Below are 113626 nucleotides of genomic sequence, written 5' to 3'. Positions count from 1 at the left end.
CAGGTGCAATTGCAGGTCCGGGTGCGCGGCGTGGAAGCGCGGCAGGCGCGGGATCAGCCAGCGCATCGCGATGGTCGGCTCGCAGGACAGCACCAGCACGTTGTCGCGTTCCTGGTGTTGCAGGCGCTGCACAGCACCCTCGAGCTGTTCGAAGATCGCCTGGGTGGTGCCATGCAAGGCACGACCGGCGGGGGTGAGGAAGACCGCCCGGTTGCGCCGCTCGAACAGCTCGATGCCCAGGCTTTCCTCGAGCAGGCGCACCTGGCGGCTGACGGCACCATGGGTGACATGCAGGCGCTCGGCGGCACGCACGAAGCTTTCGGTTTCGGCGGCGATGTCGAAGTAGCGGAAGGCACTGAGGGCTGGCAGTTTCATCGGGTCTCTGTTTGCCCGCGAAGAGGCCAGTACGGGCTTTGGATATCTGTTAGGAAAACTATCAGATTTACTTCGCATTAAATCGATTTTTTCTGTTGATGCTGCTCTCGATAATAGATGCATCTGTGTATTTTCATCATCTATTGAGGCCTTCTCCGTGACCGAACTCATCGCCGTTGCCCTGTTCACCCTGCTGGCCGTCGTCAGCCCCGGGGCCGACTTCGCTCTGGTCACTCGCAGCAGTTATGCGCGGGGGCGCAGGGCTGGATTGGCGGCAGCGGTGGGGATTGCCCTGGGTGTGCAGGTGCATGTGCTGTACACGGTGTTGGGGATCGCGGTGGTCATCAGCCAGAGCCCGGCGCTATTTCTGGCCATGAAGGTGCTCGGTGCGGGCTACCTGATCTACCTGGGTTACCAGTCACTGACCAACACCGCTCGGATCAGCCTGGAAGGGGAGGTGGCACAATCCGGTGTGCTGGCTGCGTTGCGCATAGGTTTCGTGACCAATGCGCTCAACCCCAAGACCATGCTCTTCGTCGTCAGTGCCTACACCCAGGTGGTGCAGCTGGGCAGCTCGATGGCAGTGGACTTCGCCTACGGGGCTTTCATGTCGTTCGCTCACTGGGCCTGGTTCAGCCTGGTGGCGTTGTTCTTTTCCCGTGCGGGGTTGCGTGCGCTGATGATTGCAAGGCAGCGGCTGGTCGATCGGGTGATCGGTGTCGCGCTGATGGGCCTGGGGCTGGCCGTGGCGGTTGCCGGGGTGCGTTGATAGGGCGGGGCTTTTCTGCAGGCAAAGAAAAAGGGCCTACCTTGCGGTAAGCCCTTTGACTTGTTTGGTGGCTACACAGGGACTTGAACCCCGGACCCCAGCATTATGAATGCTATGCTCTAACCAACTGAGCTATGTAGCCGATGGGGCGCATTATTCCCTTGTGATGGACCGGTGTCAACACTCATTTCAAAAAAAATTGCACGCCTTTCAAAAACTTAGCGGCCGGGCCTGGTGCTAGCGAATGAGCAGCCACTGGCCGAGTACGCCGTACACCTGCAAATGCTGCTCGGCAGCCAGTGCCTCCAGGGTTTCGCCCGGGCGGTCGAGGTTGAAGTCGCCGCTCACGCGTCGATAGGCGGTTTGTTCATCCATCAGCCAGACCCGCCGGCCTTGATAGTTGGCCAGGCGCTCGATGAGTTGCCCCAGGGGCATCTCGCTGGCGTGTAACTGGCCGGAGCGCCAGGCATCCGCCGTTTTTATGTCGGCTTTCTGTACCATGTCGATCCGCCTCTGGGTGAAGGTCACCCGCTCGCCTGCGGACACCATGCGCTGGTCGCCGCCCTGGATGACCATGGCCTTGCCATTGAGCACCACCAATTCGTCATGATCGGCATGGCGCGCCACCATCAGGCGGGTGCCGTACACCTGGATACGGGCATCGTCGACCTGTATCTCCATGGCCCGGCCATCGAGTACCACTTCCAGGTACACCTGGCCTTGTACCAGGTGCAATTGGCGTGTGCGCCCGCGCAGGTCGACGTTCATTGCGCTGGCGCTGTCCAGGTTCAATGTCGAACCGTCGGCCAGGCGCACGCTGCGACGTTCACCCACATCAGTGGCCAGTTCGCTGGTCAGGCGTTGAATCAACGGCCAGTAAAGATAGGCAGCAGCGCTGAGCAGCAGCAGGAACAGCGCCGCAAGTAGCTTGCCCAGGTAGCTGCGGCGGACCTTGAGCAAATGCGGTCGAAGCCGGGCAGGGGGTACCTGAAGCTGCTGCCAGCACGCTTCAAGTTCGGCATAGGCGTGCGCGTTGAGCGGCTCCTGGCACCAGCGGCCGAAGGCCTGGCGGTCGCCTTCATCGCAGCCGGGCTGGCGCAGGCGGGAAAACCACTCCAGCGCTTCTTGCTGAGGGTCGGCCTGAATCTGCGTAGCGGGCATCGGGCTCATGGGTCGGTGTGCTCGCGTGAGGGCTGTTTTGCCCAACGATTACAGGGGAAGGTAGGCAGAGGATGCTAAATATATTGAGAACCATTTACAAGTACGCAGCGGTCACGAAATAAAAAAGGTAGCTATGTATCTATTTGTATCCTGATAATCGGATCCCAAACCTGCGGACGGAATTCAAGCCCATGGCCATCAGCAGCACCCCCACCGCCAGCACTCAATCGGCGAACCCAGCCAATCCGCTGGTGATGCGCATCATCGCCTTCTGCGCCCTGGCGCACCTGATCAACGACCTTATCCAGTCGGTGCTGCCGGCGATCTACCCGATGCTCAAGGCCAATTACGACCTGAGTTTCGCCCAGATCGGCATGATTACCCTGACCTTCCAGATCACCGCCTCGCTGCTGCAACCGTGGGTCGGCTTCTTCACCGACCGCAAACCGACGCCTAACCTGTTGCCGCTGGGCACCCTGTGCACCCTGGTGGGGATCGTGATGCTGGCGTTCGTCGGCAGCTTCCCGATGATCCTGCTGGCCTCGGCGCTGGTCGGCATCGGTTCGTCGACCTTCCACCCGGAGACCTCGCGTATCGCGCGGCTGGCCTCGGGTGGCCGTTTCGGCCTGGCGCAGTCGACCTTCCAGGTAGGCGGCAACACCGGTTCGGCCTTCGGTCCGTTGCTGGCGGCGGCCATCGTCATTCCGTTCGGCCAGACTCACGTGGCCTGGTTCGGCGTGGCGGCGCTGTTCTTCTTTGCCGTGACCCTGATGCTGCGCCGCTGGTACAAGGAGCACCTGAACCAGGCCAAGGCGCGCAAAGCGGTGGAGGCTACCCATGGCATCTCGCGTGGGCGGGTGATCACCGCGCTGATCGTGCTTGGGCTGCTGGTATTCTCCAAGTACTTCTACATGGCCAGCTTTACCAGCTACTTCACCTTCTACCTGATCGAGAAGTTCGACCTGTCGGTGGCCAGCTCACAGCTGCACCTGTTCCTGTTCCTCGGTGCAGTGGCGGCGGGTACCTTCTTCGGCGGGCCGATCGGTGACCGTATCGGGCGCAAGGCGGTGATCTGGTTCTCGATCCTTGGCGTGGCGCCGTTCACCCTCGCGTTGCCTTATGCCGACCTGTTCTGGACCACCGTGCTCAGCGTGGTGATCGGCTTCATTCTGGCCTCGGCGTTTTCCGCGATCGTCGTATATGCACAGGAGCTGGTGCCGGGCAGCGTGGGCATGATTGCCGGTATCTTCTTCGGACTGATGTTTGGCTTTGGCGGGATTGGTGCGGCGTTGCTGGGGTACCTGGCTGATTTGCGCGGGATCGAGTACGTCTACGGGTTGTGTTCGTTCCTGCCATTGTTCGGCTTGTTGGCGGTGTTTCTGCCAAATACCGGTAAGCGCTGATATCGCTGGGGGCTGCTCTGCAGCCCATTCGCGGGACAAGCCCGCTCCTACAGGGGACCGCGAGCTTCTGTAGGAGCGGCGTTGTCCCGCGAATGGGCCTGGCAGAGGCCCCAGCGGTAATTGACGACTTGGTCAGGCTTGGCCTAGAGTGCCGCCTCTCTTTTCGACACCTGCGTAGTAACCACAGCAATGCGCCGTAGCCAATCCCTCCCACACGCCCGCCAGCCTGCTCTTCAGGCCATGCGTCGTGCGTGGCCGAGCGATACGGTGCTCAAGCGTCGCCGCAGCGTGCTGTTCGCCTTCACCTTTTCGCCACACCAAGCCCTGAACTGACACCTCGCGCCTTTGCGTCGCCCGCCTTCCCGGTGTGCGTGCGGGCGCCTGTATCTGCGCGTCTTTTTCAGTTTTGCCTGGAGTGGTACATGAACATGCGTTTGCTGGCGGGCCTTCTGTTCGCCGTCTCGGTAGTGGGCTTCAGCCTGGGGGCCAGCCTGCCGCTGGTGTCGTTGCGCTTGCACGAGGCCGGTGCGGGAACACTGGAAATCGGCGTCATCTCGGCCATCCCCGCTGCGGGCATGATGCTCTCGGCGTTCATGGTCGACGCCTGCTGCCGTCACCTGACCCGCCGCACCATCTACCTGCTGTGCTTCAGCCTGTGCACCGTGAGCATCGCCTTGCTCGATTCGGCGTTCGATTCGCTGTGGCTGCTGGCGGTGCTACGCCTGGGCTTGGGCATCGGCATGGGCATCGCGATCATCCTTGGCGAGTCCTGGGTCAACGAGCTGTGCCCGGACCACAACCGCGGCAAGATCATGGCCCTGTACGCCACCAGCTTCACCGGCTTCCAGGTGCTTGGCCCGGCACTGATCGCGCTGATTGGCGCAGACAGCCCGTGGATCATCGGCGTGGTCACCATCGCCTATGCCTTGGCCCTGCTGTGCATCCTGCTGACCGTGCCCAACGACCATGTCGAGCACGGCGACGAGGGTGAAAAAAGCTTCGGCCTTGCGGGCTTCTTCCGTGTGGCGCCAGCGCTGTGCGTGGCGGTGCTGTTCTTCTCGTTCTTCGATGCCGTGGTGCTGTCGCTGCTGCCGGTGTACGCCAGCAGCCATGGTTTTGCCGTGGCCGTGGCGGCACTGATGGTGACCGTGGTGTTTGCCGGCGACATGGTGTTCCAGTTGCCCCTGGGCTGGCTGGCCGACCGCGTCGAGCGCACCGGCCTGCACTTGGTGTGCGGGCTGGTGGCGATGGCCATCGGCATCGCCCTGCCATGGCTGCTGGAGGTGACCTGGCTGCTATGGCCGATGCTGGTGCTGCTGGGCGCGGTGGCAGGCGGTATCTACACCCTGGCGCTGGTACTGATCGGTCAGCGCTTCAAGGGGCAGGACCTGGTTACCGCAAATGCCAGCGTGGGGCTGCTGTGGGGCGTCGGCAGCCTGGTAGGGCCGCTGGTGAGCGGGGCGGCGATGGATGTGGCGCCGCATGGCCTGCCGATGGCACTGGCGCTGATGGCCGGGCTGTTCGTGTGCTTTGCCCGGCAATCCTACCGCCGGGTAGGGAAGTTGCGAGCCGTTGCTGACTGAGGAATTGGCGGCGCAAGATCCGGCGTTTTCCCGGTCAGCGGCTGGGCTAAGCTGGATCTGCCTTGACCGCTCAGGAACTACCGATGATCCTCGCCGACCTTTCGCCCGACGCCTACCGTGCAGCCAGTGAATACCTGGCTGCGCTGGACCCGGACTGGGCCCGGCATATCGAGGTGACCGGGCCTTGTCTGCATCAGGCAACGCCAGGGCGTGAACCCTATGAAGCGCTGGTGCGGGCGATTGCCTATCAGCAGTTGCATGCCCGGGCGGCCGAGGCGATCCTCGGGAGGTTGCTGGCGCTGTTCCCCGGGCAGGCGTTTCCGACGCCAGCACAACTGTTGGCGGTCAGCCCCGAAGCGATGCGCGGATGCGGCTTTTCGGCGAGCAAGCTGGCGACCATTCAGGGAATCGCCCAGGCCAGCCTGGAGGGCGTGGTGCCCAATCGTGAAGAGGCGTTGGGCTTATCGGACGATGCCTTGATCCAACGGCTGATTGCTTTGCGAGGCGTCGGGCGCTGGACGGTGGAGATGCTGTTGATCTACAGCCTGGAGCGCTCGGATATCCTGCCAGTGGACGATTTTGGCGTGCGCGAGGGGTATCGGCGGCTCAAGGGACTGGAAAAGGCACCGACCCCGGCGCAGATTCGCTCGCTCGGTGGTGGCTGGAGCCCTTACCGGACAGTAGCTGCCTGGTACTTGTGGCGGGCCTGAGTTTTTGCATTGGCTTTGCTGGCCTATTCGCGGGTGCTGCATGGGCGTTGTAGGAGCGGGTTTACCCGCGAAGGGGCCGGAACAGGCGAAACAGATAGCCGGGGTAATGCGCAATGAGTGCTTTCACAACAGACAATCAGCGCTGGCAAGCCGTCGAGTCCCGTGACCCCTCAGCCGCCGGCCACTTCGTCTACGCCGTGCGTACCACCGGTGTCTACTGCCACCCCGGCTGCAAATCACGCATGGCAAAGCGCGAAAACGTCGCGTTCTTCAACGACGCTGTCAGCGCCGAAGCCGCAGGCTACCGCGCCTGTCGCCGCTGCATGGCCAAATCAGGCGAAGGCCGCCGCTCTGATCTGATTGCCCGCGCCTGTCGCCTGCTAGAAAGTAATGACAATCCACCCAGCCTCGACCAGTTGGGCGAGCAACTGGCCGTCAGCCCCTTCCACCTGCACCGCCTGTTCAAGGCCGAAACTGGCCTCACCCCCAAAGCCTACGCCAGCGCCTTCCGTGCCCGGCGCCTGCGCGAGCGGCTGGGCGACGGGCAAAGCTCGGTGACCGATGCCATCTATGACGCCGGCTACAACTCCAACAGCCGCTTCTACGAGAGCGCCGATCAGCGCCTGGGCATGCGCCCCCGCGAGTATCGGGCCGGCGGCGCCGGGGCGACCATTCACTTCGCCCTCGGCCAGTGCTTTCTGGGTGCGATTCTGGTGGCCCAGAGCGAGAAGGGCATCTGCGCGATCCTGCTGGGTGATGACCCCGAGGTGCTGCTCGAGCAGTTACAGGATCAGTTCCCTAAAGCCTGCCTGATCGGCGGCGATGCCGGCTACGAGCGGCTGGTTGCTGAAGTTGTCGGCTTTGTCGAGGCGCCGGCATTGGGGCTGGACCTGCCGCTGGATGTGCAAGGCACCGCCTTCCAGGAGCGTGTCTGGCAGGCCCTGCGCGAGGTGCCGGTGGGCAGCCGGGTCAGCTATACCGAGATTGCCGAGCGCATCGGCGCACCGAAGGCGGTGCGCGCCGTGGCCATGGCCTGCGCGGCCAATCGCATTGCCGTGGCCATCCCTTGCCACCGGGTAGTGCGCCGGGACGGTGACGTCAGCGGCTATCGTTGGGGGGTGGAGCGCAAACGGCAACTGCTGGCGCGAGAAACGGCACTCTCCTGATCGCCTGAAGCCGCGTAGAATCGCCCGCCAGATCGATGTGTAAAGAGGAACATTCGATGAGGCGTGTAAGCCTTGCCCGTTTTTATCTGGGATTGATGGCCCTGATGCTGGCCCTGGCCACACCAGCCTGGTCAGCTCCCGCTACGCCATTGGCCAACCTGGCTGCGGCTGAGATCCCGGTGCTGGAGGAAGATGCCAGCTTCGAGCAGTTGAGCGACCGGCTCAACCAGATCCGCCAGGGCGTCAGCAGCGATGCCAACGACGACCTGTTGTCGCAGCTGCGTCTTGCCGCTGTGCAGGTCCAGCGCCAGGCTGACGCGCTGACCGCTCAGCGCACCGCCGATGTGGAAAAGCTCGACGACAAGCTCAAGGTGCTGGGGCCGGTGCAAGCGGATGAGGCCGCCACACTGACCGAGCAGCGCAAGCAGCTCGATGCCGAGAAAAAAGACTTGGTCGCGGACCTTGCTCAGGTCACCAAGCTGGCCCAGTCGGCGCGAGACTTGTCGACTCAGATCGTCAACCTGCGCCGCAGCCAGTTCAATTCGCAGATCACCAGCCGGGCCGCCACGCCGTTGAGCCCGGCTTTCTGGCAGAGCATTATCCGCCCCACCCAGGACGACCTGACGCGCCTGCGCGACCTGCGCAGCGAAACGGCCGACGCCGTTGCCAGTGCCTTCAGAGCAGACCACCGCTGGTTGTTCATCACCAGCCTGGTGGCGGCCATTTTGTTGTGGACCCTGGTGCGCAGGCTGCTCGAACGCCTGCTGGCCGATGCCATGGTCCGCTGGTTGCCGGAAGGGCGCCTGCGTCGCAGTGCCTTGGCCTTGGGTGTGAGTCTGGCTACCCTGGGGACCATCGTCGGTTCCGTATCGTTGCTGCGTTTGGGCCTGGAGAGCAGCGCTGAGCTGGGCTCGGACATCGCCAGCCTGACCAACCACTTCCTCGCCCTGGTGGTGTTCAGCGCCTTCATTACTGGGCTGGGCCGCGCCATGCTGATGCTGCAGCGGCCATCCTGGCGCCTGCCGCCTATCCACGACGAAGTCGCCACCGCGCTTGGTTGGTTCCCGAAACTGTTGGCCCTGGCGCTGATGGTCATGGTGACCATGGAGCGCATCAACAGCGTGATCGGCGCCAGCCTGGCCCTGACCGTGGCGGTCAATGGCCTGACCGCGCTGGTGGTGGCGCTGATCTTTACGGCAGCCTTGCTGCGTTACCGCCGCACCCTGCGCAAGCATGATCTGGAGCGGCCCACGGGGCTGGCCGGGTTGATTCCGTTCGTGGGGGTGGTGTGGCTTGGGCTGATCCTGCTGGCGCTGCTGGCCGGTTACCTGACCCTGGCTTACTTCCTGACGGCCAAGCTGTTGTGGGTAAGCCTGGTCGCCACTTGCGCCTACTTGCTGACCACCTTCCTCGGCGACTTGTGCGAAACCCTGTTGTCGCCGCGCCAGCCCGGTGGCCTGGCATTGGCCTCGTCGCTGGGCCTGGCGCCACGCCACCAGGCGCAGGCGAGCACCATACTGGCCGGTATTGGCCGCACGGTGCTGCTGTTCCTGGCCTTGCTGCTGGCCTTGATGCCTTCGGGCACCAGCCCCAGCGAGCTGCTGCTGAGCCTGGGCGACTGGGATGGCACCGGGGGTAAGGTGCTGGGCAACCTGAACATCGTGCCGCAGGACATCCTGCTGGCGGTGGTGATGTTCTTCGGTGGCCTGTTCGGCATCCGCGTAGTGAAGCGCTGGCTGAGCGAGCGATTGCTGCCGGAAACCGACATGGATGCGGGCATGCGGGCCTCGCTGGTGACCCTGGTCGGTTACCTCGGCTTCATATTCCTGGCCATGCTGGTGATGTCGACCCTGCGCATCAACCTGACCAGCCTGACCTGGGTGGTCAGTGCGCTGTCGGTCGGTATCGGTTTCGGCTTGCAGCAGATCGTGCAGAACTTCATCTCCGGCCTGATCCTGCTCACCGAGCGCCCGGTCAAAGTGGGCGACTGGGTGAGCCTGGCCGGGGTCGAGGGCGATATCCGCCGGATCAACGTGCGCGCCACCGAGATTCAGATGTCCGACCGCTCCACGGTGATCGTGCCCAACTCGCAGTTCATCTCGCAGAACGTGCGCAACGTGACCATGGGCAATGCCCTGGGCGTGGTGGGTATCACCCTGACCTTGCCGCTGGAAACCGATGCAAACCGTGTGCGTGAGCTGCTGCTGGCGGCCTATCACGAGCATGAAGCGATTCTTGATGCGCCGGCCTGTTCGGTGACCTTCAAGGACCTGACCTCGGCGGGTATGGTCATTGGCGTGAGTGGTTATGTGGCGGGGCCGCGGCAGGTGTCGGGCACCCGCAGCGACTTGCTGTTCACCATTCTTGGCCGCTTACGCGATGAGGGGATTGCCCTGTCTTCACCGCAGAGCATGGTGCTGGTGCAGGAAGGTTCGCGGCCGGCTGACGAATCGGCGTGATGCCCTCGCGGGCAAGCCCTCCTCCACAGGTACAGCGCCGCACTCGGGCTCTGTGATATCTCTGTGGGAGCTGGCTTGCCTGCGAATGGGCTGCAAGGCAGCCCCCGGCCCTAATGCTGCTTGGCCTGCCTGATCCGCAGCAGAATCACCAACAGCACCAGCATCACCGGCGGCGCCATCCCCATCAGTGCATCCCGCGCCGTCAACTCCAGCCCCAGCACATTCAGCCCGCCATACAACAGCTTGAACAGGTTCAGCAGGTAATAGGTGATGGCGATGATCGACAGCCCCTCCACCGCCCGCTGAATCTTCACCTGAGCATCGGCACGGGCATTGAGGCTGCGCAAGATCCCGGCATTCTGCTCCTCCATCTCCACCTGCACCCGTGCCTGCAGCAGGTCGCCCAGGTTGGCGACGTTCTTCGCCAGTTGCTCCAGGCGCTGCTCGGTCGCTGCGCAGTAACGCACGGTCGGCTTGAACCGGCGCTCGATGAACACGCCCAAGCGCTGGCAATCACCCACATGGCTCTCGCGCAGTTCGCCGAGACGCTCGAACACCAGCTGCGCATAAGCCTGGGTGGCTCCGAAGCGGTGACGGGTCTTCACCGTGCGGCTGACCACCTGCCGTGACAGGTGGGCGATAGCTTCGAGCAGGGCCTTGGAGTCATGGCCATCACCGCCGGCGCTGCGCTCCGACAGTTGCACCAGGGTCTTGTCGAAGGCATCCAGCTCCTGGCTCAAGGCCTTGGCCGTGGTCAGCGTCAGCGAGGCCATCATGCGGTAGGTCTCGATCTCCAGCAGGCGGCGGATCATCCGGCCCTGGCGGTAGGCATTGAGGCGATGGTTAATGAACAGGAAGCGGTTGGTGCCGTCCGCAGTCAGGCGAAAATCGCTCCACACCACCGCATCGCCACCGCCGACGCAGGAGCCGCACGGGTCCTTGAAGCCATAGTGGGGCAGGTCGAGACCCTGCTCGTCACGCACCAGCACCTGCATGGCATTGATCACCTGGGCCGCCTGCGGCGCGATGGCCTCGGCCAGCACTGGCGGTAGAGCCTGCCATTCGGTGTCGGTGGCAGAGCAGGGCACCACCAGCGTCACGGTGAAGAATTCGGTGTGCCGTTCCCACTTGAACGGGTGGCCATCCAGGCGGGTGATGCCCTGGGCAGCCTCGATGTCGATCGCTTCGGGGCAGCAGCGTTGCAGAAGCGCGGCGCAAGCGGCATCGCCGCCGAGCAGGGCCAGGTGGAAGACATGCGCCGGGCCGTCGAAGTAGAGCGACGGGCGGGCGTGCAACTCGTTGTGCAAGGCGGTGCGTTGAGGGTGCATGGTGGTCCGGCCTGGTGTTGTGATTGTGGGGGTACCAGGGAGTGGGACTTCGGGAGGGGGAGGGAAAGTCACTGGGCCGCCGTGTGTTCGGCTTGAATGCTTCAGCGCTTATGAGATCGAGCGCCGCCCGCGCGGCGCTCGATCTCACAGGCGCCAAAGATGTTGTGGCGGGCAGCTTCAATGCCAGGTGATTTCTCCAACATCTCGCATCAGGACCAGTTCATTCAGCGCCCTGGCCATCTGCACGTTATGCACGGTGTTGACCAACATCCCGATGCCAGGCTCGCCGGCATTGCCGCAGATGTATTCGTCCAGCGTGTCTTCGATACCGCGCAGCAATTGGGAAACGTACAGCAGGGCCTCGGGCGAGGGCATGTCGTTGTTGATCGTGTAGAACGCGCGGGGAGAGGTTTTGATGGGTGGATCGGGGACTAGTTTTTTCATTGTTCACTCCTAGATCAGTCAGGAGCTGATGCCCATTCCCTCTCACAGGATTGGGTGGCAGCTGTACGCGGGGTGAGAGACCGGTGATCTAGGAAACCGGCCAGGACGAATCCTGCCCGCGCACAGCTACCGCTGAGGTTGCAGCTAGATCAACACGGGCTCTCACACCCGGTCGCCGAATTTGGCGACACAGGGAAATTAGCCCTGATGCTGATCATCAACAACAGCGAAACGGCAGCGCAGTGCGTAGGATAATTCCCAAGCAGGTTGCATTTGAAGCATTTGGTTGCAGGTTGGGAAAAGCCTTACATCTGATTTGCAGCGAATGCGGTCGGTTGTAGGAGCGGCCTTGTGTCGCGAATGGGCTGCATAGCAGCCCCACGATTTCAGCGCAGATGCACAAATTGCTGGGGCTGCTATGCAGCCCTTTCGCGACACAAGGCCGCTCCTACATGAGCCCAGGCGATCTGAGGAGTGTGATATCAGCCCAGGCACCGGGTCACATGCTTCACCGACTGGTAACCCGACAACCCCCAAGGCCCCAGCTCCCGCCCAATACCGCTACCCTTGGTGCCGCCCCACGACGTCTCGACGAACACCGCCTGCACCGAGTTGATCCACACATGCCCCACCTCCAGCGCATCGGCCACGCGCTCGGCGCGTTCCAGGTCGGCGGAGCACACCGTGGCGACCAGCCCGAAGCGGCTGTCGTTGGCCTCGGCAATCGCCTGCTCTTCAGTGGCAAAGCGACGCGCGCATAGCACCGGGCCAAAGATCTCTTCGGTCCACAAGCGGCTGTCCTTGGGCACATCGGTGTACAGCGTCGGGCTCACGAACCAGCCTTCACGGTCCAGCGCCTGCCCGCCGGCCAAGCATTTCAAACCCTCTTCACGAGCAGTCGCGAAGTAGCTGGCAACCTTCAACCACTGGGCCTGACTGGTCAGCGGCCCCATGTCGACTTCTTCGGTCAGCGGGTTACCGACCCGCAGCTTTTCCAGTGCAGCTTGCAGGCGCGGCAGCAGTGTGTCGGCAATGCCGTCCTGCACCAGCAGGCGCGAGGTGGCCGAGCACATCTGCCCGGCGTTCCAGCTGATACCTGCAACGATCCACTCCACCGCCTGGTCCGGGTCGCAATCGTCGAACACCACGATCGCCGACTTGCCACCAAGCTCCAGGGTCACCGGCCGGCACTGTGCCGATGCGCTGCGCATCACCTGGCTGCCGACGCTGTTGCTGCCGGTGAACGACAGTTTGTCGAGGCCGTTGTGGCTGCTCAGCGCGGCGCCGGTTTCGGCCTTGCCGTTGACGATGTTCAGCACGCCAGCCGGCAAGCCGAGGGTATCGGCGATCTGGCCGTAGGTCTGCTCGATCAATGGGGTCACTTCCGACGGCTTGAGCACCACGGTGCAACCGGCCGCCAGCGCCGGGGCGAGCTTCCAGGCGCTGGTCACCAGCGGGAAGTTCCACGGCACGATCAGGCCGACCACACCCACCGGCTCAAGGCGGGTGCGGGCGGTGAAGCCCGGTGCAGCCAGTGGCACATCGCGATTTTTCGACGGCAGTTGCTCGGCCAGGTCGGCGTAGTAGGCGAAGGTGGCGATCGCGTCATCCAGGTCGATTTCGGCCTCGTGGCGCGGCTTGCCGTTGTTGCGCATCTGCAACGTGATCAATGCTTCACGGCGCAGGCCGAGCTGTTCAGCAAAGCCGCGCAGGAAAGCCGCGCGGGTGCTGGCACTGACCTTTTTCCAGGTGGGCAGGGCCTCACGGGCGGCGGCCACGGCCTGGTCGACCTGGGCCACGCTGGCGGCCATCAGTTCGGCAAAGGGCAGGCCCAGTGCAGGCTCGCTGACGCTGATGCAGTCGCTGCCCTGGCCTTCGACCCAGCGGCCGGCAATGTAGTGGGAAGTGGTCATGGTCGGTATCCAGTCAGGCCATTTCGGCGGTAGTCACCGGCGTGCGCAGGGCGCTTTTGCAACGCACCCAGCGCGGGCCGTTGGGGCCATACACGCCAGCAGGTTCAGGGAACAGGTTGAGCAGCAGCAGGTACAGCACGCCGGCCAGGCCCAAGGTCACCGGCAGGCTCAGGTCGATGCCGCCGGCCAGGTCACCCAGCGGGCCGACGAACTGCCCCGGCAGGTTGACGAAGCACAGGCCGACCATTGCGCTGGGGATCCACGCGCCCATCCCGCGCCAGTTCCAGCCGTGCAGGAACCAGTAGTGGCCGCCACGCTGGCCGCGGGTGAACACCTGCAGATCGTCGGCGTGGTAGAAGCCGCGACGGGTGATCAGGCCGAGGATCATGATCACCATCCACGGGCTGGTGCAGGTGATGATCAGCACGGCGAAGGTCGACACGCTCTGCACCAGGTTGAAGGTGAAGCGGCCAATGAAGATGAAGCCGATGGCCAGCACGCCGATCAGCAAGGTGGCGCCAGCGCGGCTGAGCAGGCGCGGGAACACGCTGGACATGTCCAGGCCGGTGCCATACAGCGCGGTGGTGCCGGTGGACATGCCGCCGATCACCGCAATCAGGCACACCGGCAGGAAGAACCAGCTCGGCGCTACCGCCAGCAGGCCGCCCACGTAGTTGTTGGCGGCGATGTAGTCAGGCGCCTGAGTGGCCACCAGGGTGGCGGTGCACAGGCCGAACAGGAACGGGATCAGCGTGGCCACCTGGGCGGCGATCACGGCCAGCATGATGCGCGCCTTCGGCGTTTGCCGCGGGATGTAGCGCGACCAGTCACCGAGGAAGGCACCGAACGACACCGGGTTGCTCATGGCCAGGATCGCCGCGCCCACGAATGCCGCCCAGAAGCCCGGCTGGCTGAGATTGACGCTACCGGCGAAGCCCGCATCGAACGGGCCGGCGAAGGCAAAGATGCCCAGCAGGAACAGCAGGCTCGAGGCCCATACGGCGATCTTGTTGACCCACAGCATGAAGCGGAAGCCGAAGATGCACACCACCAGCACCAGCACCGCGAACAGGCCGTAGGCCAGGCCCAGGGTCAGGTCGGTTTCCGGCAGCCCGGCCAGGCGCTTGGCGCCGCCGACCAGGGCATCGCCTGAGCTCCACACCGACAGCGAGAAGAACGCCACGGCAGTGAGCAGCGACAGGAACGAGCCGACGATGCGCCCGTGCACGCCGAAGTGCGCGCCCGACGACACTGCATTGTTGGTGCCGTTGAGGGCACCGAACAGGCCCATGGGGGCAAGGATCAGCGCGCCCACGCCGACGCCGAGCAAAATCGCCCAGACCCCGGCCTGGAACGACAGCCCGAACAGCACCGGGAAGCTGCCCAGCACGGCAGTGGCGAAGGTGTTGGCACCGCCGAAGATCAGGCGGAACAGGTCCAGCGGGGAGGCGTCGCGTTGATCGTCGGGGATCTGTTCGACGCCATTGGTCTCGATACCGGTCGAGTGGCTCATGGTGATGCTCCAGCGCGGTTGTTGTAGGCCCGGCGCGGTGCGCGGGCCCTCTTGTGGGTGCGATGGCAGTGCGGCAAGGCCGCGTAAGTTCGGATCAGGCTGCGGTGACGACCGACAGGTGCTCGTGGCACGCCAGCCAATGCTCGCCGTGGCGGCGGAAGACGATGGTCTCGCGCTCGGCCAGCTGGTGCTCCTCACCGGCAATACGGATATGCGTGGCCACGTCGTGCATGAAGATCGCCACATCACCCTGCAGGCTCACCTGCACGTTGCTCGATTCACAGCCGAGCACGGCAAAACCCTCGGCCTGCCATTGGGCCCAAAGGTCCTCATAGGCACGACGCGACAGCAGCGGTTGCGGCAAGGTGTGGAAGAGGAAGGTGGCGTCTTCGCTGAAGCAGGCGAAGTAGCGGGCGGTGTCATTGCTGGCAAAGGCAGCGACGAGGTCGGCGGCAGCTTGCCGTACCTGGAGTGTCTGGTCCACGGGAGTGGCCTCACGGTTATTGTGATTGTGGTGAAGCGATTCTGGTGGGGGCGGGCGAGGGGAAAAATCGCTGGCGGAAAATAATTAGTTCAGGAATTTGTGAAGTGATGGCCAGAACCGACTGACGGTCCCTCCCGCCCCTCATCCTTGCCTACGCTGATAATCCCAACCCGTCAGAGCAAGGAGTTCCGTCATGGCCTTCCAATACAAGCGTCTGGACAAGAACAACGCCGCCGTCCTGCTGGTCGATCACCAGACCGGCCTGCTTTCACTGGTGCGCGACATCGACCCCGACCGTTTCAAGAACAACGTGCTGGCCCTCGCCGACCTGGCCAAGTACTTCAAGCTGCCGACCATCCTCACCACCAGCTTCGAAACCGGCCCCAATGGCCCGCTGGTGCCCGAACTCAAGGAGCAGTTCCCCGACGCCCCGTACATCGCCCGCCCCGGCAACATCAACGCCTGGGACAACGAGGACTTCGTCAAGGCGGTGAAAGCCACCGGCAAGAAGCAGCTGCTGATCGCCGGGGTGGTCACCGAGGTCTGCGTGGCGTTCCCGGCCTTGTCGGCGCTGGAGGAGGGCTTCGAGGTGTTCGTGGTCACCGACGCCTCCGGCACCTTCAATGAACTGACCCGTGATTCGGCCTGGCGGCGCATGGAGGCTGCCGGTGCCCAGCTGATGACCTGGTTCGGCGTGGCCTGCGAGCTGCACCGTGACTGGCGCAACGATATCGAAGGCCTGGGCACGCTGTTCTCCAACCACATTCCGGACTATCGCAACCTGATGACCAGCTACAACAAGCTGGCGAAATAAGGGCCGTCAGGGCGTGGCAATTTGCCCAACAAGCGAAACGGCAAATTGTCATGGATCGACCATACTGACTCTTCATTCGCCCTCAGGAGAGTGCCATGTCAAAGCCGTCCAGGAAGAAAGCGCCAAAGGAAAAGCCAGAAAAGCTGGGCGGCAAGGCCTATGAACAGGCGCTCAAGAAGCTCCACGTGGAACTCGTGAAGCTGCAGGAGTGGGTCGTGGCCAAGGGCTTGAAGGTCTGCATCGTGTTCGAGGGCCGCGATGGTGCCGGCAAGGGCGGCACCATCAAGGCCATCACCGAGCGGGTCAGCCCACGGGTGTTCCGGGTGGTGGCGCTGCCGGCACCGACCGAACGGGAAAAGACCCAGATGTATGTGCAGCGTTACCTGCGCCATCTGCCTGCCGCTGGTGAAGTGGTGATCTTCGACCGCAGCTGGTACAACCGCGCAGGTGTCGAGCGGGTGATGGGCTTTTGCAGTGAAGAGCAGAGCGCCAAGTTCCTCACCGTGGTGCCGCTGTTCGAGAAGATGATGGTCGAGTCGGGGATCATCCTCATCAAGTACTGGCTCGAAGTGAGCGCCGAAGAGCAGACCCGGCGCCTGCAGGACCGCATCAACGACGGGCGCAAGCTGTGGAAATTGTCGCCCATGGACCTCAAGTCCTACACCCGCTGGGACGATTACACCCGCGCCCGTGACGATATGTTCGCCGCCTCGGATTCGTCCTGGGCGCCGTGGTTCATGGCGCACTCCGACGACAAGCGCCGCGCCCGGCTGAATATCGTCAGCCACATGCTTTCGCGCATCCCTTACAAGAACATCACCCGCGACCAAGTGGTGAAGCTGCCCAAGCGCGGCAAGATCGGCAAATACCAGGCCGTGCCCTATCCGTTCAAAGTGGTCGAAGAACGGTTCTGATCCTTCCCGGCAGTGCGTAGCAAGGGTGCGAACTTATGCCTCATGACGGCAGCCTGCTGCAGGCGACGGTGGTGTTCCTGCTGGCCGTGGTGCTTCTGGTACCACTGGCTCAGCGTTTGAAAATGGGGGCGGTGCCCGGTTATCTGCTGGCCGGGATCCTGATCGGGCCATCGGTGCTGGGCCTGCTGGGTAACCCCGATAACGTTGCCCGCCTGTCGGAGATGGGCGTGGTCATGCTGCTGTTCGTCATCGGCTTGGAGCTGTCGCCCCGGCGGCTGTGGACCATGCGCAGGGCGTTGTTCGGCGTGGGCTCGTTGCAGGTGGGGCTGACCGCTGTGGTACTCGGCCTGCTGGCGTACTTGCTGTTTGGCCAATCGAAAGCGGCCGCGATTGTGCTCGGCCTGGGGTTGGCGCTGTCATCGACGGCGTTTGGCCTGCAGGTGCTGGCCGAGCGTAAGGACCTGGGCAAGCCGCACGGTCGGCTGGCCGTCGCTATCCTGCTTTTTCAGGACATTGCCGCCATTCCTCTGATCGCCGTCGTGCCATTGCTCGGTGGTGATGTCAGCACCGCCGACGAAGGCTCCTGGCCACTGCTGGCAGTGGCGGCAGGCATTGGCGTGCTGATTGTCTTCGGCCGCTATCTGTTGACCCCCGTGTTCAAATGGACGGTCGGTTCGGGCTTGCCCGAACTGTCCACTGCTACCGCATTGCTGGTGGTGCTGGGCACGGCGTGGTTGATGGAGCACGTCGGGGTCTCCATGGCCCTGGGGGCTTTCCTGGCCGGCGTGATCATGGCCGAGTCGCCCTTTCGCCACGAACTGGAAACCCAGATCGAACCGCTCAAGGGCCTGCTCCTCGGGCTGTTCTTCGTCGGCGTCGGCATGAGCGCCGACTTGCGCCTGCTGTTCGGCATGCCCCTGGTTGTGCTGGGGCTGACGTTGCTGTTGGTGGTGATCAAGTTGCCCCTGTTGCTCGTGCTTGGGCGCAGCGCCGGCGGGCTCAACCGTGCCGAGGCGTTGTGCCTGGCGATCGTGCTGGCGTCCGGCGGTGAGTTTGCCTTCGTGGTGTTCAAGCTGGCCCTGGAGCACCAGGTGTTGACGCAACAGGTGCATGACTTGCTGGTGCTCGCCATCACGCTGTCGATGGCGGTGGTGCCGCTGGTGATGATGGCCCTGGCGCGGCAGTTGCGGGGTGAGGATCGCCCGGTCGTCGAGACGGGCCACTGAATCGCGCCTTGCTGGCGCGCCTAACGTTCGGAGGTGAAACATGCAGCCGAGTTTGAGGCTGGACAGCGCCCTGTCGCGGGGCTTGCTCGACGTGCTGATCAAGGCGGGCCTGGTGGCCGCCCTGGTAATGTTCTCCTTCCAGGTATTCCAGCCGTTTCTGGAACTGATGCTGTGGTCGGTAATTCTCGCGGTCACCTTGTATCCGCTGCACTGCCGCATACACCGGGGTACCGGCCTCAAGCAGGGCTTTGCCGCCACCTTGGTGGTGCTGCTGGTGCTGGTGGTGTTGATTGTGCCGATCTATCTGGTGGTGATGTCCATCGGCGAATCGGTCGACAACCTGGTGACGCTGCTCAAAAGCGGCGCCTGGAGCGTGCCGCCGCCCCCTGAATCGGTGGCGACCTGGCCGCTGATCGGGCCGAAGGTGCATGCGTTGTGGCTGGGTGCCTCGGAAAACATGGCCCATGTCCTCAACCAGTGGATGCCGCAACTCAAGGACGCCGGGCGCACGGTGCTGGGGGCGGCGGCCAGTGCCGGTGGGGCGTTCCTGATGTTTGTCGCGGCGATCATCGTCTCGGGCATCATCATGGCCTTCGGTGAACGTGGCGAGATTGCCGCGCAGAGGATCGCCATGCGCGTGTCTGGCGAGGAGCGCGGCAAGCCGCTGGCCAACCTGTGCACCGCCACCATTCGCGCGGTGGCCCAGGGCGTGATCGGCATTGCCTTCATCCAGATGCTGCTGATTGGCGTTGGCTTCGTGATCAAGGGCGTGCCAGGTGCCGGCATGCTGGCCATCGCCATCCTCATGCTGGGGATCGCCCAAGCCCCGGCGACCTTGATCACGGTGCCGGTGATCATCTATGTGTTCAATGCCGAGGGCTTTACCGTGGCGACCATCCTCTTCGCCATCTACACCTTTGTCGCCGGGCTGGCCGACAACGTGCTCAAACCGTTACTGCTCGGGCGCGGCGTGGACGTGCCGATGCCGGTGGTGCTGATCGGTGCCCTGGGCGGCATGGTGGTCAAGGGCATCATCGGCCTGTTCATCGGCCCGGTCATCCTCGGCGTGACCTACGTGTTGTTCTGGCAATGGGTCGCGCTGCAGGTGCCGGAGCAACCGGCACCCCCTGCAAGCTGAGACAGGGCCTGCCATGCTCAATCGTTGCTATGGAATAGGCGTGCTGATGGTCCTGGCCGGCTGTACCCAGGTCGGTCCGGACTTCGAAAAGCCCCAGGATCCATGGCTGAACAGCTGGAGCACGCCATTGCTGGAGCAGGCCGGGCGCCGCTCAGCCGCACCGGATATTCGCCAGTGGTGGGCGGTGTTCGCCGACCCGACGCTGGACGCGCTGATAACGGAAGCCGACGCCAACAACACCAATCTGCGTGTAGCCGGCCTGCGCATCGCCGAGGCGCGGGCGCAGCTGGCCATCGTGCAGACCGGGCGTTATCCACAGCTGCAACAGTTGAGCGCGCAGAGCCTGTACCTGAAGCAAGACCAGTCCGGCACTTCCACTGCGCGGGATTCGGTGTTCTGGCAGTCCAGCGCAGGCTTCAATATCGGCTGGGAAATCGACTTCTGGGGCCGGTTCAGCCGCGCCATCGAAAGCGCCGATGCCGTCTATTTCGCCTCCCAGGCCAATTACGCCGATGCCATGCTGCTGCTACGTGCGCAGGTGGCCGACACCTACTTCGCCCTGCGCACCGCCGAGGCACGGCTGGACATTGCGCAGGAAAACGCCAAGCGCCAGGAACGCAGCCTGCAGATCACCGAGCGGCTGTTCCGGCACGGCGAGAACGACGAGCTCGACTGGCAGCAGGCGCGTACCCAGTACCTGGCGACCCTGGCCACCATCCCCGAGTTCGAGAACCAGCTCAATGCCTTGCGCAACGTACTCTGTTCGCTGCTCGGCCGGCCACCGGGGCCGCTGCCGGCGCTGGAGGCGCGCCACGGACAGTTGCCTTTGCCGGACCGTGTGGTGTTGCAGGACGTGCCTGCCAGCCTGTTGCAACGGCGCCCGGACATCCGCGTCGCCGAGCAGGCAGTGGCGGCGCAGTCGGCGTTGGTAGGGGTGGCCGAGGCGGACCTTTATCCACAGCTGAGCCTGTTGGGCAGCATCGGCTGGACCTTCCTATCGGCCAGCCACCTGCCCAACACCTTCGACCTGGCGGTCGGCCCGAGCCTGATCTGGAACCCGTTCGACTACGGCCGGCGCAAGAACGCCGTGCGGGTCGAGGACGCCCGCCTGCAGCAGTTGATCGAGCTGTATCACCAAAGCGTGCGCGAAGCCGCACACGAAGCTGACGACGCCGCCAGCGGCCTGGTGCGTTCGCTGCAGAGCGCCGGCATTCGCCAGGACGCCTCACAGGCCGCCCAGCGTTCGCTGACCCTGGCCAGTTCGCAGTACCAGGAAGGCTTTGCCGATTTCCAGCGCGTGCTCGACGCCCAGCAGCTGCTGTTGCAACAGCAGGACGGCTATCTGGTCAGCCGTGGCAATGCGGTGAGCAGCCTGGTGACGTTGTACAAGGCGATGGGCGGTGGCTGGGACAACCATCGCCCTGCCATCGACCCCGCCACACGCCAGCAGATGAAGAACCGCACCGACTGGGGCGACCTGCTCGATGAGCCTGCCCCCGTCTACCCCGAACAAGGTGAGCCGAAATGAGTGACGCCGCAGACACATCGCCCACCCCCGACCGCGGCATGCGCTGGGTGCTGATACTGATCGTCGTCAGCCTGGTCTGGTACCTGCTGGCCGACCGTTTCACGCCCTACACCCAGCAAGCCCGGTTACAGGCCTACGTGGTCCCGGTGGCCGCCGAAGTGGCCGGGCAGATCAAGCGCGTGGCGGTGGGCAACAACCAGGAAGTGCGCCAGGGCGATGTGCTGTTCGAACTCGACCAGGAGCAGTACCGCATTGCCCTGGCCCGCGCCGAAGCCGACCTGGATACCGTGCGCCGGCAGATCGGCGCCAGCACCGCCGGCATCGACTCGGCCCAGGCCGCGCTGGTGGCGGCTCAGGCCAACGAGCGCAAGGCGCGCCAAGATGCCGAACGGCTCAAGCGGTTGATCGACGAAGACCCCGGGACGGTATCGGTGCGCCGCCTGGAAGGGGCGCAGGCCACCCGCGACCAGGCCATCAGCCAGGTGGCAGCCGCCAGGGCCGAAGTGGAACGGGCCCGTGAGCAGCAGGGCGGGGCCGATGCCGACAACGCGCAACTGCGCAGTGCCGCGGCCAACGTGGAAAAGGCCCGCCTGGACATGGCCCGCACGGTGGTGCGCGCCGACACCAACGGCTTGATTACCGACCTGCGCACTGACGTGGGCCACTACGTGGGCGCTGGCAGCCCGATGATGACCCTGATCGCCATCCACGATGTGTGGATCAGTGCCGATATGACCGAGAACAACCTCGGCCGCCTGCGTCCTGGGGCGCCGGTGCTGGTGGTGCTCGATGCCTTGCCAGGCACGGTGTTGAAAGGGCAGATTCGTAGCATCGGCTATGGCGTGAGCGTCGGCCAGTCGGCGCCACCGGGTAGCCTGCCGACCGTGCAGAACAGCCGCGACTGGCTGCGCTCGGCGCAGCGCTTTCCGGTGATTGTCGAACTTGACCGTGATCAACAGATCGACAAGTCTGGCCTGCGTGTGGGCGGCCAGGCTGAAGTCATGGCCCTGCCCAGCGAAGGCAACCCGCTGAACCTGCTGGGCCGCATGTTCATGTGGCTGATGAGCTGGCTGTCGTATGCCTATTGAGCTGCGCCGCCTGCGTGCGCTGCGCCTGGCATGGGGCGTGGCGCTGTGCCTGGCGACCAGTTTCGGCCTGGGCCTGCCGGTGCCGATTCTGGCGCCGGTGTTCGCCGTGTTGTTGCTGGCCATGCGCAGCGAGCCACTGCCGATTAAGGCGGCGCCGGTGCTGGCGAGTCTGGTATTGCTCAGCTGCGGCAGCGGCCTGCTGCTGATTCCGCTGTTGCGCCATGCCCCGGTGAGCGGCGTGCTGTTGGTCGGCGTGGGGGTGTTCCTGGTGTTGCGCTACGCGCTCAAGGGCGGCAATGGCTTGCTGGCCAATCTGCTGGTGATCGGCTTGACCATGATCGCGGCGGCTGGCACCAGCGATTTCACCCTGGCGCTGTCGGTGGTCGAGGCCTTGGCCAAGGGCATGCTGTTGGCGGTACTGGGGGCCGCGCTGGCCCATGTGCTGTTTCCCGAACCGGCCAGCGCGCCCGTGCAGCCTTCGCCGCCCTTGCTCGACGGCGCAGATGTCAGCTGGGTGGCTCTGCGGGCCACGCTCATTGTCATGCCTGCATTCCTGCTGGCGCTGATCGCCCCAGACCAATTCATGCCGCTGATCATGAAGGCGGTGAGCCTGGGGCAGCAGGCAGGGGAGACGCGGGCGCGGCATGCCAGTCGCGAGCTGATCGGTTCGACGTTGCTGGCCGGGGTGCTGGCGATGCTGGTGTGGGGCGCGTTGAGCCTGTTCGTGCACTTGTGGATGTTCTTCCTGTGGGTGCTGCTGTTCGTGCTCTGGCAGGCGCGCAGGCTCTACCGTGCGGCGGATACGCAGCAGAGCCCGGCGTATTGGGTGAGTTGCCTGACCACCCTGCTGATCCTGCTTGGGCAGTCGGTGCAGGACAGTGCTGGCGGGCAGGATGTGTACAAGGCCTTTGCCGTGCGCATGGCGCTGTTCGTGGCGGTGTCGCTGTATGCCAGCGCCATGCTGATCTGGATCGACCGGCGCCGGGTTCGGGTTGCCTAATCCTCCTGTACTGGCCTCTTCGCGGGCACGCCCGCTCCCACAGGGATCACGCGACTCCTGTGGGAGCGGGCGTGCCCGCGAAGAGGCCGGCCCTGGCAACTTAAGGCCTCCAGTCAATCCCGGTATCCGCCAGATAGGCATCCACCGCGGCCCCGACCGTTGGGTGAAACGCCCGCTCGCCCATATGCTCGAACAACTCGAAGCGCTTCATCTTGTCCTTCACCGGGTCCTTCATCTCGGCAAACTGCAGTTCCACGCCGCGAGCCTCAAGCGCCCCATCCAGCTCGGCGAGCATGTCTGCCGAAGTGATATCGATGCTGGTCACCGGTTCCGCCGCAATCACCAGCCGCTGCACTGGCGTCGGTGATTCATCCACGGCCATCAGCACCGTGCTCTGGAACTGCTCGGCGTTGGCGAAGAACAGCGGCGCATCCCAGCGCAGCAGCACCAGCCCCGGAATGCGCCGGGCCTGTGGATAACGCTTCACGTCGTGGTAGCCGCGGGTGCCATCGACCCGCCCGAGCACGGCGTAGTGCGGCCGCCAGCCGTCCCACAGGAATTCGATCACCGATATCGCCACGGCGATGCAGATACCCGGTATGGCACCGAACACCGCGACGCCGACAAAGCAGGTGAACGACAACCAGAACTCCCATTGCTGCATGTGGAAAATGCGCTTGAGGTCGGCGAACTCGAACAACCCTAAAGCCGCAGCGATCACCACGGCAGCCAAGGCGCTGTTGGGCAGGTGCTGCATCAGGTTGGGGGCGACCAGCAGCAACAGGGTCACCGCCAGCGCGCCAATGATGCCGGTCAATTGGGTTTTCGAGCCGGCCGCCTCGGCCACTGGTGTGCGCGAAGAGCTGCTGCTGATCGGGATGCCCTGGAACAGCCCGGAGGCCAGGTTGGCCACGCCCAGGCCGAACATTTCCTGGTTCGGGTTCACCGGGGTCTTCAGCCGCGCGGCGTAGGAGCGCGACAGCACGCTGGTATCGGCGAACGACACCAGCGCCACGGCAATCCCGCCGAGCACCACTTCGACCAGGTCGATATCGCTGGCCCACGGGAACACTAAGCTGGGCAGGCCCTGGGGCAACTGGCCGAGCACCTTGACCCCCATCTGGTCGAGGTTGAACAGGCTTACGGCCAGGGTTGCCAGCACCACGGCGATCAGGATGCCCGGGATGCGTTTGAAGGGTTTGAGTAGCAGGATCAGCACCAGGCTGCCGGCCCCGATGATGAAACTTGGCCAGTGCCCAGCGCCTGCGATTAGTGCCTGGCCAAGGTGCCAGAGGTCGCGCAAAGGCCCCTCGCTGTCGACTTTGAGACCGAACAGCTTGGGCAGCTGGCTGATCAGCACGGTGAGGGCGATGCCGTTCATGTAGCCGTAGCGGATCGGCTTGGACAACAGCTCGGTGATGAAGCCCAGGCGCAGCAAGCCGGCAATCATGCAGAAGGCACCCGCGACCAGAGCCATCATGCTGGCGATGGCAATGGCGCGCTGCGGGTCGCTGACGGCGTATTGCACCACCACTGCCAGGATCGGCGCGGCCAGTGCCGAGTCCGGGCCAAGCACCAAAATGCGGCTGGGGCCGAACAAAGCATAGGCCAGCAGCGGAATGATGGTGGCGTACAGGCCATAGATGCCCGGTACCCCGGAGGCTTCGGCGTAGGCGATGCCGACCGGCACCAGCATGGTGGTGAGCACCAGGCCGGCGGCGATGTCTTTGGGCAGCCAGGCGGGTTGGTAGTGCAGCAGGGTGGCAAGGCCTGGGAGCCAGCGTTGCCAGTCGAAGCGGGGAGGGGGCGGCGTTTCATGCATGAACGGAGCTCCAGAAAGGAGGCGCCTGACGGGGTTTAAATGGCTACAAAACAGCCTCGGCAATCTCACTGAAGTAAGGAATTTCCGAACTTGAAACCAAATGCTTCAGTTCAAGATAGCTTGGGAATTATCCTACGCACGCCGCTGCCGTTTCTCTGTTGTAGATGTAGAGCATCAGGGCTAATTTCCCCGGGTCGTCGAGGTTTGACGACCGGGTGTGAGAGCCCGCTTACAACAAGAGATTGCCGTCATGGTAGCTGTGCGCGGGCAGGCCTCGTGCCTGGCCGGTTTTCGCTCTTGTTTGGCCGGTCTCTCACCCCGCGTACAGCTGCCGCCTAATCCTGTGAGAGGGAATGGGAAGGTAGCCAATGCCAACAAACGAGAGAGAAATCATGAAGAAACTTGTTCCTGATCCACCCGCCAAAGTGCTTTCCCAGCCGTTCTACACCATCAACAAAGACATGCCCTCACCCGGCATTGCTCTACGTCATTCAGTTGCTGCGTGGGATTGAAGACACCCTCGACGAATACATCTGCGGCAATGCCGGCGAGCCGGGTATCGGCATGCTGGTCAACAGTGTGCATAACGTGCAGATGGGGAGGGCGTTGGCTGAATTGGTACTGACTCGGGAGGCGGGAGAGATCACCTGGCATTAATGCCGGACGCTGTCGAATGGCATGTGTGCCCCACAAAACAAAACCCCTTGAAGCCATCGGCCTCAAGGGGTTTGTCAGTGCTGCAGGCTGCCGCTTAGACGTTAAAGCGGAAATGCATCACATCACCGTCCTTGACGATGTAGTCCTTGCCTTCCAGGCGCCATTTACCGGCTTCCTTGGCACCGCCTTCACCCTTGAACTGGATGAAGTCGTCATAGGCCACCACTTCGGCGCGGATGAAGCCTTTTTCGAAGTCGGTGTGGATCACGCCAGCGGCCTGCGGGGCGGTGGCGCCGACGCGTACGGTCCAGGCGCGTACTTCCTGCACACCGGCAGTGAAGTAGGTCTGCAGGTTGAGCAGCTCGTAACCGGCGCGGATCACGCGGTTAAGGCCAGGCTCTTCCAGGCCCAGGGCCTCGAGGAACATGTCCTTCTCTTCACCGTCGTCCAGCTCGGCGATCTCGGCTTCGATCTTGTTGCACACCGGCACCACGACCGCGCCTTCTTCCTCGGCGATGGCCTTGACCACGTCCAGGTGCGGGTTGTTGTCGAAGCCGTCTTCGGCGACGTTGGCGATGTACATCACCGGCTTGCTGGTCAGCAGGTGGAAACCACGGATGACGGCCTTTTCGTCGTCAGCCATGTTCTTCATCAGGCTGCGCGCAGGCTTGCCTTCGGTGAAGTGAGGGATCAGCTTCTCCAGGATCGCCTTTTGCGCCAGCGCGTCCTTGTCACCACCCTTGGCGTTGCGGGTAACCTTCTGCAGCTGCTTCTCGCAGCTGTCGAGGTCGGCGAAGATCAGCTCGAGGTCGATGATCTCGATGTCGCGCTTGGGGTCGACGCTGTTGGAAACGTGGATCACGTTTTCGTCTTCGAAGCAGCGCACCACGTGGGCGATGGCGTCGGTCTCGCGGATGTTGGCGAGGAACTTGTTGCCCAGGCCTTCACCTTTCGACGCACCGGCCACCAGGCCGGCGATGTCGACGAATTCCATGGTGGTCGGCAGGATGCGGTTAGGCTTGACGATTTCCGCCAGCGCCGCCAGGCGCGCATCGGGCATCGGCACGATGCCGCTGTTCGGCTCGATGGTGCAGAAAGGGAAGTTCTCCGCCGCAATGCCAGACTTGGTCAGGGCGTTGAACAGGGTGGACTTGCCGACGTTGGGCAGGCCGACGATGCCGCAATTGAAACCCATGGGTATTCCCCTCTCTAGGAAATCAGGCCTTCTGGCTGTGCAGCTCGCGCATGGCCTTGGCGAAGTCGCCGGCCAGCACGTCGGGCAGCACGCCGAGGGCAAAATCGATGCTGGCGTCGAGCTTCTCCTGCTCGGCGCGCGGCGCGCGGCCCAGGACGAAGTTGGAGACCAGTTTGGCGTCACCCGGGTGGCCAATGCCAAGCCGCAGGCGGTGGAAGTCGTTCTGGTTGCCGAGCTGCGCGATGATGTCGCGCAGGCCGTTGTGCCCCCCATGGCCGCCGCCGCGCTTGAGCTTGGCAACGCCCGGAGGCAGATCGAGTTCGTCGTGTGCCACCAGTATCGCTTCCGGCTTGATGCGGAAGAAATTGGCCAATGCCGCCACGGCCTGGCCGCTACGGTTCATGTAGGTGGTGGGGATCAACAAACGAACGTCGTTGCCCTGATGGCTGAACTTAGCCGTCAGGCCGAAATATTTCTTGTCAGCGGTCAGCGATACACGCTGGGCACTGGCAATGCGTTCAACGAAAAGAGCCCCTGCGTTATGCCGGGTCTGTTCGTATTCGGGGCCGGGGTTACCCAGGCCAACGATCAACTGGATGGCGGTCACGTCAGGGGCTCTTCCTTGGAGTTGGTGGGTTACAGGGCGGGGCGCACTGTAACCCGATCAACACCGGCGCGCGAGTGGATTACTCGGCAGCGCCTTCTGCTTCTGGAGCAACGCGTGGAGCGTGAACGTTGGCAACCGCTTTGTCATCACCGTGGGCCAGAGCTACGAACTCTACGCCTTTCGGAGCTTTCAGGTCCGACAGGTGGATGATGGCGCCGATTTCAGCGTTGCTCAGGTCCACTTCGATGAACTCAGGCAGGTCTTTGGCTTCGCAGGAAACTTCGATCTCGGAAACAACGTGCGAGATTTCGCCGCCTTTCTTGACCGGAGCTTCTTCACCGACGAAGTGAACTGGAACCTTGGCGGTCAGCTTCTGGCCAGCAACGACGCGAACGAAGTCGGCGTGCATGATGAAGCCTTTGGCTGGGTGACGCTGCATGGCCTTGACCACGACGTTCTGCTTGGCGCCGTCGACGTTCAGTTCGATAACGTGGCTGAAGGCAGCTTCGTTTTCGAACAGCTTGGCGATTTCCTTGGCCACGATGGTCAGGGATTGGGCTTCTTTATCGCCACCGTATACAACGGCAGGGATGCTCAGCGAGTGACGCAGGCGGCGGCTCGCACCTTTCCCCAGGTCAGTACGCGCTTGGGCGTTCAGGATGAAATCAGTCATTTTGCTTCTCCAAAATAGCCTCCCGAAAGGCGTTTGCGACCAGCGCCAGACGGGGATGGCAAAAAAGCCCCGCCCCAACACGTGTTGGGGCGGGGCGCTTCATATCAACTCGTGTTCCGCTTAGCGGAACATCGCGCTGATCGATTCTTCGTTGCTGATGCGGCGGACCGCTTCAGCGACAACCGGTGCGATATCCAGCTGACGGATACGGTCACAGGCTTGAGCAGCGGCGGACAGTGGAACGGTGTTGGTCACCACCAGCTCGTCCAGTACCGACTTCTCGATGTTCTCGATCGCGCGGCCCGACAGGACAGGGTGCGTGCAGTAGGCGTAAACCTTGGCAGCGCCGTGTTCTTTCAGGGCTTTGGCCGCGTGGCACAGGGTGCCAGCGGTGTCGACCATGTCGTCTACCAGGATGCAGGTGCGCCCTTCGACGTCGCCGATGATGTGCATAACCTCGGAGTGGTTAGCCTTTTCGCGGCGCTTGTCGATGATACCGAGATCGACACCCAGGGACTTGGCAACGGCGCGTGCGCGCACTACGCCACCGATGTCCGGGGAAACGATCATCAGGTTCTCGAAACGCTGGTCTTCGATGTCGTCGACCAGTACGGGCGAACCGTAGATGTTGTCGACGGGAATATCGAAGAAGCCTTGGATCTGGTCAGCGTGCAGGTCGACGGTGAGAACACGGTCGATACCCACGACAGTGAGCATGTCAGCGACAACTTTGGCACTGATGGCTACACGTGCCGAACGCGGACGGCGGTCCTGGCGGGCATATCCGAAGTAAGGAATCACGGCGGTGATTCGGGATGCTGAGGAGCGGCGGAAGGCATCGGCCATCACTACCAGTTCCATCAGGTTATCGTTGGTCGGGGCACAAGTCGGCTGAATAATGAAGACGTCTTTACCGCGGACATTTTCATTGATCTCAGTACTGATCTCGCCGTCGGAGAATTTACCGACAGAGACGTCACCGAGAGGGATATGCAGCTGACGTACGACACGCCGAGCCAGATCGGGGTTAGCGTTCCCCGTAAAGACCATCATCTTGGACACGCGCAGTACCTGAAGGCTGAGGGTATACCTGGATGAGTATAAGGAAAATGGCAGGGGCGGCTGGATTCGAACCAACGCATGGCAGGATCAAAACCTGCTGCCTTACCGCTTGGCGACGCCCCTGTATCTGTTGCTGCGAACGCTTATGCGCTCGACTTCTTGACCAGACTTTGCAGCTTGCGATGCAACATCGAAACATTGCTTCCTTTCGCCACAAACCCTGTTTGGGTCACTGAAAGAAGGGCCAGAACTTTATCAGCTTCGGCTTTGCTTGGGAAGGCCCCAAACACACAGCTTCCAGTACCAGTGAGTCGAGCCTCAGTGAATTTACCCAAAGAATTCAACGCGATGCGAACTTCTGGGTAACTCTGCTCTACCACTGGTTGGCAGTCATTTCGACTGTTTCCCTTGGGAACGGGGCGCATCTTAAGGGGGAGTGAATCACGTGTCAACTGCGGATGTGAAAAAATTTCTACTGTGCTGACAGACACTTGCGGCACCAGCACGACATACCAGGGTTCCTCGGGGTCGACCGGGGTCAGCTGCTCGCCTACGCCCTGGGCAAATGCGGCATGGCCACGGACGAACACCGGCACGTCGGCGCCCAGGCTCAGGCCCAGCGCAGCCAGGCGGTCTTCGTCCCAGTCCAGCTGCCACAGGTGCGCCAGCGCCAGCAGGGTGGTCGCCGCGTCGGAGCTGCCGCCACCGATGCCGCCGCCCATGGGCAGTATCTTGTTCAGCCAGATATCGGCGCCCAGCCGGGTGCCGGACTGTTCCTGCAATTTACGCGCAGCGCGCACGATCAGGTTGCTGTCGTGGGGCACCGCTTCGATTTCAGTGTGCAGGCGGATTACGCCGTCTTCGCGCAGGGTGAAGCTCAGTTCGTCGCCATGGTCGAGGAACTGGAACACGGTTTCCAGCTCGTGGTAGCCATCGGGGCGGCGGCCGATGATGTGCAGCCACAGGTTGAGCTTGGCCGGGGCGGGCAGGGTGAGCGTCTGCATGTAATCAGTGCCCCAGCTGGCGCGGCTGCCAGTCCTTGACCACCAGAGTCACGTCGAGGTCCTTGCCGTGCAGCTTCAGGCGTTCCGGTAGCCAGTAACCGTTCTGCTCGGTGTAGCTCAAGTACTGCACCTGCCAGCCATCCTGCTCGAGGCTGGCCAGGCGGCTGTCGCCGTCCAGGGTCAGCTTGCTCTTGCTGTCGGGGGCGGGCAGGCCGCGTACCCACCAGACCAGGTGCGAGACCGGCAGCTGCCAGCCGAGCTGTTCTTCCAGCAGGGCTTCGGGGCTGGCGGCTTCATAGCGGCCCTGGTTGGCCACTTCCAGCACCACGCCACCGGGGCGGCCGGTCAAGCGAGCGGCGCCGCGGCCGAGTGGGCCGGCCAGGCGGATGTCGTAATAGTCCTGACGTTGCAGCCAGAACAGCGTGCCACTGCCGGAATCACGCGGGGCGCGAATGCCGACCTTGCCGTTGATCTGCCAGCCGTCGAGGCTGCTCAACTGCTCTTTATGGGCGCGCCACTGCTGCGGGTCGCCGTGGCCCTGCAGGGCCTCGCGGCTCCCGAAGCCGGCACAGCCGGCCAGCAGGGCGATCAGGGTGAAGGTGATGCAATGGCGCAGGAACATGGCGTTAAAGAGTCTCGGATCCGGTCAGGCGCAAGATGGTCTTGCGCAGGATGGGGCTGTCGGCCTGGGCTTCGAAGCCCTTGGCCCAGACCTGGCGGGCTTCACGGCGCTTGCCGTTGGCCCACAGCACTTCGCCCAGGTGGGCCGCCACTTCGTGGTCGGGGAAGCGGGCAAAGGCCTGGCGCAGGTAATTTTCAGCCTCGTCGAGGTGGCCCAGGCGGTAGTTGATCCAGCCCATGCTGTCGAGTACGGCAGGGTCGTCCGGGGTCAGCTGGTGGGCTTTGTCGATCAGCGCCTTGGCTTCGTCGTAGCGGGTGGTGCGGTCGGCCAAGGTGTAGCCCAGGGCGTTCAGCGCCATGGCGTTGTCCGGCTCGCGGGCGATGATGGCGCGCAGGTCTTTTTCCATCTGCGCCAGGTCATTGCGCTTTTCGGCCAGCATGGCGCGGGTGTAAAGCAGGTTGAGGTCGTCCGGGTAGTGCTTGAGGGCTTGCTGCAGCACCTGGTCGGCCTGGGCGTCCTTGTTGTTGTTGCTGTAGCTTTCCGACTCGATCAGGTACAGCTGCACGGCGTAGTCGGGCTGCACCTCGCGGGCCTCGGCGAGCAGGCGCGAGGCTTCGGTGCCGCGGCCGTTGGCGATGAGGATGTCGGCCTGGCGCAGTTGCGCCGGCAGGTAGTCCGGGCCGTTGCCGACCAGGGCGTATTCGCGGAGGGCCGCGGCCGGGTCGTGGCGTTCTTCGGCGATGCGGCCCAGGTTCAGGTGGGCGGCGTCGACGTTGCTGTCGCGCTCGATCAGCTCGCGCAGGTAGACCTCGGCTTCGTCCCAGTCCTTCATCTCCAGGCACACCAGGGCCAGGGAGTAACGCGATTCGTCGTCATCCGGGTATTGCTGGACCAGGCTGAGGAATTCGGCCTTGGCGTCGGCCATGCGGTCCTGCTCGACCAGGGTGCGCGCGTAGGTCAGGCGCAGGCGCTTGTCGTCCGGGTTGTCGCGGATTGCCCCGCGCAGCAGTGGCAGCGCTTCCGGGCCGCGGTCCAGGGCCTGGAGCAAGCGGGCACGCAGCAGAATTGGGGCGATTTCGCCATTCTGCGCCGGGTGCGCTTCGAGCAGGTCGAGGGCTTCCTGGGCCTTGCCGTCCTGGTTCAGCAGCAGCGCCTTGCCGAACACCAGCTGGCTGTTGTCCGGGTACTTGACCAGCAGGCGGTCGAAGCTCTGCATCAGGCCGTCGCGGGTGCTCTGGTCGGTTTCGGCGGCGGACAGGGCGAGGAAGTCGAAGTGGGTGTCACCCTGGCCTTGCAGCACCTTCTCCATATAAGTCATGGAGTCGTCGTAGCGGCCGGCACGGGCCAGCTGGATGGCGGCGGCGCGCTGGGCGTCGAGGTTCTCCGGGTCGTTCTTGGCCCAGATCAGGGCGCTGTCCAGGGCCGGTTCGTCGGCGCCGAGGTACTCGGCAATCCGGTAGGCGCGCTCGGAGACACCCGGGTCCTGGGTCTTCTCGGCCTGGTCAGCGTAGTTGGCCAGGGCGATGTCGAAGCGATTGCGCTGCCCGGCCAGTTCGGCCACCAGCAGGCTATAAAGGGTGTCTTGCGTGAACGACCCATACACCACGGGCTTCTTCGCCTCGGCCTCGGCGGCGGGAGGCTCGGCCTTTTGCGGGGCCAGGCTCTGGCAGCCCTGGAGCAGGGCGAAGGCAAGCAGCAGTGCGTAAGGTCTGTTCATAGAGAGGCTTAAAAAGACTAACCGGCGGTCGGAGCATGATGACACAAGCGCGGGGGCAAACCCACCTGCGAAGGTCGTGGTTTACAGCTTGGGTGATGCTAGCTCGGACAGTGGGGTAGGTGAGAGGTTCGGTGGTGTGGTTCGCCCTGTTGATTCAGTTGTTGAGGATGATGGTTATCTCGTTGAACTCTACATGCTAATGGATAAATTTTTCACCGTCGTCGCGGCAGAGCGAGATTCAAACGAGCATTCTTCGTTTCTCCCGTCTGTGCATGCTTTTTTAATTGATAGGCTTGTGCTCGCGACTTCCAGCGCAATACCTATATAGGCGCCTTCCCTGACCAGGTTTGCTGCCTTGCTAACTCTGACCTTATCGGCATGCCCTGCGATATCTCCACTATTCAAATAGCTTTTGGTGGAAAGGCCAAGGGTTCTTTTAATCGCTCCTTCGTTTCGCAAGCTAGCACCAAACGCTGCCATTGTGCTCAACTGCTCATCCAGCCTGGAGAACAACGCTGCACGCCTTGATCACTTCAGGTCAAACATGCGGTCTAAACATTCGAGTGCCAAGAGTGAAATGAACGAAATGAGAAGGTTCCACCTTGTGAACTTCAGTGCGCGCTTCATGCGCGTAGGAAAACGGCGGATTTCATCAGGATCCGCCAGTCCTCTCCGAACGTAGAAGCCCGGCGTCGCTAGTATGTCGGCTGCCATGCTGGTTCTGAATACCTTACCCAGAAGGCCTGCCTTGGACCATGTTGATGTACTTCCCATTAGGGCTTTACAGTTTGAGAGGTGGCACTCGATCTCTTTGAGATGGCGGCATGCGACATAAACAAGGCTACACACACTACAGCCCATCGAAAGCAGGATGAGAGACGCCACTGTCAAGAGCGTTGGATTGGTCAAGGTTCAACCTTTTCGTATAGAAGTTCGCCGATCTCACCACCCCATTTTTTACCGATTTCAGCACCCGCCATTCCGCCAGCCGCCCCGCCTATGACACCGCATGCAAGTGTGCTCAAGCCTCTGGTTGGAATTCTTAGTGCAATGCAAATCCTAGATGTGAATAATCCACCTATGATCGCTCCGCCAGTATTGCCGCTGAGGCTTCCAAGCAAGGATGAGCTTTCGATGTATTTAGCTTTTCTGCAAGCTTCTTCTCGTCCTAAAGCGCACGCTTTGCGAATTTCGAGGCTCGTAGCAGCAACCTCAAGCGCAATGCCTATATAAGCGCCTTTTTTGATCAGGTTGGCTGCCTTGCCGACTCCTGCGACCTTATCGGCATACCCTGCAATTTCACCAGCATGCAAATAGCTCTTCGTCGAAATGCCTAGGGTCTTTTTGATCGACCCCTTATTTCGCAAGCTGGCACCAAACGCTGCCGTTTGGCTCAATTGTTCATCCAGTCTGGCGAACAGTGCCGCACGCTTGGCATAGAATTGGTCGCGAGCCCTGAGCGTTCCTGAACCCATGTGACCCTGATACAGCTTTTCAATTTCCAGCAACGTGCCCTGAATAGCCTTCAGGTGCCTGCTCCAGCCATCGCTGACCACGCCTGCGCCCGTGGCGGCATGTGTAAGCAGACTTTTGAGCAACTCGAAATTATCCAGAAAAAACTCATCGGCACCTTGCCCGCTGCGCATCAGCCCCATATGCGTCTGGGTAGCCTTCGCCATCAGATACTCCTCCTGGCTTGTACACGAAGGCGTCGACCAGTCGCCGACAATGACCAGTTCGCCGCTTCTGACCACATTGTTGAAGATGTGAGCATTCAGAACGTCGAACTTGCTAGCCGAATGCCCGCTGAGCACAAGGCCTGCCTTGAGTGTGTGGTAGTTCTGCATTTTGGGGTTGATGAACGCGCGGGCTTCGGTCATGGGGACTCCTTACGCGTATTTCTTGTTGCCGATGCGGTCCCACCCGCCAGCGATGTTACCGCCGCCGGAGCCGTCGATGCGTTTCTGCTGGGTATAGGTAGTCTTGATTCGGCCGTAATCGAGTTGCACTACTTCGATCGGTACGCCATCGGCAGCGCTTTGGGTGTAATCGGCAATGATCACTTCTTCGAGGACAACCTCGTAGTATTTGAGCTTGTCGCCGCCCGCGCGGCAAAGCGCGAGTTTTACTTCCTTGAGGTGTGTACCTGCACAACTCGCCTCCATGAGTTTGCAACTGGCACTGTCGAGGAACTTGGTGAACCTGAAGTTGCTGACGCCGGTGCGGCCTGAAGTGGCGCCCCCAGCGGAGCTGGCAGTGGCTGAGGTGCTTTGGCTTACGCCGAAGTCGTAGCCGGTAACTTCAATCCATTTGTTGTATTTTTCATCCAGCGCTTCGCCCGCTATTTCGTCGATTTGTATATATGCGTCAAATGCCATGCTTACCTCTCCTTGGCAATCATTTTCAGGTGTTTGATTACTGACGGGGTACTTGGCCCGGTCAGTGATTGGCAAGGCTAGGCACCGATTTCTGTGAAGGCAATAGAGGGACATCTATTTGGGAAAAGGACTACAAGATTGTGGATAACTTCTGCCTGGATGTGTCCAAAAGTTTCATTGACAGGTGTTATTTTTAGGTAATGTTACCTGTCTGTGGGGGAATCGCTCAGGGGCAAGCAACCTGAAGAGGTAGGGGGCATAAGAAATTGGCTTGGCCTGTTCTGGCCTCTTCGCGGGACAAGCCCGCTCCTACAGGTTTCGTGCTTGCCTCGGTCGTGGGCAGGGGCTCCTCGGAGGCCGGATCGGTCGGGGCTATCACGACAATAGCGAACGGTGGTTGTTCTAGAACCTGCGAAAGAGGACAATTATCGGCTTCTCGTCACAACCAGCGACCTTGCATGGCCTTTCTTGCACTTGGTATCAACCATAAGACTGCCTCGGTAGACGTACGCGAGCGCGTGGCGTTTACCCCAGAGCAGCTGGTAGACGCCCTGCAGCAGCTCTGCCGACTGACCGCCAGCCGTGAGGCGGCGATCCTGTCGACCTGCAACCGTAGCGAGCTATATATAGAGCAGGACCACCTGTCCGCCGACGCCGTGCTGCGATGGCTGGCCGAGTATCACCGGCTGAGCCTGGACGAGCTGCGCGCCAGCGCCTACGTCCATGAAGAGCACGACGCCGTGAAGCACATGATGCGGGTGGCCTCCGGGCTCGACTCGCTGGTGCTCGGCGAACCGCAGATCCTCGGCCAGATGAAGTCCGCGTACGCCGTAGCGCGCGAAGCCGGCACTGTCGGCCCGCTGCTGGGGCGCCTGTTCCAGGCCACCTTCAGCGCTGCCAAGCAGGTGCGCACGGATACCGCGATCGGCGAAAACCCGGTGTCCGTGGCGTTTGCTGCGGTCAGCCTGGCCAAGCAGATCTTCAGCGACCTGGGTCGTAGCCAGGCCCTGCTGATCGGTGCCGGTGAGACCATCACCCTGGTTGCTCGACACTTGCACGAGCAAGGTGTGCGCCGCATCGTCGTGGCCAACCGCACCCTGGAGCGGGCGAGCATTCTTGCCGAGCAGTTTGGTGCCCATGCCGTGCTGCTGGCCGACATCCCGCAAGAGCTGGCCAACAGCGATATCGTCATCAGTTCTACCGCCAGCCAGTTGCCGATCCTCGGCAAGGGCGCGGTGGAAAGCGCGCTGAAGCAGCGTCGGCACAAGCCGATCTTCATGGTCGATATCGCCGTGCCGCGTGACATCGAGCCGCAAGTAGGCGAACTCGACGACGTTTACTTGTACACCGTCGATGACCTGCACGAAGTGGTCGCGGAGAACCTCAAGAGCCGCCAGGGCGCAGCCCAGGCCGCCGAGGAACTGGTGTCGGTGGGCGCCGAAGACTTCATGCTGCGCCTGCGCGAACTGGCCGCCGTCGATGTGCTGCGCGCTTACCGCCAGCAAAGTGAGCGCTTGCGCGACGAAGAATTGCAAAAGGCCCAGCGCCTGCTGGCCAACGGCGGCAACCCCGAGGATGTACTGGCGCAACTGGCCCGGGGCCTGACCAACAAACTCCTGCATGCCCCAAGCGTGCAGCTGAAAAAGCTCTCGGCCGAGGGCCGCCTCGATGCGCTGGCCATGGCCCAGGAACTCTTTGCCCTCAACGAGGGCTCGACGGACAAATCCCCGCAATGAAAGCGTCGCTGCTGAACAAACTGGAGATTCTCCAGGACCGCTTCGAGGAACTCACCGCGCTGCTGGGTGACGCCGAAGTCATATCTGACCAGACCCGTTTCCGCGCCTATTCCCGCGAATATGCCGAGGTCGAGCCGGTGTACACCGCCTACAAAGCGTGGCGCAAGGTGCAGGACGACCTCGAAGGCGCGCAGGCGCTGCTCAAGGACGCCGACCCCGACTTGCGCGAAATGGCCGTGGAAGAAGTGCGCGAAGCCAAGGAGCAACTGCTCGAAATGGAGTCCAGCCTGCAGCGCATGTTGCTGCCCAAGGACCCCAACGATGGCCGCAACGTGTTCCTCGAAATTCGCGCCGGCACCGGTGGCGACGAGGCGGCGATCTTCTCTGGCGACCTGTTCCGCATGTACTCGCGCTACGCCGAGAAGCGCGGCTGGCGTTTGGAGATCCTCTCCGAAAACGAGGGCGAGCACGGCGGCTATAAAGAAATCATTGCCCGTGTCGAAGGCGAAAACGTCTACGGCAAGCTCAAGTTCGAGTCCGGCGCGCACCGTGTTCAGCGTGTCCCGGAAACCGAATCCCAGGGCCGTATCCACACCTCGGCCTGCACGGTAGCCGTGCTGCCCGAGCCCGACGAACAAGCGGCGATCGAGATCAACCCGGCCGACCTGCGCGTCGACACCTACCGTGCCTCGGGCGCCGGTGGTCAGCACGTGAACAAGACCGATTCGGCGATCCGCATCACCCACTTGCCCACCGGCATCGTGGTCGAGTGCCAGGAAGAGCGTTCGCAGCACAAGAACCGCGCCCGTGCGATGTCCTGGCTGTCGGCCAAGCTCAACGACATGCAGACCAGCGCCGCGCAGAACGCCATCGCCAGCGAGCGCAAGCTGCTGGTTGGCTCCGGTGACCGCTCCGAACGTATTCGTACCTACAATTATCCACAGGGGCGGGTGACCGATCACCGCATCAACCTGACCTTGTACTCCCTCGACGACATCCTTGCCGGTGGCGTGGAGGCCGTGATCGAACCGTTGCTGGCCGAATACCAGGCCGATCAACTGGCTGCCCTGGGGGACTGATGACCATCATTGCCAGCCTCCTGCGCAACGCGCAGCTACCCGATTCGCCCAGCGAGCGCCTGGATGCCGAACTGCTGCTCGCTGCTGCCATCGGCAAGTCGCGCAGCTTCCTGCATACCTGGCCCGAGCGCATTGTCAGCAGTGAAGATGCCGAGACTTACGCTGGCTACCTGCAGCGTCGCCGTGCCGGTGAGCCGGTGGCCTACATCCTGGGGCAGCAGGGCTTCTGGAAGATCGACCTGGAAGTGGCGCCGCATACACTGATCCCACGCCCGGATACCGAGTTGCTGGTCGAAACCGCCCTGGAGCTGCAGCCTGCATCGCCAGCCAAGGTCCTGGACCTCGGGACCGGCACCGGTGCTATCGCCCTGGCCCTGGCCAGCGAGTGCCCGGCCTGGCAAGTGACGGCCGTGGACCGTGTCGAAGAGGCCGTGGCCTTGGCCGAGCGCAACCGCCAACGCCTGGGCCTGAGCAACGTCCAGGTGCTTGCCAGCCACTGGTTCGCCAGCTTGGCCGGGCAGCGCTTCGACCTGATCCTCAGCAACCCGCCGTACATCCGCGCCGAAGACCCGCACCTGGTCGAAGGCGACGTGCGTTTCGAGCCCAGCAGTGCGCTGGTGGCCGGTACCGATGGCCTCGAGGACCTGCGGGTGATCGTCACCCAGGCGCCGGAGCATCTGTTGCCTGGTGGCTGGCTGCTGCTTGAACACGGTTACGACCAGGCTGCAGACGTTCGGGCCCTGCTGACTGCGCGAGGCTTCGCCGAGGTCGCCAGCCGCAAGGACCTGGGCGGCCATGAACGTATTTCACTGGGGCGCCTGCCATGCTGACCGATCAGGAACTGTTGCGTTACAGCCGGCAGATCCTGCTGGCCCAGGTGGATATCGAAGGCCAGCTGCGGCTCAAGCACAGCAAGGCCTTGATCGTCGGCCTCGGTGGCCTTGGCTCGCCGGTGGCGCTGTACCTGGCAGCTGCAGGCGTGGGTGAGCTGCACCTGGCCGACTTCGACACCGTGGACCTGACCAACCTGCAACGCCAGGTCATCCATGACAGCGACAGCGTCGGCATGAGCAAGGTCGATTCGGCGGTACAGCGGCTGCAGGCGATCAACCCGGAGATTGCCCTGGTCGCTCACCGCCAGGCATTGGACGAAGACTCCCTGGCCGCCGCAGTGGCAGCGGTCGACCTGGTGCTGGACTGCTCCGACAATTTCGGTACGCGCGAGGCGGTCAATGCGGCCTGCTTCGCCGCCGGCAAGCCGCTGGTGAGCGGCGCGGCGATCCGCCTGGAAGGCCAGTTGTCGGTGTTCGACCCGCGCCGTGACAACAGCCCGTGCTACCACTGCCTGTACGGCCATGGCAGCGAAGACGAGTTGACCTGCAGCGAAGCCGGCGTGATCGGCCCGCTGGTGGGCCTGGTCGGCAGCCTGCAAGCGCTGGAGGCAATGAAGTTGTTGGCTGGTTTCGGCGAACCGTTGGTAGGCCGCCTGCTGTTGATCGATGCCCTTGGCACGCGCCTGCGGGAGCTGCGGGTCAAGCGTGACCCGGCCTGTGCCGTGTGCAGCAAGCGCGATGGCTGAGCGCTCGGCGCCGGTCGGCGTGATGGACTCGGGGGTCGGCGGTTTGTCGGTGCTCGCCGAGATCCAGCGCCTGCTGCCCAACGAGTCGCTGCTTTACGTGGCCGATTGTGGTCACGTGCCTTATGGCGAGAAGTCCCCGGACTACATCCGCCAGCGCTGCCGGCGCATCGCCGAGTTCTTCCAGGCACAAGGTGCCAAAGCGATGGTCATGGCCTGCAATACCGCCACAGTGGCCGCGGCTGCCGACCTACGCGAGTTGTACCCCGACTGGCCACTGGTCGGCATGGAGCCGGCAGTCAAGCCCGCTGCTGCCGCCACCCGCTCGGGTGTGGTCGGCGTGCTGGCCACCACGGGCACCTTGCAGAGTGCCAAGTTTGCTGCCTTGCTCGACCGCTTCGCCAATGACGTGCAAGTGGTCACCCAGCCCTGCCCGGGGCTGGTCGAGCTGATCGAAACCGGCGACCTCGCTAGCCCGCAGTTGCGCCAGTTACTGCAGGGCTACGTGCAGCCACTGCTGGCCGCTGGTTGCGACACGCTGATCCTCGGTTGCACCCATTACCCCTTCTTACGCCCTCTGCTGGCGGAGATGGTGCCCGCCGACGTGGCCATCATCGATACCGGTGCCGCCGTGGCGCGCCAACTGCAACGCCTGCTGGCCGCGCGCGGGCTCCTGGCCGACGGGCCGGCGCGCGATGCGGCATTCTGGAGCAGTGCCGAACCGCAGTCCCTGAAAAAAATCCTGCCAGTGCTGTGGCATGAGTCGGACAGTGTGCAAAGCTTTCAGTTGTAAAAAAAATGTGAAAACAGCTGAACTATCGTTCCATTTCCGATTTCTACCGATTTGCCTGATAGAGGGCGAACACTAATAACAGCAGGAAGAAGGATGTTTTTCATGAGGAAGCTGATCGGTTTGGCGGCAGCTGCCGCATTGACCCTGGGGCATGTGGTGGCAGCGCACGCGGCCGACGTATCGTTTTCGGTGGGGCAGACCGGTGATTCGACAATGGTTTACCGGCTGGGCCTGCAGTCCAACTGGGACGCGAGTTGGTGGCAGACCAGCGTCGGCCGGCTGACAGGCTATTGGGATGGCGCCTACACCTACTGGGAGGGTGACGAGACGTCTAGCAACCACAGCCTGTCGTTTGCGCCAGTGTTCGTCTATGAGTTTGCCGGGGGCTCAGTGAAGCCCTATATCGAAGCGGGGATCGGTGTAGCGGCATTTGCCCATACCGAAATCGAGAGCAACAAGCTCGGCTCGTCATTCCAGTTTGAAGACCGGATTGGCTTCGGGCTGCGGTTTGCCGGTGGGCATGAGGTCGGGGTAAGGGCGATCCACTATTCCAATGCGGGGATCCAAACCCCTAATGACGGTGTCGAGAGTTACAGCCTGCATTACCGCATGGCCCTCTGACTATTCCTGTCCCGGCCCGACAGGGCCGGGCCGGAACCCCATGACTTAGCGAGACAGCGGCCAAAGGCTGCTGATTTCCAGCACCTCCAGCACCAACTCCGGTTCGCGCAAAGCCAACCGCGAGATCAATTCATCCGCCGCATTCTGCGGTGTCCACGCATCCGGAACGGCCTGTACGGAAGTCACTGGCGTCTTCAGCGACTGCGGTGCCACCACCGTCAGGTCGATCCCCTGGTCTTTCAATACTTGGCGCTGCTCGCGCGACCACTGCGGCAGATTGTTCCAGCCCGCCGACACTTGCGTAGGCGAGTAAAGCTGCAAGCCAGCATAGCGGTTGAAAATCGCCATGACTTGCGGCTGATGCCCCTTTGCCAACAACGGCTGCACATTGGCCAGGCAATGCTCGGCAGCCAGTTGGTTGCTGGTGACAATGGTTTCGAACACATCGCTGTCCGCCACGTCATCGGCCAGATAATCGCTAGTCCCGGCATTGAGGATCAGCACGTCCAGTGAGCACCAGGCATGGCATATCTGCTTTGCCGCACTGGCGGCCTTTTCATCTTCTTGCAGTTGCCAAGGCAGCTTCAGCAGCCGGCTACCATGGCGCACTGTCAGCGCCTGAAGTTCCTCGCTTTCCTTGCCACTTGCGGCAACCCGGTGCCCTTGTTCGAGCAACCGCTCCACCAGGGCCAGACCCAGTCCGTTGCTGGCCCCCGTAACCCAGAAACTACGCGAGTGATTCAAGATACTGCCCTCTGATCCTGCCGGCGAGGAAGACCTTTGAAGGCTTCCAGCGCACGCTGGCGACTGCTACTGAGATCGACTATTGGACTGTGATAGAAATTATTAGCAAAAAGATCCGCAGACTTCACGGGCTGGTGGATGGATTTTTCATCCAGATCCCGCAATTCCGGTAGCCAGTGGCGAATGAAGCGACCTTCGGGGTCGAAACGCTGGGACTGGGAAACCGGGTTGAAAATACGGAAGTAGGGCACTGCGTCGGTGCCGGTGGAGGCACTCCACTGCCAGCCACCATTGTTGGCGGCCAGATCACCGTCTATCAGATGGCGCATGAAATGACGTTCGCCCAAGCGCCAGTCGATCAGTAGGTTCTTGCTGAGGAACATGGCGACGATCATGCGCAGGCGGTTGTGCATCCAGCCGGTGTGCAGCAGTTGGCGCATGGCCGCGTCGATGATCGGGAAGCCGGTACGGCCTTCCTGCCAAGCCTTGAGGTCGTCCGGTGCCTCGCGCCACGGCAGGGCTTCAGTCTGCACGCGGAAGGCACGATGCCGGGAGACCTGTGGATAACCCGTCAGGATGTGCTTGTAGAACTCGCGCCAGAGCAGTTCGTTGATCCACGTCTGAATGCCGCTGCTGCCGCTGTCGAATTCACCGCGGTTGCTGGCGAGGGCGGCGTGCAGGCATTGCCGGGGCGAGATGACCCCAGCGGCCAGGTAGGCAGATAGCTGGCTGGTGCCGGGCTTGGCCGGGAGGTCACGCAGGTGGTCGTAATCCTCGACCGTTTCATCCAGAAAGCGGCCAAGCCGTGCCTGCGCTTCGTCTTCACCGGCGGGCCAGTGATTGCTGAGTGCGCGGGCTGGCGTGTCGAAACCGTCGATATGCGGTGGGATCGGGTCACTGCTGATATCCAGCGGGGCCTGCTTTTTTACCCGCCGGGCCATGCTTGGCAGGCTGCGGTGCAGGTGCTCCAGGCAGACCTTCTTGAACTGGCTGAAGACCTGAAAGTAATCGCCGCTGCGGGTCAGGATGGTGCCTGGGCGGAAGAACAGCTGATCGAGGTAGCTATGGGCGCGGATGCCGGAATTTTCCAGCAGTTGGCGTATGGCCGCATCGCGCCGGTCTTCGTTGATGCCGTATTCGTCATTCCAGTGCACGGCCTCGATGTTGTGCTGGCGGCAGACCTCGAGCAGGGTGGCGGGTGCCTGGTCCCAGGTGTCGATCTGGCGCACCAGCAGCGGGATATTCAGTTGGCCCAGCGACTGGCGCAGCTGGCGCAGGTTGCGCAGCCAGAAGTCGACCTTGCAGGCAGCGTCGTCGTGGGCCTGCCATTGGCCTGGGCTGGCCAGCCACAAGGCCACGGTCGGGCCGCGTTCGCAGGCGACGCTGAGGGCAGAGTTGTCATCGATGCGCAGGTCGCTGCGCAGCCAGATCAGTTGCATGGTGCACTCGTCTCTACAGGCCGGCGGTCATTGCCTTGCAGCACACGCAATGCCGCCTGCGGGGTATCGAAAAGGAAAAGGTCAGGCACATCGAAAGCCTGCAGCTGGGCCTGGTGCAGGGCGATGGTGGGGCCGCCCAGCAGCTTGGTCCCGGCAATGCCCTGCAAGGTGCGCAGCAAGGCACCGGCATCGATGCGTGGGCCCAGGTGCAGCAGCACTGCCCGCGGCTGCAGCGTGATCACGGCACGCTGCAGCTGCGCGCTGGCCACCGGTTGTTCAAATACTTCGACAGGGATGCCGTTGCTGCTCAGCAACCAGGCGCACAGCCACAGGTTTGCATCGAACGGGCGCTCGCTGTCTTCGCAGAGCAGCACGGCTCGCCCTTGTAACGATTGATTGTCGTGATACACCCGAGCCCCGAGCTTGCTGCGCAGCCAGGTATGGAAAAACACCTGCTCAAGGCGCGCGTTGAAGTGACTGCGCCAGCGCACGGCCAAGGACTCCAGCAACGGCAACAACAACTGTTCGCACAGCGTCACGGCAGGGTACAAGGCCATGACCTGGTTCAGTTGCTGGTCGAGGGCACGTTGGGAAAGCGTGGCGATGGCCTCGATCAACTGCAGCTGGCGTGGTTGCCAGTCACCTATCGGTGCCCGCTCCAGCGGTTGGTCGAGCAGTTCGCGAACCTGGCCGACTGAGGCACCGCGCTCAAGCCAGGCGAGAATCGCATGCACCCGCTCGAGCTGGTCTTGCCCATACAAGCGGTGCCCCTTGGCGGTGCGTTGCGGCTTGAGCAGGCCGTAGCGGCGCTCCCAGGCACGCAAGGTGACCGGGTTCACGCCCGTGCGCCGGGCCAGTTCGCCGATTGGCAGGAGCGTTTCAGACAGCATTACGCAAGCCCAGGCTGTCAGGGTGAGGTTGCAGGTAGGTCTGTTGCAGCAAATAAGGATATGGGTGCTTGCGCAAGTGATGCTTGAGCAAGGTCAGCGGCACCACCAGCGGCACTTCCCCTTGCTGGTATTGGCCGATGATGTGCTGCAGTTCGGCCTTGTCCTGCTGTGTCAGCGCATCCTTGAAGTAGCCGCTCAGGTGTTGCAGAACGTTGCAGTGGGTACCACGGCTGGCGCAACGGCGCAGGGCCTGCATCAGCTGGCTGAAATAGCGCGGCCCGACCTGCTCCGGGTCGTCTTCGCGGCTCATGCTGCCCAGCAGGCGGCCGAGCTGGCGATAGGCCTGGGGGTTGTTCGCCATCAGCAGGTACTTGTAGCGTGAATGGAAGCGCACCAGGGCGCCACGGCTCAAGCCTTGTGCCCGCAGTTGCTGCCAGTCGGCGTAGGCATAGACGCGGCTGATGAAGTTCTCGCGCAGTACCGGGTCGTGCAGGCGGCCTTCTTCCTCGACTGGCAGGTCCGGGCGGCGGGCACAGAAGGCAGCGGCATAGGCTCCTGTGCCGCCTTGCTGCGCGGGGTGGCCGTTGTCCTGATAGACCTTGACCCGCTCTAGGCCACAGGAAGGCGACTTCTGCATGAAGATGTAGCCACAGATGTCATCGAGCTCGTCGGCCATCTGCTCGGCATAGTTGCGCAGCGAGCCGGTAACATCCATGCCGGGATTACGTGTGCCGACCACGGCGGGGTGCGCGGGGTCACCCACCAGGCGAATGGGGTCACGTGGCACGCCCAGGCCAATGGCGACCTCGGGGCACACCGGATGCCATTCGAAATGCGCTTCCAGTTGCTCACGGCACAGGTCGGATGCCTTGTGCCCGCCGTTGTAGCGCACGCTATGGCCGGTCAGGCAGGCGCTGATGGCGATACGTGGCTTATGTGAAAGGGCAGGTTTGTGCATGGCTGTCTCCGGAAAACTTGTACATAGAAGCGAGCGCGTACAAGTTCATTCCAGCACAGCCAGAAACTTATGCAACTACTATTTTTTGTATAGCCTTGCAGTGTGACGTCATTCAAGATGTTCCAGCAGCCGTCGCGCGGCTTCTTGGCCACTGAGCCAGGCGCCTTCGACGCGGCCAGACAAGCACCAGTCGCCGCAGGCATACAGGCCTTGGTCGGCGTCGGCCAGCGCCCCCCATTCGTGATTGCCGGCTGGCCGTGCGTACAGCCAGCGGTGGGCCAGGGCGAAGCTCGGCGGCGGTACTACGCAGCCGACCAGCTCGGCAAATTCGCCCCACAGTTGTTCGATCACTTCCTCCTTGGCCAAGTCGATGTGCTGCTTGCTCCAGTCGGACGTGGCGTGCAGCACCCAGGTGTCGAGGTGCTCTTCACGGCCTGGCTTGCTGCGGTTGCGTGCCAGCCAGTCGAGCGCGCTGTCCTGCACGAAGCAGCCTTGCATCGGCGTATCCAGCGCTGTCTGGAAGGCCAGGGCGACGGCCCAGGTCGGCTCCATCTGAACACCCGCCGCCACAGCCGCGAGCTTGGGTGTGGCAGCCAGCAGCTGGGTGGCCTGGGGCGCGGGCACGGCAATCACCACGCGGCTGAAGGGGCCATGGCTGCATCCTTCGGTGTCCTGCAGGTGCCAGAACTGCTTGCCGCGGAACACCTCGGCAATGCGGCAGCCGAAATTGACCGTGACATCTTTGAGCAGGCCGCGGGTGATGGCGCTCATGCGCGGCACGCCAACCCAGCGGGTCTGTTCGTCGGGAGAGGGGGTGAGTTCACCGTTGCGGTAGTTGTACAGCTGCGGCTTCCACTGCTCGGCCCAGCCGGCGGCGACCCACTGCTGCACCTGCTCGACGAAGCGCCGATCACGGGCAGTGAAGTACTGCGCGCCAAGGTCGAGGGCGCCGGCCTCGCTGCGCTTGCTGGCCATGCGCCCGCCACTGCCGTGGCCTTTATCGAACAAGTGGACAGACTGCCCGGCCTTTTGCAGCGCCTGGGCGGCGGACAGGCCGGCGATACCGGCACCGATGATGGCAATAGGTACTGTCATGATGGCCTCTTCGAACCTTGCTGTAGGCAGACTACGCTGACAGGCAAACCTGTACAATGCACAATCTTTGTATAAGGTTATTCCGCTTCATAGGACATGTTGGCCTATGGTTATCCGAGAGCGATTGGTCTGGAAAAGTGCCTTGTTCTTAAAAATAGACCATGGCCGCACGCTGCGAGGACACAGCCATGCATATATTGCTGACAGGTGGTACCGGGTTGATCGGCAAGCACCTTTGCCAGTACTGGCTCGGCAAGGGCCATCGGCTTACCGTGTGGAGCCGGCGCCCTGAACAAGTGCCGCGATTGTGTGGTAGCGGGGTGCGTGGCATTGGCCGGCTGGAGGATTTGGGGGCCGACGAGCAGGTGGATGCGGTAGTCAATCTGGCCGGTGCGCCGATCGCCGATCGGCCTTGGTCGGGCTCGCGGCGTAACCTGCTGTGGGCCAGCCGCATCACGCTCACCGAGCAATTGCTGGCGTGGCTTGGCAGCCGTGAGCAGCGCCCCGAGGTGCTGATTTCCGGCTCCGCTGTGGGCTGGTATGGCGACGGCGGCGAGCGCGAGCTGACTGAAAACTCGCCGCCGGTTCGCGAAGACTTCGCCAGCCAACTGTGCATCGCCTGGGAAGAAACCGCCCAGCGTGCGCAGCAGCTTGGCTTGCGCGTGGTACTGGTGCGCACCGGGCTGGTGCTGGCCAGTGACGGTGGCTTTTTGTCGCGCCTGCGCCTGCCATACAAGCTGGGGCTAGGCGGGCCGCTGGGTGATGGTCGGCAATGGATGCCGTGGGTGCATATCGACGACCAGATCGCCCTGATTGATTTTCTCTTGCAGCATAAGGATGCCAGCGGTCCCTATAATGCCTGCGCGCCAGAGCCAGTGCGCAACCGTGATTTCGCCAAGGCGCTGGGGCGTGCGCTGCATCGGCCAGCGTTCATGCCAATGCCCGGCCTGTTGCTCAAGGCCAGCCTCGGCGAGCTGTCGACCTTGCTGCTTGGTGGCCAGCGGGCGCGCCCGGTGCGCTTGCTGGCAGCAGGTTTCACCTTCCGCTTCAACGATCTGCAATCGGCCCTGGGCAACCTGTCCAGCCGCCTCTGACATAGGACGCTGCATGACTGATCACGCTCTGCTGCTGGTCAACCTCGGTTCCCCGGCCTCCACTTCGGTGGCCGATGTGCGCCGCTACCTCAACCAGTTCCTCATGGACCCGTACGTGGTCGACCTGCCCTGGCCGGTGCGGCGGCTGCTGGTGTCGCTGATCCTGATCAAACGCCCGGAGCAGTCGGCGCACGCCTATGCCTCGATCTGGTGGGATGAAGGCTCGCCGCTGGTTGTGCTGACCCGGCGCCTGCAGGCGGCGATGGTCGAGCACTGGCCGCACGGGCCGGTGGAAGTTGCCATGCGCTACGGCGAGCCGGCGCTGCCTGAGGTGCTGGCGCGTCTGGCAGCACAAGGTGTGCGCAAGGTGACACTGGCGCCGCTTTATCCACAGTTCGCCGACAGCACAGTCACCACGGTGGTGGAACAGGCACGGCAGACGCTGGCCGAGCGCCAGCTGCCGTTGCAGCTGCGTGTGCTGCAGCCGTTCTATGACCATCCCGAGTACATCGATGCGCTGGTTGCCAGTGCCCGTCCGTACCTTGAGCAGGATTTCGACCATCTGCTGCTGAGCTTCCATGGCTTGCCGGAGCGGCACCTGAAGAAGCTCTACCCGACCGGCAAGCATGATCTGCGCGCAGCCGACTGCTGCCGTGATGCCAGTGCCGAGGTGCGTGCCGTGTGTTACCGCGGACAGTGCCTGGCCACCGCCAAGGCCTTTGCGACGAAGATGGGCATCCCGGATGGCAAGTGGTCGGTCTCTTTCCAGTCGCGGTTGGGGCGTGACAAGTGGATCGAACCCTACACCGAGACGCGCCTGGACGAGCTGGCCAAGGCCGGGGTGAAAAAGCTGCTGGTGATGTGCCCGGCGTTCGTTGCCGATTGCATTGAAACGCTGGAAGAGATCGGCATGCGTGGCAGCGAGCAGTTTGTCGAGGCGGGCGGCAAGGAGCTGGTGCTGGTGCCGTGCCTGAATGATCACCCGGAGTGGGTGAAAGTGTTGGCGGGGATGTGCGAAAAGGCCTGAATTAAGGGGGCTGCAAAGCAGCCCCACAGGCTTCAAGGCAACTGATCATCCAGTTTCTTGTGCTTCCAGCCATCATTGCCCGGCAGGATCAGGTTCAGGGCAATGGCCACGATAGCGCACAGGGCAATACCCTTGAGGCCCCAGTCGTCCGGGCCGTCGCCGCTGCCGATCAGCACGCCGCCAATACCGAATACCAGGGTCACCGAAACGATCACCAGGTTGCGCGCTTCGGCCAGGTCGATCTTGTGGCGGATCATGGTGTTCATGCCCACCGCCGCGATCGAGCCGAACAGCAGGCACAGAATGCCGCCCATCACCGGGACCGGGATGCTTTGCAGCAGCGCGCCGAACTTGCCGATGAAGGCCAGGGTGATGGCGAATACCGCCGCCCAGGTCATGATCTTCGGGTTGTAGTTTTTGGTCAGCATCACCGCGCCGGTCACTTCGGCGTAGGTGGTATTGGGCGGGCCACCGAACAGGCCAGCTGCCGTGGTGGCCAGGCCGTCACCCAGCAGCGTACGGTGCAGGCCGGGCTTCTTCAGGTAGTCGCGGCCAGTCACGCTGCCGACTGCAATCACCCCGCCGATGTGCTCGATCGCTGGCGCCAGGGCAACCGGAACGATGAACAGGATGGCCTGCCAGTTGAACGCCGGCGCGGTGAAGTTGGGGATTTCCAGCCACGGTGCAGCGGCGATCTTGGCGGTGTCGACCACGCCAAAGGCGAACGACAAGGCGAAGCCCACCAGTACGCCGGAGATGATCGGCACCAGGCGGAAAATGCCTTTGCCGAACACGGCGACGATCAAGGTCGTCAGCAGCGCAGGCATGGAGATCAGCATGGCGGTCTTGTACGGCATGAGTGCCGCGCCATCACCACCCTTGCCCATCGCCATGTTGGCGGCGATCGGGGCCATGGCCAGGCCGATGGAAATGATCACCGGGCCGATCACCACCGGCGGCAGCATGCGGTCGATGAAACCGGTGCCTTTGACCTTCACCATCAGGCCCATGAAGGTGTACACGAAACCTGCCGCCATCACGCCGCCCATGGTCTCGGCCAGGCCGAACTGGCCCTTGGCGAGGATGATCGGAGTGATGAAGGCAAAGCTCGAAGCCAGGAATACCGGTACCTGACGGCCGGTAACCAGCTGGAACAACAGGGTGCCGATGCCGGCGGTGAACAGGGCCACGTTCGGGTCGAGGCCGGTGATCAGTGGCATCAGCACCAGCGCGCCGAATGCCACGAAGAGCATCTGCGCGCCCGAGACGACCTGGCGCCAGAGCGGGTCGTTGAAGCCGTCCTGCATGGTCAGGCGTCCTTCTGCTTGGTGCCGAAGATCTTGTCACCGGCATCGCCCAGGCCTGGGACGATGTAACCATGTTCGTTCAGGCGCTGGTCGACCGAGGCGGTGTAGATCTGTACGTCCGGGTGGGCTTTCTCCACGGCGTTGATGCCTTCTGGCGCGGCGACCAGCACCATGGCGCGGATTTCCTTGCAGCCGGCCTTCTTCAGCAGGTCAATGGTGGCGACCATCGAGGCACCGGTGGCGAGCATCGGGTCGATGATCAGGGCCAGGCGCTGGTTGATGTCCGGCGCGAGTTTTTCCAGGTAGGTGTGTGCTTCGAGGGTTTCTTCGTTGCGAGCAACGCCGACAGCGCTGACCTTGGCGCCCGGGATCAGGCTGAGCACGCCGTCGAGCATGCCGATACCGGCGCGCAGGATCGGCACCACGGTGATCTTCTTGCCGGCGATTTTTTCAACTTGCACCTTGCCGCACCAGCCGTCGATCTCGTAGGTTTCGAGGGGCAGGTCCTGGGTGGCTTCGTAGGTCAGTAGCGCGCCGACTTCCTGGGCAAGTTCGCGAAAATTCTTGGTGCTGATATCGGCACGGCGCATGAGGCCGAGCTTGTGGCGGATCAGCGGATGACGGATCTCACGAGTAGGCATGGGGGGCTCCGAAAGGCGGGCAAAAAAACCGCGATAGATTAATCTATTCAGCCTTTGCTGTCGTGTAGTCCTTTTGCACGTTAGTCCATAAATGCTTGATCTGTGACGAGCGGATGCGTACCTTTGCCCGCTTTTCCAAAATGCCCCCTGGAGAGCGCCATGTCCGCCGATCTCGAGCACATCCGTCAAGTCATGTGCGAAGCAGACTGCCTGTACAACGAAGCCGAAGTCGAAGCGGCCATCGCCAAGGTCGGCGAGCAAATCAGCAAGGACCTGCACGACACCAACCCTGTGGTGTTCTGCGTGATGAACGGCGGCCTGATCTTCGCCGGCAAGCTGCTGACACACCTGCAGTTCCCGCTGGAGGTCTCGTACATCCATGCCACCCGTTACCGCAACCAGACCAGCGGCGGCGAATTGTTCTGGAAAGCCAAGCCGGAAGTGTCGTTCATCGACCGTGACGTGCTGATCGTCGATGACATCCTCGACGAAGGCCACACGCTCAGTGCCATCATCGAGTTCTGCAAGCATGCCGGTGCGCGTGCGGTGCACACCGCCGTGCTGATCGACAAGGACCACGACCGCAAGGCCAGCCCGGGCCTGAAGGCCAGCTATGCCGGCCTGCCCTGCATCGATCGCTATATCTTCGGTTACGGAATGGACTATAAAGGCTACTGGCGTAACGCAAACGGCATTTTCGCTGTGAAGGGACTTTAACCATGAGCCAGCCTGCATTTATCGACCAAACGTTGTTGACCGGGCTGGCGCAAAAAGCCGCCGATGCGCCGCGTCTGCGGCACCATCACAACTTTCATGACATGGAAGACCCTTGCCACCGCCTGGCGATCGGCATGCAGCCCTCGACCTATATCGCACCGCACCGGCACCTGAGCGACGACAAGGCAGAAACCTTGCTGGTGCTCAAGGGCCGCCTCGGTCTGTTGCTGTTCGATGAGCAGGGCGCGCTGACCAGCACGCGCCTCCTCGAAGCTGGCGGCGAGTGCATGGGGGTGGATCTGCCGCCGGGCGTCTACCATGGCCTGGTGGCGCTTGACGTCGACACCATCATGTTCGAATGCAAGGCCGGCCCTTATCGCCAGCTGGTCGAGGGTGAGCACGCGCCCTGGGCGCCACGTGAAGGTGAAGCCGGCGTGGCTGAATACCAGGCCTGGATGCTCGCGCAGTTCGATTGAGGTCTGCCCTTGCCTGCATGCTAGAGTGCTCCTTCATGCCAAGGAGCCTCACATGCGTGCGATTCTTCCCCTGCTGCTGGCGATGAGCCTACCTCTCGCCGCCGCACCGCTGCACAGCCAGTTCCTCCCGCCCGATGACCAATCCCTGCGCCAGGAAGCGCCGACCGGTCAGCAATTGTTGCAAGTGACCGACTACTCGGTGGTGGTCGGGGCCCAGCGCCAGTCTGACCAACAGCCGATCCCGATCACCGCTTCGCTGCAAATGCGCCTGAAAGGCAAGCCGCTGAGCAAGGGCGCGACCATCAGCCAGGTGCTGCTCAATTTCGATGGTGAAGCGGGCAAGAGCCTGAAGAAGCCGATGTACGACGAAAAGACCCGGACCTTGAGCCTGAATTACCCGGTCAGCGATTACCGGGTGATCATGGACCTGCTGCGCAACGAGACCGTCTATGTGCAGTTCCTGACCTACGCCAATGGCCACATCTGGGCCGACCTGCACACCGGTACCGTACGTTCGCGTTGAGGCGTGCCGCCTGAGGGAGGTAAACTGCCGGCCTTCGAAATTCCATGATGGTCAGTTGGAGCCGGCAATGCGCAAAGACAAGAAGCAGGTGATTGGTGACGAAATCAGCGACGACTACATCAAGTCGTTCCTCCAGTTCGAGCCGGCCGATGGCCTGACCTCGCCTTCGCACCACAAGCTGATCAAAGGCTACCGTGGCCTGCGTGTCGATGACTTCGAGCGCTTCGTGGGCTTCTTTGTCGAAGCAGGCCTGGATCTCGATGGCAAGGACGAACACGGCAAGACCTTCGTCGAAGTGATTGCCGACCAGCGCAACGCGCCAGAGTACGTCGAGATCATCGCCAAAGCTCGCGGCTGATCAAGCCCAGGCACAAAAAAACGCCCCGAGGGGCGTTTTTTCGTTTCAGGCCGGTCAGGCGTAGTGCTTGGCCGGGCTGTCTTCCACCAATTCCAGCGCCACATCGTTGTCGGCACTGATCTTGCGGTACAGCGCTGCATCGGTGGCCAGGGCCTTCTCGCGGGCCGGGAAGATTTCCTTGAGCTTGGCAGCCCAGGTACCTTTGGCCTGCTCGGGGAAGCAGCGCTCGATCAGTTCGAGCATGATCGACACGGTCACCGAAGCACCCGGCGAAGCGCCGAGCAGTGCCGCCAGGCTGCCGTCCTGTGCCGAGACCAGTTCGGTACCGAACTGCAGGATGCCGCCTTTTTTCGGGTCCTTTTTGATGATCTGCACGCGCTGGCCAGCCACTTCCAGGCGCCAGTCTTCAGCTTTGGCCTGTGGATAGAAGCGGCGCAGGGATTCCAGGCGCTGTTCCATCGACTGCATCACTTCGCTGACCAGGTACTTGGTCAGGTCCATGTTATCGCGGGCCACGGCCAGCATCGGGCCGATGTTGCCCATGCGCACCGACAGCGGCAGGTCCATCAAGGAACCGTGCTTGAGGAACTTGGTGGTGAAACCGGCATAGGGGCCGAACAGCAACGAGGTCTTGCCGTCCACCACACGGGTGTCCAGGTGCGGTACCGACATTGGCGGTGCACCCACCGCCGCCTGGCTGTACACCTTGGCCTGGTGCTGCTTGACGATTTCCGGGTTGTCGCAACGCAGCCACTGGCCGCTGACCGGGAAGCCGCCGAAGCCTTTGCTTTCCGGGATGCCGGACATTTGCAGCAGCGGCAGGGCCGCGCCGCCAGCGCCGAGGAACACGAAGCGGGCGTCGACTTCGCGAGCGCCGCCGCTGTTGACGTCCTTGATGCTGACAGTCCAGCCGCTGCCGTTACGGCGCAGGCCGACGACTTTCTTGCTGTACTTGACCTGCGCATCCGGGGTGTCGCCCAGCACTTTGAGCAGCTTGTTGGTCAATGCCCCGAAATTGACGTCGGTGCCTTTGGCCACACGGGTTGCGGCGATGTGCTGGTCGGCCGGGCGGCCTGGCATCATCAGCGGCATCCACTGGTTCATCACGGCCTTGTCTTCGGTGTACTCCATCTCAGCGAAGGCGTGATGCTGCTTGAGCATCTCGAAACGCTTCTTGAGGAAGGACACACCCTTGTCACCTTCGACGTAGCTCAGGTGTGGGACCGGGTTGATGAATGCACGTGCCGAGCCGAAGGTGTTCTTCTTGCTCAGGTAAGCCCAGAACTGGCGCGAGACCTCGAACTGGGTATTGATGTGCACGGCCTTCTTGATGTCAATGCTGCCATCGGCGGCCTGAGGCGTGTAGTTGAGCTCGCACAGGCCGGCGTGACCGGTACCTGCGTTGTTCCAGGGGTTGGAGCTTTCCGCGGCTCCGGAGTCCATTGCCTCGACGACCTCAAGCTTCAGGGTCGGGTCAAGCTCCTTGAGCAGTACGGCCAGGGTGGCACTCATGATGCCCGCGCCTACCAGTACCACATCAACCGATTCGTTCTGCGCCATTTAACGCGTCTCCACAATCTACAGCTACCTAATTGACAGCATAGGACCACTGGGGTTGCCAGGATCGCCATGTCCGACTCTTCGCAGTTCTTGCCACTTCCGCGGACACCGCCAATCAGTCTTTGGGTTCAGGTATTGAACGCCGTTTGCCACAGGTGCGGCAATTCGACTTATGGTCAAGGTGTCGTGCGTGCGCTATGGAACGACCTCAGGCACTCATCCGAAATGAGCGCTTCAGCCGCCTGTTCAGGGCTGTTCGGGACACATCTGCCGCTTTTGCACATGCCAGACTGTTCATTTGCTCGCCACACTCTTGTGAAGTAGTGAAAACCGTTTTTTCACGCTCTTTTGGAGTCGTGAACCTCAAAAGGGGACTGCGCGATGGCAACCCGCAGGTTCATGCAGTGCGAAGGGCCGGAAAAGCAGGCACGACAGCCGATGCAAGACCTGAGTGGAAGGCTCTCTGTGGGCGAAGCGGGTGAAGGTGCCGGGGTCAATCGGCAAATGCGGGGCCCGATCAGGAGACGTCCTTATAATCGGGGGGAGATTATAACGATGTCGCGGGCAGAAAGGTCGTAATTCGCGGTTTTTATTGCAGCGTTTGTCAGGCTGCGAGGATGCGCTGGTGCCAACGGCGGCTTGCAGGGTTGCAAGCCCGGGCTTCGGCGGGCAACTCACGGCCCAGCCAGGCGAGCTGAATTACGCTGATCTGCACCCATCCGCTACCGCTTGGCGCCTGGCTGCATTGCTTGAAGGCCAGGCATTTACCCTCTTCGTCGAGGCGGGCATAGGCATTGCGGCGCGGGCGTTGGCAGAGCAGTGTCCAGAGCGAGGCCATGGCGGTACCTCCTGTGCGTTTGGGCTTGGCGCAAGGATAAGGGCGCGGCCATGAAACGATTGTGACAAGCGGGCCGGACCGATGACTGGTTTGCGCCTGGCTGGGTATACTGTGGGCCTTTGCCGCATTTTCTGGAGAAACGCGCATGTTGCAACGTCTGTTGTTCGGTTTGATTGCCGTAGCCAGCCTCAGCCTGGTCGGTTGTGCCCACAGCCCGCAACAACTCAGCCCGCAACCCACGCTCAAGGCTCAGCTTGAGCCAGTCGGCCACGGCCAGCCGGTGGTGGTCAAGGTGGTCGACGGGCGTGCTTCGCAGTCCCTGGGTACCCGGGGTGGCATGTACCCTGAAACCAGCACCATCAGCGTCAGTGGCAATGATGTCGTGCCCAAGCTGCAGGCCCAGGCCGAAGCCGCCGTGCGCCTGCTCGGATTCACCCCTACGGCGAACGCCTACAACGCACCGCAGCTGACCGTGACCCTGGCCGAGCTGAAGTACCAGTCGCCGAAAGATAACCTGTACGTAACCGAAGCCACCATCGGCGCTACCTTCCGTGCCGATGTGCAAAATGCCAATCGCCGTTACAGCGGCCGCTACGGCGCTTCGCTTGACCAGCGCTTCGGCATGGCGCCGAACCAGGACACCAACACCACCCTGGTGAGTGATGTGCTGAGCGATGCGCTGACCCGCCTGTTCAAGGACCCGACCATCGGTCAGGTGCTGGGCGAATAAGTCTCACGCTACAAGCGAAAACCCGCTACCTGTGTGCCAGGTAGCGGGTTTTTTATTGTGGGTACCTAGGCGGCTTGTATCTGAAAATCCAGCAAGCTGACGCCGGTGCCCGCATCCACCTCGGGCAGGTCCTCGTGCACATGCCCACCCAGCGCGCAGTAGACCAGCCACTGGCGGTCCTGGACATTGATGGCAAACCCATCGATCAACGCCTGCTGCTCATCACTCTGAGCCACGAGATAGAGGCGGTCCTGGTTTTCGGCGTGCAGCATCAACAAGCTCCGGTGCGGGAAAAGGCCGATAGAGTGGCCTGCCTTGATGACGGGCATGTGACGGATGAAATTTAGTGACACTTTGTCGCCAAGGCCGGGCGATCGGGTAGGACTCCGGTAGAATGCCGGGCTTCGCTGTGGCTATGACCGAGGTTGCGTGATGTCGTTGCAAGTGCTCTGGGGCTTTCTTTCCGCCCACCCGACCAAGCTGATCAATCTGCTGGCGCTGTTGCTGACCTGCCCAGGTGGGTTGCTGCTGCAGAGTGCACGGCGGCGTGAGGTGATCACCCGCGAGCGTTTGGCGGTTGAAGAGGGGCCAGCGGATGCCTTCGTCCAGCGCGTGCCACGCTACTACTACATCCTCGGTTTTTCCTGCCTGGCCATGGCCTTGCTGCTGTCCTGGTTCAGCACCTGGGTCTGAATCCGCTGGGGCTGCAAAGCAGCCCCAGCGATTGATCAGGCAACTGGCGCCTGCTGCCTGACCTGGTACTGGTTGCGCACCGGCGTCGCATACTGCAACACCAGGTACGGCCGCTGCTCCTCGGGGCAGGCATCCAGGCGGCGCTGCCATTCTTCCCTGGCCTTGGCCAGCTCTTCAGCCGGGAACACATTCTCGGCGCTCGGCACCTGCAGTGCCTCGTCTTTCTCGCTCCACATCGCATAAGCCAGGTAATGCACCGGGAACAGGCGGTAACCGCCGAGGATCTGCCGGTCGGTTTCCTGTGCCAGCTGCTTGGTGTCCTCGTAGTACTCGGTCACCGGCGGGGCGAAGTTGATATGCACCCGGCCCTTGTAGCCGGTGATGCCCTTGGCGATGCTGTTGTCGTCCTCGCCGGGCGCCTTCTTGTAGGTACCGGTTGTGGCGCGGATGTACAGCTCGCGGGCCTTGGCCTGGTCGCAAGGGTCGTATTCGTAGCTGATTGAAACCGGGATCAGGTTCAGGCTCTGTATCACCGCACCGAACGGCTCGTCCTTGCGGCTCATGTGGAACATCTTGAGGATCGCCGAATCGGTACGGTCGTCACCGTCCTTGGCACGGCCTTCGGCCTGGGCGATCCAGATCGAGGTGCCGTCATTGCGGATCGAATGGTTGATGTAGGCCGAGAGCAGCTGGTAAGCCGCAAGCTTTTCGCGGCGGCCACTGATCGAACGGTGCACGATGAAGCTCTTGTTCAGGCGCATCATGTCGCTGACGAACGGCTTCTGCAGCAGGTTGTCGCCGATGGCGATGCGCGGTGTCGGCAGGCCGGCGTGGTACACCGCGTAGTTGACGAAGGCCGGGTCCATGACGATGTCGCGGTGGTTGGCCAGGAACAGATAGGCCGTGCCCGACTTGAGCTGTTCGACGCCGGAGTAGGTGACGCCGTCGGTGGCACGTTCGATGGTCTGGTCGACGTAGTATTCGACTTTGTCCTGCAGGGTCGACACGCAGGTGACACCGGAGAATTCTTTGCGCAGGCGGCGGGCGATCAGCGGCTTGAGCAGCCAGCCGAGGGTGCCGGCGGCGCGCGGGAATTTGAAGTGGGTGAGGATATCGAGGAATGCCGGGTCGCTGAGCAGGCGTGCCAGAACGGCAGGGACCTCAGCGTCGTCGTACGGTCGGATGGCATCGAATTCGCCCATCATGCTCTCTTGTTGGAAACGGCTAGGGTAATAAGGTAAGGGGTGGGGCCCGAAAAACGGCTCGGGCACACGCAAGCCCTGTAAACAGACCGGCAATTATACGCACAAGTCACCCCGGAGGCCGCGATGCTCGAACAAGCGTTCTACGATTGCCCTTATTGTGGCGAGGAAGTCGAAACGACAGTGGACCTGTCCGGGGGGGACCAGGAGTACTTCGAGGACTGCCAGGTGTGCTGCAAGCCTATCCGCTTTGTGCTGCAGGTTCATGGCGACGAATGGATGCTGGATGTCTACGGTGAGAACGACTGATGCGGCGAATCTACGAACCGGAAAACCTGCTGGAAGCCGAAATGCTGGTGGGCATGCTCGCCAGCGAGGGCATCGAAGCGCACCTGGCCGGCCGCGACCTGATGGGCGGTGCGGGTGAATTGCCGTTGCAGGGCTTGCTCGGGCTTGCAGTGCCCGACGAACAGGCCGAATACGCACGGCAACTGATCGATGCGTACAATGGTGCCGAGCCGCTTGCCGGCGACGAGCCGGAGAGTCATCCCGGTACCTTGATCTGCTAGGTTCTGAAATCGCCCATGTGTGGACGTTATGCCCTGTTTCGCTGGCCCCAGGCGCTGGCCAGCCTGCCGGGTTTCCCTGCCGGCCAGCCGGCCCAATGGAACATCTCGCCCGGTGCCACGGTGCTGATCCAGCGCCAGCTCGACGGTCAGCAGCAACTGGCCAAGGCGCGCTGGGGGCTGACCCCCGCCTGGCTCACTGACCTTTCCCGCACCCCTGCCCATGCCCGGGCCGAGACCTTGGCCGAGCAGCCGATGTTCCGCGAAGCGCTGCGCCTGCGCCGTTGCCTGATGCCGGCCAACGGTTTCTACGAGTGGCGCGGCTCGGTGCGCAAACGGCCTTACTGGCTGACGCCTGGGGAGGGCGCATCCTTGTATTTTGCCGCCGTGTGGGAAGCCTATCCGGTGCAAGACCAGGTGTGGTTGAGCTGCGCAGTAGTGACTCAGGCCGCGATGAATCAGCGCCGGCCGCTCATTCTCGACGAGGCCGGCCAGGCCGCCTGGCTGGACCCGGACACACCGCTGTCGCGCCTGCATGAGCTGCTCGCCAGCCCGCCGGCGACGTTGCGCGAGCGGGCACTGGCGAACTTCGTCAACGACCCTAAGCTGGACGCGCCGGAGTGTCTTACACCGGCTTAGATAAAATCTTACCTGCGGCTATGGCGGCGCACGGGCGACTCAGCCTAGGATACGGCGCATGTAAAAAGGGAGTGTTTTCATGCGTAAGTCTTTTGTCGTCAGCCTGTTGAGTGCTGGCATCCTGCTGGCCGGCTGCCAGGCGGTGAATACCACCAGCGGCGGTGCTGTCGGCGTCGAGCGCCAGCAGTACATGTTCAGCATGCTGTCGACCGATGAGGTCAACCAGATGTACGCCCAGTCGTACCAGCAGACCCTCGGCGAGGCGTCGAGCAAGGGTGTGCTGGACAAGTCAAGCGCCGATGCCAAGCGCGTGCAGGCCATTGCCAGTCGGCTGATTGCCCAGGCGCCCAAGTTCCGCCCCGATGCCGCGCAATGGAACTGGGAAGTCAACGTCATCAAGAGTGACGAGCTCAATGCCAACTGCGGGCCGGGCGGCAAGATCATCGTCTACACCGGCTTGATCGACCAGCTCAAGCTCACCGATGCGGAGATTGCCGCAGTGGTCGGCCACGAAATTGCCCACGCCTTGCGTGAGCACAGCCGCGAAGCGATGTCCAAGGCCTACGGCGTGCAAATGGCCCGTCAGGGCGCGGGCGCCTTGTTCGGCCTTGGCCAGGACAGCATGGCCATGGCCGACGCCGTGGTGAACTACTCGATGACCCTGCCCAACAGCCGCGCCAACGAGAACGAGGCCGATCTGATTGGCCTGGAACTGTCGGCGCGTGCCGGTTATGACCCGAATGCCGCGATCACGTTGTGGAACAAGATGAGCAAGGCTTCGGAGGGCGCACCGCCCGAGTTCATGAGCACTCACCCGGCGTCCAGCAGCCGGATTGCTTCGTTGCAGGCAGCGATTCCGAAGGTGATGCCGCTGTACGAAGCCGCGAAACAGTAAAACGATGGGGGCCGCAAAGCGGCCCCTTTTTTTCAGGTCAGCCTATCCAGCCACTGGTCTTCATCGCCGAGTACACGGCGACGATCGCCAGCACGAAGAACGCGGTAGCCGCCAAGCGACGAATCAGCGTCAGTGGCAGTTTTTCCGCAGCGAAGTTACCCGCCAGCACCACCGGCACGTTGGCAATCAGCATGCCCAGGGTCGTCCCGAGAATAACCAGGATCAGGTGCGGATACTGGGCAGCCAGCATCACCGTGGCGACTTGGGTCTTGTCACCGATCTCGGCCAGGAAGAAAGCGATCAGCGTGGTCAGGAACGGACCGAAGCGGCGTGCCGGGTTCTCGTCATCGTCCATCTTGTCCGGCACCAGGGTCCACAGCGCGGTGGCGGTGAAGCTCGCGGCAAGGATCCAGTGCAGCACCGATTCGCTGAAGAAACTACCAAACCAGGCACCCACGGCACCGGCCGCGGCATGGTTGGCCAAGGTAGCAGCAATGATGCCGGCGATGATTGGCCAAGGCTTGCGGAAGCGGGCGGCGAGGATGAGCGCGAGCAGTTGCGTCTTGTCGCCGATTTCGGCCAAGGCAACGATTGCGGTGGGGACCAACAGAGATTCCAGCATCAGGGTTCCTACGGGGGCGGGTCGACACGGCTATGACACGAACAGCCTCCCCGCCCCGGGTAAGGTGTGCGTGTCATAGGTCTTGTCAAACCGAGGACCTGTCTGTGCAGGTCGCTGGGTCGCACGCGCCATGGCCTGTGGGCCAAGTATGTTGACGCGTACCGGGCGAGCAGGGCGCTCGCGGGAGACTACTCCCCTAGGACGGTGCGGATTCTGCCTAGCCGAAACGCTTTCGGCAAGCGCTGTTTTTATCCGCGTGTTGCCCGATAGATACGGAAGCCATCGGCCTCAGCGCAGGTCTGGCAGTTGCCCAAGGCATCCTCTATCAGAGGCTGATAACGCAGGAAGCTATTCGCCACAAGGCGCATTTCGCCACCTTTTCGAAGATGTTGGCCGGATTTTTTCAGCAGGTTTTCCGACGCCTGGTAATTAGTGTGCACCCCGGTGTGGAACGGTGGGTTACTCAGGATCAGGGACAGGTCGGCGGGCGCAGCATCGATGCCATCGCCGCTGATGACTTCACCTTCAAGGTTGTTGGCTGCCAGGGTCAGGCGGCTGGCGGCCACGGCGAAGGCATCGACATCCAGCAGTGTGACCCGGCTCTGTGGATAACGGCGTTTGACCGTGGCACCCAGCACGCCAGCACCACAGCCGAAGTCGAGCACATGCCCGGCCGGCAGGTTGTCCAGGTGCTTGAGCAGCAGAGCGGTGCCGCGGTCGAGGCGGCCGTGGCTGAACACCCCCGGCAGGCTCACCACCTGCAGCGGGCCGTCTTCAAGGTCGAGGGTGAAGCGCTCGGCCAGGCTTTCCAGCGGTTTGGCCTGCGGGGCGTTGTCCACGGTGACCTGCCACAGCTGGCAATGCCGTGCGCTGTCCAGTTTGCGCGGCTTGCCAAAAGCCTGCAGCTGCTTGGCCGCACCTTCGATGCCGCCGCGCTTTTCACCCACCAGGTACAGCGCGCGGCCCGCCAGGCCGGATGCCAGGGCATTGAGCAGGTAGGCCGCCAGTTCGCGGGACTTGGGCAGGAACAGCACGGCCGCCTCGAAGGCGACCGGCGGCACGTCGACGCCGTAGTGGCTGCGCCCGGCGAAGCGGCTGTCGAGCATGGCCTGGTCGCCGGCATGCCAGGTCCAGCCATGGGCTTGGGGCAGCTGCGCGAGCAGGCCGTCGGCGGGGGCGCCGGCGAGCAGCAGCGGGCCCTGGAACAGCTCTGCCTGGCGGAGCAACACTTCACTGCGCGGGTCCATGGACAACGCCTCCTGAAAAAGTGGCGCAGTGTACCAGAGCCGGGAGCGGGGCTGAGCTGGCGCTCAGCTGACCACGCGGCGTGGCTGGCCTTCGAAGAAAGCCTTGGCGTTTTCGCTGAGCTGGCCGACGATGCGCTGGCGCGACTCCACCGCGCCCCAGGCGCTGTGCGGGGTGATCAGCAGGCGTGGGATGCCCTCCTCCAGCAGCGGGTTGCCATTGACCGGTGGCTCGACGCTCAACACATCGGTGGCCGCCCCGCCCAGGTGGCCGTTGCGCAAGGCGTCGGCCAGGGCCTGTTCGTCGATCAGGCCGCCACGGGCGGTGTTGACCACCAGCGCGCCTTTTTTCAGCAGTGCCAGCTCGCGGGCGCCGATCATGTGCCGGGTGTGCTCGTTGAGCGGGCAATGCAGGGTCAGCGCGTCGACCTGCGGCAGCAGTTCGTCCAGGGCCAGGCGATCATCACGGGCCGGGCGGCCAGGGATCTGCCCGCTCAGCACGCGCATGCCGAAGGCTTCGGCCAGCCGCGCCACTGCGCCGCCCAGTTCGCCATGGCCAAGCAGACCGAGGGTCTTGCCTTCCAGTTCGACGATCGGGAAGTCCAGCAGGCAGAACTGGCTGGCCTGGGCCCACTGGCCGTCGGCCACCGCCTGGTTGTAATCGCACAGGCGCGTGGCCAGGGCCAGCAGCAGAGCGAGGGTGTGCTGCGCCACCGACGGTGTGCCATAGCCCTGGCAGTTGCAGACGGTGATGCCTTGGGCGCGAGCAGCTGCCAGGTCGACATTATTGGTGCCGGTGGCGGCCACCAGGATCAGCTTCAGCTGCGGGTTGGCAGCCAGTGCGGCGGCATCGAGCATGACCTTGTTACTGACCACCGCGACAGCGCCCTGCAGGCGTTCGGCGACCTGCTCCGGGCGGGTGGCGGCAAACAGCTCGAATTCATCGAACTGTTGCTGCAACGGCGACAGGTCGAGGTCGCCAAGGTCCAGGGACTGGTGATCGAGAAACACGGCGCGGCGCAAGCTGGGCATCAGTGAGGCTCCGGTGGCAGGGCAGGGGTTGATCCATCAACCCGCACAATGCCACTCATACCTCGCACAGCCAAATCATTCCTTCGGCTGATTTGACGGTCACATTCAGCTACTACAGTACTTCCAGACTTGTTCGGCATGCTTTTCAGAAAAGGGACCACCATGTTGCAGACCCGCATCATCAAGCCCGCCGAGGGCGCCTATGACTTCCCTCTGTTGATCAAGCGCCTGCTGATGTCCGGCAGCCGTTACGAAAAGACTCGCGAGATCGTCTACCGCGATCAGCTGCGCCTGACGTATCCACAGCTCAACGAGCGTATCGCCCGCCTCGCCAACGTGCTGACCGAAGCCGGGGTCAAGGCCGGTGACACCGTGGCAGTGATGGACTGGGACAGCCACCGTTACCTCGAATGCATGTTCGCCATCCCGATGATCGGCGCGGTGGTGCACACCATCAACGTGCGCCTGTCGCCCGAGCAGATCCTCTATACCATGAACCACGCCGAAGACCGCTTCGTGCTGGTCAACAGCGACTTCATCGGCCTCTATCAAGCCATCGCCGGGCAACTGACCACGGTCGACAAGACGCTGCTGATCAGCGATGGCCCGGACAAGACCGCCGACCTGCCGAACCTGGTCGGCGAGTACGAGCAACTGCTCGCCGCCGCGAGCCCACGCTACGACTTCCCCGATTTCGACGAGAACTCGGTGGCCACCACGTTCTATACCACCGGCACCACCGGCAACCCCAAGGGGGTGTACTTCACCCACCGCCAACTGGTACTCCATACCCTTGCAGAGGCCGCAGTGACCGGCAGCATCGACAGTGTGCGCCTGCTTGGCAGCAATGACGTTTACATGCCGATCACGCCGATGTTCCACGTGCATGCCTGGGGCATTCCCTACGCGGCCACCATGCTTGGCATGAAGCAGGTCTACCCGGGCCGCTACGAGCCGGACATGCTGGTCAAATTGTGGCGCGAAGAGAAGGTCACCTTCTCGCATTGCGTGCCGACCATCCTGCAGATGCTGCTCAACTGCCCGTCCTCCCAAGGCGAGCATTTCGGTGGCTGGAAGATCATCATCGGCGGCAGCGCGCTCAACCGGGCGTTGTATGAAGCGGCGTCGGCCCGGGGTATCCAGCTGACCGCAGCGTACGGCATGTCCGAAACCTGCCCGCTGATTTCCGCCGCGCACCTGAACGACGAGTTGCAGGCGGGCAGTGAGGATGAGCGTGTCAGCTACCGCATCAAGGCCGGCGTGCCGGTGCCGCTGGTGGAGGCGGCGATCGTCGATGGCGAGGGCAACTTCCTGCCGGCCGATGGCGAGACGCAGGGTGAACTGGTGCTGCGTGCGCCGTGGCTGACCATGGGTTACTTCAAGGAGCCGGAAAAGAGCGAGGAGCTGTGGCAGGGCGGCTGGTTGCACACCGGTGACGTCGCCACGCTCGACGGCATGGGCTATATCGATATCCGCGACCGCATCAAGGACGTGATCAAGACCGGTGGCGAGTGGATTTCTTCGCTTGACCTCGAAGACCTGATCAGCCGTCACCCGGCCGTGCGCGAAGTGGCGGTGGTCGGGGTCGCCGACCCGCAATGGGGCGAGCGCCCGTTCGCCCTGCTGGTGGTGCGTGACGGCAAGGCGATCGATGCCAAGGCGCTCAAGGAACACCTCAAGCCTTTTGTCGAGGAAGGGCACATCAACAAGTGGGCCATTCCGAGCCAGATCGCCGTTGTTACTGAAATTCCCAAGACCAGCGTCGGCAAGCTCGACAAGAAACGCATCCGCCAGGACATCGTCCAGTGGCAGGCCAGCAACAGCGCCTTCCTGTCGACCTTGTAAGCACTGTGCGGGCCGCGCGCGACGGAACGCGACCCGCATGCTAGACAGCTTAAAGCCTTGCCAAACGAAAAAAATCGGCCATGCTTCAGCTCGGCCAATGCGCTGCCCGAGAAACGCCGGGGCGATTGGGCAGCAGGTGCGCAAATCACACTTTAGAGGGATCTAGCACCTGAGCCTGCTGGCTATAGTCGGGCCCAGGGGATTTTCAGAAATGGGGGAGGGCGGCACGCGCTAGACGTGCCGCTGCAGGGGAAACCTGCACACCGGTCGCTCGGGCCGTTTCTGAAAGGACTCACTGCCATAACAATAAAGTACATGGAGTAGCGTCGATGAAATCTGCAAATCCGTTCTGGCGCCGGGCCAAGTTGCCCCTGGCCGTCAGCCTTGCTTCCACGCTCGCAAGTCCTGCTTTCGCTGTCAGTTTCAACATTGGTGAAATCGAAGGCCAGTTCGACTCGTCGCTCTCCGTCGGGGCCAGCTGGTCTACCGCCAACCCCAACAAGAACCTGATCGGGGTCAACAACGGCGGCAAGGGCCTGTCGCAGACCTCCGACGACGGCCACCTCAACTTTAAAAAGGGTGAAACCTTCTCGAAGATCTTCAAGGGCATCCATGACCTTGAGCTCAAGTACGGCGACACCGGTGTATTCGTACGCGGCAAGTACTGGTACGACTTCGAGCTGAAGGACGAAAGCAGGCCATTCAAGGACATCAGCGATTCCAATCGCAAAGAAGGCGCCAAGTCGTCCGGATCGGAACTGCTCGATGCCTTCGTCTACCACAACTACTCGATCGGCGATCAGCCGGGCTCGGTACGTTTCGGCAAGCAGGTAGTGAGCTGGGGTGAGAGCACCTTCATCGGCGGCGGCATCAACTCGATCAACCCCATCGATGTGGCCGCGTTCCGCCGGCCGGGCGCCGAAATCAAGGAAGGCCTGATCCCGGTCAACATGTTCTACATCTCGCAGAGCCTGACCGATAACCTGTCGGCCGAGGCCTTCTACCAGCTTGAGTGGGACCAGACCGTCGTCGACAACTGCGGCACCTTCTTCTCCCAGCCCGACATCATCGCCGACGGCTGCAGCAACAACCTGCGCGTGCTCAACAGCAGCCGCACGGTGCCGGCAGCCGCGCAGCAATTCCTGGCCACCCGCGGCGTCAACATCAACGAAGAAGGTGTGATGGTGGCCCGTGGCGCGGACCGCGATGCCCGTGACAGCGGCCAGTTCGGCGTGGCCATGCGCTACATGTTCGAGCCGCTGGATACCGAGTTCGGCGCCTATTTCATGAACTACCACAGCCGTGCGCCGATCTTCAGCGCTACCGGCGCCTCGCCGTCGGTATTCGCCGGCCTCAGCCAGTTGCCGGCGCAACTGCGCGCGCTGGCCCCGCTGATCGTGGCGGGTAACTCGAAGTACTTCGTCGAGTACCCCGAAGACATCCGCCTGTACGGCTTGAGCTTCTCTACCACGTTGCCTACCGGCACGGCCTGGAGCGGTGAGGTCAGCTACCGGCCGAACGCGCCGGTGCAGCTGAATACCACTGATATCCTGTTTGCCGGTGTACGCCCGATTGGTGGCGCACTGAGCAATGCCTCGTTGCTGACCGGTACTCCGGGCGAAGACCTTCACGGCTATCGTCGCAAGGAAATCACCCAGTTCCAGACCACCCTGACGCACTTCTTCGACCAGGTGATGGGCGCCAGCCGCATGACCGTGGTAGGTGAGCTGGGCGTCACCCATGTGGGTGGCCTGGAAAACGCCCACGATACCCGTTATGGCCGTGACCCTGTATTTGGCCCTGGGCCGCTACCTGCCACTGGCGGTGCAAATACCTGCCAGGCGCTCAATGCCAGCACCATCGCTGGCGCCGGTGCCGGCGCCTCGACCACCAACCTCAACCGCAAGTGCGAAAACGACGGTTACACCACCAGCACCTCCTGGGGTTACCGCGCCCGGGTCATCTGGGACTACAACGACGTGTTCGCCGGGGTCAACCTCAAGCCCAACGTGGCTTGGTCCCATGACGTATCCGGTTACTCGCCAGGCCCTGGTGGCAACTTTGAGGAAGGGCGCAAGGCGGTCAGCCTGGGCCTGGATGCCGAGTACCAGAACACCTATACCGCCAGCCTGTCGTACACCAACTTCTTCGACGGCAAGTACAGCACCGTGGATGATCGCGACTTTGTCGCCCTCAGCTTCGGCGTGAACTTCTAAGAACACTGATCCAGGACGACACGAGATGAACAAGACCAGAAGTCTGCTGCAAGCCGGTGTACTGGGCCTGTCCCTGCTGGCGACCAGCGTCATGGCTGCGGTATCCGCCGATGAAGCGGCAAAACTGGGCAGCACCCTGACGCCGATGGGCGCGGAAAAAGCCGGTAACGCCGATGGTTCGATCGGCCCGTGGGAGCCGCTGTCGAAGACCGCCGGCAGCGTCGATGCCAAGGGCTTCCTTGCTGACCCGTACGGCAGCGACAAGCCGCTGTTCACCATCACGGCGCAGAATGCCGAGCAGTACAAGGACAAGCTTTCGCCGGGCCAGTTGGCGATGCTCAAGCGCTATCCGGACACCTTCAAGATCCCGGTGTTCAAGACCCACCGGGGTGCCACGGCGCCTGACGATGTATTTGCCGCCATCAAGAAGAACGCCACCGCGACCACCCTGGTCGAGGGCGGTAATGGCCTGAACAACTTCCAGACCGCCGTGCCTTTCCCGATTCCGAAAAGCGGCCTGGAGGTGATCTGGAACCACATCACCCGCTACCGTGGCGGCAGCGTCAGCCGCTTGGTGACCCAGGCAACCCCGCAGCAGAACGGCTCCTACAGCCTGGTTTACTTCGCTGACCAGTTCGTCTTCCGTGACAAGATGAAGGACTACGACCCGAACAACCCAGGCAACATCCTGTTTTACTTCAAGCAGGAAGTGACCGCTCCGGCACGCCTGGCCGGTACCGTGCTGCTGGTGCACGAGACCCTCGACCAGGTCAAGGAACCGCGCAAGGCATGGATCTACAACGCCGGCCAACGCCGTGTGCGCCAGGCGCCGCAAGTGTCTTACGACGGCCCGGGTACCGCAGCCGACGGCCTGCGCACCTCGGACAACCTGGACATGTACAACGGCGCGCCAGACCGCTACGACTGGAAGCTCGAGGGCAAGAAGGAGATGTACATCGCCTCCAACGCCTTCAAGCTGGACGACCCCAAGCTCAAGTACGCCGATATCCTCAAGGCCGGGCACATCAACCAGGACCTGACCCGCTACGAGCTGCGCCGGGTCTGGCATGTGGTCGCGACGCTCAAGCCGGGCCAGCGCCACATCTACGCCAAACGTGACTTCTACATCGACGAGGATACCTGGCAAGCGGCGGTGATCGACCAGTACGACGGCCGCAACCAGTTGTGGCGTGTGTCCGAAGCACATGCCCAGCCGTACTACAACAATCAGGTACCGTGGTACACCCTGGAAGCCATCTACGACCTGCAGTCGGGCCGTTATCTGGCGCTGGGCATGAAAAACGAAGAGAAGAAAGCCTACGACTTCGGCTTCACTGCCAGCAAGGCCGACTTCCAGCCAGCCGCCCTGCGTCAGTCGGGTATCCGTTGAGCTGAACAGCAGCAACGCCGTGTGACCCTCCCAGAACGCCCCGGCTTGCCGGGGCGTTTCTGTTGGACGGGCCGATAAAACCGATGAATACCTCGCCAAAGCCCCGCCCCAGCCCCTGTCCATCAGCCATGTTGCTTTTTGTCGCAGTCTTTTCCAGGCAAAGGGTGCCCATCATCTTCAAATGCGGTGCATTACCCGCTAGTCTCGCAAACATCCGTACCGCCGTAGTTTTCCCAACAGAACGAGCCGGCCATGACAGATCTGTCCCGTACGCATGGATTCGCCAGCCAGGCCCTGGGCCTGCTGGACGGGCGTTTCTACCGTCCTCCACAGCCGGACGGGCACGTGCCGCGTGCACGCCTGTGCCAGCGCCTGCAGGGCGGCCTGGGTGGGCGCTTGCTGCTGGTCAACGCCCCCGCAGGCTTTGGCAAAAGCTCCCTGGCCATCGAGTTCTGCGAGTCACTGCCCAGCCATTGGCGCAGCCTCTGGCTCGGCCTGAGCCAACGGGACGCTGACCCCGGCCGTTTCCTCGAGCGCCTGCTCGAAGGCCTGCAGCAGTACTGCCCGGCACTGGGCGGGCAGGCCATGGGCCTGCTGAAGATGCGTCAGCGCCACCAACCCTTTGCCTTTGAAGAGTGGCTCGACAGCTTGCTCGATGAGTTGGCGCTTTACCTCCAGGCCGATACGCCGTTGCTGTTGGTGCTGGACGACTACCATCTGGCCCAGGGGCCTGTACTGGATCGCTGCCTGCAGTTCTTCCTCAATCACTTGCCTGCTGGCCTGGTCCTGCTGGTGACCAGCCGCCAGCGCCCGGACTGGCACCTGGCGCGGCTGCGCCTGTCGCGGCAGTTGACCGAACTTGGCGAGCAGGACCTGCGCCTGACCCCGGAGGAGTCTCTGGCAGTGATTGGTCGCCAACCTACGGGGCTGCGCGGCCAGGCGCTGGACAACCTGATTCAGCGCAGCGACGGCTGGGTGGCCGGGCTGCGCTTCTGGCAGTTGGCAGCCAGCGAAGCCGGTGACGAGCATGCCTTGCCGCAGGCCCTGCACGGTGGTGAAGGGCTGATCCGTGACTACCTGCTGGAAGAAGTCATCGAGATATTGCCAGGGGATGTGCAGGCGTTTCTGTTCGACACGGCCTGCCAGGAGCGCTTCTGCGCAGCGCTGTGCGATGCACTGCGTGAGCGTCACGACAGTGAAGCGATCCTGCGTTATCTGCAGGCGCATCAGGTATTCCTGGTGCCGTTGGACGAGCATGGCCAGTGGTATCGCTACCATCACCTGTTCTCCGACCTGCTGCGCAGCCGCCAGTCCAGTGAACCGCAGGCGCGCCTGTACCTGCGCGCCTGCCGCTGGTTTCAGGTTCAGGGCTTGCTCGACGAGGCAGTGGAGCAGGCGTTGCGCGCCGGCCACCTCGACGTGGCTGCCGACCTGGTGCAGAGCCTGTCCGAGGAACAACTGCTGGCCGAGCAGAATGTCGGCATGCTGTTGCGCTGGAAGATGGACTTGCCCGACAGCCTGCTGATCAGCACGCCGCGGTTGATCGTGCTCTACAGCTGGGCGCTTGGCCTGGCTTGCCAGCTGGATGCTGCGCAGGAGCTGGCCAGTCACCTCCGCCGCTTCCTGCCCGCGCCTTCAGCCACCGCGCAGAAGTCGATGCTGGCGCAGTGGTTGGCCCTGAGTGGGATCATTGCCCGTGGCCGGGGTGACCGCGAACGCACCCTGGCCTATTGCGGCGAAGCGCTGCAGAGCCTGCCGAGCAAACGCTACGGGCAACGCCTGGTGTGCCTGTCGACGCTGTCCAACCTGGCTATCGCCGATGGCGACTTCTGGCGTGCCCGCGGCTGGAACCGCGAAGCGCTGGAACTGGCGCAACGTGTCGGCAACCCGTTGTTCGAGGCGCTGGCGCATTACGATCGTGCGCGGGTACTGCATGCCCGCGGCGAGGTATTGCGGGCGCTGGATGAGGTGCGCCAAGGGTTGCAGCGCCTGCAAGGGCTGTCGGCACAGCGCCTGTACGCGGTGCGGGCGCGGCTGACCTTGTACGAAGGCTACCTGCTGGTGGCGCGCCTGCAACCTGTGCAAGGACGCGCGCGCTTGCGCGCAGGGCTCAGCGAGGCGCGTGCCTGCCGTGACATCAGCGTGCTGATCGGCCATTGCGTGATTGCCTCGCTCGATGGCCGTGAGGGCCAATATGCCGAGGCGTTCGCCGAGCTGGCCGAGGCAGAGCGGCTGATGCACATCTGGGATGTGCCGCCGATCTTCTACCTGGCGATGATCACCCTGGTGAAGTGCGAGTTGTGGCTCGCCCAAGGCCGTATCGACCTGGCCGAATCGTGGTTGCTGCGCCTGGGCCAGACCTACGGCGGCGAGCACCCGGCGGCGGCGCCAGAGTTCCACCCTTTGCTGCCACTGCATATCGAACTGCAACAGGCATTGCTCGAGCGTGTGCAGCAGCGCAGCGAAGAAGCCGTGGCGCGCCTGTGCGCCCTGTCCGAGCGCGGGCAGGCCAGTGGCGGCATGATGCTCACCCTGCATGCACTGTCGCAGTGGGTCGATCTGTTGTTGAGCGAGGGGCGTGAAGCACAGGCAGCACAGCTGCTGCCCATGGCCTTGAGCGCAGCCCAGGGTGGGGTGTTGCAACCCTTCCAGCGGCTGATCGAATTACACCCTGCATGGCTGCGTGAGCAACTGCTTGCGCAACCCGCCTGCCAGGCCCAGGCAGAACTGCTGGCTCGCCTGCCCGAGCCGGTGGCACCCACTGGCAGCGCCGTCGAAGCCTTGAGCGGTCGGGAACTGGCGGTGCTCGAGTTGATCGCCCAAGGCTGCTCCAACCAGCAGATCAGCGAGCGGCTGTTCATCTCGCTGCACACCGTCAAGACCCATGCCAGCCATATCAACAGCAAGCTGGGGGTAGAGCGTCGCACCCAGGCAGTGGCGCGAGCCAAGTCGTTGGGCATGCTGGCCTGAGGGTAGCTGCAATCGGCATGGCGCTATAAAATAATGGCTCTAAGCCATCATGTGGTCATGTTGTGAGTGCGCTGCATTCTCTGCCCTCATCTTTCCATACCGCCTGCCGATACAGGTTTCGGCGGTATGCATCGCTTCGCGCCATCCACCTATCCACCCAATACAGGTCGTGTTGATGCTGCAGTACGGGCAAAAGAGCTTTCTGATCGTCGACGACTTCACCGACTTTCGCACGTCGACCCGTTCCATGCTGCGCGAACTCGGCGTGCGCGATGTGGACACAGCTGACAGTGGTGAGCAGGCCCTGCGCATGTGCGCGCAGAAGCGCTACGACTATGTCCTGCAGGACTTCCACCTCGGCGACGGCAAGAAGAACGGCCAGCAGGTGCTCGAGGACTTGATCCTCGACAAGCTGATCAGCCATGAATGTGTTTTCATCATGGTCACCGCCGAAAGCAGCCAAGCCATCGTGCTCAGTGCCCTCGAGCACGAGCCTGATGCCTACCTGACCAAACCGTTCAACCGTGTTGGCCTGGCCCAGCGCCTGGACAAGCTGACTCAGCGCAAGACCCTGCTCAAACCGATTTTGCAGGCCCTCGACCGTAGTCGCCCGGCCGAAGTGCTGGCAGCGTGTGCCGAGCTGTGCAAGAAGGACCCGCGTTTTGCGCCGTTGTGCCTGCGCTATCGCGCCGACGCGCTGCGCGACCTCAACCGCTTCGATGAGCTGGAGAAGTTTCTCAAAAGTATCCTCGCCAGCCGTCCACAACCCTGGGTGTATTCGGCGCTGGGCAGCCTGATGCACAAGCGTGGGCAGCACGCCCAGGCCCAGGGCGTCTATGAACAGGCGCTCAAGGCATTCCCCATCATGCCGGGGCTATACGATGGCATGGCTGAAGTGCTGGTCGCTCAGGGTGAGACAAAACGTGCCCAGGGCATGCTTGAGGAAGCGGTACGCTTGTCGCCCCTGGCGGTGCGCCGGCAGGCCGCACTGGGCAAGCTGGCACTGAGCAACGACGACTTCGAAAGCGCTTCCAAGGCCTTCCGCCATGCGGTGAGCCAGGGCCAGAGCTCGCGCTACAAGGATGCCGAAAGCAATCTTGGGCTGGTTCAGGCGCTGATGAGCAAGAACGCAGGCTTCGGCCTGGATGCACGCGCCCGGGTCGAAATCAACACCGTGCTCAGCGAAGTAGCCAAGGACAATATCGAAGACCAGGGCCTGCAGGTGCGTGCCCGGCTGATGAAGGCCGCGAGCCTGCAGCAGGCGGGCGACCCAGAGACGGCCGCCAAGCTCACTGAGCAGGCCATGCAGCGGCTGGAGAAGATGGACCAGTTCTTCTCGGTCGAGGCCGCCTTGACCGTGGCCAGCCAACTGCAGTCGCTTGGCCAGGAAGCGGCTGGCAGCAGCATCCTCAAGGGGTGCGTGGAAACCTACGGCGACGATCCCAAAGTCATGCAGAGCGTGGCCAAACTGACTGACGACCCGGCTGTACTGGGCGCGGTCACCGAAGCCGTCGACCTCAACCGCCAAGGCGTGCGCAGCTACCAGGCCGGGCAACTCAACGAGGCCTTGCAGATGTTCCGCAAGGCCCTGTCGCTGCAACCGAAGAACATCAGTATCGCGCTCAATACGGCGCAGGCCCTGCTGCGCATCGGTGGCGAGGTGACACCGCCAGCGATCCTGCAGGAATGCCGCGACTGCCTGACCCGCGTGGCCGGCATTCCGACCAGCGACAGCCGCTACGACCGCTATCGCAAACTGCATATCAAGGTCTTCGGCGCATGAGCCAGGATAACCAGGGGCTGGATTTTTCCACGGTGATCGCCTCCACCGTGCATGACCTGAAGAACTCGCTGTCAGCGCTGATCCAGTCCCATGACCAGTGGCTGGCACGGCTGCCTGTGGAGTGGCGCAGCGGTACCGAGCAAGGCGTGATCGAACATGAGTTCCGCCACCTCAACGGCATGCTGGTGCAGATGCTGGGGCTGTACAAGCTGGGGGTGAACCAGCTGCCGGTATGCCCGGACTACCACGAGCTGGATGACTTCATCGAGGCCCAGCTGGCGGCCCACCAGGAAGTGCTGCAGCACAACGACATCCTCGCCACCTGGCGCGTCGATACCGACAACCCGCTGGGCTTCTTCGACCGCGAACTGGTGGCCTCGGTGATTGCCAACGTGATCACCAACGCCACCCGCTACGCCGGCCATGCGCTGTTGATCAGCATTGGCGAGGAAGACGAGCACCTGGTCATCAGTGTCAACGACGATGGGCCGGGTTATCCGGCGCGGATGCTCGAGCGTCAGCAGGATTATGTTCAGGGCATCGACTCGCAGAGCGGCAGCACCGGGCTCGGGTTGTATTTCGCGGCGCGGATTGCGGCGTTGCATGAGCGTAATGGCGTGCGCGGGCGGATCGAGATTGCCAATGGCGGGGCGCTTGGGGGAGGGGTGTTCAGGTTGTATTTGCCATAAGCGGTTTAATGCCTGCATCAATCTTTGTCATGATTTGAAACCACGCTGAAGATAAGTAGGTAAGCTTTCTCTGTGTTTTGTGGGAAAAGTCTGAATCACTAAAACGGGGCCATTGGCCCCTTTTTTCTTGGTTTTCGCACTGATAGAAATCATGTCCCCATTACTCACTCTGCGAGCACCTTGTGAACAAAATCTTCTGCCTCTCACCTCTTCGGTTATCCCCCTTTCATACAGCTAAGTCCGCTCCCGGCAAGCGGAAAATCCGCCGTTACGAACTCGCCTCCCTTCTAGCCCAATGCGAATTTGATGCTCCTCTATCAAAGGAGGATGAGAGCCGGGAGCGAATGCCCTCCATCGGACGTGAGATCTGAGTTGTTCGCGAGGGGCAGGCATGAGAAGACGACACAATGATCTTCGCTACCAGGTTTTTCGCTCTCAAGCCAGGGCACTCTCTTGCGAGTGCATCAGCCAGGAAGGCTTTTTGAGAGAAGGGCTTGAGGCAGACCAGGTGCGTATAGAGCCTATTACCCCAGAGGCGATAGCCACTTGCTTAGGCTGGGGCGAAGAGGCCAGTGCTTTTCCGTGGGAAGAGGTTTGTACCTGGAAGGCAAGTGACCTCACGGGGTTTGACCTTTCAATCTGGTATGGTGCGGACCTTTGTGGTCTTTGCTACGCGAGCCCGCGAAAAAGCCGCTTATGTATCAAAGTCATTCTGTTGGAGAGCAATCCTGACAAGAGTCACCCGTTGAAGGGCGATATTGCCTCCCTCGCACTGACTGCCATAGATTTTTACGCACGTATGCTAGGTTGCCGCGAGATTGAGATACAGGACCCCGTCACCGCTGCCAGACCTCTCTACGAATCGTTGGGCTTCAGCAGTACTGCGGATGGTCGGCTTGTGATTCGGGTTGATCCTTAATAACATCCAGGCAGTGTTAGCGTAGCTATGGAGGACATCATGCGATCCGAAAAGAACCGTGAAAAGCCGATAGCCGTAGCCAGATTCGAGGCTGAGGCACGACGACTGGCAGGCCAGATCTCCGTGAATCAGCTGCGTTTTCTTCAAGTCGCCAAACGCAGAGGTGAGGCACTGGAGCCGGCGGGCCCGCTGGCCGGCCCTCAAGCCTGACATGCCTCAAGTTGCGGCGGCGCAGATATCAGATCGAGAAGCCCATGAGCGCTGCCCCCACCATTCTCATTCGCGAAACCTTCCCCGTAGGCCCCCTGCAGTGCAACTGCACCCTGATCGGCGACCCAGTCAGCAAGAAGGCCATCGTCGTCGACCCGGGGGGTGACCCGGACAAGATCCTCGCCCGCCTGCAGGCCCATGGCCTGACCTTGGTGAGCATCATCCACACCCACGCGCACTTCGACCATTTCCTCGCTTCGGGCAAGCTCAAGGAGCTCACCGGCGCCACCTTGCACCTGCACAAGCAGGACCAGCCGCTGTGGGACAACCTGGAGATGCAATGCCAGATGTTCGGCGTGCCCTACACGCCGGTGCCGTCGCCAGACCGCTGGCTCGGCGACGAAGAGGAGCTCGCCTGCGGTTGCGGTGTGGCCCTGCACACGCCGGGGCACACCCCAGGTTCGATGAGCTTCTGGTTCGCCGACGCCAAGCTGCTGATCGCCGGCGATACCCTGTTCCGCCGTGGTATCGGCCGTACCGACCTGTGGGGCGGTGATCAGCGCGCCATCGTGCGCTCGATCAAAGAGCGCCTGTATCGCCTGGACGAAGAGGCCATCGTGGTCACGGGTCACGGGCCGGATACCCGCCTGGGCGACGAGATGCGCGAGAACCCTTTCGTGCGGGCTTGAGCCTGCATGAAAAGCCTTTCATGGAATTTTTCCGTATCCTTGCGATCCAAGCCTGGCATAGATCCCTCTGCGATCTGCCGCACACACGAATTTTTGTAGGAGCTCGTCCATGTTCACCATGCGTCGTCTGATTATCGTCGCAACCGTTGCAGCCCTGATGACGGGCTGCGCCGGGCAGAATCCTTATGACAACCAGGGCCAGGCTCAGGGCGAGTCCTCGGGCATGAGCAAGACTGCCAAGTACGGCGGCCTGGGCGCGCTGGCCGGTGCCATTGCCGGTGCCGCCATCGACCACAACAACCGTGGCAAGGGCGCGCTGATCGGTGCTGCCGCAGTCGGCGCCGCCGCTGCGGGTTATGGCTACTACGCTGACAAGCAGGAAGCCGAACTGCGCGCAAAAATGGCCAACACCGGCGTTGAAGTTCAGCGCCAAGGCGACCAGATCAAGCTGATCATGCCGGGCAACATTACCTTCGCCACCGACTCGGCCAACATTTCGCCGAGCTTCTACAACCCGCTGAACAACCTGGCCAACTCGTTCAAGTCGTTCAACCAGAACACCATCGAAGTGGTGGGCTTCACCGACAGCACCGGCAGCCGTCAGCACAACATGGACCTGTCCCAGCGTCGTGCCCAGGCCGTCAGCACCTACCTGACTTCGCAGGGTGTGGATGCCTCGCGTGTGACGGTGCGTGGCATGGGTCCGGACCAGCCGATCGCCAGCAATGCCGACGCCAATGGCCGCGCTCAGAACCGCCGTGTAGAGGTCAACCTGAAGCCTATTCCGGGTCAGCAGTATGACCAGCAGCAGGGCCAGGTTCAGCAGTACCCGTAAGCCGTTCAGTACGGCGCGATAAAAAAGGGCAGGCCGGTGACGGCCTGCCCTTTTTCACTTCAGCGGATGCTGCTGGCCTGAATCGCCGTCAGGGCGATGGTATGCACGATATCGTCCACCTGCGCGCCCCGTGGCAAGTCGTTCACCGGCTTGCGCAACCCCTGCAGCATTGGCCCCAGGCTGACCCCGTCGGCGCTGCGCTGCACCGCCTTGTGGGTGGTGTTGCCGGTGTTCAGGTCGGGGAACACGAACACCGTCGCCCGCCCGGCCACTTGGCTCTGCGGGGCCAGCTGGCGAGCGACCTGCGGGTTGGCAGCGGCGTCGTACTGCAGCGGCCCGTCGATCAGCAGCCCTTGCTCTGCCGCTTGCGCCAGGCGCGTGGCTTCGCGCACTTTCTCCACTTCCTCGTCACTGGCCGAATCGCTGGAGTAGCTGATCATCGCTACCCGTGGCGCAATGCCGAAGGCCTGCGCCGATTCGGCGCTCTGCCGGGCGATCTCAGCCAGTTCGCTGGCGCTGGGGTGCGGGTTCATCACGCAGTCGCCGTACACCAGCACCTGCTCCGGGAACAGCATGAAGAATACCGACGACACCAGGCTGGCGCCCGGTGCGGTCTTGATCAGTTGCAGGGCTGGGCGAATGGTGTTGGCGGTTGAGTGCACCAGGCCCGAGACCAGGCCATCGACCTCGTCCAGGGCCAGCATCATGGTGCCGATCACCACCGGGTCTTCCAGCTGTTGCTCGGCCATCGGCGCGTTGAGGTTCTTGCTCTTGCGCAGGCTGACCATCGGCTCGACATAGCGCCCGCGAATCAGCTCGGGGTCGAGTATCTCGAGGTCCGGTGGCAGGGTAATGCCTTGCGCACGGGCCACCGCTTCGACTTCCTCGGGCTTGGCCAGCAGCACGCAACGGGCGATGCCGCGTGCCTGGCAGATTGCCGCAGCCTGGACCAGCAGCGGTTCGGCGCCTTCCGGCAAGACGATGCGTTTGTTGGCCTGCTGCGCCCGCTGGATCAGCTGGTAGCGGAACACTGCCGGCGACAGGCGCATTTCCCGCGGTGTGCCGCAGCGCTGGTGCAGCCAGGCAGCGTCCAGATGGCTGGCGACGAAGTCGGTGATGAACTCGGCCCGGTCACGGTCATCCACCGGGATTTCGCGGTTCAGCGAGTTGAGCAGGTTGGCGGTGTCGTACGAGCCGGTGCTGACCGAGAGAATCGGCAGGCCAGCCTGCAAGGCGCCACGGCACAGGCCGAGGATGCGGGCATCAGGCTTGCTGTCACTGGTCAGCAGCAGCCCGGCCAAGGGCACGCCATTGATGGCGGCCAGGCTTACGGCCAGGATGATGTCGTCGCGATCGCCAGGCGTCACCACGAGCGTGCCGGGGGTCAACAGTGGCACGGTATTGGCCACGGTGCGGGCGCAGATGATGATCTTGTTCATCCGCCGCTGCTCGTAGTCGCCGGCGTTGAGCACCTGGGCACCCAGCAGTTCGGCCACGTCGCGGGTGCGCGGTGCGTTCAGCTCGGGCTGGTAGGGAATACAGCCGAGCAGGCGGAAGTCGTTGCCGCGCAGCAGCGGCGAATGCTCGCGCAGGCGGGTGGCGAAGTCGGCCATGCTCTCGTCGGTGCGCACCTTGTTGAGGATGACCCCGAGCACTTTCGGATCACGCGGGCCGCCGAACAGCTGGGCCTGCAGTTCGACCCGTCCGGACAGCTCGCTGAGCACTTCGTTTTCCGGGGCAGAGACCAGGATCACTTCGGCGTCGAGGCTCTTGGCCAGGTGCAGGTTGACCCGCGCGGCATAGCTGGCATGGCGGGTCGGCACCATGCCCTCGACCACCACCACGTCATTGCCGACGCAGGCTTGCTGATACAAGCGGATGATTGCTTCGAGCAACTCGTCCAGCTGGCCATCGCCGAGCATGCGCTCGACTTGAGCCAGGCTCAGTGGCACCGGTGGCTTGATGCCGTGGGTACGGGCGACCAATTCGGTGGAGCGCTCCGGGCCCGTGTCGCCGGGGTGAGGCTGGGCGATCGGCTTGAAAAAGCCGACCTTGAGCCCGGCGCGTTCCAAGGTACGGACCAGGCCCAGGCTGATGGAAGTCAGGCCGACACCAAAGTCGGTCGGCGCAATGAAAAATGTCTGCATGCGTGCTTCTCGAAATAAGCGGTGCAAGGAATCAACGGCCAAGGGTAGCGCTATCGGCCCCTTGTGCGCACCAGCCGCAAGCGAATGGCTGGCCAATGCGCTCGGCGCGCTGGCCGGCGTCGAGTACCCACGGGCGTGCCTGCCACGGGGGCTGGTGGCGCAGGTGCTGGGTGTGGCCGCAGGACAGCTCGACCACCCAGTGGTCTTCTTCGTCCTGGTGAAAGCCGGTGATCCGACTGATGGGTCGCCCCTCGTCCGCGCTGCGGTCGCAATCGGGCGATGCCTTGGTTACACTTGTCCGCTCTACATACTTTTGCAAAAGGTCTTGCCCCATGCTGATCGCCGCCAACAAGGCAGTCTCCATCGACTATACCCTGACCAACGACGCCGGGGAGACCATCGACAGCTCCGCCGGCGGTGCGCCGCTGGTTTACCTGCACGGTGCCGCCAACATCATCCCAGGCCTGGAAAAAGCCCTGGAAGGCAAGCAAGCCGGTGACGAGCTGGAAGTTGCCATCGAGCCGGAAGACGCTTACGGCGAATACCTGGCCGAGCTGGTCAGCACCCTGAACCGCAGCCTGTTCGAAGGCGTGGATGTGCTGGAAGTGGGCATGCAGTTCCACGCGTCGGCGCCGGACGGCCAGATGCAGATCGTCACCATCCGCGACGTCGACGGCGACGACATCACTGTCGACGGCAACCACCCATTGGCTGGCCAGCGCCTGAACTTCAAGGTCAAGGTCGTCGACGTGCGTGACGCAAGCGAAGAAGAAATCGCTCACCGTCACATCCACGGCGAAGGTGGCCATCACCACTGATTTTCTGCGCTAAGCTCAGAAAGTCGCCAGGCGCTCGGACAAGCCGGCATGCCTCCCCAGCGGGAGGTGCGCGGCTTGGAAGAGCGCCTTTTTAGTGGGCGCAATTTGCCCCCTGCGGCAACCGGGAACCTGAGAGGGGATTCATCATGAGTGCATTTCACGACCTGACGTTGAAGGCGCTGAACGGCGAGGATCTGCCCCTGGCACCGTTCAAGGGCCAGGTAGTGCTGGTGGTCAATGTCGCCTCCAAGTGTGGCCTGACGCCGCAATACGCCTCGCTGGAAAAGCTCCAGCAGCAATTCAAGGGCAAGGGCTTCAATGTGCTGGGCTTGCCCTGCAACCAGTTTGCCGGTCAGGAGCCGGGCAGCGAGAAGGAAATCCAGGAGTTCTGCAGCCTCAACTATGGCGTGAGCTTCCCGCTGGGAGCCAAGCTTGAAGTCAACGGGCCGCAGCGCCACTCGCTTTATCGGCTGCTGGCGGGCGAGGGCGCCGAGTTCCCGGGCGACATCAGCTGGAACTTCGAGAAATTCCTCGTGGGCAAGGATGGCCGGGTACTGGCGCGCTTTGCCCCACGTACCGCTCCAGATGATCCGACCGTAGTGCAGGCAATCGAGAAAGCCCTGACCTGATCGTTTGCCGGGGTGCTTCGCACCCCCGGCGATACCCCAAAATCACCCAGATCAATAATGGTGGGCCCCGCTTCGAACTGCCCCTAACCTCAGGCGCATTTCCTCCCTCAGACGGAAGCGCCCCATGACCAGCAACCCCCTGTTCCAGCCTTTCACCCTCGGCGCGCTCGAGCTGCCGACCCGCGTCGTCATGGCGCCCATGACCCGTACCTTCTGCCCCGGTGGCGTGCCGCATGCTGGCGTGGTCGAGTACTATCGCCGCCGTGCTGCGGCAGGCGTGGGGCTGATCATCACCGAAGGCACCACGGTCGGGCACAAGGCAGCCAACGGCTACCCCAATGTGCCGCGTTTCCATGGTGAAGATGCCTTGGCCGGCTGGAAGCAAGTGGTCGACGCGGTGCATGCCGAAGGTGGCCGTATCGTGCCGCAGCTATGGCATGTGGGCACGGTGCGCCGCCTGGGCACCGAGCCGGACGCCAGCGTGCCGGGGTACGGGCCGAGCGAAAAGGCCAAGGACGGCCAGGTGCTGGTGCATGGCATGACCCATGATGACATCCGCGACGTAATCGCCGCCTTCGCCCAGGCGGCCCGCGACGCCAAGGCCATCGGCATGGACGGCGTGGAGATCCACGGTGCCCACGGCTACCTGATCGACCAGTTCTTCTGGGATGCCAGTAACCGCCGCAGCGATGAATATGGCGGTGACCTGGCTGGCCGTTCGCGCTTTGCCATCGAGCTGATCCAGGCCGTGCGCGCTGCCGTTGGGCCGGACTTCCCGATCATCTTCCGCTTCTCGCAGTGGAAACAGCAAGACTACAGCGCACGCCTGGTGGAAACTCCGGTAGCACTGGCTGCTTTCCTGGAGCCGTTGTCGGCGGCAGGTGTGGATATCTTCCACTGCTCGACCCGGCGCTTCTGGGAGCCAGAGTTCGAGGGTTCCGAGCTGAACCTGGCCGGCTGGACCCGCACGCTCACTGGCAAACCGACCATTACCGTCGGCAGCGTGGGGCTGGATGGCGAGTTCCTGCAGTTCATGGTCGCCACCGACAAGGTGGCCAAGCCGGCCAGCCTGGAAGGCTTGCTGCGCCGTCTGGGCGATGAAGAGTTCGACCTGGTGGCGGTTGGCCGTGCACTGCTGGTGGATGCCGAATGGGCGCAAAAGGTGCGCGAAGGGCGTGAAGCGGATGTGCTGCCATTCAGCCGCGAGGCGTTGACGACCCTGGCTTGATCACCAATTCGGGTGCTGCCGGCTGGCTGCCGGCAACGCCCGAGTGGCAGGCGTTGAACAGGTGTGATTCGAACTGCTCGACGATCGCCGGCCAACCTTGGCGACTGGCGTGCTGGCGGGCGTTAAGGCGGACACGGCGCAACGTCTCGCTTTCTTCCAGTAGCCAGCAGGCGGCATCGATGAATGCGCATTGATCGCCGGGCATGGCCAGCGCGCCGCTGTGGCCATGGCGGATGTGCTGGGCTGCAGCGGCTTCGTCGTAGGCGACCACGGCCAGGCCCGAGGCCATGGCTTCGAGCACCACGTTGCCGAAGGTTTCGGTCAGGCTCGGGAACAAGAACAGGTCGCCGCTGGCGTAGTGCTCGGCCAGCGTTTCGCCGCGCTGGGCGCCGCAGAACATCGCATCCGGTATCTGCTGCTCGAGGGCTGCCCGCTGCGGGCCGTCGCCTACCACCACCAGGCGCAGGCGCTGCTGTGGATACTTTTTCTGCAAGGCTTGCAGGCAGGGCTGCAACAGCGTCAGGTTCTTTTCTGCGGCCAGGCGACCGACGTGCAGCACGGCGATGTCGTCCGCGCCGAGCCCCCAGCTTTCACGTAAAGCCGGGCTGCGCCGGGCCGGATTGAACAGGCTGGCATCGACGCCCCGGGCCATCAAGGCCAAGCGCTCGAAGCCACGGCGCTCCAGCTCCAGGCGCTGGCTGACGCTGGGTACCAGGGTGGCGGCGGTGCGCCGATGGAACCAGCGCAGGTAATGCGTGAGCAGGCGCGCCAGCAGGCCGAGGCCATACTGGCCAGAGTACTGCGGGAAATTGGTATGAAAGCCGCTGACCACGGCAACCCCCAGGCGCCGCGCGGCGCGCAGGGCGCTGAGGCCCAGTGGCCCTTCGGTGGCAATATACAGCACGTCCGGGCGCTGCCTGCGCCAGCGGCGCAGCAGCTTGTGCATCGACACTTCGCCCCATTGCAGGCCGGGGTAGCCGGGCAGAGCCCAGCCACGGCAGAGCAACAGGCCCTGGTCATCATCTGCCGGTACATCGTTGGCTTGCCGTGGGCGAACGACTTCTACCTGGTGGCCACGCTGTCGCAAACCTTCGCTGAGGCGGCCAAGGGTGTTGGCCACGCCGTTTATTTCGGGTGGGAAGGTTTCGCTGACAAGGCAGATGCGTAGGGCAGGTGTATTCATGACAAAAAGTGTCCGCCTGCTGCGTTGCGCTCACATGACAGCTTTGTGACGCTCAGGTGACGCCTGATTTCCGGCAGTTTCGCGGAGTGAATATTTCCTTGCAGGGTGCTCAAGCACCGCGCTGTACAGCCGATGAAGATGCATCCGAATCGGTTTGATGCGCTCCAGGAGTGCGGTGATGTTCAACAGCAAGCTCAAGAAAGAAAACCAGCAACTGCGCGAAGAGCTGATGGCCATCGAGCAGGTCAAGAACAGCCTCGACAGCGAGATGCTGGTGTTGCAGCTCGACCCCCAGGGGCGTATCGAGCAGGTCAACGGCAACTTCGAGAGCGAGATGCTCTACCGCGCCGAGCAACTGATTGGCCGCAACATCGAAGACATCGTGCCCGCGCACGTGAAAAAGCTCGATTTCTACCAGCGCATGAAAAACGCGATCAGCCGTGGTGAACACCTCAATGGCGCCTTCCGCCTGCTGCGCGGCAACGGCCAGGAAGCCTGGCTGCGTTCGATCTTGCAGCCAGTGAAGCGCGCTGATGGCCGGATCAGTCATTTCTCCATGCACTCCAGCGACCTGACCCGCACGATCGAAGCATCCCGTGAGCACGAAAGCCTGATCAAGGCGCTGATGCGCTCCACTGCCGTGATCGAGTTCACCCTCGACGGCGAGGTACTGACTGCCAACGATCGCTTCCTGCAGACGGTTGGCTACAGCCTGGAGCAAGTGCGCGGCAAGCATCACCGCATATTCTGCGAACCGGCCGAAGCCAACTCTGCCGGTTATCAGGCGTTCTGGGACAAGCTGCGCCGCGGTGAGTACGTGGCCGACCGCTTCAAGCGGGTGGACGCACACGGCCGCACGATCTGGCTGGAAGCCTCCTATAACCCGATCTTCGATGCCCACGACGTGCTGTACAAGGTGGTCAAGTTCGCCACGGTGATCACCGATATGGTCAATCAGGAGCAAGCCGTTGCGCAGGCTGCCGACATCGCCTACAACACCTCGCTGGAAACCGACAGCAGCGCCCGCAAAGCCACCGAAGTGGTGACCCAGACCGTGGATGTGATGCGTGGCCTGGAAGGTTCGATGCAAGATGCAGCCGAGGGTATCCAGGCGCTGGACAAACAGTCCAAGGTGATTGGCGCAATCATCAAGACCATCAGCGACATCGCCGGGCAGACCAACTTGCTGGCACTCAACGCCGCCATCGAAGCCGCCCGTGCCGGTGAGCAGGGCCGTGGCTTTGCCGTTGTCGCCGACGAAGTGCGGCAGCTGGCCTCGCGTACCAGCAGCGCGACCGAGGAGATTGCCAAGGTGGTGCAGCAGAACGAACAGCTGGCCCAGGCGGCGGTGGACATCATCGACACCAGCAAGCGCCAGGCCGAACAAGGGCTGGCGTTGGCGGCGGATACCGGTGGGGTGATCGTCGAGATTCAGGAAGGGGCGAAGAAGGTGGTGGATGCGGTGGGGCAGTTTTCCAGTCGGCTGAGCCATTGAAGCAAGGGCCGCCTGGCGGCCCGACCTTCAAACTTCGTGGCCAGCGGCCTCAGTTCCGTTCGCGCACCCAGAACAGCGTTGCCCCCGCCACCGCCGCCGGCATCATCAGCACGTTCACCAGCGGCACCATCAGCGCCAGGTAGGTAATCCCGCCAAACCCCAGCGACTGCCAGCGCTTCTGGCGCAGCCAGGCGAGCATGTCCTGCCAGCTCATCTTGTTGTTGTCTGCCGGGTAGTCGATGTACTGGATGGCCATCATCCACACGCCGAAGACCAGCCACAGCGGTGCGGCGATCACGTTGACCACCGGGATCAGCGACAGGATGAACAGGCCGATGGCCCGTGGCAGGAAGTAGCCTAGCTTGCGCATCTCACGGCCGAAAGTGCGCGGCACCATGGCCACCAGTTCGCCCCAGCTGAAGGCCGGGAACGGGTCTTGGCCGCGCACCACCACCTCGACCTTTTCCGCGAGAAAACCATTGAACGGCGCGGCAATGACGTTGGCCACCAGGGTGAAGGTGAAGAACACCATCAGCACCAGCAAGGCGACGAACAGTGGCCAGAGAATGTAGGAAAGGAAGCTCAGCCAGCTGGGCAGGGTCGGCATCAGCGCGTCGAGCCACAGGCTGAACTCGTGGCCGGCAAAGTAGATCAGACCGCCGAACAGCAGCAGGTTGATCGCCAGCGGCAGCAGCACGAACATCCGCAGGTTGGGGCTCAGCACCAGTTTCAGGCCTTCGCGCAGGTACTGGGGGCCGGAGAGGACAGGGGCTTGCATCGGGACACTCCGCAGAGAAGGGAAAACGCGCTGACCTTACCGAGTTTGCCGCGCCGACGAAAGGCAGGGGGGCATGAAGAAACCGGCTGTAACAAATGCGCCAGGGCCGTTTGACCAGGTGAAATTCGCGGATAGAGGATGCCTATGAGGTGGATTGTCGAAGGATATTTCCTTAATCTCTGCCACCTCGCTACAGTGCGCTCAACTTTCCGCTTTCTGGGCCTGCGCGTTGTAGCCTTCCCCAAGTGCTGCGTGGGTCCTTTTTAATTTCCAGCTGGCGGCCCCTGTGGCCCGCTCGACAGGAGTTCGACATGTCTGAAGTACGTCATTCGCGCGTCATCATCCTCGGTTCCGGCCCTGCCGGTTACAGCGCCGCGGTTTATGCCGCCCGCGCCAACCTCAAGCCACTGCTGATCACCGGCATGCAGGCGGGTGGCCAGCTGACCACCACCACCGAAGTCGACAACTGGCCGGGCGACCCCCATGGCTTGACCGGCCCGGCCCTGATGCAGCGCATGCAGGAACACGCCGAGCGTTTCGAGACCGAAATCGTCTTCGACCACATCAATGCCGTCGACCTGGCCAACAAGCCGTTCACCCTGCAGGGTGACAGCGGCAAGTACACCTGCGACGCGCTGATCATCGCCACCGGCGCCAGCGCCCGTTACCTGGGCCTGCCGTCGGAAGAAGCGTTCATGGGCAAGGGCGTTTCGGCCTGCGCCACCTGCGACGGTTTCTTCTACCGCAACAAGCCGGTCGCTGTAGTCGGCGGCGGCAACACGGCCGTGGAAGAAGCACTGTACCTGGCCAATATCGCCAGCAAGGTGACCCTGGTGCACCGCCGCGAGACTTTCCGCGCCGAGAAGATCCTGGTCGACAAGCTCAACGCCCGCGTTGCCGAAGGCAAGATCGAGCTCAAGCTCAACGCCACCCTGGAAGAAGTGCTGGGTGACAATATGGGCGTGACCGGTGCGCGCCTGAAGAACAACGACGGCAGCTTCGACGAAGTCAAGGTCGACGGCGTGTTCATCGCCATCGGCCATACCCCGAACACCTCGCTGTTCGAAGGTCAGCTGACCCTGAAAGACGGCTACCTGGTGGTTGCCGGCGGCCGTGAAGGCAACGCCACCGCTACAAACGTTGAAGGTGTGTTCGCAGCGGGCGATGTGGCTGACCACGTTTACCGTCAGGCCATCACCTCGGCCGGCGCCGGCTGCATGGCGGCACTGGACGTCGAGCGTTACCTGGACGGCCTGGCCAACGCCTCGTTCTGATTCAGGTAATAAAAAAACCGGCCAATTGGCCGGTTTTTTCATGCCTGGGATTCGCTCACAGGCTTAGTCGCATCGACAGGTCCACGGCCTTCACATCCTTGGTCATGGCCCCGATCGAAATGTAGTCAACGCCGGTCTCGGCAATCACTCGCAGGGTGGTTTCGTTGACCCCGCCACTGGCTTCCAGCTTGGCCTTGCCTGCGGTGATGCGTACCGCTTCGCGCATTTCATCCAGGGTCAGCTCGTCGAGCATGATGATATCGGCGCCCGCCTTCAGCGCCTGGCGCAGTTCATCCAGGCTTTCCACTTCGATTTCCACCGGCTTGCCAGGGGCGATGCGGTGCGCCGCCGCCACCGCCTCGGCCACGCCGCCGCTGGCAGCGATGTGGTTTTCCTTGATCAGGAAGGCGTCGTACAGGCCAATGCGGTGATTGTGACAACCTCCGCAGGTGACCGCGTACTTCTGCGCCAGGCGCAAGCCCGGCAGGGTCTTGCGGGTGTCGAGCAACTGCACCTGGGTACCTTCGACCAGGTCGGCGAGGAAGCGCGCACGGGTGGCCACACCCGACAGCATCTGCAGGAAGTTCAGTGCACTGCGCTCACCGCTGAGCAGCGAACGCGCCGGGCCTTCGAGGTGGAACAGCGGCTGATTGGCGGTGGCGCGCTCGCCGTCGGCCACCTGCCAGTGCACGGCCACGCGCGGGTCGAGCTGACGGAACACAGCATCAACCCAGGCGGTGCCGGCGATCACGCAGTCCTCGCGGGTGATGATGGTGGCCTTGGCCAGGCGCTCGGCCGGGATCAGCTGCGCGGTGATGTCGCCGCTGCCGATGTCCTCCAGCAGTGCGCGGCGCACATTGGCTTCGATCTCGGCGGTCAGGTCGGCAAGGCGTAGGTTCGGCATGGTCGGCTCCACAAGCTAGATGCCGGCGATTATAGGGCAGGGGGGCTGCGCCGTGTACAGCTGCCTTGCAGACGACCATTGGTCAGACGAAGTGAGCAATTTCCTGAAAACAGAGTCACTTACCCGCCAGTAAAGACAGGCTGGCAGAGGTCGGCCTTTTTACTGATAATGGCGTCCAACAATTGGCGTCATAGCTTTGACGATTTCTCGCCCTACCGAATACATCACCCCAGCAAGGAGTCCGGGATGCAAAAAGAAGGCAAGGTGGTGCCCTTGGCGGCCGCCATCGATCGAGGCGCACGCACGCCTTTACCTTGCTTTCCGGTACTGCTCCTGCAGGTGCGTGACAAGGCCGCCCTGCAACTGCGCCAGGGCCTGCAGGCGCTGTTCGACAATGCTGACGACACGCTGTTCGAAATGGCCGACCGCGCCGTTGACCGCTTCGACCAGAACCTGTACTTCGAGGCCATGCGTGACCTGCGCCTGAAGCGCAAGAGCATCGAACGCGGCTTTCTCGACATTTTCTACGACACCTTCGCGCGCATCGGTCAGTTCGACCCGCTAGGCCAGTTGGGGGAGAAGAACAAGGCGCAAATGGAGCGAACCGTCGCTGTCGACGGGATGGTCGCGCGGGTGCTGTCGCGCGATGGCGTCGCGCTCGAACAACTTGGCAAACGCTTGCAGTGCCTGCTCCCGCGCAGTTTCGACGAACAGCACAACCCGTTCGGGCCTGCTGCGCTGTGTACTTACTTCCTCGATGCCGGGCGCAACCTGGGGGTGGGCCTGCGGGTCAAGCTGATACTGCTGAAGTTGTTCGAGCGCTATGTGCTGCGTGACATCGACGTGCTTTATGCCGAAGCCAACCAGTTGCTGGCCGCTGCCGGCGTGATGCCGGAACTGCAGCCGGCACCACGTCGGCGCGCCGAGGACCGTCGTCTGGGTTCGCGGCGTGTGTCGGCCAACCTCGAACCTGATGCCAGGGCGGCAGACAGTGCCGGGCACGCCTTCATGCGTTCGCTGGAAGGCCTGCTGGTGCCGTGCCGCGGGCGCGTCGCTCCCCGCGTGCAAGCCGCCGCCAGCGCCCAGCCGATCAGCACCGCCGACTTGCTGCGCCTGCTTTCGCACCTGCAGCACTATGTGCCGGCCACCATCGACGATGACGACTTCGACCTGGGCCAGCAGCTTGAACAGCTGTTACTGCGGGTCAGTGTGCGCAGCGGTACCCGCCGGCGAATCGCCTGCGCCGACGAGGACATGATCTATCTGGTCGGCCTGTTGTTCGCCTACATTGCCGCCGACGATAACCTGCCGCTGAGCCTGCGCGCACTGGTCGTTCGCCTACATATTCCGCTGCTCAAGGTGGCGCTGCTGGACAAAAGCCTGTTTAGCCGTGCCAGCCACCCGGCGCGGCGCCTGCTAAACGAGATCGCCGCTGCCGCGATCGGCTGGGAGACTGGCAGCGAAGGCCTGCGCGACAGCCTGCATCTGCGTGTGGAGCGCATCGTTCAGCGCCTGCTCAATGATTTCACCGAAGATGCCGGGCTGTTCGCCGAGCTGCTGGAGGACTTCCTGGCCTTCAGCCAGGACGAGCGCCGGCGCAACGAACTGCTGGAGCAGCGCACGCGCGATGCCGAAGAAGGCCGCGCCCGTGCCTTGCAGGCCCGCCAGCAGGTACAGCAGGCGCTTAACCAGCGTCTGCGTGGTCATACGCTGCCGCAGGTGGTGGTGCACATGCTGGTGCAGGCCTGGAGCCAGGTGCTGTTGCTGGCCTGGCTCAAGCATGGCGAGGGGTCCCAGGCCTGGCAGCAAGCGCTGGCGACCATGGATACCTTGCTCGCCAGCATTGCCCCGCATCAGTCGCCGCAGGCGTTGCTGCAACAAGTGCCAGGCCTGCTCAAGGCCCTGCGTGACGGCCTGGCCAGCGTGGCGCTGGACTCGGCGGCCACCCGCGAGTTCTTCCAGCAACTGGAGCAGCTGCACTTGCGTGCGTGCGAGGGGGCTGCGCGGCCAGTTGGCAGCGACGAACTGGCCGAAATCTTGGTGGCCGAAGACATCGTACTGGCCATTGCCGACGAGTCCGCCTGCGCGCCGCTGCATCAACTTGATGAGCAAGCGGCAGAGCTGCGCCTAGTGCAGCGCCTGCGGATCGGTAGCTGGGTCGAAATGCTCGACGATGACGAGCCGCTGCGCTGCAAGCTGGTGGCGCGCATCGACAGTAGCGACCGGCTGGTGTTCGCCAACCGCACCGGGATGAAGGTGCGCGAATGGAACACGGTCAGCCTGGCCCAGGCCCTGCGCCGTGGCGCGGTGCGGCTGCTGGACGATGGGCTGCTGTTCGAGCGGGCACTGGAAAGCGTGCTCCAAGGCCTGCGCCAGCAGCAGGTGCTTTGAGCCCAAGGCATTACAATCATTCACATGCACAGCGGCCCGTACGCAAGGCATACTGCAGCTCTGTACCGGTGCTTTTCAGGATCTGCCCCATGCAATTGGACCGTGCCACTGGCTGGTTCCACGGAAACGGAATCACCCACTGCCCTTCGCCGAACTTCAACGCCCGCCCAGAGGGTGAAGCGATTTCCCTGCTGGTGATCCACAACATCAGCCTGCCGCCGGCCTGCTTTGGCAGCGGCAAGGTCCAGCAGTTTTTCCAGAACCGCCTGGACCCGAACGAGCATCCCTACTTCGCCAGCATCAGCCACTTGACCGTCTCGGCGCACGTGTTCGTCGAGCGCGACGGTGCGGTGACCCAGTTCGTGTCGTTGCTCGACCGAGCCTGGCATGCTGGTGTGTCGAATTTCGACGGGCGTGAGGGCTGCAACGATTTCTCCATCGGTATCGAGCTGGAAGGTACCGACGATCTGCCCTATACCGATGCCCAGTACGCTGTGCTGAAGCAACTGACCCGGCAGATCCAGGCTGCCTGGCCGGTGATCGACCTTGCGCGTATCCAAGGCCACAGCGACATTGCTCCTGTGCGCAAGACCGACCCCGGCCCGGCGTTCGACTGGGCGCGTTACCGCAAGGCCGTTCAGGACAACGAGGACGACGCATGAGTTTTCTGGTGCTGTTACTGGCGCTTTGGGTAGAGAAGTTCTCTGCACTGCGCCATCAGGTACAACGAGACGGTTTTTTCCTGGGCGAGCTGGTGCGCCTGGAGCGAACCGGCAAGGTCCATCCTTGGTGGACGCTGGCGATTCTGGTGCTGGCACCCGTTGCGCTGCTGGTGTTGGTGCTGCACGTGCTGGACCCGGTGGCCTACGGTCTGCTGGCCTTGCCGTTGCACTTGCTGGTGCTGGTCTACAGCTTGGGGCGGGGCGATGCCAAGGGTTCCCTTGGGCCATTCCGAGATGCCTGGCGGCGTGGCGACGATCAGGCCGCGCTGCATGTGGCCGAGCGCGACCTTGGCCTGGCGGCTGACGAGCCTCACAGCCTGCTGGTGCGGGTACAGGGTTACCTGTTGTGGCAGGCCTACCAGAGCTTCTTCGCCGTGATTTTCTGGTACTTCGTACTCGGCCCCGCCGCGGCGCTGGCCTATCGCCTGCTGGCGCTGACCGTCGAACACAGTCGCCAACCTGCGCTCAAGGCCCGCGCCGAACAGCTGCGGCACATCATGGACTGGCTGCCGGTGCGCGTGCTCGCCCTGAGCTTCGCGCTGGTCGGCAACTTCGTCGCGGTGATGCGGGTGATGTTGCACGAACTGCTCAACTGGCACATCAGCGCCGGGCACCTGGTGGCCAGGGTCGGGCGCATTGCCGATGACATTCTCGAGGAAGAAGACCCCCAGCGTGGTTTGGGGCGGCTGGACAGTCTGTGGGAGCTGCTGCTGCGCAGTGCGGTGCTCTGGTATGCAGGGTTTGCCCTGTGGACTGTGCTGGTATAGCCGCCGCGGTCGTTGTAGGAGCGGCCTTGTGTCGCGAAAGGGCCGCAACGCGGCCCCGGCAATTCATGCGGCGAAGCTGAAATGCTGGGGGCGCTTCGCACCCCTTTCGCGACACAAGGCCGCTCCTACAGTGGCCGTCGTGGCCTTTGGTTAACCTTAAGTTACAAACCTCCGATTCGATCTGCGATATACAAGTGGCCTAGTGCTATCTCTGCAGAACAACAAGAATCCATGGAGGTGCCCCGTGAAGCGTTTGCTCTACCCGGCCATCGCACTGATGAACAGGCTGAGTTTCGGTCAGAAGTTCAGCCTCATCAGCGTCCTGTTCTTCCTGCCCATGCTGGCCACCAGTTTTTATCTGGTGCGCGATGCCTATCAGCAGTTCCAGGCCACCCGCGCCGAGCTGCAGGGCATAGCGCCGCTGGCGGACAGCCTGACCCTGCGCGCCGATCTGGAGGCGCTTGGCAACCTGTTACAGATCAATGCCGGGCTCGGGCAGTCGGGCCAGGCCGGGGATGTGGAAACGCAAATCGCGGCGTTGCAGGACAAGGTCCAGGCGCAGCTGCACACACTGCAAGGTGATCAGGCGGTACCGCCAGACAAGCTCGAAGAACTAACTGCGGCATTTGCCGCCGCCCGGTCGGAGTCTTCGTTGCAGAACAAGGCCGCACTGTTCGACAAGCTGCAGGCCCAGGGCCAGCTGCTGGGCAAACAGGTGGTCAGCCAAGCAGGTTTGAGCCAGGACCGCCAGGCTTCGGTACGCCAGTTGAGCGAACTGCTCGGGGTCGCCACGGCGCAGGTCACGCAAACTTTGGGTGAGGGCCGGGCTATCGGCGCCATTGCGCTGGGGCGGGGCTTCATCGACTCCTCTGGCAGTGCGCGTTTCGAAGATGTGCTGCAACGCCTGGAGCGCCTGGCGGCAGAGTATGCCCTGCGCCTGGACGATGCCCTGGCCACGGAACCTGGCTCTACAGCCGCCCTGGCGGGGTTAGCGCAAGGCAGCCAGGCGACGCTCAGGCAGGCCGCGTCTTTGTTCGAAGACCAAGTGGTCGTGGCGCAGACCCTCGAGGCCCCTTGGCCGGTGTTCTATCAGCAGGTCAGTGAGCTGATGGCACAGACTTATCGCTTGAACGACGCCGTACTCGGGCATCTGCAACAGCTGTTGCAGGAGCGCCTGGTCGAGCAGCGCCTGCGCATGCTCGCCCTGGGGGCGGTGCTGGCCGGTGTCTTCCTGCTGATCCTGTACCTGTATGGCGGCTTCTATGTGTCGACCCGGGCCACGTTGCGGCGGCTGGGCGGCGCCATGGACAAAGTGGCCGCGGGTGACATGACGGTCAGCTTCCAGGCCAACAGCCGCGATGAACTGGGCGAGTTGGGTCAAGGCTTCAGCGAAACCGTGCGTCGCATCCGCGGCCTGATCGATCAAGTCGGGCGCACCGTTGTGGCCGTCGAGGAACAGGCCGGGCAAGTGCTGGCGGTGTCGGCGCGCAGCAACCAGGCGGTCAGTGGCCAGCGCGAACAGATCGAGCAAGTCGCCACGGCGATGAACCAGATGAGCGCCACCGTGCAGGAGGTTGCGCGCAGTGCCGCGCTGGCGGCGAATGGGGCGCAGCAGGTCAACCTGGAAAGCGCCAATGGCCGCACCCTTGTGGCAAGCCAGCAAGACAGCATCGGTCGCCTCGCCGAGGAAATCGACCAGACCGTGCTGGCGATCAATCGGCTGGCCGACGACAGCCAGGCGATTGGCCAGGTGCTGGAGGTGATTCGCAGCATTGCTGAGCAGACCAATCTGTTGGCGTTGAATGCGGCCATCGAAGCCGCCCGGGCCGGGGAGCAGGGGCGTGGCTTTGCCGTGGTGGCCGATGAAGTGCGCACCTTGGCCCGGCGTACCCAGGACTCCACCGCGCAAATTGCGCAGATGATCCAGCGCCTGCGCGATGGCGTGGAGCAGGCGGTACGAGCGATGGGCAGCAGCCATCAGATGGCTGCGGGCACTGTCGATGAAGCACGCCAGGTGCAGCAGGCGCTGGGCAATATCCTCGGGGCTGTGGGTGGCATCGTCGAGCAGAATCAGCAGATTGCGGCGGCGGTGGAGCAGCAGACGGCGGTGGCCAATGACATCGACCGCAACATCGTCGCGATCAATCGGGCGGCGCAGGACACCACTCAAGGGGCCTGCCAGGCCGAGGATGCCAGCCGGGTACTTTCGACGCAGGTGGTGGAATTGAAGCGCTTGATCGGGGCGTTCAGGGTCTAAGTGCCGGCACTACCAGCCGAAAAGCTCACAGGCATTTCGGCTGCTGGCTTGAGCCAAGACTTCGACCTCGATGCCCATCAATTCGGCCAGCGATTCGGCAATCTCGGGCAGATGCTCCGGGCTGTTGCGCTGGCCGGCGAACATCGCCGGGGCCATGTCTGGCGAATCGGTCTCCAGCACGATGCTTTCCAGCGGCAGGCGCGGCAGGGTCTTGCGCAAGCGTAACGCCTGCGGCCAGGTCGCTGCACCGCCCAGGCCAAGCCGGAAACCCAGCTTGATGTACTCGCGCGCCTCTTCGTAACTGCCGGCAAACGCATGGATCACTCCCGCCCGCACCGGCTTGTAGCGCTTGAGCGTGGCAATCACCTGGGCGTGGCTGCGGCGCACATGCAGCAAGGCAGGCAGTGCGAAGTCACAGGCCATCTGCAGCTGCGCTTCGAACAGCGCCTGCTGGCGCGCCTTGTCCAGTTCTGGCAGGTAATAGTCCAGGCCGAACTCGCCCACTGCGCACAGCCGTGGGTCGCCCTGCAGGCGCTCCAGCCATTCGCGCAGCTGCGTCAGATGCTCCGGCCGGTGCTGGTCCAGGTAGACCGGATGCAGCCCCAGCGCCGCCTGCACGCTGCCTTCGGCGCAGGCCAGGTCCCACACCCGCTGGAAATTCGCTTCATACACCCCCAGCACCACCATGCGCTCCACCCCGCGTGCCGCCGCGTTGGCCAGCAGGCGCGGGCGGTCGGCATCGAAATCGGGGAAGTCCAGGTGGGTGTGGGTGTCGATCAGGCGCATGGTCAGGCCGCGCTGATGCGTTGCTTGAACGTCCGGCCAATGGCGTGCACGCCGGGCTCGTAGCGTTTTTCCTCGATGGCGGCCAGGGCCAGTTCCAGCGCAGTGGCGGCGATCAGGCCGTGCTGCTGGGCCATGGCGTTGACCGGCAACGGCAGGAAGTCGAGCAGCTGGTTGTCACCGAAGGTGCCCAGGTGCAGCTGGCGCGAGTCAGCCGGGCGCGCCTGCAAGGTGTCGAACACCCCTTGCAGCAGCACGTAGGAGGTGGTCACCAGGGCATCCGGCAGGCCGCCGTGTTCGTCGATCAGCTGATGCATCAGGCGTTGGCCGCACTCACGGCTGAAGCCCTCGCCCTGGTAGCGGCGGACAACGCCGTCGAACCCTTGCATCGCTTCGTCGAAACCGCCGGCACGGGCCTGGCTGACCGACAGCTCCGGGCGTGCCCCGATCAGCGCGATGCTTTTCGGCGTGGTGGCCAGCAGGCTGTCGGCCAGTTGGCGGCTGGCATCGCGGTCGTCGCTGATCACCGAGCAGAAGTGTGCCGGGTCCAGGCGCCGGTCGATGGCGATCACCGGCAGGCCTTTGTCCTGCAACTCACGGTAGCTATCGTCCTCTGGCGGCAGGCAGCTGGCCACGAATAGCGCGTCGCAACGGCGGGCGCGGAACAGTTGCTGCAGTTGGCGCTCGCTGTCGGGCTGGTCGTCGCTGCTAGCGATCAGCAGCTGGTAGCCACGGGCGCGGGCGCCTTGCTCCAGCTGCTTGGCGATGCGGGCGTAGCTGGGGTTCTCCAGATCCGGGAGAATGAAGCCCAAGGTGCGGGTGTGCCGGCTGCGCAGGCCGGCTGCTTGCGGGTTGGGGGTGAAGCCATGGGCCTCGACCACCGCGCGCACCCGCTCGACAGTACTGTTGCTGATGCGCTGCTGTTCGGCCTTGCCATTGATGACATAACTGGCAGTGGTCACTGACACACCGGCCAGACGGGCGATATCGCTGAGTTTCACCGAATTTTCCTTGTTATTACCGGGACTGGCTACGGAACCAGGACCGGATAGTTTGACCCGGATTGGCCGCCTCGCGCAGGCGACCATTGTCGCAATTGTCCGACAGGCTGGGGCTTTTTCCTTGGCAGATTATCGAGTAACGTGGCCGCTTGGTCAGATTAAACGTTTCAGCTATTAATTTTTCTGCCTCGGCTGCCTGCCGTGAAAGGCTGTCGAACTGGCTGATTCTGTGAATATCACAACAATACCTCAGTACCCGGCATCAAAACCAAGCTGGGGCTGCAAAAGGAGAAGGTCATGCTCGAGCTCGCCAAAGAGCAGATAGCCATGGGCCAGAAGGCCGTCGACAAGGCCGGGGCGTTGCGCCTGCTGGCGGATCAGCTGGTGGCCGACGGCCTGGTTGCCGAGGGTTATCTCGAAGGCCTGCAGGCACGCGAAGCGCAAGGCTCGACGTTTCTTGGCCAGGGCATCGCCATCCCTCACGGCACCCCACAGACCCGCGAGCTGGTGTTCGCCACGGGCGTGCGCCTGCTGCAGTTCCCCGAAGGCGTGGACTGGGGCGATGGCCAGATCGTCTACCTGGCCATCGGCATCGCCGCCCGTTCCGACGAACACCTGCGCCTGCTGCAGCTGCTGACCCGCGCCCTCGGCGAAACCGACCTGGCCGAGGCATTGCGCCGGGCCAGCTCCGCCGAAGCCTTGCTCAAATTGCTGCAAGGCGCGCCGCAAGAGCTGGCGCTGGACGCACAGCTGGTTGGCCTGAACCTGCCGGCTGAAGATTTTGATGAACTGGCCTGGCGCGGTGCCCGTCTGCTGCAGCGCGCCGGTTGTGTCGACAGCGGCTTCGCCGCCGTGCTGCAACAGGCCGAACCGCTGCCACTGGGCGAGGGCCTGTGGTGGCTGCACAGCGAGCGCCAGGTGCGTCAACCAGGCCTTGCTTTCATCACCCCGCAGCAGCCCCTGCGCTATCGTGACCAGCCGCTCAATGGCCTGTTCTGCCTGGCCAGCCTCGGTGCCGCCCACCAGGCCCTGCTTGAACGCCTGTGCGAAGTGCTGATCGAAGGCCGCGGGCAAACGCTCTATCAGGCCACCAGCAGCCGTGCGGTACTTGAGGTGCTGGGCGGTGAGGCGCCGGCTGACTGGCCCACTGCGCGGGTTGTGCTGGCCAACCCCCATGGGCTACACGCCCGCCCGGCGAAGATCCTGGCGCAACTGGCCAAGGGTTTCGAGGGCGAAATTCGCCTGCGCGTGCTCGACAGCGCGCAGCCGGCGGTGTCGATCAAGAGCCTGAGCAAGTTGCTCAGCCTCGGCGCGCGCCGTGGCCAGGAGCTTGAACTGAGCGCCGAACCGTCGATTGCCGGTGATGCCTTGCCAGTACTGCTGGCCGCCATCGAGCAAGGCTTGGGCGAAGAGGTCGAGCCGCTGGTGCAAACTACCCCCTCGGCCGTTGCCAGCGCAGCCGCAGCACTCCAGGCGCCTGTTGCAGGCAGCCGCATCCAGGGCGTCAGTGCATCCCCGGGTATTGCCAGCGGGCCGGCGCATGTCTGCGTCGAGCGCGATATCGATTACCCCCTGCGCGGTGAGTCGCTGACGCAGGAGCGCCTGAAGCTGCGTAGCGCGCTTGAGACTGTGCACGGCGAGTTGCAGGCGCTGGTGCAGCGCAGCGACAAGTCGATTTGCGAAATCTTCGTTACCCACCAGGAAATGCTCGCCGACCCGGCCCTGAGTGACGATGTCGACGCACGCCTGGCCCAGGGCGAAAGTGCGGCCGCGGCGTGGATGACGGTGATCGAGGCGGCGGCGCGCCAGCAGGAAACGCTGCACGATGCACTGTTGGCCGAGCGCGCTGCCGACCTGCGCGACATTGGCCGCCGTGTGCTGGCTCAGTTATGCGGCGTGCACGCCCAGACCGAACCGGAACAACCCTACGTACTGGTGATGGGCGAGGTGGGTCCCTCCGATGTCGCCCGCCTGGACCCAACCCGCGTCGCCGGCATCGTCACTGCCTACGGCGGTGCCACCGCGCACAGCGCGATCGTCGCCCGCGCCTTGGGCATCCCAGCCGTGGTCGGCGCGGGCCCGGCGGTCCTGCTGCTCGATTCCGGCACCCCGTTGCTGCTCGACGGCCAGCGCGGCGTGGTCAGCGTCGCACCGCCAGCTGACGAGCTGCAACGGGCGCTGGCCGAGCGCGACCAGCGCGAACAACGGCTGCAAGCCGCCTGGGCCCAGCGCCATGAGCCGGCAGTGACACGCGATGGCCATGCTGTAGAGGTGTTCGCCAACATCGGCGAGAGCAGCGGCATCGACACGGTGGTAGATCAGGGCGCCGAGGGTGTTGGCCTGCTGCGCACCGAGCTGATCTTCATGGCCCATTCGCAGGCACCCGACGTGGCCACCCAGGAAGCGGAGTACCGCCGTGTGCTCGACGGCCTCGGCGGTCGGCCACTGGTGGTGCGTACCCTCGATGTGGGCGGCGACAAGCCGTTGCCATACTGGCCGATCGACACCGAAGAAAACCCGTTCCTCGGCGTGCGCGGTGTGCGCCTGACTTTGCAGCGCCCGCAGATCATGGAAGACCAGCTGCGCGCCTTGCTACGCGCCGCCGATCAGCGGCCGCTGCGCATCATGTTCCCCATGGTCGGGCAAATCCACGAGTGGCGCGAAGCGCGCGCGATGGTCGAGCGCTTGCGCCTGGAAATCCCGGTCGCCGACCTGCAGGTCGGGATCATGGTCGAAGTGCCATCCGCCGCCTTGCTGGCGCCGCAGCTGGCCCGTGAGGTGGACTTCTTCAGCATCGGCACCAACGACCTGACCCAGTACACCCTGGCCATCGACCGTGGCCACCCGAGCCTTTCTGCCCAGGCCGACGGCCTGCACCCGGCGGTACTGAACCTGATCGACATGACGGTGCGCGCCGCCCACGCCGAGGGCAAGTGGGTGGGCGTGTGCGGCGAACTGGCCGCCGACCCGCAGGCGGTGGCTGTGCTGCTGGGCCTGGATGTGGACGAACTGAGCGTGGCTGCCCGCAGCATTGCCGAAGTCAAAGCCCTGGTGCGCCAGGCTGATCACCAAACGGCTCGCGCCCTGGCGCGCGAGGCCTTGCAACAGGACAGCGCCGCGGCGGTTCGCGCGCTGGTGGAGCGTTACTGATGGCCAAGATTCTGACCCTGACCCTGAACCCTGCGCTGGACATCACCGTCAGCCTCGGCGCTTTGCGTCCCGGGCACGTCAACCGGGCCCAGGCCCAACAAAGTCACGCCGCGGGCAAAGGCCTGAATGTGGCCCAGGTGCTGGCCGACCTGGGCCACAGCGTCACCGTCGGGGGCTTTCTGGGCCTCGACAACCCGCAACCGTTCGAGGCGTTGATTGCCCGGCGCGGCTTCGCCGACTGCTTCGTGCGCGTGGCCGGTGAAACCCGCAGCAACCTCAAGCTGGTCGAGGCCGATGGCCGGGTCACCGATATCAACGGCCAGGGGCCGGAGGTCGACGAAACAGCCCGCACCGAGCTGCTGCAGCGCCTGGCACAGGTGGCACCAGGGCACGACGCAGTGGTTGTGGCCGGCAGCCTGCCGCGTGGGGTCAGCCCCGAGTGGTTCCGCCAGCTACTCGAGCAATTGCAGGCACAAGGGCTGAAAGTGGCCCTCGACAGCAGTGGCGAGGCGTTGCGTGCCGGGCTGCAGAGTTCGCCTTGGCTGGTCAAACCCAATACCGAAGAGCTCGGCGAAGTGTTGGGGCTGGCCGTGCTGACCGCCGCTGAGCAGCGCGCCGCTGCCGAGCAACTGCTGGCCAGTGGTGTCGAGCATGTGGTGGTGTCGGCGGGCGAGCAGGGCGTCTGCTGGTTTGCTGCTGGCCAAGCGCTGCAGGCACGCCCGCCTCAAGTGCGGGTTGCCAGTACCGTGGGCGCGGGTGATTCGCTGGTCGCCGGCATGGTCCACGGCCTGCTTGCCGAGGAATGCCCACGGCAGACCTTGCGCCGCGCCACGGCCATCGCCGCACAGGCCGTGACCCAAGTGGGTTTTGGCATCTGCGACCGCGAGCAGCTCGCGCAGCTGGAAGCCGCCGTGCAACTGACAGAACAACAAGAGGGTTGCCGATGAACATCGCCATTGTCACCGCCTGCCCAAATGGGCAGGTGTCCAGCGTGCTCAGTGCCCGCCTGCTGGCTGCTGCCGCCCAGCGTCGGGGCTGGAGCACCAGTGTCGAGGTACAGGATGCCGAGCATCCCGAGCGTCAGCTGACGCCTGCGCAGATTGCCGAGGCCGATTGGGTGCTGGTGGTTGCCACCGGCCCGGTGGACCTTGCGCGCTTCGCCGGCAAGCGTTTGTACCAGAGCACCCCGGCGCAGGCCCTGGCCGACCGCGAGGGCTTTCTCGACGAGGCGGCGGGCAAGGCCGAAGTGCTGGCTGCGCAAGCGGCCAGCGCGGTGCCTTCGGCGGCTGTACGCCTGGTTGCGGTCACCGCCTGCCCGACGGGGGTGGCGCATACCTTCATGGCCGCCGAAGCCTTGCAACAGGCGGCGCAACAGCTGGATTACCAGCTCACCGTCGAGACCCAGGGCTCGGTCGGGGCGCGCAACCCGCTGTCGGCCCAGGCCATCGCCGATGCCGACGTGGTGCTGCTGGCCGCTGATATCGAGGTGCCGACGGCACGTTTTGCCGGCAAGCGTATTTACCGTTGTGGCACCGGTATCGCCCTCAAGCAGGCGCGTGCGACCCTGGAAAAGGCGCTGGCCGAGGCCAAGGTCGAGAGTGCTGCGGACACGGCGTCCGCAACTCCCGCCAAGACTGAAAAAGCCGGTGTCTACAAGCATCTGCTGACCGGTGTTTCGTTCATGCTGCCGATGGTGGTGGCTGGCGGCTTGCTGATTGCCCTGTCGTTCGTCTTTGGCATCGAGGCCTACAAGCAGCCGGGCACATTGCCGGCCGCGCTGATGCAGATCGGCGGCGAGGCGGCGTTCAAGCTGATGGTGCCGCTGCTTGCAGGGTACATCGCCTGGTCCATCGCCGACCGCCCGGGCCTGGCGCCGGGCATGATCGGCGGCCTGTTGGCCGGCACCTTGGGTGCCGGTTTCATCGGCGGCATCGTCGCCGGCTTTCTCGCTGGCTACAGCGCCAAGGCCATCGCCCGCTGGGCCCGCCTGCCAAGCAGCCTGGAGGCGCTCAAGCCGATCCTGATCATCCCGCTGCTGGCCAGCCTGTTCACTGGCCTGGTGATGATCTACGTGGTCGGCCAGCCGGTGGCGGCGATGCTCGAAGGGCTGACGCACTTCCTCGACAGCATGGGCACCACCAACGCCATCCTGCTCGGGCTGCTGTTGGGCGGGATGATGTGCGTCGACCTTGGCGGGCCGATCAACAAGGCTGCCTATGCCTTCTCGGTAGGGCTGCTGGCGTCTTCCAGCTATGCGCCGATGGCGGCGACCATGGCCGCTGGCATGGTGCCGCCGATCGGGCTGGGCATCGCCACCTTCCTGGCCCGGCGCAAGTTCGCCCAGAGCGAGCGCGAGGCGGGCAAGGCAGCGTTGGCGCTGGGGCTGTGCTTCATCTCCGAAGGGGCGATCCCGTTTGCAGCCAAGGACCCGCTACGGGTGATCCCGGCGAGCATTGCCGGTGGCGCTTTGACCGGTGCGCTGTCGATGTATTTCGGCTGCAAGCTGATGGCGCCGCATGGCGGGCTCTTCGTGTTGCTGATTCCTAATGCCATCAACCATGCGCTGTTGTATCTGCTGGCGATCGTGGCGGGCAGCCTGGTGACTGCAGTGGTGTATGCGGTGATCAAGAAGAGCGAGCGAGTGGAGTTGGCTGTTGCACCCGTGAAAGGCTAGCGCCTTCTGTTGGCATTGCCGGCCCTTTCGCGGCTAAAGCCGCTCCCACAGGTACTGTGTTGAGTCAGAAACTACACAATACCCTGTGGGAGCGGCTTTAGCCGCGAAGAGGCCGGTACAGGTTAACGCCGATGTTTCTGCCGCAACGGCACCAGCAGATCGGCCAGGCCGTTATGGTCGACCTCATGCATCAACGCCAGCAACCCACCCAGCTCCCCCGCCGGAAACCCCTTGCGCGCGAACCAGGCCAGATAATCCCCCGGCAGGTCGGCAATGATCCGCCCTTGGTATTTGCCAAATGGCATGGTGCGGGTGACCAGCAGTTCGAGCATTTCCGGTTTCATCGACGAAGCCTGGCAGTGAATGAGCGCCGACCATACTGCAATCTGCACGAGCCCCCAAGCGGCAATCATGCATAACGCCATTTGCCGCCGCTTGCCTTTAGTAATTAACTATCTGTTTTAAAAGGAATTATTTTTATGGGGCCGCTTGGCACGAAGCCTGCTCCAGTACAAGGGACTATCACCTGCCAAGGAGTTTGTGCCATGAGCAACCCCAATAAAGACGTGATTGACGTACTCAACGATCTGATCGAATACAGCAAGGATGGCGAAAAGGGCTTCAAAGCCTCGGCCGATGATGTGAAGAACCCGGAACTCAAAGCGTTCTTCGTCCAGCGTGCCGGCGAATGCGCCAATGCTGCAGGCGAACTGCAAAGTGAAGTACGTCGCTTGGGTGGCGATCCGGAGACCTCTACCAGCGTCAGTGGCGACCTGCACCGCGGCTGGGTCAACCTGAAGTCGCTGGTTACCGGTAAAGACGAAGAAGCGGTACTCAATGAAGTCGAGCGCGGTGAAGATCACGCCCTCAAGGCTTACAAAGAAGCACGGGAAAAACTGGTCAAGCTTGGCCGTCAGGCCAGTGATCAAAGCTATGCCCTGGTGGAAAAACAGCTTCAGGGCGTACAGCGCAATCATGACCAGGTGAAAGCGCTGCGTAACGCTGCCCGCGCCCGCTCCTAACCGAGCGGCCCCTCTACCCGGTTGCGGCCATTGGCCTTGGCCCGGTAAAGGGCTTCATCCGCGGCACCTAGCACCTGCGAAAGCTCCTGCTGGGTGCCGGGGGTGTAAAGGCCTATTCCGATGCTCACGGTGACCCCGTGGGCATCGTCTTCGAATGGCGCCAGCCCTTCCACACGTGCACGAATGCGCTCAGCGAGGAGCCTGGCCCCCTCTGCATCCGTCTCAGGCAGCACTAGCTGGAATTCCTCCCCCCCATACCGTGCGGCCAAGTCCGCCGGGCGGCGTATGGATTGCTCCAGCGTTTTGGCGACCTCACGCAATGCATGGTCTCCGCCCGCGTGGCCATGCCGCTGGTTGAATGCCTTGAAATGATCCACATCGACCATCAGCACTGCCAGCGGGTTGCCGTTGCGTTGCGCGCGCGCCCATTCCGTGCGCAGCACTTGGTCCAGCCTTCGGCGGTTGGCCAAGCCGGTGAGGCTGTCGGTAGCCGCGAGGGAGGCCAGGCTCTGTTCGGCTTCATGGCGGCGCCGCAGTTCTCGGCCAAGCAGCAAGGTCAGCCAGAGGATGCCGGCACATAAGGCTCCGGTTGCGACGCTTACGATACGTGCGGTACGCCGCCATGATTGGAACACTTCGTCTGCCGAATCGACCACCAGGACGATCAGCGGCAGGTCACCTACCCGAGCGAAGGTATAGAGGCGTTGCTGACCGGAGATGTCCGAACGGGCGCTAAAACTGCCACTTTGCTCGTCGAGTATGCGTTTGAAGTTGGGCCGCTGGGCGTACGAAGTGCCGGTTGCCGAATCATCTGCGCCCGATGCCTTGCGGGCCAGCAGCTGCCCCTCGCTATTGAGGATGTTGATGCTGCTGTCCCCGCCGATATCCAGGCGCTGGAACAATTCGCGAAAGTACGACAGCCGCAGCGCACCGGCGGCCAGTCCGGCGAATTGGCCGTCTGAGGTGGAAATGCGGCGGCTGAAACTGATGCACCAGTCCAGGTTGCCCAAGCGTGCCTTGAACGGTGGGCTGATGTACAGGCCCAACGCTGCATTGTCCCGATGGGCGATGAACGCTGGCGTATCGGCAAAGTTGGCCTGGCGAGGCGCGACACTGATCGAGTCGGCCACCACGTCCCCCTTGCTGTCGAGCCAGAGGATATCGCCGCGCACCGGGGCCGCGAAGGTCTGGTTGAACAGGACCCGCTGGCGAAGATCGGGTGGAACCTGCAGCACTTGTGGGTGCTCGACTGCCCAGATCAGCCCCTTCAGCGACTGATCGTACAGTTCGACATTGCGCAGGATGTCGCTTTCGATCAGTTGCACGATGTTGTTCGATGCGCGGATTGACGCCTGTTCGACGCTGTCGCGTTCGCGTGCCAGCAAATAGCTGACGATGGCCACGATGGCGAGCACGGCAAGGCAGCTGCCCAGATTGAGGATCAGCTCGGGATGCGACCTGTAGAATGCGGAACGCGTGGATAAAGTGGGCATGCGCGCTACTGCTGAGGCAGGGCCATTTGCGGCGGGCGACATTCTAGGGAAGCGAGCATTGTCGGACAAGATTTGTCCGACGGAATTCAGCAAGGGGCTGCAAGGCAGCCCTCATGTCGGCGAAACGAGGGCAAAGCCCTCGCCAGCGGTCTCAGGTCAGAAGATGTTCAGTGGGTAATCGACGATCACCCGCACTTCATCGTTGTCGCTGTTGCTGTCGATCGACGCATAACCCTGGCTACCACGGTGGGTGGCATAGCGCAGCTGCACCGCCAGGTCCTTCAGGTCGCCTTCCTGGAACACATACTTCACGTCCAGGTCCCGCTCCCAGTGCATGGCGTTCTTGCCATCGGCGCGGTAGTAGTCGTAGTGGCTGGTGTCCTGGGTGGCCTTGGTCAGGTCCGCCTCACCGCGCGAGTAGGACAGCGAGGTGCTCAGGCCCGGGATGCCGATACCGGCGAAGTTGTAGTCGTACTGCAGCTTCCACGAACGCTCGTTCGGGGCGTTGAAGTCCGAGTACATGCGCGAGTTGTCCAGGTACACGCTGTCGCCGAGATTGATGTAGTCGAACGGCGTGTTGCCGTTGACCCGCTGGTAGGCGGCGGTGATGCTGTGGTAACCGGCGTTGACCGTGAAGTGCAGGCTGTAGGTGTTGTTGTCGATCTTGCCCAGCAGCGCCTGGCCGGTGTCCTGGGTGTGGTAGAAGTGCACGCCCGGGTTGAGGCTGACCAGGTCGTTGACCACGTAGGTGTAGTCGAAGTCAGCGTAGTACTGGTTCCAGATGTCCTTCAGCTCGGCCGCGTACAGGTTGGTGGTGATGTGCTCGGTACCACTCCACGACGCGCCCGCCCAGTTCAGGTGCTTGCTCTTGTCGTGCTCGTCCAGGCTGCCGTAGTAGGTGTCGATACGGCGGTGGCCACTCTGGTTGTACGGGTGAGTGAAGCTGACCTGGCCGCCTTCGAGCAGCAGGCCGTCGACGCTGTGGTTGGTCAGGCTCACGCCGCGGAAGGTCTGCGGCAGCATGCGGGTCTCGCCGCCTGCGATCACCGGGTTGGTGATGAACAGGTCGCCGGCTTTCAATTCGGTGTCGAACGCCTTGAGCTTGACCGCAGCACCTGCAGTGGAGAACGAGTGCGGGGCAGCGCCCAGTTCACCGTCGTCCTTGATGTGCTCGGGCAGGATGCTGGTGCCGGCATGGCCGCCACCGCCGTCGAGCTTCAGGCCCAGCATGGCATGGGCGTCGAGGCCGAAGCCGACCACGCCCGGGGTGTAGCCGGACTCGAAACGGGCGACCGCGCCCTGGCCCCACTCGCGGGTGTCGCGCACGCCGGCATTGTGGTTGTCGCGGTTGAAATAGGCATTACGAAAATGCAGGTTGAAGGACGAACCCTCGATGAAGCCATCAGCCTTGTCTTCATCTGCCTGGGCGGCGAAGGGGATCGTTGCAGTCAACGCAATGAACAGCGGGGTAAAACGGAACGCGGAAGGCACCGGTACTAGCTCCTTTGGTCTGACGGTGGGGCAGTTTTTATTTTGAATGTGCGTCTTTTTATAGGGGTACGTTACAGCGGGGCTGAGAGTTAGCGCACATAAAAAAAGCCGCTGATCGGCAGCGGCTTTAAAAGGCTAACATATCGGCACCCACGGTGCCCATGGCGTAGCCAAGGGAAAACGGGAGCAGGTGCGACGCGCAATCAGCTATCGGCATTGGCGTCGCTGGAAACTTTCGAAGCGGTCTGTTCTGCGTCTTTTCCGGCGTCGGCCTTGTGTGCCAGGGCTTCGCGGGAGTCTTGGTGAACAGCGGCAAGTTCTGCAGTACGCGCTACGAAAGCCGGGGATTCTTCGGCCATGGCCAGGGGCGACAACAACAGGGAAGACAGAACGAAAACGCTGGCAATACCCATACTGTTGGACATGTTTGAAACTACCTTCTTGCGGTGCAAGTGCTATGAGGACGGGGCTAAAGTTAGTCCGTTTAATGCCCTGGAAACAGCGTCTTTGGTGATAAGCACTGTTGCGCAAAAGGTAAGGATCGCTGGAAAAGCAATTGGACCTTAGCGTGAAAGGCCCGTGCTAGACAGCTTGTGCGGTCAATGCTGGAAGCCGCCTTGCATTGCGAAACTATCATTTTTACCAGGTGACATGCGGTGCGTCCGGTCAGATGCTGGTTGCATGGCGTCTGATCTCTTCTCGCAACGCAAGGCAGGTATGACATGGCAGCGCGTTCGACCAGGCAAATGCGAGAACAGTCAGCTGCCCTGCATGCTGGGACGCCGACAGTCACCGGTCCTTTCCGCACATTGGCGCTTTATCGTGCGGCGCACACCCCTGGCGTTTCACCGCGCCTGCTGATTGAACGTGCGGTCAAGGATCCGTCAACCCGGGCAACGCGGATGTTCGGTGCGCGACCCTTGCTCAACGAGGCCACCGCAAACGCGGACGCGGTGACGGTCACTGCCCTTGAAGGCCGACCCTTGTCATTGCATACCGCAGACGGCGATCTTTCCCTGCGTTTACTGGACAGTGCCGGGCGCCCGCTGTGGTCGCTCAACGCCCAGCAGACGGTGACTGTCATGAGCTATGAAACGGCCTTGCTCAGTGGGCGGCCCCTGTCGTTGACGGAAATGGCTGCCGGTGTACCGGTTGGACGTGTACGTGAACGCTATAGGTATGCACCTGCGGGAGAAGCGTACTGGAAGGCCCGCAATCTCTCTGGACGTTTGCGGGAATCCTGCAACAACGCAGGCATCGACCGAACACTCAGCCTGTCATTGACGGACCAATCTTTGGCGACCGAGCAATGTCTCTTGACGGTTGAAATAGAACAGCCGGATTGGTCTCGTACCACAGAAGAAGATGTCGAGGCTCCTCTGGAGGTCTTGAATCAGCTCGATGCTACCGGCGCCCTGTTGAGTAGCACTCATGCCGCCGGTGTCACCACCTTCGAGGTATACGGTATCAGCGGTGCACGCGAGCAGACGCGGGTCAGGTACATGAAGGGTGGCGAGGCTGGAGAAGTCGTCACCTTGCGCGACGCTCGTTATGCTGCAGATTCCAGATTGCTGGAGCAAACCGCTGGTAACGGCGTCGTGGACCGCTATGAATATGACGCTCGAACTCCTCGCATCAAGCGACATCTGACCGCTCGCCCTGCAGGCCATCCTCTGGGCAGCCTGGTGATCAGTGATCTGCATTACGAACACGATCCAGGCGGCAATATCTTCAGCCTTGATGATCAAGGTGCAGACCCTGAGTGGCATAAAAACCTGGAGGCGACGGGGCTTCGGCATTACGCCTATGACACGTTGAACCGTCTGGTTTCGGCAACGGGACGTAAGCGAGTGCCTGCAGCCCGGCATCATCCTTCATCGGGTACGCGTAGTGACCCGAGTGCAGGCCAAGTGTGGGCTCCCTACAAGGAAGAGTACTCCTATGACGATGGAAACAATCTTTGGCTGATTCGGCATATCGCCGGCGAAGGTCTGCGCACGGTCGAACTCCACGTGGCACGGGGTAGCAATCGTGCAGTCGTGAAAGGGCAAGGTTTTACGCCTGAGACGGGCTTTCTGCCTGGAGGCCTGCAGAAACAATTAGGCGATGGCAGGACTGTACACTGGCATGCGGACAATCAACTCAGGGCTGTCAGCCTGGTTGGACGTGAGCATGAAGAAGATGACAGCGAACGCTACCACTACGATGCAGGTGGTAGCCGAGTTCGCAAGGTTCATTCGGTAAAAGTTGGGAGTGTCTGGCAGATCACGGTAACCACCTATACGCACGCTTACGAACACCGCCAACGCTGGCAGGCAGACGAGACTGCACTACAACGTGATGTGCTTATTACAACGTTGGGTACTGCTCGGCTGGTAACAGACCTGCTCAATGGCGTAAGCCAGTTGCGCTACGACTTGAATGATCACTTGCATAGTTCGGCGGGAGAAACAGATGCTATTGGCAAGGTCATTGCTCGTGAGGAATATGCACCTTATGGCTGTACGGTGGGGAGTGATGAGGCGGAGTCTGAAGTCAATAATCTCACACAGCGGGCTATACGGCATGCAGGCAAGGAGCGCGATGCGACGGGTTTATATTATTACGGTTGGCGGTATTGCCAACCGCTTACCGGCCGTTGGCTGAGCGCCGACCCTGGAGGTTTGGTCGACGGGATCAATTTGTTCCGACTGGCGAGCAGTTCCCCTGTAACTGTCAGGGATCTCAATGGTAAGCAGACAGTTTATTCGAAGCAATTGATCGATAAGCATGCGGATGGCTACCCTGCTACGGAGGAAGCCCTACGCCGACTGGACGCGCGTACGGATAATGATAGCGAGATGGACAGAGAACTTACACACGAGGTGTATGAAGACCAGAACCGAGTAGTATCACGCTACAAAACGGGGGGGGATTATGCGTTCGGTAATGAATACAGGCCTCAGGTCTGGCTAATGTCAGATAATGCACGAAAACCGGGTAGCCAGACCTACGCTTCGACTGTTGCATTAGAACAGTATCGAATGGTTTCGAAAGCCAAAGGCTTTTATGGGGTACTGCCGAAGTCGATCTTGCGATTTGGAGTCGTGAATAAAGATGCCATCGAAGCTGCCATGGTTACGCCCGAAGAGAAATTGCTCGAGCCTGAAGAGCGTAATCGAAGGGTCGTAGATCGCTTTCTCGCCAGCCCAGCTAACGGGAGCCATACGCGAAGAATATTGGACGCGCTGGGCATGGAGGCCACAAGGGTTACGTATCATGATTATGTTCAGGATCTAGCAACCGCGATTATAGAAGTTGAGGTTAGGCCGAAGATCCCGAAGGCGACGATGGATAGGTGGGCAAAAGAGTATGCCGCCCAAGGCGAGCGTGAAGTGCGTCAGTTTGGCAGGGGATGGCTATCAAGAAGATTGCATGCGGTCGGATATTGCATCAGTGATTATTTACGCTCGATCAGAAACCGTCGGATTCGGCCAGTGACGTTGTGATTGTTCAGCGTGGTTCAATCAGTTGTCATGTCGCAAGCAGCGGTGAGCTCGGTCCTGAACGCCTGGTGGCAGGCAGCCGGATTCCGAATGTATTTTCACCTTTTACGCTACTCACAAAAACCTCCCCGCCATGCATCAACGCGATCGCCTTGACGATCGCCAGCCCCAGCCCATGGTTGCCACCGCCACTGTTGCTGCGCGCCGCGTCCACCCGATAGAACCGCTCAAACAGCAGCGGCAGGTGCGCATCATCGATGGCCGGCCCAGGGTTGCTCACGGCGATGCTGACCTGTTCAGGGCCTGCCTCGATATGAACATGAATGGACTGCTTCGGCGCCGTATGCTGCACGGCGTTGTTCAGCAAGTTGATCAACGCCCGACGCAGCTGGGCCTTTTCGATGGGCGCCTGTGCATCGCCGCTGACGCTGACGCTGACCTGGGCGTCTTCGAGGATGTAGTCCAGGTAGTCGAGCGTGGTGGCCACTTCCTCGGCCAGCGAGGCCTGGGTCAGGGCGGTGGCCTTGCTGCCCTGGTCGGCGCTGGCGAGGAACAGCATGTCGTTGATGATGCTGCGCAGGCGCTCCAGCTCTTCCAGGTTCGACTGCAACACTTCGAAGTAATGCTCGGCGCTGCGCCCGCGGGTGAGGGCGACCTGGGTCTGGCCGATCAGGTTGGTCAGCGGCGAGCGTAGTTCGTGGGCAACGTCGGCGTTGAAGGCCTCGAGTTGTGTATAGGCCTGGCTGACCCGGTCCAGGGCGGCATTGAAGGCACCGGCGAACTGCGCTAGTTCTGGTGCCAGGTTCTGCGTCTGCAAGCGGCCGTCGAGACGCGGCGGCGCCAGTGCCTGGGCTTCATTGGACAACGCCAGTAGCGGCCGCAGGCCGATGCGCGCCACCCAGTAACCCAGCAACGAAGCCAGCAGCACACCGAGCACGGCCAGGCCGACGATGGCCACCAGCAGGCTGTGCTGGGCCTGCCAGAACGTTTCGGTGTCGATGCCGATCAGAAAGCGCAGCGGCGGGCGCTCGCCCAGGGCGGGCAGTTCGCTGACCAGGACCTTGTAGGGGTAAGGCCGGTCGGGCAGGCGCAGGTCGCGCATGCCTTGCGGGCCCTCGCCGAAAGCGCGCACCAGTTCGCTGGGGTGGCCGTATTCGAAGGCCGGGTTGCTGCTGACCACCCAGAAGCGGATGCGCTTGTCTTCCTCGCTGAGCAGGTTGAGCTTGTTGTTGATCTTGGCCCAGTGCTCGGGCGTGCCGAAGCGGTTGAGGGTGGACTCCAGCACACTGAAGCGTGCGTTCAGCTCGGCCCGCGGCAGCAGGTCGAGACTGCGGTCGACCTGGCGGTACAGCGCCGAGCCGATCAGCAGGAACACCGCCATCGCCACCAGGATGAACAGCGCCGACAGGCGCAGGGCAATGGAATTAAGCGGCGCGGTTTTCCAGGACATAGCCCATGCCTCGGATGGTGTGCAGCAGCTTGTTGTCGAACGGCCCGTCGAGTTTGGCGCGCAGGCGCTTGATGGCCACTTCGACGACATTGGCGTCGCTGTCGAAGTTGATGTCCCAGACCAGCTCGGCGATGGCGGTCTTGGACAGGATCTCGCCCTGGCGCCGCGCCAGCACGCTGAGCAGCGAGAATTCCTTGGCGGTCAGCTCCAGGCGCTGGCCGGCGCGGCTGGCCTTGCGCGCCATCAGGTCGATCCACAGGTCGCCGACCTGGATCTGCAACGGCTCGTGGCTGCTGCTGCGGCGGGTCAGGGCCTGCAACCGGGCGACCAGCTCGAGGAACGAGAACGGTTTGCCCAGGTAATCGTCGGCGCCTTCGCGCAAGCCATGGATGCGGTCTTCGACGCGCTCGCGGGCGGTGAGCATGATCACCGGCGTCTGCTTGCGCGCGCGCAGTGCCCGCAGCACGCCGTAGCCGTCCAGGCCCGGCAGCATCACATCGAGCACGATCACCGCGTAGTCGCCTTCAAGCGCCAGGTGCAGGCCGTCGATACCGTCCCGGGCGAGGTCGACGGTAAAGCCCTGCTCGGTCAGGCCGCGATGCAGGTAGTCGGCGGTTTTTTCTTCGTCTTCGATGATCAGCACACGCATGGTCTTGTCCTAGCTGGCACTTGGCGCCGCCGCACGGGCGGCCTGGCGGCGGTGGAACAGGCGCTCCAGCGCCAAGTATATGACCGGGGTGGTGAACAGCGTCAGCGCCTGGCTCACCAACAGCCCGCCGACTACCGCGATGCCCAGCGGCTGGCGCAGCTCGGCGCCGGCGCCAAAGCCGAACATCAGCGGTACCGCACCCAGCAGGGCGGCGAGGGTGGTCATGATGATCGGCCGGAAGCGCGTCAGGCACGCCTGATGAATCGCCTGCTCGGGCGTCATGCCCTGGTGGCGCTGGGCTTCCAGGGCGAAGTCGATGAGCAGGATACCGTTCTTCTTGACGATACCGATCAACAGCACCACGCCGATCAGGCCCATGATGCTGAAATCCTGGCCCATGCCCCAGAGCAGTATCAACGCACCCAGGCCGGCCGAGGGCAGGGTGGAAATGATGGTCAGTGGGTGAACGAAGCTCTCGTAGAGCACACCGAGGATGATGTACACCGCCACCAGTGCGGCGAGGATCAGCCAGGGTTGGCTCGACAGCGAGCTCTGGAAGGCTTGGGCCGCACCCTGGAAATTGCCGCTGATCGAGTCGGGCATGCCCAGTTCGCGCTGGGTGCGCTCGAGGATCGTCACCGCATCGCCGAGGGCCACGCCGGGGGCAAGGTTGAACGACAGGTTGGCTGCCGGGAACAGGCCGTCGTGGCTGATCGACAGCGGGCCGGTGCTCGGTGGTGCGACATGGGCCAGGGCGGACAGTGGCACCATCTCGTTGGTCAGTGGCGAGCGCAGGTAGAAGAAGTTCAGGCTCTCGGCCTTGCCGCGCTGCTTCGCGTCCAGTTCGAGGATCACCTTGTACTGGTTGGTCTCGGTCTGGAACTCGCTGATCTGCCGCTGGCCGAAGGCATCGTACAGCGCCTGGTCGACGTCGGTGGTGGTCAAGCCGAAGCGCGCCGCAGCCTGGCGGTCGATGTCGATGCGGGTGACGCTGGCGCCCAGCTGCAAGTCGTTGGACAGGTCGCGGAACACCGGGTTTTCCCGCAGGCGTTCGGTCAGGCGTTCGGTCCACAGGTTCAGGGCTACGCCGTCGTTGCTCTTGAGCACGTACTGGTACTGCGTGCGCGACGGGCCGGAGCTGAGATTGATGTCCTGGCCGGCGCGCATGTACAGGACGATGCCCGGCACCTGGGCGAGTTTCGGCCGCAGGCGGTCGATCAGCTCGCTGGCCGACACGTCGCGATCACCTCGTGGCTTCAGTGCGATCCAGAAACGGCCGTTGGCGATGGTCTGGTTGCTACCGGTGACGCCCACCGAATGCGAGAACGCTTGCACCGCCGGGTCGTCGCCGATGATTTTCGCCAACGCCAGGTGCTTCTCGACCATCGACGGGTACGACACGTCCGCCGCCGCTTCGGTGGTGCCGAGGATGAAGCCGGTGTCTTGCAGCGGGAAGAAGCCCTTGGGGATGCCGATATAACCGGCGACGGCCAGTGCCAGGGTCACGCCGAACACGCCAAGGGTCAGGCGCTGGTGGGCGAGGGCACGGTCAAGGCCTTTTTCGTACCACCTCACCAGGCGCTCGCCGAAGCCGCCGTGGTGCTCGCCGGGTGGCCGGCGCATGAACAGCGCGCACAGGGTCGGCGCCAGGGTCAGTGACACCACCACCGAAATCAGGATGGTCGAGGTGGCGGTCAGGGCGAATTCCTTGAACAGCCGGCCGACCACACCGCCCATGAACAGCAGCGGGATGAACGCGGCGATCAGCGAGAAGCTGATCGACACCACGGTGAAGCCGATCTCGCCTGCGCCCTTGAGCGCTGCCGTGCGGCTGTCGTCGCCAGCTTCAAGGTGGCGGTGAATGTTCTCCACCACGACGATGGCGTCATCCACCACGAAGCCCACCGAGATGACGATGGCCACCAGCGTAAGGTTGTTGAGGCTGAACCCCATGACGTACATCAGCGCGCAGCTGGCGATCAGCGACACACCGAGCACGCTGGACACCACCATCGTTGCCGACCATTGGCGCAGGAACAGCGCCATCACCCCGATCACCAGGGCCACGGCGATCATCAGGGTCAGCTCTACCTCGTGCAAGGAGGCGCGGATGGTTTGGGTACGGTCCTGCAGCACCGACACATCGATCGACGCCGGGAGCATTTCCTGCAGTTTGGGCAGGGCCGCCATCACCCGGTCGACGGTGTCGACGATGTTCGCACCGGGCTGGCGAAACACCACCAGGTTGAGGCCCGGCTGGTCGCCGGACCAGGCTTTGACGTAGGCGTTTTCGGCGCCGTTGATCACTTTGGCCACGTCCTTGAGGTGCACGGGTGCGCCGTTGCGATACGAGACGATCAGCTGGGCGTAGTCCTCGGGGTGGAACAGCTGGTCGTTGGCGGCGAGGGTCGAGACGCTGTGTTCGCCGTACAGCGCGCCCTTGGCCAGGTTCAGGCTGGTCTGCTGGATAGCCAGGCGCACATCGGCCAGGGTCAGGCCGATGGCAGCGAGCTTTTCCGGCTGGGCCTGCACGCGAATGGCCGGGCGCAGCTGGCCGGTGATGTTGATCAGGCCAACCCCTTCGATCTGGCTGAGCTGGCGCGCCAGCAGGGTTTCAGCGTAGTCGCTGAGGTCGTTGCCGGGCATTTGCGCGGAGCTGACGGTGAGCACCAGGACCGGGCTGTCGGCCGGGTTGACCTTGCGCCAGGTCGGCGGGTTGGGCAGGTCCTGGGGCAGGCGCGCGGTGGCGGTGTTGATCGCTGCCTGGACTTCCTGGGCAGCTGTGTCGATATTCTTGTCGAGGGTGAACTGCAGGATCAGCGTGGTCGAGCCCAGCGCACTGCTGCTGGTCATCTGGGTCATGCCGGGGATGGCACTGAACTGCACCTCCAGCGGCGTCGCTACCGACGACGCCATGGTTTCCGGGCTGGCGCCGGGCAGCTGGCTGGTCACTTGAATGGTCGGGAAGTCCGCTTCTGGCAGCGGCGCCACTGGCAAGCGCGGGAAGGCGATGGCACCGAGCAGCACCAGGGCGAAGGTCAGCAGCAGGGTGGCGATCGGGTGGTCGATGCACCAGGCCGAAACACCGTTGCGGGTATTCATGGCTGGCTCCTGCGGTCAGCCATTGCCGCCGGTGGTGGTGCGTCCGGGGTGACCTCGACACGTGAACCCGGTTTAAGCCGCGACTGGCCGTCGAGCACCAGGCGCTCGCCCGGCTTGACCCCGGCGATGATGTTCAGGCCGCTGTCCTGGTACACCACCTTGACCGGCACAGCGGTGACCTTGTCGCCGTCCAGGCGGTAGACGAAGTGCCCGTCGATGCTCCGCTGCACCACGGGCGGCGGCACCACCAGCGCGTTCTCCTCGACGGCCGTGCGCAGGCGAATGGTGACCAGTTGCCCCGGCCACAGGTGGCCGTCCTTGTTGTCGAATTCGGCCTTGACCCGCACGGTGCCGGTGTTGGCCGAGATCTGGTTGTCGATCAGTGCCAGGTGGCCTTCGCCGAGCAGGTTGCGCTCGCCATCGGCGTCCATGTAGGCCTGGACCAGGGCCGGGGTTGGCGCTTTGAGCAAGGCCTGCAGGGTTGGCAGCATCTGTTGCGGCAAGGCGAATTCGACGGCGATCGGGTCGATCTGGGTGACGCTGAACAGGCCTTGGGTATCGGTAGTGCGTACCAGGTTGCCGGGGTCGACATTGCGGATGCCGACGCGACCGGTTACTGGTGAGCGGATCTGCGTGTATGAAAGCTGCACTTCGGCATTGGCGATGGCCGCCTGGTTGCCCTTGACCGTGGCCTGCAGCTGGCTGACCAGCGCCTGCTGCTGGTCGAGGGTCTGCTTGGATACGCCATCGTCGGTGCTGAGCAAGCGGTAGCGCTTGAGGTCGACACCGGCCACCTGGATCTGCGCCTGGCTCTGGCCGAGCTGGGCACGGGCTTGGTCGAGGCTGGCGCGGATCGCCCGGTCATCCAAGGTGGCGAGCAGGTCGCCTTCCTTAACCCATTGGCCCTCTTTGACCAGTACTTGGGTCAGCACGCCTTCGACTTGTGGGCGCACTTCGACGCTGTGCAGGGACAGCACCGAGCCGATGGCGCTGGTGTAGCGGGGGACGTCCTGTTGGGCGACGGCGATCACCCGCACCGGGATGGCTGCTTGCGCACGGGGTGCGGTGGCTGGCTGGCGCTGGGTATACCAGACGCCTGCGGTCACCAGGGCGAGCAGTGCCAATGCGGCGAGGAGTACAGAACGGGAAGGACGTCGCATCGGCGCGGGCACCTTGGCCAAGGGGGGAACGGGGGTGTGTATTGGAGTTTATAGCGCGGTGACCGGGTCGGCAGCGTGACAGCTGGCTGACAGCGGTGACAGGTTGGGGTTGGTGATGAGACTGGGCGCTTGCCTTGGGTTTTGTGTTGATGCGGAAATCGAGCGCCGCCCGCGCGGCG

Annotated in this window: 100 protein-coding genes, 2 tRNA genes, 1 pseudogene and 1 riboswitch (1 of these 104 cut by a window edge); of the genes and pseudogenes, 55 read left to right on the top strand and 48 right to left on the bottom strand. The window is 63.0% G+C overall.

Going from position 1 to position 113626, the window contains the following annotated elements; genetic code table 11:
- On the bottom strand, positions 1-375 hold the start of the coding sequence (locus APH28_RS21380) for a LysR substrate-binding domain-containing protein (RefSeq protein WP_060512518.1). 540 nt of this gene lie to the left of the window's left edge; only the first 375 of its 915 coding nucleotides appear in the window; the start codon lies at positions 373-375; its stop codon lies beyond the left edge, outside the window.
- A gap of 157 nt (positions 376-532) precedes the next feature.
- On the opposite strand from APH28_RS21380, the gene APH28_RS21375 reads away from it, so the two are divergent.
- Positions 533-1144 (top strand): LysE family translocator, encoded by a 612-nt coding sequence (locus APH28_RS21375; protein WP_060512517.1) that lies wholly within the window; start codon positions 533-535, stop codon positions 1142-1144.
- 65 nt (positions 1145-1209) lie between these two features.
- Here APH28_RS21375 and APH28_RS21370 read toward each other — a convergent pair.
- A tRNA-Met gene (locus APH28_RS21370) sits at positions 1210-1286 on the bottom strand.
- Positions 1287-1381: 95 nt separating this feature from the next.
- Complete coding sequence (locus APH28_RS21365) at positions 1382-2314, bottom strand: FecR domain-containing protein (protein WP_256250241.1); 933 nt, start codon at positions 2312-2314, stop codon at positions 1382-1384.
- A 182-nt stretch (positions 2315-2496) separates the two neighbouring features.
- On the opposite strand from APH28_RS21365, the gene APH28_RS21360 reads away from it, so the two are divergent.
- The 5 genes from APH28_RS21360 (at position 2497) to APH28_RS21340 (ending at position 9626) form a co-directional block, all read left to right on the top strand.
- A complete protein-coding gene (locus APH28_RS21360) occupies positions 2497-3708 on the top strand; it encodes an MFS transporter (RefSeq protein ID WP_060512515.1) in 1212 nt (403 codons plus the stop codon).
- A gap of 422 nt (positions 3709-4130) precedes the next feature.
- A complete protein-coding gene (locus APH28_RS21355) occupies positions 4131-5291 on the top strand; it encodes an MFS transporter (RefSeq protein ID WP_060512514.1) in 1161 nt (386 codons plus the stop codon).
- Positions 5292-5374: 83 nt separating this feature from the next.
- Positions 5375-6001: a DNA-3-methyladenine glycosylase gene (locus APH28_RS21350; RefSeq protein WP_060512513.1), complete on the top strand. Its 627-nt coding sequence runs from the start codon at positions 5375-5377 to the stop codon at positions 5999-6001.
- A 113-nt stretch (positions 6002-6114) separates the two neighbouring features.
- Positions 6115-7167, top strand: a complete 1053-nt coding sequence (ada, locus tag APH28_RS21345; RefSeq protein WP_060512512.1) for a bifunctional DNA-binding transcriptional regulator/O6-methylguanine-DNA methyltransferase Ada — start codon at positions 6115-6117, stop codon at positions 7165-7167.
- A gap of 56 nt (positions 7168-7223) precedes the next feature.
- Entirely contained in the window at positions 7224-9626 is a 2403-nt protein-coding gene (locus tag APH28_RS21340; protein ID WP_060512511.1) for a DUF3772 domain-containing protein, read from the top strand.
- 110 nt (positions 9627-9736) lie between these two features.
- On the opposite strand, the gene APH28_RS21335 is transcribed toward APH28_RS21340, so the two are convergent.
- The 5 genes from APH28_RS21335 to APH28_RS21315 form a co-directional block, all read right to left on the bottom strand.
- The gene (locus APH28_RS21335) at positions 9737-10954 is read right to left on the bottom strand and encodes a DUF3422 domain-containing protein (protein ID WP_060512510.1); all 1218 of its coding nucleotides are present in this window, start codon (positions 10952-10954) and stop codon (positions 9737-9739) included.
- A 177-nt stretch (positions 10955-11131) separates the two neighbouring features.
- Positions 11132-11398, bottom strand: a complete 267-nt coding sequence (locus tag APH28_RS21330) for a hypothetical protein (RefSeq protein ID WP_060512509.1) — start codon at positions 11396-11398, stop codon at positions 11132-11134.
- Between the two features lie 482 nt (positions 11399-11880).
- A complete protein-coding gene (locus APH28_RS21325; protein ID WP_060512508.1) occupies positions 11881-13311 on the bottom strand; it encodes an aldehyde dehydrogenase family protein in 1431 nt (476 codons plus the stop codon).
- Between the two features lie 13 nt (positions 13312-13324).
- On the bottom strand, positions 13325-14824 hold the full coding sequence (locus APH28_RS21320; RefSeq protein ID WP_060512507.1) for a cytosine permease: 1500 nt from the start codon (positions 14822-14824) through the stop codon (positions 13325-13327).
- A gap of 94 nt (positions 14825-14918) precedes the next feature.
- On the bottom strand, positions 14919-15308 hold the full coding sequence (locus APH28_RS21315) for a nuclear transport factor 2 family protein (RefSeq protein WP_060512506.1): 390 nt from the start codon (positions 15306-15308) through the stop codon (positions 14919-14921).
- 193 nt (positions 15309-15501) lie between these two features.
- On the opposite strand from APH28_RS21315, the gene ycaC reads away from it, so the two are divergent.
- The 7 genes from ycaC (at position 15502) to APH28_RS21280 (ending at position 23016) form a co-directional block, all read left to right on the top strand.
- Positions 15502-16122, top strand: coding sequence for an isochorismate family cysteine hydrolase YcaC (ycaC, locus tag APH28_RS21310; protein ID WP_060512505.1), 621 nt, complete (start codon positions 15502-15504; stop codon positions 16120-16122).
- Positions 16123-16217: 95 nt separating this feature from the next.
- Positions 16218-17036, top strand: a complete 819-nt coding sequence (gene ppk2, locus APH28_RS21305; RefSeq protein ID WP_060512504.1) for a polyphosphate kinase 2 — start codon at positions 16218-16220, stop codon at positions 17034-17036.
- A 35-nt stretch (positions 17037-17071) separates the two neighbouring features.
- Positions 17072-18262: a monovalent cation:proton antiporter-2 (CPA2) family protein gene (locus APH28_RS21300; RefSeq protein ID WP_060512503.1), complete on the top strand. Its 1191-nt coding sequence runs from the start codon at positions 17072-17074 to the stop codon at positions 18260-18262.
- 40 nt (positions 18263-18302) lie between these two features.
- Positions 18303-19400, top strand: coding sequence for an AI-2E family transporter (locus tag APH28_RS21295; RefSeq protein WP_060512502.1), 1098 nt, complete (start codon positions 18303-18305; stop codon positions 19398-19400).
- Between the two features lie 13 nt (positions 19401-19413).
- Positions 19414-20928 carry an efflux transporter outer membrane subunit gene (locus tag APH28_RS21290; RefSeq protein ID WP_060512501.1) on the top strand — a complete coding sequence of 505 codons (1515 nt, stop codon included), beginning with the start codon at positions 19414-19416 and terminating at the stop codon, positions 20926-20928.
- Positions 20925-22016 carry an HlyD family secretion protein gene (locus APH28_RS21285; RefSeq protein WP_060512500.1) on the top strand — a complete coding sequence of 364 codons (1092 nt, stop codon included), beginning with the start codon at positions 20925-20927 and terminating at the stop codon, positions 22014-22016. The genes APH28_RS21290 and APH28_RS21285 overlap by 4 nt, the downstream gene beginning before the upstream one ends.
- Complete coding sequence (locus tag APH28_RS21280; RefSeq protein WP_060512499.1) at positions 22006-23016, top strand: DUF2955 domain-containing protein; 1011 nt, start codon at positions 22006-22008, stop codon at positions 23014-23016. The genes APH28_RS21285 and APH28_RS21280 overlap by 11 nt, the downstream gene beginning before the upstream one ends.
- Before the next feature lie 100 nt (positions 23017-23116).
- Here the strand turns inward: APH28_RS21280 and APH28_RS21275 are convergent, their stop codons facing one another.
- The gene (locus APH28_RS21275) at positions 23117-24838 is read right to left on the bottom strand and encodes a SulP family inorganic anion transporter (protein ID WP_060512498.1); all 1722 of its coding nucleotides are present in this window, start codon (positions 24836-24838) and stop codon (positions 23117-23119) included.
- A gap of 495 nt (positions 24839-25333) precedes the next feature.
- Between APH28_RS21275 and APH28_RS28900 the strand changes: the two genes are divergently transcribed.
- The gene (locus APH28_RS28900) at positions 25334-25495 is read left to right on the top strand and encodes a hypothetical protein (protein ID WP_177334285.1); all 162 of its coding nucleotides are present in this window, start codon (positions 25334-25336) and stop codon (positions 25493-25495) included.
- Positions 25496-25589: 94 nt separating this feature from the next.
- Here the strand turns inward: APH28_RS28900 and ychF are convergent, their stop codons facing one another.
- The 10 genes from ychF to APH28_RS21215 form a co-directional block, all read right to left on the bottom strand.
- Complete coding sequence (gene ychF, locus APH28_RS21265) at positions 25590-26690, bottom strand: redox-regulated ATPase YchF (protein WP_060512496.1); 1101 nt, start codon at positions 26688-26690, stop codon at positions 25590-25592.
- 22 nt (positions 26691-26712) lie between these two features.
- Positions 26713-27297, bottom strand: coding sequence for an aminoacyl-tRNA hydrolase (pth, locus tag APH28_RS21260; RefSeq protein ID WP_009686183.1), 585 nt, complete (start codon positions 27295-27297; stop codon positions 26713-26715).
- A gap of 79 nt (positions 27298-27376) precedes the next feature.
- Complete coding sequence (locus APH28_RS21255; RefSeq protein ID WP_060512495.1) at positions 27377-27970, bottom strand: 50S ribosomal protein L25/general stress protein Ctc; 594 nt, start codon at positions 27968-27970, stop codon at positions 27377-27379.
- A gap of 120 nt (positions 27971-28090) precedes the next feature.
- A complete protein-coding gene (locus APH28_RS21250) occupies positions 28091-29032 on the bottom strand; it encodes a ribose-phosphate pyrophosphokinase (protein ID WP_003247410.1) in 942 nt (313 codons plus the stop codon).
- A 48-nt stretch (positions 29033-29080) separates the two neighbouring features.
- Positions 29081-29155 (bottom strand) — tRNA-Gln (locus tag APH28_RS21245).
- 20 nt (positions 29156-29175) lie between these two features.
- On the bottom strand, positions 29176-30036 hold the full coding sequence (ispE, locus tag APH28_RS21240) for a 4-(cytidine 5'-diphospho)-2-C-methyl-D-erythritol kinase (RefSeq protein ID WP_060512494.1): 861 nt from the start codon (positions 30034-30036) through the stop codon (positions 29176-29178).
- A gap of 4 nt (positions 30037-30040) precedes the next feature.
- Positions 30041-30658: a lipoprotein insertase outer membrane protein LolB gene (lolB, locus tag APH28_RS21235; protein ID WP_027918301.1), complete on the bottom strand. Its 618-nt coding sequence runs from the start codon at positions 30656-30658 to the stop codon at positions 30041-30043.
- A gap of 4 nt (positions 30659-30662) precedes the next feature.
- Complete coding sequence (locus APH28_RS21230; protein WP_060512493.1) at positions 30663-32375, bottom strand: tetratricopeptide repeat protein; 1713 nt, start codon at positions 32373-32375, stop codon at positions 30663-30665.
- 905 nt (positions 32376-33280) lie between these two features.
- Positions 33281-34255: a hypothetical protein gene (locus APH28_RS21220; RefSeq protein ID WP_060512491.1), complete on the bottom strand. Its 975-nt coding sequence runs from the start codon at positions 34253-34255 to the stop codon at positions 33281-33283.
- A gap of 9 nt (positions 34256-34264) precedes the next feature.
- The gene (locus APH28_RS21215; RefSeq protein WP_060512490.1) at positions 34265-34753 is read right to left on the bottom strand and encodes a type VI secretion system tube protein Hcp; all 489 of its coding nucleotides are present in this window, start codon (positions 34751-34753) and stop codon (positions 34265-34267) included.
- Between the two features lie 458 nt (positions 34754-35211).
- Between APH28_RS21215 and hemA the strand changes: the two genes are divergently transcribed.
- From hemA to APH28_RS21185, 6 genes are all read left to right on the top strand, one after another.
- A complete protein-coding gene (gene hemA, locus APH28_RS21210; RefSeq protein ID WP_060512489.1) occupies positions 35212-36489 on the top strand; it encodes a glutamyl-tRNA reductase in 1278 nt (425 codons plus the stop codon).
- Positions 36486-37568: a peptide chain release factor 1 gene (gene prfA / locus APH28_RS21205; RefSeq protein ID WP_060512488.1), complete on the top strand. Its 1083-nt coding sequence runs from the start codon at positions 36486-36488 to the stop codon at positions 37566-37568. The genes hemA and prfA overlap by 4 nt, the downstream gene beginning before the upstream one ends.
- On the top strand, positions 37568-38398 hold the full coding sequence (gene prmC / locus APH28_RS21200) for a peptide chain release factor N(5)-glutamine methyltransferase (RefSeq protein WP_060512487.1): 831 nt from the start codon (positions 37568-37570) through the stop codon (positions 38396-38398). Before prfA ends, prmC begins: the two co-directional genes overlap by 1 nt.
- Entirely contained in the window at positions 38392-39147 is a 756-nt protein-coding gene (locus APH28_RS21195) for a molybdopterin-synthase adenylyltransferase MoeB (RefSeq protein WP_060512486.1), read from the top strand. Before prmC ends, APH28_RS21195 begins: the two co-directional genes overlap by 7 nt.
- The gene (gene murI, locus APH28_RS21190) at positions 39140-39937 is read left to right on the top strand and encodes a glutamate racemase (protein WP_060512485.1); all 798 of its coding nucleotides are present in this window, start codon (positions 39140-39142) and stop codon (positions 39935-39937) included. Before APH28_RS21195 ends, murI begins: the two co-directional genes overlap by 8 nt.
- Before the next feature lie 102 nt (positions 39938-40039).
- A complete protein-coding gene (locus APH28_RS21185) occupies positions 40040-40558 on the top strand; it encodes an acyloxyacyl hydrolase (RefSeq protein ID WP_060512543.1) in 519 nt (172 codons plus the stop codon).
- Between the two features lie 45 nt (positions 40559-40603).
- Here APH28_RS21185 and APH28_RS21180 read toward each other — a convergent pair whose 3' ends face one another.
- From APH28_RS21180 to APH28_RS21160, 5 genes are all read right to left on the bottom strand, one after another.
- Positions 40604-41302: an SDR family oxidoreductase gene (locus tag APH28_RS21180; protein ID WP_082432363.1), complete on the bottom strand. Its 699-nt coding sequence runs from the start codon at positions 41300-41302 to the stop codon at positions 40604-40606.
- On the bottom strand, positions 41299-42741 hold the full coding sequence (gene phrB / locus APH28_RS21175) for a deoxyribodipyrimidine photo-lyase (protein WP_060512483.1): 1443 nt from the start codon (positions 42739-42741) through the stop codon (positions 41299-41301). The genes APH28_RS21180 and phrB overlap by 4 nt, the downstream gene beginning before the upstream one ends.
- Positions 42732-43631, bottom strand: a complete 900-nt coding sequence (locus tag APH28_RS21170; protein WP_060512482.1) for a MerR family transcriptional regulator — start codon at positions 43629-43631, stop codon at positions 42732-42734. The genes phrB and APH28_RS21170 overlap by 10 nt, the downstream gene beginning before the upstream one ends.
- Positions 43621-44589 carry a DUF523 and DUF1722 domain-containing protein gene (locus APH28_RS21165; protein ID WP_060512481.1) on the bottom strand — a complete coding sequence of 323 codons (969 nt, stop codon included), beginning with the start codon at positions 44587-44589 and terminating at the stop codon, positions 43621-43623. The genes APH28_RS21170 and APH28_RS21165 overlap by 11 nt, the downstream gene beginning before the upstream one ends.
- A 108-nt stretch (positions 44590-44697) precedes the next feature.
- Complete coding sequence (locus APH28_RS21160) at positions 44698-45684, bottom strand: NAD(P)/FAD-dependent oxidoreductase (RefSeq protein ID WP_060512480.1); 987 nt, start codon at positions 45682-45684, stop codon at positions 44698-44700.
- 188 nt (positions 45685-45872) lie between these two features.
- Between APH28_RS21160 and APH28_RS21155 the strand changes: the two genes are divergently transcribed.
- Both APH28_RS21155 and hemH read left to right on the top strand, forming a co-directional pair.
- The gene (locus APH28_RS21155; protein ID WP_060512542.1) at positions 45873-46778 is read left to right on the top strand and encodes a TIGR01777 family oxidoreductase; all 906 of its coding nucleotides are present in this window, start codon (positions 45873-45875) and stop codon (positions 46776-46778) included.
- A gap of 13 nt (positions 46779-46791) precedes the next feature.
- Entirely contained in the window at positions 46792-47805 is a 1014-nt protein-coding gene (hemH, locus tag APH28_RS21150) for a ferrochelatase (RefSeq protein ID WP_060512479.1), read from the top strand.
- Between the two features lie 32 nt (positions 47806-47837).
- Here hemH and APH28_RS21145 read toward each other — a convergent pair whose 3' ends face one another.
- Positions 47838-49112: a uracil-xanthine permease family protein gene (locus tag APH28_RS21145; protein ID WP_060512478.1), complete on the bottom strand. Its 1275-nt coding sequence runs from the start codon at positions 49110-49112 to the stop codon at positions 47838-47840.
- A 2-nt stretch (positions 49113-49114) separates the two neighbouring features.
- The gene (gene upp / locus APH28_RS21140) at positions 49115-49753 is read right to left on the bottom strand and encodes a uracil phosphoribosyltransferase (protein WP_060512477.1); all 639 of its coding nucleotides are present in this window, start codon (positions 49751-49753) and stop codon (positions 49115-49117) included.
- A 159-nt stretch (positions 49754-49912) separates the two neighbouring features.
- Here upp and APH28_RS21135 point away from each other — a divergent pair, with 159 nt between their 5' ends.
- The 4 genes from APH28_RS21135 to APH28_RS21120 all read left to right on the top strand — a co-directional run bounded on the left by APH28_RS21135 (position 49913) and on the right by APH28_RS21120 (position 51827).
- A complete protein-coding gene (locus tag APH28_RS21135) occupies positions 49913-50470 on the top strand; it encodes a hypoxanthine-guanine phosphoribosyltransferase (RefSeq protein ID WP_060512476.1) in 558 nt (185 codons plus the stop codon).
- Positions 50471-50472: 2 nt separating this feature from the next.
- Positions 50473-50946: a WbuC family cupin fold metalloprotein gene (locus APH28_RS21130; RefSeq protein ID WP_060512475.1), complete on the top strand. Its 474-nt coding sequence runs from the start codon at positions 50473-50475 to the stop codon at positions 50944-50946.
- 52 nt (positions 50947-50998) lie between these two features.
- On the top strand, positions 50999-51469 hold the full coding sequence (locus tag APH28_RS21125) for a hypothetical protein (RefSeq protein WP_060512474.1): 471 nt from the start codon (positions 50999-51001) through the stop codon (positions 51467-51469).
- 67 nt (positions 51470-51536) lie between these two features.
- The gene (locus APH28_RS21120; RefSeq protein WP_060512473.1) at positions 51537-51827 is read left to right on the top strand and encodes a PA4642 family protein; all 291 of its coding nucleotides are present in this window, start codon (positions 51537-51539) and stop codon (positions 51825-51827) included.
- Positions 51828-51881: 54 nt separating this feature from the next.
- On the opposite strand, the gene mqo is transcribed toward APH28_RS21120, so the two are convergent.
- Positions 51882-53387 (bottom strand): malate dehydrogenase (quinone), encoded by a 1506-nt coding sequence (gene mqo, locus APH28_RS21115; protein ID WP_060512472.1) that lies wholly within the window; start codon positions 53385-53387, stop codon positions 51882-51884.
- A 604-nt stretch (positions 53388-53991) separates the two neighbouring features.
- Positions 53992-54225, bottom strand: coding sequence for a hypothetical protein (locus tag APH28_RS21110; RefSeq protein WP_060512471.1), 234 nt, complete (start codon positions 54223-54225; stop codon positions 53992-53994).
- Between the two features lie 145 nt (positions 54226-54370).
- Here APH28_RS21110 and APH28_RS21105 point away from each other — a divergent pair, with 145 nt between their 5' ends.
- On the top strand, positions 54371-54955 hold the full coding sequence (locus tag APH28_RS21105) for a YajG family lipoprotein (protein ID WP_060512470.1): 585 nt from the start codon (positions 54371-54373) through the stop codon (positions 54953-54955).
- A gap of 65 nt (positions 54956-55020) precedes the next feature.
- Here the strand turns inward: APH28_RS21105 and APH28_RS21100 are convergent, their stop codons facing one another.
- Entirely contained in the window at positions 55021-55227 is a 207-nt protein-coding gene (locus APH28_RS21100) for a hypothetical protein (protein WP_060512469.1), read from the bottom strand.
- Positions 55228-55387: 160 nt separating this feature from the next.
- On the opposite strand from APH28_RS21100, the gene APH28_RS21095 reads away from it, so the two are divergent.
- A complete protein-coding gene (locus APH28_RS21095; RefSeq protein ID WP_060512468.1) occupies positions 55388-55648 on the top strand; it encodes a hypothetical protein in 261 nt (86 codons plus the stop codon).
- 35 nt (positions 55649-55683) lie between these two features.
- On the opposite strand, the gene APH28_RS21090 is transcribed toward APH28_RS21095, so the two are convergent.
- Complete coding sequence (locus APH28_RS21090; RefSeq protein WP_060512467.1) at positions 55684-56853, bottom strand: 1-acyl-sn-glycerol-3-phosphate acyltransferase; 1170 nt, start codon at positions 56851-56853, stop codon at positions 55684-55686.
- Positions 56854-56976: 123 nt separating this feature from the next.
- Between APH28_RS21090 and APH28_RS21085 the strand changes: the two genes are divergently transcribed.
- The 4 genes from APH28_RS21085 to APH28_RS21070 all read left to right on the top strand — a co-directional run bounded on the left by APH28_RS21085 (position 56977) and on the right by APH28_RS21070 (position 58950).
- A complete protein-coding gene (locus APH28_RS21085) occupies positions 56977-57159 on the top strand; it encodes a CPXCG motif-containing cysteine-rich protein (RefSeq protein WP_060512466.1) in 183 nt (60 codons plus the stop codon).
- Positions 57159-57419: a putative signal transducing protein gene (locus APH28_RS21080; RefSeq protein WP_060512465.1), complete on the top strand. Its 261-nt coding sequence runs from the start codon at positions 57159-57161 to the stop codon at positions 57417-57419. The genes APH28_RS21085 and APH28_RS21080 overlap by 1 nt, the downstream gene beginning before the upstream one ends.
- Positions 57420-57434: 15 nt before the next feature.
- A complete protein-coding gene (locus tag APH28_RS21075; RefSeq protein WP_060512464.1) occupies positions 57435-58055 on the top strand; it encodes an SOS response-associated peptidase in 621 nt (206 codons plus the stop codon).
- A 79-nt stretch (positions 58056-58134) separates the two neighbouring features.
- A complete protein-coding gene (locus tag APH28_RS21070) occupies positions 58135-58950 on the top strand; it encodes a M48 family metallopeptidase (protein ID WP_060512463.1) in 816 nt (271 codons plus the stop codon).
- Between the two features lie 37 nt (positions 58951-58987).
- Here APH28_RS21070 and APH28_RS21065 read toward each other — a convergent pair whose 3' ends face one another.
- From APH28_RS21065 to APH28_RS21055, 3 genes are all read right to left on the bottom strand, one after another.
- Positions 58988-59572, bottom strand: coding sequence for a TMEM165/GDT1 family protein (locus APH28_RS21065; protein ID WP_060512462.1), 585 nt, complete (start codon positions 59570-59572; stop codon positions 58988-58990).
- Positions 59573-59592: 20 nt separating this feature from the next.
- A riboswitch (yybP-ykoY riboswitch) is annotated at positions 59593-59781 on the bottom strand.
- A gap of 39 nt (positions 59782-59820) precedes the next feature.
- Positions 59821-60819 carry a class I SAM-dependent methyltransferase gene (locus APH28_RS21060; RefSeq protein WP_060512461.1) on the bottom strand — a complete coding sequence of 333 codons (999 nt, stop codon included), beginning with the start codon at positions 60817-60819 and terminating at the stop codon, positions 59821-59823.
- A 63-nt stretch (positions 60820-60882) separates the two neighbouring features.
- Complete coding sequence (locus APH28_RS21055; protein ID WP_060512460.1) at positions 60883-61848, bottom strand: 2-hydroxyacid dehydrogenase; 966 nt, start codon at positions 61846-61848, stop codon at positions 60883-60885.
- A 162-nt stretch (positions 61849-62010) separates the two neighbouring features.
- Here APH28_RS21055 and APH28_RS21050 point away from each other — a divergent pair, with 162 nt between their 5' ends.
- From APH28_RS21050 to APH28_RS21010, 8 genes are all read left to right on the top strand, one after another.
- Positions 62011-63693, top strand: a complete 1683-nt coding sequence (locus APH28_RS21050) for a fatty acid--CoA ligase (RefSeq protein ID WP_060512459.1) — start codon at positions 62011-62013, stop codon at positions 63691-63693.
- Between the two features lie 329 nt (positions 63694-64022).
- The gene (locus tag APH28_RS21045) at positions 64023-65909 is read left to right on the top strand and encodes a DUF1302 domain-containing protein (RefSeq protein ID WP_060512458.1); all 1887 of its coding nucleotides are present in this window, start codon (positions 64023-64025) and stop codon (positions 65907-65909) included.
- Positions 65910-65934: 25 nt separating this feature from the next.
- Entirely contained in the window at positions 65935-67299 is a 1365-nt protein-coding gene (locus APH28_RS21040) for a DUF1329 domain-containing protein (RefSeq protein WP_060512457.1), read from the top strand.
- A 252-nt stretch (positions 67300-67551) separates the two neighbouring features.
- Positions 67552-70269 carry a LuxR C-terminal-related transcriptional regulator gene (locus APH28_RS21035; RefSeq protein WP_060512456.1) on the top strand — a complete coding sequence of 906 codons (2718 nt, stop codon included), beginning with the start codon at positions 67552-67554 and terminating at the stop codon, positions 70267-70269.
- Between the two features lie 175 nt (positions 70270-70444).
- Positions 70445-72052: a tetratricopeptide repeat-containing response regulator gene (locus APH28_RS21030; RefSeq protein ID WP_060512455.1), complete on the top strand. Its 1608-nt coding sequence runs from the start codon at positions 70445-70447 to the stop codon at positions 72050-72052.
- Positions 72049-72741, top strand: coding sequence for a sensor histidine kinase KdpD (locus APH28_RS21025; protein WP_060512454.1), 693 nt, complete (start codon positions 72049-72051; stop codon positions 72739-72741). Before APH28_RS21030 ends, APH28_RS21025 begins: the two co-directional genes overlap by 4 nt.
- A 1173-nt stretch (positions 72742-73914) precedes the next feature.
- Positions 73915-74559, top strand: coding sequence for an MBL fold metallo-hydrolase (locus APH28_RS21015; RefSeq protein ID WP_060512452.1), 645 nt, complete (start codon positions 73915-73917; stop codon positions 74557-74559).
- 109 nt (positions 74560-74668) lie between these two features.
- Positions 74669-75394, top strand: coding sequence for an OmpA family protein (locus APH28_RS21010; RefSeq protein ID WP_060512451.1), 726 nt, complete (start codon positions 74669-74671; stop codon positions 75392-75394).
- Between the two features lie 59 nt (positions 75395-75453).
- Here the strand turns inward: APH28_RS21010 and pta are convergent, their stop codons facing one another.
- A complete protein-coding gene (gene pta, locus APH28_RS21005; RefSeq protein WP_060512450.1) occupies positions 75454-77541 on the bottom strand; it encodes a phosphate acetyltransferase in 2088 nt (695 codons plus the stop codon).
- A gap of 31 nt (positions 77542-77572) precedes the next feature.
- A complete protein-coding gene (locus tag APH28_RS21000) occupies positions 77573-77875 on the bottom strand; it encodes a DUF3565 domain-containing protein (protein WP_060512541.1) in 303 nt (100 codons plus the stop codon).
- Between APH28_RS21000 and APH28_RS20995 the strand changes: the two genes are divergently transcribed.
- From APH28_RS20995 to APH28_RS20985, 3 genes are all read left to right on the top strand, one after another.
- A complete protein-coding gene (locus tag APH28_RS20995; RefSeq protein ID WP_060512449.1) occupies positions 77874-78359 on the top strand; it encodes a peptidylprolyl isomerase in 486 nt (161 codons plus the stop codon). The genes APH28_RS21000 and APH28_RS20995 overlap by 2 nt on opposite strands.
- A gap of 146 nt (positions 78360-78505) precedes the next feature.
- A complete protein-coding gene (locus APH28_RS20990) occupies positions 78506-78988 on the top strand; it encodes a glutathione peroxidase (protein WP_060512448.1) in 483 nt (160 codons plus the stop codon).
- Positions 78989-79112: 124 nt separating this feature from the next.
- Complete coding sequence (locus APH28_RS20985) at positions 79113-80216, top strand: NADH:flavin oxidoreductase (RefSeq protein WP_060512447.1); 1104 nt, start codon at positions 79113-79115, stop codon at positions 80214-80216.
- Here APH28_RS20985 and APH28_RS20980 read toward each other — a convergent pair.
- Positions 80185-81399, bottom strand: a complete 1215-nt coding sequence (locus tag APH28_RS20980) for a glycosyltransferase family 1 protein (RefSeq protein ID WP_060512446.1) — start codon at positions 81397-81399, stop codon at positions 80185-80187. The two genes, APH28_RS20985 and APH28_RS20980, sit on opposite strands and share 32 nt — an antisense overlap.
- Positions 81400-81577: 178 nt before the next feature.
- On the opposite strand from APH28_RS20980, the gene APH28_RS29345 reads away from it, so the two are divergent.
- Complete coding sequence (locus tag APH28_RS29345; RefSeq protein WP_060512445.1) at positions 81578-82894, top strand: PAS domain-containing methyl-accepting chemotaxis protein; 1317 nt, start codon at positions 81578-81580, stop codon at positions 82892-82894.
- 49 nt (positions 82895-82943) lie between these two features.
- Here APH28_RS29345 and cysZ read toward each other — a convergent pair whose 3' ends face one another.
- Entirely contained in the window at positions 82944-83672 is a 729-nt protein-coding gene (gene cysZ / locus APH28_RS20970) for a sulfate transporter CysZ (RefSeq protein WP_060512444.1), read from the bottom strand.
- A 311-nt stretch (positions 83673-83983) separates the two neighbouring features.
- On the opposite strand from cysZ, the gene trxB reads away from it, so the two are divergent.
- Positions 83984-84946 carry a thioredoxin-disulfide reductase gene (gene trxB / locus APH28_RS20965; protein WP_060512443.1) on the top strand — a complete coding sequence of 321 codons (963 nt, stop codon included), beginning with the start codon at positions 83984-83986 and terminating at the stop codon, positions 84944-84946.
- 55 nt (positions 84947-85001) lie between these two features.
- Here trxB and nadC read toward each other — a convergent pair whose 3' ends face one another.
- On the bottom strand, positions 85002-85850 hold the full coding sequence (gene nadC, locus APH28_RS20960; protein ID WP_060512442.1) for a carboxylating nicotinate-nucleotide diphosphorylase: 849 nt from the start codon (positions 85848-85850) through the stop codon (positions 85002-85004).
- A 246-nt stretch (positions 85851-86096) separates the two neighbouring features.
- Here nadC and APH28_RS20955 point away from each other — a divergent pair, with 246 nt between their 5' ends.
- From APH28_RS20955 to APH28_RS29560, 5 genes and pseudogenes are all read left to right on the top strand, one after another.
- Positions 86097-88241, top strand: a complete 2145-nt coding sequence (locus tag APH28_RS20955) for a DUF1631 domain-containing protein (RefSeq protein WP_060512441.1) — start codon at positions 86097-86099, stop codon at positions 88239-88241.
- 89 nt (positions 88242-88330) lie between these two features.
- Positions 88331-88903 carry a 1,6-anhydro-N-acetylmuramyl-L-alanine amidase AmpD gene (gene ampD, locus APH28_RS20950; RefSeq protein WP_060512440.1) on the top strand — a complete coding sequence of 191 codons (573 nt, stop codon included), beginning with the start codon at positions 88331-88333 and terminating at the stop codon, positions 88901-88903.
- Entirely contained in the window at positions 88900-89730 is an 831-nt protein-coding gene (gene ampE, locus APH28_RS20945) for a regulatory signaling modulator protein AmpE (RefSeq protein WP_060512439.1), read from the top strand. The genes ampD and ampE overlap by 4 nt, the downstream gene beginning before the upstream one ends.
- Positions 89731-90007: 277 nt before the next feature.
- Positions 90008-91129 (top strand): annotated as a pseudogene (locus tag APH28_RS29565) (HAMP domain-containing protein); the annotation flags it as partial.
- Positions 91130-91273: 144 nt separating this feature from the next.
- Positions 91274-91987 (top strand): methyl-accepting chemotaxis protein, encoded by a 714-nt coding sequence (locus APH28_RS29560; protein WP_371263103.1) that lies wholly within the window; start codon positions 91274-91276, stop codon positions 91985-91987.
- 9 nt (positions 91988-91996) lie between these two features.
- Here the strand turns inward: APH28_RS29560 and APH28_RS20935 are convergent, their stop codons facing one another.
- Both APH28_RS20935 and cra read right to left on the bottom strand, forming a co-directional pair.
- Entirely contained in the window at positions 91997-92773 is a 777-nt protein-coding gene (locus tag APH28_RS20935; protein ID WP_060512437.1) for a TatD family hydrolase, read from the bottom strand.
- 2 nt (positions 92774-92775) lie between these two features.
- On the bottom strand, positions 92776-93771 hold the full coding sequence (gene cra / locus APH28_RS20930; protein WP_060512436.1) for a catabolite repressor/activator: 996 nt from the start codon (positions 93769-93771) through the stop codon (positions 92776-92778).
- Between the two features lie 297 nt (positions 93772-94068).
- Here cra and ptsP point away from each other — a divergent pair, with 297 nt between their 5' ends.
- The 3 genes from ptsP to APH28_RS20915 are packed head-to-tail and all read left to right on the top strand — an operon-like array spanning position 94069 to position 99595.
- Positions 94069-96921 carry a phosphoenolpyruvate--protein phosphotransferase gene (gene ptsP / locus APH28_RS20925; RefSeq protein ID WP_060512435.1) on the top strand — a complete coding sequence of 951 codons (2853 nt, stop codon included), beginning with the start codon at positions 94069-94071 and terminating at the stop codon, positions 96919-96921.
- Positions 96921-97868, top strand: a complete 948-nt coding sequence (gene pfkB, locus APH28_RS20920; protein ID WP_060512434.1) for a 1-phosphofructokinase — start codon at positions 96921-96923, stop codon at positions 97866-97868. Before ptsP ends, pfkB begins: the two co-directional genes overlap by 1 nt.
- Complete coding sequence (locus APH28_RS20915) at positions 97865-99595, top strand: PTS fructose-like transporter subunit IIB (RefSeq protein WP_060512433.1); 1731 nt, start codon at positions 97865-97867, stop codon at positions 99593-99595. The genes pfkB and APH28_RS20915 overlap by 4 nt, the downstream gene beginning before the upstream one ends.
- 122 nt (positions 99596-99717) lie before the next feature.
- Here the strand turns inward: APH28_RS20915 and APH28_RS20910 are convergent, their stop codons facing one another.
- Complete coding sequence (locus APH28_RS20910; RefSeq protein ID WP_060512540.1) at positions 99718-99939, bottom strand: DUF3820 family protein; 222 nt, start codon at positions 99937-99939, stop codon at positions 99718-99720.
- 201 nt (positions 99940-100140) lie between these two features.
- Here APH28_RS20910 and APH28_RS20905 point away from each other — a divergent pair, with 201 nt between their 5' ends.
- The gene (locus tag APH28_RS20905; RefSeq protein WP_060512432.1) at positions 100141-100617 is read left to right on the top strand and encodes a PA2169 family four-helix-bundle protein; all 477 of its coding nucleotides are present in this window, start codon (positions 100141-100143) and stop codon (positions 100615-100617) included.
- Here the strand turns inward: APH28_RS20905 and APH28_RS20900 are convergent.
- The 3 genes from APH28_RS20900 to APH28_RS20890 form a co-directional block, all read right to left on the bottom strand.
- Positions 100614-102110: a diguanylate cyclase gene (locus APH28_RS20900; RefSeq protein ID WP_060512431.1), complete on the bottom strand. Its 1497-nt coding sequence runs from the start codon at positions 102108-102110 to the stop codon at positions 100614-100616. The genes APH28_RS20905 and APH28_RS20900 overlap by 4 nt on opposite strands.
- Positions 102111-102266: 156 nt before the next feature.
- Positions 102267-103601, bottom strand: coding sequence for an OprD family porin (locus APH28_RS20895; RefSeq protein ID WP_060512430.1), 1335 nt, complete (start codon positions 103599-103601; stop codon positions 102267-102269).
- Between the two features lie 203 nt (positions 103602-103804).
- Positions 103805-104026 carry a hypothetical protein gene (locus APH28_RS20890; protein ID WP_060512429.1) on the bottom strand — a complete coding sequence of 74 codons (222 nt, stop codon included), beginning with the start codon at positions 104024-104026 and terminating at the stop codon, positions 103805-103807.
- 297 nt (positions 104027-104323) lie between these two features.
- Here APH28_RS20890 and APH28_RS28260 point away from each other — a divergent pair, with 297 nt between their 5' ends.
- Entirely contained in the window at positions 104324-107089 is a 2766-nt protein-coding gene (locus APH28_RS28260; RefSeq protein WP_082432361.1) for an RHS repeat-associated core domain-containing protein, read from the top strand.
- 25 nt (positions 107090-107114) lie between these two features.
- Here the strand turns inward: APH28_RS28260 and APH28_RS20875 are convergent, their stop codons facing one another.
- Genes APH28_RS20875 through APH28_RS20860 form a run of 4 tightly spaced genes read right to left on the bottom strand, consistent with a single transcriptional unit; the run spans position 107115 to position 113447 of the window.
- Entirely contained in the window at positions 107115-108536 is a 1422-nt protein-coding gene (locus tag APH28_RS20875; RefSeq protein ID WP_060512426.1) for a heavy metal sensor histidine kinase, read from the bottom strand.
- Positions 108511-109185, bottom strand: a complete 675-nt coding sequence (locus tag APH28_RS20870; protein WP_027918369.1) for a heavy metal response regulator transcription factor — start codon at positions 109183-109185, stop codon at positions 108511-108513. The genes APH28_RS20875 and APH28_RS20870 overlap by 26 nt, the downstream gene beginning before the upstream one ends.
- Before the next feature lie 9 nt (positions 109186-109194).
- Positions 109195-112287 (bottom strand): multidrug efflux RND transporter permease subunit, encoded by a 3093-nt coding sequence (locus tag APH28_RS20865; protein WP_060512425.1) that lies wholly within the window; start codon positions 112285-112287, stop codon positions 109195-109197.
- On the bottom strand, positions 112284-113447 hold the full coding sequence (locus APH28_RS20860; RefSeq protein WP_060512424.1) for an efflux RND transporter periplasmic adaptor subunit: 1164 nt from the start codon (positions 113445-113447) through the stop codon (positions 112284-112286). Before APH28_RS20860 ends, APH28_RS20865 begins: the two co-directional genes overlap by 4 nt.
- Positions 113448-113626: the final 179 nt, after the last annotated feature.

Origin of the sequence: Pseudomonas sp. NBRC 111124 (assembly GCF_001320245.1) — a bacterium.
Classification (GTDB): Bacteria; Pseudomonadota; Gammaproteobacteria; order Pseudomonadales; family Pseudomonadaceae; genus Aquipseudomonas.
This window is presented reverse-complemented; position numbering and strand designations above follow the sequence as displayed.

Bases quoted from the DNA above. Each gene is read 5' to 3' on its own strand.
- APH28_RS21360 (WP_060512515.1), top strand. From the start codon at position 2,497: ATGGCCATCAGCAGCACCCCCACCGCCAGCACTCAATCGGCGAACCCA.
- APH28_RS21060 (WP_060512461.1), bottom strand. From the start codon at position 60,819: ATGGACCCGCGCAGTGAAGTGTTGCTCCGCCAGGCAGAGCTGTTCCAG.
- APH28_RS21285 (WP_060512500.1), top strand. From the start codon at position 20,925: ATGAGTGACGCCGCAGACACATCGCCCACCCCCGACCGCGGCATGCGC.
- APH28_RS21090 (WP_060512467.1), bottom strand. From the start codon at position 56,853: ATGATGGGCGAATTCGATGCCATCCGACCGTACGACGACGCTGAGGTC.
- APH28_RS20935 (WP_060512437.1), bottom strand. From the start codon at position 92,773: ATGCGCCTGATCGACACCCACACCCACCTGGACTTCCCCGATTTCGAT.
- APH28_RS21160 (WP_060512480.1), bottom strand. From the start codon at position 45,684: ATGACAGTACCTATTGCCATCATCGGTGCCGGTATCGCCGGCCTGTCC.
- APH28_RS21195 (WP_060512486.1), top strand. From the start codon at position 38,392: ATGCTGACCGATCAGGAACTGTTGCGTTACAGCCGGCAGATCCTGCTG.
- hemH (WP_060512479.1), top strand. From the start codon at position 46,792: ATGACTGATCACGCTCTGCTGCTGGTCAACCTCGGTTCCCCGGCCTCC.
- APH28_RS21125 (WP_060512474.1), top strand. From the start codon at position 50,999: ATGCGTGCGATTCTTCCCCTGCTGCTGGCGATGAGCCTACCTCTCGCC.
- ptsP (WP_060512435.1), top strand. From the start codon at position 94,069: ATGCTCGAGCTCGCCAAAGAGCAGATAGCCATGGGCCAGAAGGCCGTC.
- hemA (WP_060512489.1), top strand. From the start codon at position 35,212: ATGGCCTTTCTTGCACTTGGTATCAACCATAAGACTGCCTCGGTAGAC.
- APH28_RS21280 (WP_060512499.1), top strand. From the start codon at position 22,006: ATGCCTATTGAGCTGCGCCGCCTGCGTGCGCTGCGCCTGGCATGGGGC.
- APH28_RS21065 (WP_060512462.1), bottom strand. From the start codon at position 59,572: ATGCTGGAATCTCTGTTGGTCCCCACCGCAATCGTTGCCTTGGCCGAA.
- APH28_RS21015 (WP_060512452.1), top strand. From the start codon at position 73,915: ATGAGCGCTGCCCCCACCATTCTCATTCGCGAAACCTTCCCCGTAGGC.
- APH28_RS28260 (WP_082432361.1), top strand. From the start codon at position 104,324: ATGGCAGCGCGTTCGACCAGGCAAATGCGAGAACAGTCAGCTGCCCTG.
- APH28_RS21070 (WP_060512463.1), top strand. From the start codon at position 58,135: ATGCGTAAGTCTTTTGTCGTCAGCCTGTTGAGTGCTGGCATCCTGCTG.
- APH28_RS20990 (WP_060512448.1), top strand. From the start codon at position 78,506: ATGAGTGCATTTCACGACCTGACGTTGAAGGCGCTGAACGGCGAGGAT.
- APH28_RS21295 (WP_060512502.1), top strand. From the start codon at position 18,303: ATGCAGCCGAGTTTGAGGCTGGACAGCGCCCTGTCGCGGGGCTTGCTC.
- APH28_RS20915 (WP_060512433.1), top strand. From the start codon at position 97,865: ATGAACATCGCCATTGTCACCGCCTGCCCAAATGGGCAGGTGTCCAGC.
- APH28_RS21035 (WP_060512456.1), top strand. From the start codon at position 67,552: ATGACAGATCTGTCCCGTACGCATGGATTCGCCAGCCAGGCCCTGGGC.
- APH28_RS21025 (WP_060512454.1), top strand. From the start codon at position 72,049: ATGAGCCAGGATAACCAGGGGCTGGATTTTTCCACGGTGATCGCCTCC.
- APH28_RS21085 (WP_060512466.1), top strand. From the start codon at position 56,977: ATGCTCGAACAAGCGTTCTACGATTGCCCTTATTGTGGCGAGGAAGTC.
- APH28_RS21355 (WP_060512514.1), top strand. From the start codon at position 4,131: ATGAACATGCGTTTGCTGGCGGGCCTTCTGTTCGCCGTCTCGGTAGTG.
- APH28_RS21100 (WP_060512469.1), bottom strand. From the start codon at position 55,227: ATGCTGCACGCCGAAAACCAGGACCGCCTCTATCTCGTGGCTCAGAGT.
- prfA (WP_060512488.1), top strand. From the start codon at position 36,486: ATGAAAGCGTCGCTGCTGAACAAACTGGAGATTCTCCAGGACCGCTTC.
- APH28_RS21325 (WP_060512508.1), bottom strand. From the start codon at position 13,311: ATGACCACTTCCCACTACATTGCCGGCCGCTGGGTCGAAGGCCAGGGC.
- APH28_RS21055 (WP_060512460.1), bottom strand. From the start codon at position 61,848: ATGCCCAGCTTGCGCCGCGCCGTGTTTCTCGATCACCAGTCCCTGGAC.
- APH28_RS20910 (WP_060512540.1), bottom strand. From the start codon at position 99,939: ATGAAACCGGAAATGCTCGAACTGCTGGTCACCCGCACCATGCCATTT.
- APH28_RS21110 (WP_060512471.1), bottom strand. From the start codon at position 54,225: ATGGCCTCGCTCTGGACACTGCTCTGCCAACGCCCGCGCCGCAATGCC.
- APH28_RS21075 (WP_060512464.1), top strand. From the start codon at position 57,435: ATGTGTGGACGTTATGCCCTGTTTCGCTGGCCCCAGGCGCTGGCCAGC.
- nadC (WP_060512442.1), bottom strand. From the start codon at position 85,850: ATGCCGAACCTACGCCTTGCCGACCTGACCGCCGAGATCGAAGCCAAT.
- APH28_RS21290 (WP_060512501.1), top strand. From the start codon at position 19,414: ATGCTCAATCGTTGCTATGGAATAGGCGTGCTGATGGTCCTGGCCGGC.
- APH28_RS21170 (WP_060512482.1), bottom strand. From the start codon at position 43,631: ATGCTGTCTGAAACGCTCCTGCCAATCGGCGAACTGGCCCGGCGCACG.
- APH28_RS21230 (WP_060512493.1), bottom strand. From the start codon at position 32,375: ATGAACAGACCTTACGCACTGCTGCTTGCCTTCGCCCTGCTCCAGGGC.
- ispE (WP_060512494.1), bottom strand. From the start codon at position 30,036: ATGCAGACGCTCACCCTGCCCGCCCCGGCCAAGCTCAACCTGTGGCTG.
- prmC (WP_060512487.1), top strand. From the start codon at position 37,568: ATGACCATCATTGCCAGCCTCCTGCGCAACGCGCAGCTACCCGATTCG.
- APH28_RS21335 (WP_060512510.1), bottom strand. From the start codon at position 10,954: ATGCACCCTCAACGCACCGCCTTGCACAACGAGTTGCACGCCCGCCCG.
- APH28_RS20905 (WP_060512432.1), top strand. From the start codon at position 100,141: ATGAGCAACCCCAATAAAGACGTGATTGACGTACTCAACGATCTGATC.
- APH28_RS21155 (WP_060512542.1), top strand. From the start codon at position 45,873: ATGCATATATTGCTGACAGGTGGTACCGGGTTGATCGGCAAGCACCTT.
- APH28_RS20875 (WP_060512426.1), bottom strand. From the start codon at position 108,536: ATGTCCTGGAAAACCGCGCCGCTTAATTCCATTGCCCTGCGCCTGTCG.
- APH28_RS21340 (WP_060512511.1), top strand. From the start codon at position 7,224: ATGAGGCGTGTAAGCCTTGCCCGTTTTTATCTGGGATTGATGGCCCTG.
- mqo (WP_060512472.1), bottom strand. From the start codon at position 53,387: ATGGCGCAGAACGAATCGGTTGATGTGGTACTGGTAGGCGCGGGCATC.
- lolB (WP_027918301.1), bottom strand. From the start codon at position 30,658: ATGTTCCTGCGCCATTGCATCACCTTCACCCTGATCGCCCTGCTGGCC.
- pta (WP_060512450.1), bottom strand. From the start codon at position 77,541: ATGCAGACATTTTTCATTGCGCCGACCGACTTTGGTGTCGGCCTGACT.
- APH28_RS21105 (WP_060512470.1), top strand. From the start codon at position 54,371: ATGTTGCAACGTCTGTTGTTCGGTTTGATTGCCGTAGCCAGCCTCAGC.
- upp (WP_060512477.1), bottom strand. From the start codon at position 49,753: ATGCCTACTCGTGAGATCCGTCATCCGCTGATCCGCCACAAGCTCGGC.
- APH28_RS21330 (WP_060512509.1), bottom strand. From the start codon at position 11,398: ATGAAAAAACTAGTCCCCGATCCACCCATCAAAACCTCTCCCCGCGCG.
- APH28_RS21135 (WP_060512476.1), top strand. From the start codon at position 49,913: ATGTCCGCCGATCTCGAGCACATCCGTCAAGTCATGTGCGAAGCAGAC.
- APH28_RS21095 (WP_060512468.1), top strand. From the start codon at position 55,388: ATGTCGTTGCAAGTGCTCTGGGGCTTTCTTTCCGCCCACCCGACCAAG.
- trxB (WP_060512443.1), top strand. From the start codon at position 83,984: ATGTCTGAAGTACGTCATTCGCGCGTCATCATCCTCGGTTCCGGCCCT.
- APH28_RS21040 (WP_060512457.1), top strand. From the start codon at position 65,935: ATGAACAAGACCAGAAGTCTGCTGCAAGCCGGTGTACTGGGCCTGTCC.
- APH28_RS21300 (WP_060512503.1), top strand. From the start codon at position 17,072: ATGCCTCATGACGGCAGCCTGCTGCAGGCGACGGTGGTGTTCCTGCTG.
- APH28_RS21080 (WP_060512465.1), top strand. From the start codon at position 57,159: ATGCGGCGAATCTACGAACCGGAAAACCTGCTGGAAGCCGAAATGCTG.
- APH28_RS21045 (WP_060512458.1), top strand. From the start codon at position 64,023: ATGAAATCTGCAAATCCGTTCTGGCGCCGGGCCAAGTTGCCCCTGGCC.
- ampE (WP_060512439.1), top strand. From the start codon at position 88,900: ATGAGTTTTCTGGTGCTGTTACTGGCGCTTTGGGTAGAGAAGTTCTCT.
- APH28_RS21050 (WP_060512459.1), top strand. From the start codon at position 62,011: ATGTTGCAGACCCGCATCATCAAGCCCGCCGAGGGCGCCTATGACTTC.
- APH28_RS29345 (WP_060512445.1), top strand. From the start codon at position 81,578: ATGTTCAACAGCAAGCTCAAGAAAGAAAACCAGCAACTGCGCGAAGAG.
- APH28_RS29560 (WP_371263103.1), top strand. From the start codon at position 91,274: ATGAACCAGATGAGCGCCACCGTGCAGGAGGTTGCGCGCAGTGCCGCG.
- APH28_RS20865 (WP_060512425.1), bottom strand. From the start codon at position 112,287: ATGAATACCCGCAACGGTGTTTCGGCCTGGTGCATCGACCACCCGATC.
- APH28_RS21145 (WP_060512478.1), bottom strand. From the start codon at position 49,112: ATGCAGGACGGCTTCAACGACCCGCTCTGGCGCCAGGTCGTCTCGGGC.
- ampD (WP_060512440.1), top strand. From the start codon at position 88,331: ATGCAATTGGACCGTGCCACTGGCTGGTTCCACGGAAACGGAATCACC.
- APH28_RS21130 (WP_060512475.1), top strand. From the start codon at position 50,473: ATGAGCCAGCCTGCATTTATCGACCAAACGTTGTTGACCGGGCTGGCG.
- APH28_RS20860 (WP_060512424.1), bottom strand. From the start codon at position 113,447: ATGCGACGTCCTTCCCGTTCTGTACTCCTCGCCGCATTGGCACTGCTC.
- APH28_RS21320 (WP_060512507.1), bottom strand. From the start codon at position 14,824: ATGAGCCACTCGACCGGTATCGAGACCAATGGCGTCGAACAGATCCCC.
- phrB (WP_060512483.1), bottom strand. From the start codon at position 42,741: ATGCAACTGATCTGGCTGCGCAGCGACCTGCGCATCGATGACAACTCT.
- APH28_RS21010 (WP_060512451.1), top strand. From the start codon at position 74,669: ATGTTCACCATGCGTCGTCTGATTATCGTCGCAACCGTTGCAGCCCTG.
- ychF (WP_060512496.1), bottom strand. From the start codon at position 26,690: ATGGGTTTCAATTGCGGCATCGTCGGCCTGCCCAACGTCGGCAAGTCC.
- APH28_RS20900 (WP_060512431.1), bottom strand. From the start codon at position 102,110: ATGCCCACTTTATCCACGCGTTCCGCATTCTACAGGTCGCATCCCGAG.
- APH28_RS21165 (WP_060512481.1), bottom strand. From the start codon at position 44,589: ATGCACAAACCTGCCCTTTCACATAAGCCACGTATCGCCATCAGCGCC.
- APH28_RS21185 (WP_060512543.1), top strand. From the start codon at position 40,040: ATGAGGAAGCTGATCGGTTTGGCGGCAGCTGCCGCATTGACCCTGGGG.
- APH28_RS21365 (WP_256250241.1), bottom strand. From the start codon at position 2,314: ATGAGCCCGATGCCCGCTACGCAGATTCAGGCCGACCCTCAGCAAGAA.
- pfkB (WP_060512434.1), top strand. From the start codon at position 96,921: ATGGCCAAGATTCTGACCCTGACCCTGAACCCTGCGCTGGACATCACC.
- APH28_RS21030 (WP_060512455.1), top strand. From the start codon at position 70,445: ATGCTGCAGTACGGGCAAAAGAGCTTTCTGATCGTCGACGACTTCACC.
- ycaC (WP_060512505.1), top strand. From the start codon at position 15,502: ATGGCCTTCCAATACAAGCGTCTGGACAAGAACAACGCCGCCGTCCTG.
- APH28_RS20980 (WP_060512446.1), bottom strand. From the start codon at position 81,399: ATGAATACACCTGCCCTACGCATCTGCCTTGTCAGCGAAACCTTCCCA.
- APH28_RS21220 (WP_060512491.1), bottom strand. From the start codon at position 34,255: ATGACCGAAGCCCGCGCGTTCATCAACCCCAAAATGCAGAACTACCAC.
- murI (WP_060512485.1), top strand. From the start codon at position 39,140: ATGGCTGAGCGCTCGGCGCCGGTCGGCGTGATGGACTCGGGGGTCGGC.
- APH28_RS21000 (WP_060512541.1), bottom strand. From the start codon at position 77,875: ATGGGGCAAGACCTTTTGCAAAAGTATGTAGAGCGGACAAGTGTAACC.
- APH28_RS20995 (WP_060512449.1), top strand. From the start codon at position 77,874: ATGCTGATCGCCGCCAACAAGGCAGTCTCCATCGACTATACCCTGACC.
- APH28_RS21350 (WP_060512513.1), top strand. From the start codon at position 5,375: ATGATCCTCGCCGACCTTTCGCCCGACGCCTACCGTGCAGCCAGTGAA.
- APH28_RS21275 (WP_060512498.1), bottom strand. From the start codon at position 24,838: ATGCATGAAACGCCGCCCCCTCCCCGCTTCGACTGGCAACGCTGGCTC.
- APH28_RS20985 (WP_060512447.1), top strand. From the start codon at position 79,113: ATGACCAGCAACCCCCTGTTCCAGCCTTTCACCCTCGGCGCGCTCGAG.
- APH28_RS21215 (WP_060512490.1), bottom strand. From the start codon at position 34,753: ATGGCATTTGACGCATATATACAAATCGACGAAATAGCGGGCGAAGCG.
- APH28_RS21255 (WP_060512495.1), bottom strand. From the start codon at position 27,970: ATGACTGATTTCATCCTGAACGCCCAAGCGCGTACTGACCTGGGGAAA.
- ada (WP_060512512.1), top strand. From the start codon at position 6,115: ATGAGTGCTTTCACAACAGACAATCAGCGCTGGCAAGCCGTCGAGTCC.
- cysZ (WP_060512444.1), bottom strand. From the start codon at position 83,672: ATGCAAGCCCCTGTCCTCTCCGGCCCCCAGTACCTGCGCGAAGGCCTG.
- APH28_RS20955 (WP_060512441.1), top strand. From the start codon at position 86,097: ATGCAAAAAGAAGGCAAGGTGGTGCCCTTGGCGGCCGCCATCGATCGA.
- APH28_RS20890 (WP_060512429.1), bottom strand. From the start codon at position 104,026: ATGTCCAACAGTATGGGTATTGCCAGCGTTTTCGTTCTGTCTTCCCTG.
- ppk2 (WP_060512504.1), top strand. From the start codon at position 16,218: ATGTCAAAGCCGTCCAGGAAGAAAGCGCCAAAGGAAAAGCCAGAAAAG.
- APH28_RS21120 (WP_060512473.1), top strand. From the start codon at position 51,537: ATGCGCAAAGACAAGAAGCAGGTGATTGGTGACGAAATCAGCGACGAC.
- APH28_RS20870 (WP_027918369.1), bottom strand. From the start codon at position 109,185: ATGCGTGTGCTGATCATCGAAGACGAAGAAAAAACCGCCGACTACCTG.